108 protein-coding genes and 4 pseudogenes (1 of these 112 running past the window's edge) are annotated in these 115343 nt (G+C 37.8%); 48 read left to right on the top strand and 64 right to left on the bottom strand.

Annotated elements, in window-relative coordinates:
- Positions 1 to 161, bottom strand: the 5' portion of a protein-coding gene (locus C7H19_RS13435; protein WP_106457391.1) for a hypothetical protein. It extends 91 nt beyond the left edge of the window; only the first 161 of its 252 coding nucleotides appear in the window; it begins with the start codon at positions 159 to 161; its stop codon lies off the left edge, out of view.
- Between the two features lie 136 nt (positions 162 to 297).
- Between C7H19_RS13435 and C7H19_RS13430 the strand changes: the two genes are divergently transcribed.
- The 6 genes from C7H19_RS13430 (at position 298) to C7H19_RS13405 (ending at position 7243) form a co-directional block, all read left to right on the top strand.
- Entirely contained in the window at positions 298 to 984 is a 687-nt protein-coding gene (locus C7H19_RS13430; RefSeq protein ID WP_106457390.1) for a TIGR04283 family arsenosugar biosynthesis glycosyltransferase, read from the top strand.
- A gap of 175 nt (positions 985 to 1159) precedes the next feature.
- On the top strand, positions 1160 to 3517 hold the full coding sequence (locus C7H19_RS13425; protein WP_106457389.1) for a DUF3769 domain-containing protein: 2358 nt from the start codon (positions 1160 to 1162) through the stop codon (positions 3515 to 3517).
- Positions 3518 to 3858: 341 nt separating this feature from the next.
- A complete protein-coding gene (locus tag C7H19_RS13420; RefSeq protein WP_106457388.1) occupies positions 3859 to 4410 on the top strand; it encodes a response regulator in 552 nt (183 codons plus the stop codon).
- A 365-nt stretch (positions 4411 to 4775) separates the two neighbouring features.
- The gene (locus tag C7H19_RS13415; protein WP_245927503.1) at positions 4776 to 4955 is read left to right on the top strand and encodes a hypothetical protein; all 180 of its coding nucleotides are present in this window, start codon (positions 4776 to 4778) and stop codon (positions 4953 to 4955) included.
- A 20-nt stretch (positions 4956 to 4975) separates the two neighbouring features.
- Entirely contained in the window at positions 4976 to 6034 is a 1059-nt protein-coding gene (locus tag C7H19_RS13410; RefSeq protein ID WP_106457386.1) for an AI-2E family transporter, read from the top strand.
- A gap of 3 nt (positions 6035 to 6037) precedes the next feature.
- Positions 6038 to 7243, top strand: a complete 1206-nt coding sequence (locus C7H19_RS13405) for a homocysteine biosynthesis protein (RefSeq protein WP_106457385.1) — start codon at positions 6038 to 6040, stop codon at positions 7241 to 7243.
- 4 nt (positions 7244 to 7247) lie between these two features.
- On the opposite strand, the gene C7H19_RS13400 is transcribed toward C7H19_RS13405, so the two are convergent.
- Both C7H19_RS13400 and C7H19_RS13395 read right to left on the bottom strand, forming a co-directional pair.
- On the bottom strand, positions 7248 to 7577 hold the full coding sequence (locus tag C7H19_RS13400; protein WP_245927501.1) for a type II toxin-antitoxin system PemK/MazF family toxin: 330 nt from the start codon (positions 7575 to 7577) through the stop codon (positions 7248 to 7250).
- Complete coding sequence (locus tag C7H19_RS13395) at positions 7558 to 7749, bottom strand: hypothetical protein (RefSeq protein ID WP_106457384.1); 192 nt, start codon at positions 7747 to 7749, stop codon at positions 7558 to 7560. The genes C7H19_RS13400 and C7H19_RS13395 overlap by 20 nt, the downstream gene beginning before the upstream one ends.
- A gap of 146 nt (positions 7750 to 7895) precedes the next feature.
- On the opposite strand from C7H19_RS13395, the pseudogene C7H19_RS13390 reads away from it, so the two are divergent.
- Positions 7896 to 8540 (top strand): annotated as a pseudogene (locus C7H19_RS13390) (IS607 family transposase).
- 5 nt (positions 8541 to 8545) lie between these two features.
- Positions 8546 to 9625: an RNA-guided endonuclease InsQ/TnpB family protein gene (locus C7H19_RS13385; protein ID WP_106457383.1), complete on the top strand. Its 1080-nt coding sequence runs from the start codon at positions 8546 to 8548 to the stop codon at positions 9623 to 9625.
- Positions 9626 to 9785: 160 nt separating this feature from the next.
- Here C7H19_RS13385 and C7H19_RS13380 read toward each other — a convergent pair whose 3' ends face one another.
- Complete coding sequence (locus C7H19_RS13380; protein ID WP_106457382.1) at positions 9786 to 10439, bottom strand: hypothetical protein; 654 nt, start codon at positions 10437 to 10439, stop codon at positions 9786 to 9788.
- Between the two features lie 501 nt (positions 10440 to 10940).
- Between C7H19_RS13380 and C7H19_RS13375 the strand changes: the two genes are divergently transcribed.
- On the top strand, positions 10941 to 12911 hold the full coding sequence (locus C7H19_RS13375; RefSeq protein ID WP_106457381.1) for an ABC1 kinase family protein: 1971 nt from the start codon (positions 10941 to 10943) through the stop codon (positions 12909 to 12911).
- 52 nt (positions 12912 to 12963) lie between these two features.
- Here C7H19_RS13375 and hflX read toward each other — a convergent pair whose 3' ends face one another.
- Entirely contained in the window at positions 12964 to 14646 is a 1683-nt protein-coding gene (hflX, locus tag C7H19_RS13370) for a GTPase HflX (protein WP_106457380.1), read from the bottom strand.
- A gap of 340 nt (positions 14647 to 14986) precedes the next feature.
- Between hflX and C7H19_RS13365 the strand changes: the two genes are divergently transcribed.
- Positions 14987 to 17107, top strand: coding sequence for a calcium-binding protein (locus C7H19_RS13365; RefSeq protein WP_106457379.1), 2121 nt, complete (start codon positions 14987 to 14989; stop codon positions 17105 to 17107).
- Positions 17108 to 17234: 127 nt separating this feature from the next.
- Here C7H19_RS13365 and C7H19_RS13360 read toward each other — a convergent pair whose 3' ends face one another.
- The 3 genes from C7H19_RS13360 to C7H19_RS13350 all read right to left on the bottom strand — a co-directional run bounded on the left by C7H19_RS13360 (position 17235) and on the right by C7H19_RS13350 (position 18784).
- Positions 17235 to 17588, bottom strand: coding sequence for a DUF5615 family PIN-like protein (locus C7H19_RS13360; RefSeq protein ID WP_106457378.1), 354 nt, complete (start codon positions 17586 to 17588; stop codon positions 17235 to 17237).
- A complete protein-coding gene (locus C7H19_RS13355; protein ID WP_106457377.1) occupies positions 17585 to 17836 on the bottom strand; it encodes a DUF433 domain-containing protein in 252 nt (83 codons plus the stop codon). Before C7H19_RS13355 ends, C7H19_RS13360 begins: the two co-directional genes overlap by 4 nt.
- Before the next feature lie 84 nt (positions 17837 to 17920).
- Complete coding sequence (locus C7H19_RS13350) at positions 17921 to 18784, bottom strand: branched-chain amino acid ABC transporter permease (protein WP_106457376.1); 864 nt, start codon at positions 18782 to 18784, stop codon at positions 17921 to 17923.
- Positions 18785 to 18897: 113 nt separating this feature from the next.
- Here C7H19_RS13350 and C7H19_RS13345 point away from each other — a divergent pair, with 113 nt between their 5' ends.
- The 6 genes from C7H19_RS13345 to C7H19_RS13320 all read left to right on the top strand — a co-directional run bounded on the left by C7H19_RS13345 (position 18898) and on the right by C7H19_RS13320 (position 26133).
- Complete coding sequence (locus tag C7H19_RS13345; protein ID WP_106457375.1) at positions 18898 to 19404, top strand: pentapeptide repeat-containing protein; 507 nt, start codon at positions 18898 to 18900, stop codon at positions 19402 to 19404.
- A 2-nt stretch (positions 19405 to 19406) separates the two neighbouring features.
- Positions 19407 to 20537, top strand: coding sequence for a 5-(carboxyamino)imidazole ribonucleotide synthase (locus tag C7H19_RS13340; protein WP_106457374.1), 1131 nt, complete (start codon positions 19407 to 19409; stop codon positions 20535 to 20537).
- A 190-nt stretch (positions 20538 to 20727) separates the two neighbouring features.
- On the top strand, positions 20728 to 22182 hold the full coding sequence (locus C7H19_RS13335) for an arylsulfatase B (protein ID WP_106457373.1): 1455 nt from the start codon (positions 20728 to 20730) through the stop codon (positions 22180 to 22182).
- A gap of 382 nt (positions 22183 to 22564) precedes the next feature.
- Positions 22565 to 25099, top strand: a complete 2535-nt coding sequence (locus C7H19_RS13330) for a glycogen/starch/alpha-glucan phosphorylase (protein WP_106457372.1) — start codon at positions 22565 to 22567, stop codon at positions 25097 to 25099.
- Between the two features lie 379 nt (positions 25100 to 25478).
- Positions 25479 to 25958, top strand: coding sequence for a PIN domain-containing protein (locus C7H19_RS13325; RefSeq protein ID WP_342752294.1), 480 nt, complete (start codon positions 25479 to 25481; stop codon positions 25956 to 25958).
- On the top strand, positions 25939 to 26133 hold the full coding sequence (locus C7H19_RS13320) for a hypothetical protein (RefSeq protein ID WP_106457370.1): 195 nt from the start codon (positions 25939 to 25941) through the stop codon (positions 26131 to 26133). The genes C7H19_RS13325 and C7H19_RS13320 overlap by 20 nt, the downstream gene beginning before the upstream one ends.
- Positions 26134 to 26253: 120 nt before the next feature.
- Here C7H19_RS13320 and C7H19_RS13315 read toward each other — a convergent pair whose 3' ends face one another.
- Positions 26254 to 26745, bottom strand: coding sequence for an ureidoglycolate lyase (locus C7H19_RS13315; protein ID WP_106457369.1), 492 nt, complete (start codon positions 26743 to 26745; stop codon positions 26254 to 26256).
- Positions 26746 to 26818: 73 nt separating this feature from the next.
- On the opposite strand from C7H19_RS13315, the gene C7H19_RS13310 reads away from it, so the two are divergent.
- Positions 26819 to 30004 (top strand): DUF4347 domain-containing protein, encoded by a 3186-nt coding sequence (locus C7H19_RS13310; protein ID WP_106457368.1) that lies wholly within the window; start codon positions 26819 to 26821, stop codon positions 30002 to 30004.
- A 5-nt stretch (positions 30005 to 30009) separates the two neighbouring features.
- On the opposite strand, the gene C7H19_RS13305 is transcribed toward C7H19_RS13310, so the two are convergent.
- From C7H19_RS13305 to dapF, 3 genes are all read right to left on the bottom strand, one after another.
- Positions 30010 to 30480 (bottom strand): DUF29 domain-containing protein, encoded by a 471-nt coding sequence (locus tag C7H19_RS13305; RefSeq protein ID WP_106457367.1) that lies wholly within the window; start codon positions 30478 to 30480, stop codon positions 30010 to 30012.
- A gap of 75 nt (positions 30481 to 30555) precedes the next feature.
- Positions 30556 to 32097, bottom strand: coding sequence for a ferredoxin--nitrite reductase (locus C7H19_RS13300; RefSeq protein WP_106457366.1), 1542 nt, complete (start codon positions 32095 to 32097; stop codon positions 30556 to 30558).
- A 318-nt stretch (positions 32098 to 32415) separates the two neighbouring features.
- Complete coding sequence (gene dapF, locus C7H19_RS13295; RefSeq protein ID WP_106457401.1) at positions 32416 to 33258, bottom strand: diaminopimelate epimerase; 843 nt, start codon at positions 33256 to 33258, stop codon at positions 32416 to 32418.
- A gap of 101 nt (positions 33259 to 33359) precedes the next feature.
- Here dapF and C7H19_RS13290 point away from each other — a divergent pair, with 101 nt between their 5' ends.
- The 5 genes from C7H19_RS13290 to C7H19_RS13270 all read left to right on the top strand — a co-directional run bounded on the left by C7H19_RS13290 (position 33360) and on the right by C7H19_RS13270 (position 36536).
- On the top strand, positions 33360 to 33572 hold the full coding sequence (locus tag C7H19_RS13290; RefSeq protein ID WP_106457400.1) for an Hfq-related RNA-binding protein: 213 nt from the start codon (positions 33360 to 33362) through the stop codon (positions 33570 to 33572).
- Positions 33573 to 33662: 90 nt separating this feature from the next.
- Positions 33663 to 34193, top strand: coding sequence for a late competence development ComFB family protein (locus C7H19_RS13285; protein ID WP_106457365.1), 531 nt, complete (start codon positions 33663 to 33665; stop codon positions 34191 to 34193).
- Between the two features lie 102 nt (positions 34194 to 34295).
- The gene (locus C7H19_RS13280; RefSeq protein ID WP_106457364.1) at positions 34296 to 34955 is read left to right on the top strand and encodes a sigma-70 family RNA polymerase sigma factor; all 660 of its coding nucleotides are present in this window, start codon (positions 34296 to 34298) and stop codon (positions 34953 to 34955) included.
- A 411-nt stretch (positions 34956 to 35366) separates the two neighbouring features.
- Positions 35367 to 35915: an anti-sigma factor family protein gene (locus C7H19_RS13275; RefSeq protein WP_106457363.1), complete on the top strand. Its 549-nt coding sequence runs from the start codon at positions 35367 to 35369 to the stop codon at positions 35913 to 35915.
- A gap of 33 nt (positions 35916 to 35948) precedes the next feature.
- Positions 35949 to 36536: an Npun_F5749 family FMN-dependent PPOX-type flavoprotein gene (locus tag C7H19_RS13270; RefSeq protein WP_106457362.1), complete on the top strand. Its 588-nt coding sequence runs from the start codon at positions 35949 to 35951 to the stop codon at positions 36534 to 36536.
- On the opposite strand, the gene cysE is transcribed toward C7H19_RS13270, so the two are convergent.
- The gene (gene cysE, locus C7H19_RS13265) at positions 36533 to 37285 is read right to left on the bottom strand and encodes a serine O-acetyltransferase (RefSeq protein WP_181280605.1); all 753 of its coding nucleotides are present in this window, start codon (positions 37283 to 37285) and stop codon (positions 36533 to 36535) included. The two genes, C7H19_RS13270 and cysE, sit on opposite strands and share 4 nt — an antisense overlap.
- Positions 37286 to 37514: 229 nt before the next feature.
- Between cysE and C7H19_RS13260 the strand changes: the two genes are divergently transcribed.
- Positions 37515 to 37814: a hypothetical protein gene (locus tag C7H19_RS13260; RefSeq protein ID WP_106457360.1), complete on the top strand. Its 300-nt coding sequence runs from the start codon at positions 37515 to 37517 to the stop codon at positions 37812 to 37814.
- Between the two features lie 458 nt (positions 37815 to 38272).
- Here the strand turns inward: C7H19_RS13260 and C7H19_RS13255 are convergent, their stop codons facing one another.
- The 7 genes from C7H19_RS13255 to C7H19_RS13225 form a co-directional block, all read right to left on the bottom strand.
- Positions 38273 to 40093: a calcium-binding protein gene (locus C7H19_RS13255; protein WP_106457359.1), complete on the bottom strand. Its 1821-nt coding sequence runs from the start codon at positions 40091 to 40093 to the stop codon at positions 38273 to 38275.
- Positions 40094 to 40882: 789 nt separating this feature from the next.
- Positions 40883 to 42148: a calcium-binding protein gene (locus tag C7H19_RS13250; protein ID WP_106457358.1), complete on the bottom strand. Its 1266-nt coding sequence runs from the start codon at positions 42146 to 42148 to the stop codon at positions 40883 to 40885.
- A 659-nt stretch (positions 42149 to 42807) separates the two neighbouring features.
- Positions 42808 to 43779, bottom strand: a complete 972-nt coding sequence (locus C7H19_RS13245; RefSeq protein WP_219907650.1) for a calcium-binding protein — start codon at positions 43777 to 43779, stop codon at positions 42808 to 42810.
- Between the two features lie 488 nt (positions 43780 to 44267).
- Positions 44268 to 47084: a preprotein translocase subunit SecA gene (gene secA / locus C7H19_RS13240; RefSeq protein ID WP_106457356.1), complete on the bottom strand. Its 2817-nt coding sequence runs from the start codon at positions 47082 to 47084 to the stop codon at positions 44268 to 44270.
- Between the two features lie 133 nt (positions 47085 to 47217).
- Positions 47218 to 48603, bottom strand: coding sequence for a sulfatase family protein (locus tag C7H19_RS13235; protein ID WP_106457355.1), 1386 nt, complete (start codon positions 48601 to 48603; stop codon positions 47218 to 47220).
- Between the two features lie 18 nt (positions 48604 to 48621).
- The gene (locus tag C7H19_RS13230) at positions 48622 to 49944 is read right to left on the bottom strand and encodes a 2-succinylbenzoate--CoA ligase (RefSeq protein ID WP_106457354.1); all 1323 of its coding nucleotides are present in this window, start codon (positions 49942 to 49944) and stop codon (positions 48622 to 48624) included.
- Between the two features lie 107 nt (positions 49945 to 50051).
- A complete protein-coding gene (locus C7H19_RS13225) occupies positions 50052 to 51641 on the bottom strand; it encodes a DUF2079 domain-containing protein (protein ID WP_106457353.1) in 1590 nt (529 codons plus the stop codon).
- Between the two features lie 187 nt (positions 51642 to 51828).
- Between C7H19_RS13225 and C7H19_RS13220 the strand changes: the two genes are divergently transcribed.
- Together C7H19_RS13220 and C7H19_RS13215 are read left to right on the top strand one after the other, a co-directional pair.
- Positions 51829 to 52602 carry an ABC transporter permease gene (locus C7H19_RS13220; RefSeq protein ID WP_106457352.1) on the top strand — a complete coding sequence of 258 codons (774 nt, stop codon included), beginning with the start codon at positions 51829 to 51831 and terminating at the stop codon, positions 52600 to 52602.
- Positions 52603 to 52776: 174 nt separating this feature from the next.
- Positions 52777 to 54555 carry a sensor histidine kinase gene (locus C7H19_RS13215; RefSeq protein ID WP_245927499.1) on the top strand — a complete coding sequence of 593 codons (1779 nt, stop codon included), beginning with the start codon at positions 52777 to 52779 and terminating at the stop codon, positions 54553 to 54555.
- Here C7H19_RS13215 and C7H19_RS13210 read toward each other — a convergent pair.
- The 11 genes from C7H19_RS13210 to C7H19_RS13165 form a co-directional block, all read right to left on the bottom strand.
- A complete protein-coding gene (locus tag C7H19_RS13210) occupies positions 54552 to 55724 on the bottom strand; it encodes a class I SAM-dependent methyltransferase (protein ID WP_106457351.1) in 1173 nt (390 codons plus the stop codon). The two genes, C7H19_RS13215 and C7H19_RS13210, sit on opposite strands and share 4 nt — an antisense overlap.
- A gap of 23 nt (positions 55725 to 55747) precedes the next feature.
- Positions 55748 to 55954: a DUF2283 domain-containing protein gene (locus C7H19_RS13205; RefSeq protein ID WP_106457350.1), complete on the bottom strand. Its 207-nt coding sequence runs from the start codon at positions 55952 to 55954 to the stop codon at positions 55748 to 55750.
- A gap of 51 nt (positions 55955 to 56005) precedes the next feature.
- On the bottom strand, positions 56006 to 56200 hold the full coding sequence (locus tag C7H19_RS13200) for a hypothetical protein (RefSeq protein WP_106457398.1): 195 nt from the start codon (positions 56198 to 56200) through the stop codon (positions 56006 to 56008).
- Between the two features lie 165 nt (positions 56201 to 56365).
- Entirely contained in the window at positions 56366 to 57892 is a 1527-nt protein-coding gene (bchB, locus tag C7H19_RS13195) for a ferredoxin:protochlorophyllide reductase (ATP-dependent) subunit B (protein WP_106457349.1), read from the bottom strand.
- Between the two features lie 520 nt (positions 57893 to 58412).
- Entirely contained in the window at positions 58413 to 58556 is a 144-nt protein-coding gene (locus tag C7H19_RS25700) for a hypothetical protein (RefSeq protein ID WP_181280603.1), read from the bottom strand.
- A 27-nt stretch (positions 58557 to 58583) separates the two neighbouring features.
- Complete coding sequence (locus C7H19_RS13190; RefSeq protein ID WP_106457348.1) at positions 58584 to 60257, bottom strand: ABC1 kinase family protein; 1674 nt, start codon at positions 60255 to 60257, stop codon at positions 58584 to 58586.
- Positions 60257 to 61621, bottom strand: coding sequence for a sensor histidine kinase (locus C7H19_RS13185; RefSeq protein ID WP_106457347.1), 1365 nt, complete (start codon positions 61619 to 61621; stop codon positions 60257 to 60259). The genes C7H19_RS13190 and C7H19_RS13185 overlap by 1 nt, the downstream gene beginning before the upstream one ends.
- 136 nt (positions 61622 to 61757) lie before the next feature.
- Positions 61758 to 63254, bottom strand: a complete 1497-nt coding sequence (gene crtH, locus C7H19_RS13180; RefSeq protein WP_106457346.1) for a carotenoid isomerase — start codon at positions 63252 to 63254, stop codon at positions 61758 to 61760.
- Between the two features lie 198 nt (positions 63255 to 63452).
- A complete protein-coding gene (locus tag C7H19_RS13175; RefSeq protein ID WP_106457345.1) occupies positions 63453 to 63908 on the bottom strand; it encodes an ATP-dependent zinc protease family protein in 456 nt (151 codons plus the stop codon).
- Positions 63905 to 64507, bottom strand: a complete 603-nt coding sequence (tsaB, locus tag C7H19_RS13170; protein WP_106457344.1) for a tRNA (adenosine(37)-N6)-threonylcarbamoyltransferase complex dimerization subunit type 1 TsaB — start codon at positions 64505 to 64507, stop codon at positions 63905 to 63907. Before tsaB ends, C7H19_RS13175 begins: the two co-directional genes overlap by 4 nt.
- A 59-nt stretch (positions 64508 to 64566) precedes the next feature.
- Positions 64567 to 66120, bottom strand: coding sequence for a hydantoinase B/oxoprolinase family protein (locus tag C7H19_RS13165; protein ID WP_106457343.1), 1554 nt, complete (start codon positions 66118 to 66120; stop codon positions 64567 to 64569).
- 25 nt (positions 66121 to 66145) lie between these two features.
- On the opposite strand from C7H19_RS13165, the gene C7H19_RS13160 reads away from it, so the two are divergent.
- The 4 genes from C7H19_RS13160 to C7H19_RS13145 all read left to right on the top strand — a co-directional run bounded on the left by C7H19_RS13160 (position 66146) and on the right by C7H19_RS13145 (position 67494).
- Positions 66146 to 66346, top strand: coding sequence for a hypothetical protein (locus tag C7H19_RS13160; RefSeq protein WP_106457342.1), 201 nt, complete (start codon positions 66146 to 66148; stop codon positions 66344 to 66346).
- The gene (locus C7H19_RS13155) at positions 66330 to 66659 is read left to right on the top strand and encodes a type II toxin-antitoxin system PemK/MazF family toxin (protein ID WP_106457341.1); all 330 of its coding nucleotides are present in this window, start codon (positions 66330 to 66332) and stop codon (positions 66657 to 66659) included. The genes C7H19_RS13160 and C7H19_RS13155 overlap by 17 nt, the downstream gene beginning before the upstream one ends.
- Before the next feature lie 230 nt (positions 66660 to 66889).
- On the top strand, positions 66890 to 67087 hold the full coding sequence (locus tag C7H19_RS13150) for a hypothetical protein (protein ID WP_106457340.1): 198 nt from the start codon (positions 66890 to 66892) through the stop codon (positions 67085 to 67087).
- On the top strand, positions 67084 to 67494 hold the full coding sequence (locus tag C7H19_RS13145; protein ID WP_106457339.1) for a type II toxin-antitoxin system VapC family toxin: 411 nt from the start codon (positions 67084 to 67086) through the stop codon (positions 67492 to 67494). Before C7H19_RS13150 ends, C7H19_RS13145 begins: the two co-directional genes overlap by 4 nt.
- A 5-nt stretch (positions 67495 to 67499) precedes the next feature.
- On the opposite strand, the gene C7H19_RS13140 is transcribed toward C7H19_RS13145, so the two are convergent.
- The 6 genes and pseudogenes from C7H19_RS13140 to C7H19_RS25695 form a co-directional block, all read right to left on the bottom strand.
- Positions 67500 to 69581: a hydantoinase/oxoprolinase family protein gene (locus C7H19_RS13140; RefSeq protein WP_106457338.1), complete on the bottom strand. Its 2082-nt coding sequence runs from the start codon at positions 69579 to 69581 to the stop codon at positions 67500 to 67502.
- A gap of 194 nt (positions 69582 to 69775) precedes the next feature.
- Positions 69776 to 70507 (bottom strand): RadC family protein, encoded by a 732-nt coding sequence (gene radC / locus C7H19_RS13135; RefSeq protein WP_106457337.1) that lies wholly within the window; start codon positions 70505 to 70507, stop codon positions 69776 to 69778.
- A 194-nt stretch (positions 70508 to 70701) separates the two neighbouring features.
- Entirely contained in the window at positions 70702 to 71130 is a 429-nt protein-coding gene (gene gloA / locus C7H19_RS13130) for a lactoylglutathione lyase (protein ID WP_106457336.1), read from the bottom strand.
- A gap of 42 nt (positions 71131 to 71172) precedes the next feature.
- Positions 71173 to 71916 (bottom strand): annotated as a pseudogene (locus C7H19_RS13125) (class I SAM-dependent methyltransferase); the annotation flags it as partial.
- A gap of 89 nt (positions 71917 to 72005) precedes the next feature.
- A complete protein-coding gene (locus C7H19_RS13120) occupies positions 72006 to 72461 on the bottom strand; it encodes a GNAT family N-acetyltransferase (protein ID WP_106457334.1) in 456 nt (151 codons plus the stop codon).
- A gap of 1 nt (position 72462) precedes the next feature.
- Positions 72463 to 72621, bottom strand: coding sequence for a hypothetical protein (locus tag C7H19_RS25695; RefSeq protein ID WP_181280602.1), 159 nt, complete (start codon positions 72619 to 72621; stop codon positions 72463 to 72465).
- Between the two features lie 175 nt (positions 72622 to 72796).
- On the opposite strand from C7H19_RS25695, the gene C7H19_RS13115 reads away from it, so the two are divergent.
- Complete coding sequence (locus C7H19_RS13115; protein ID WP_106457333.1) at positions 72797 to 73615, top strand: carbon-nitrogen hydrolase family protein; 819 nt, start codon at positions 72797 to 72799, stop codon at positions 73613 to 73615.
- Between the two features lie 56 nt (positions 73616 to 73671).
- Here C7H19_RS13115 and C7H19_RS13110 read toward each other — a convergent pair whose 3' ends face one another.
- Positions 73672 to 74010 carry a DUF4870 domain-containing protein gene (locus C7H19_RS13110; RefSeq protein ID WP_106457332.1) on the bottom strand — a complete coding sequence of 113 codons (339 nt, stop codon included), beginning with the start codon at positions 74008 to 74010 and terminating at the stop codon, positions 73672 to 73674.
- Positions 74011 to 74034: 24 nt separating this feature from the next.
- Positions 74035 to 75039, bottom strand: coding sequence for a phenylalanine--tRNA ligase subunit alpha (gene pheS, locus C7H19_RS13105; RefSeq protein WP_106457331.1), 1005 nt, complete (start codon positions 75037 to 75039; stop codon positions 74035 to 74037).
- A gap of 76 nt (positions 75040 to 75115) precedes the next feature.
- Between pheS and cofG the strand changes: the two genes are divergently transcribed.
- Both cofG and C7H19_RS13095 read left to right on the top strand, forming a co-directional pair.
- Positions 75116 to 76054 (top strand): 7,8-didemethyl-8-hydroxy-5-deazariboflavin synthase subunit CofG, encoded by a 939-nt coding sequence (cofG, locus tag C7H19_RS13100; RefSeq protein ID WP_106457330.1) that lies wholly within the window; start codon positions 75116 to 75118, stop codon positions 76052 to 76054.
- A gap of 38 nt (positions 76055 to 76092) precedes the next feature.
- Positions 76093 to 76500 (top strand): DUF4332 domain-containing protein, encoded by a 408-nt coding sequence (locus tag C7H19_RS13095; protein ID WP_106457329.1) that lies wholly within the window; start codon positions 76093 to 76095, stop codon positions 76498 to 76500.
- Between the two features lie 46 nt (positions 76501 to 76546).
- On the opposite strand, the gene C7H19_RS13090 is transcribed toward C7H19_RS13095, so the two are convergent.
- Positions 76547 to 77368 (bottom strand): acyl-CoA desaturase, encoded by an 822-nt coding sequence (locus C7H19_RS13090; RefSeq protein WP_106457328.1) that lies wholly within the window; start codon positions 77366 to 77368, stop codon positions 76547 to 76549.
- 231 nt (positions 77369 to 77599) lie between these two features.
- Between C7H19_RS13090 and C7H19_RS13085 the strand changes: the two genes are divergently transcribed.
- A complete protein-coding gene (locus tag C7H19_RS13085) occupies positions 77600 to 78829 on the top strand; it encodes a methionine gamma-lyase family protein (protein WP_106457327.1) in 1230 nt (409 codons plus the stop codon).
- 14 nt (positions 78830 to 78843) lie between these two features.
- Here C7H19_RS13085 and C7H19_RS13080 read toward each other — a convergent pair whose 3' ends face one another.
- From C7H19_RS13080 to C7H19_RS13070, 3 genes are all read right to left on the bottom strand, one after another.
- Complete coding sequence (locus C7H19_RS13080) at positions 78844 to 79299, bottom strand: divergent PAP2 family protein (protein WP_106457326.1); 456 nt, start codon at positions 79297 to 79299, stop codon at positions 78844 to 78846.
- Positions 79300 to 79317: 18 nt separating this feature from the next.
- Positions 79318 to 80238, bottom strand: coding sequence for a geranylgeranyl diphosphate synthase CrtE (crtE, locus tag C7H19_RS13075; RefSeq protein WP_106457325.1), 921 nt, complete (start codon positions 80236 to 80238; stop codon positions 79318 to 79320).
- 287 nt (positions 80239 to 80525) lie between these two features.
- A complete protein-coding gene (locus C7H19_RS13070) occupies positions 80526 to 81659 on the bottom strand; it encodes a peptidylprolyl isomerase (RefSeq protein ID WP_106457324.1) in 1134 nt (377 codons plus the stop codon).
- Between the two features lie 169 nt (positions 81660 to 81828).
- Here C7H19_RS13070 and efp point away from each other — a divergent pair, with 169 nt between their 5' ends.
- The 4 genes from efp (at position 81829) to C7H19_RS13050 (ending at position 84690) form a co-directional block, all read left to right on the top strand.
- Complete coding sequence (gene efp / locus C7H19_RS13065; RefSeq protein WP_106457323.1) at positions 81829 to 82386, top strand: elongation factor P; 558 nt, start codon at positions 81829 to 81831, stop codon at positions 82384 to 82386.
- A gap of 87 nt (positions 82387 to 82473) precedes the next feature.
- The gene (gene accB / locus C7H19_RS13060; protein ID WP_106457322.1) at positions 82474 to 82959 is read left to right on the top strand and encodes an acetyl-CoA carboxylase biotin carboxyl carrier protein; all 486 of its coding nucleotides are present in this window, start codon (positions 82474 to 82476) and stop codon (positions 82957 to 82959) included.
- A 15-nt stretch (positions 82960 to 82974) separates the two neighbouring features.
- Positions 82975 to 84456 carry a cysteine--tRNA ligase gene (gene cysS / locus C7H19_RS13055; RefSeq protein WP_106457321.1) on the top strand — a complete coding sequence of 494 codons (1482 nt, stop codon included), beginning with the start codon at positions 82975 to 82977 and terminating at the stop codon, positions 84454 to 84456.
- A gap of 42 nt (positions 84457 to 84498) precedes the next feature.
- Entirely contained in the window at positions 84499 to 84690 is a 192-nt protein-coding gene (locus C7H19_RS13050) for a hypothetical protein (RefSeq protein WP_106457320.1), read from the top strand.
- A gap of 11 nt (positions 84691 to 84701) precedes the next feature.
- Here C7H19_RS13050 and C7H19_RS13045 read toward each other — a convergent pair whose 3' ends face one another.
- From C7H19_RS13045 to panD, 5 genes are all read right to left on the bottom strand, one after another.
- Positions 84702 to 85262 carry a DUF1361 domain-containing protein gene (locus C7H19_RS13045; RefSeq protein ID WP_245927497.1) on the bottom strand — a complete coding sequence of 187 codons (561 nt, stop codon included), beginning with the start codon at positions 85260 to 85262 and terminating at the stop codon, positions 84702 to 84704.
- A 210-nt stretch (positions 85263 to 85472) separates the two neighbouring features.
- A complete protein-coding gene (locus tag C7H19_RS13040; protein WP_106457318.1) occupies positions 85473 to 86177 on the bottom strand; it encodes an HAD family hydrolase in 705 nt (234 codons plus the stop codon).
- Between the two features lie 141 nt (positions 86178 to 86318).
- On the bottom strand, positions 86319 to 89207 hold the full coding sequence (locus C7H19_RS13035) for a CRTAC homolog protein (RefSeq protein ID WP_106457317.1): 2889 nt from the start codon (positions 89205 to 89207) through the stop codon (positions 86319 to 86321).
- Between the two features lie 246 nt (positions 89208 to 89453).
- On the bottom strand, positions 89454 to 92384 hold the full coding sequence (locus C7H19_RS13030; protein ID WP_106457316.1) for a CRTAC homolog protein: 2931 nt from the start codon (positions 92382 to 92384) through the stop codon (positions 89454 to 89456).
- 283 nt (positions 92385 to 92667) lie between these two features.
- Positions 92668 to 93147, bottom strand: a complete 480-nt coding sequence (gene panD / locus C7H19_RS13025) for an aspartate 1-decarboxylase (RefSeq protein ID WP_106457315.1) — start codon at positions 93145 to 93147, stop codon at positions 92668 to 92670.
- A 37-nt stretch (positions 93148 to 93184) separates the two neighbouring features.
- On the opposite strand from panD, the gene C7H19_RS13020 reads away from it, so the two are divergent.
- Positions 93185 to 94009 (top strand): DUF3598 family protein, encoded by an 825-nt coding sequence (locus C7H19_RS13020; RefSeq protein ID WP_106457314.1) that lies wholly within the window; start codon positions 93185 to 93187, stop codon positions 94007 to 94009.
- Between the two features lies 1 nt (position 94010).
- Here C7H19_RS13020 and biuH read toward each other — a convergent pair whose 3' ends face one another.
- From biuH to C7H19_RS13000, 4 genes are all read right to left on the bottom strand, one after another.
- A complete protein-coding gene (gene biuH, locus C7H19_RS13015) occupies positions 94011 to 94691 on the bottom strand; it encodes a biuret amidohydrolase (RefSeq protein ID WP_106457313.1) in 681 nt (226 codons plus the stop codon).
- A 2-nt stretch (positions 94692 to 94693) separates the two neighbouring features.
- Entirely contained in the window at positions 94694 to 95083 is a 390-nt protein-coding gene (locus tag C7H19_RS13010; RefSeq protein ID WP_106457312.1) for an allophanate hydrolase-related protein, read from the bottom strand.
- A 114-nt stretch (positions 95084 to 95197) separates the two neighbouring features.
- Positions 95198 to 95650, bottom strand: coding sequence for a nitrate reductase associated protein (locus C7H19_RS13005; RefSeq protein ID WP_106457311.1), 453 nt, complete (start codon positions 95648 to 95650; stop codon positions 95198 to 95200).
- Between the two features lie 13 nt (positions 95651 to 95663).
- Positions 95664 to 97946, bottom strand: a complete 2283-nt coding sequence (locus C7H19_RS13000; RefSeq protein WP_106457310.1) for a molybdopterin oxidoreductase family protein — start codon at positions 97944 to 97946, stop codon at positions 95664 to 95666.
- 442 nt (positions 97947 to 98388) lie between these two features.
- Between C7H19_RS13000 and C7H19_RS12995 the strand changes: the two genes are divergently transcribed.
- Positions 98389 to 100161 (top strand): S8 family peptidase, encoded by a 1773-nt coding sequence (locus tag C7H19_RS12995; RefSeq protein ID WP_106457309.1) that lies wholly within the window; start codon positions 98389 to 98391, stop codon positions 100159 to 100161.
- Complete coding sequence (locus tag C7H19_RS12990; protein WP_106457308.1) at positions 100158 to 100376, top strand: hypothetical protein; 219 nt, start codon at positions 100158 to 100160, stop codon at positions 100374 to 100376. The genes C7H19_RS12995 and C7H19_RS12990 overlap by 4 nt, the downstream gene beginning before the upstream one ends.
- A 33-nt stretch (positions 100377 to 100409) precedes the next feature.
- Here the strand turns inward: C7H19_RS12990 and C7H19_RS27205 are convergent.
- From C7H19_RS27205 to crcB, 3 genes and pseudogenes are all read right to left on the bottom strand, one after another.
- Positions 100410 to 100673, bottom strand: a pseudogene (locus C7H19_RS27205) (transposase); the annotation flags it as partial.
- 297 nt (positions 100674 to 100970) lie between these two features.
- Positions 100971 to 101441 carry a helix-turn-helix domain-containing protein gene (locus C7H19_RS12975; protein ID WP_106457305.1) on the bottom strand — a complete coding sequence of 157 codons (471 nt, stop codon included), beginning with the start codon at positions 101439 to 101441 and terminating at the stop codon, positions 100971 to 100973.
- 106 nt (positions 101442 to 101547) lie between these two features.
- Positions 101548 to 101916 carry a fluoride efflux transporter CrcB gene (gene crcB, locus C7H19_RS12970; protein ID WP_106457397.1) on the bottom strand — a complete coding sequence of 123 codons (369 nt, stop codon included), beginning with the start codon at positions 101914 to 101916 and terminating at the stop codon, positions 101548 to 101550.
- Positions 101917 to 101996: 80 nt separating this feature from the next.
- On the opposite strand from crcB, the gene C7H19_RS12965 reads away from it, so the two are divergent.
- Positions 101997 to 102458 carry a hypothetical protein gene (locus C7H19_RS12965; RefSeq protein ID WP_106457304.1) on the top strand — a complete coding sequence of 154 codons (462 nt, stop codon included), beginning with the start codon at positions 101997 to 101999 and terminating at the stop codon, positions 102456 to 102458.
- A 34-nt stretch (positions 102459 to 102492) separates the two neighbouring features.
- Entirely contained in the window at positions 102493 to 102984 is a 492-nt protein-coding gene (locus tag C7H19_RS12960; protein ID WP_106457303.1) for a hypothetical protein, read from the top strand.
- A 34-nt stretch (positions 102985 to 103018) separates the two neighbouring features.
- Here the strand turns inward: C7H19_RS12960 and C7H19_RS12955 are convergent, their stop codons facing one another.
- The 3 genes from C7H19_RS12955 to C7H19_RS12945 all read right to left on the bottom strand — a co-directional run bounded on the left by C7H19_RS12955 (position 103019) and on the right by C7H19_RS12945 (position 105622).
- Complete coding sequence (locus tag C7H19_RS12955) at positions 103019 to 103555, bottom strand: phycobiliprotein lyase (protein ID WP_106457302.1); 537 nt, start codon at positions 103553 to 103555, stop codon at positions 103019 to 103021.
- A gap of 294 nt (positions 103556 to 103849) precedes the next feature.
- A complete protein-coding gene (locus C7H19_RS12950) occupies positions 103850 to 104740 on the bottom strand; it encodes an AEC family transporter (RefSeq protein WP_106457301.1) in 891 nt (296 codons plus the stop codon).
- A 6-nt stretch (positions 104741 to 104746) separates the two neighbouring features.
- The gene (locus tag C7H19_RS12945; protein WP_106457300.1) at positions 104747 to 105622 is read right to left on the bottom strand and encodes a formylglycine-generating enzyme family protein; all 876 of its coding nucleotides are present in this window, start codon (positions 105620 to 105622) and stop codon (positions 104747 to 104749) included.
- 203 nt (positions 105623 to 105825) lie between these two features.
- Here C7H19_RS12945 and crtR point away from each other — a divergent pair, with 203 nt between their 5' ends.
- A complete protein-coding gene (gene crtR, locus C7H19_RS12940) occupies positions 105826 to 106713 on the top strand; it encodes a beta-carotene hydroxylase (RefSeq protein ID WP_106457299.1) in 888 nt (295 codons plus the stop codon).
- A gap of 7 nt (positions 106714 to 106720) precedes the next feature.
- Here crtR and C7H19_RS12935 read toward each other — a convergent pair whose 3' ends face one another.
- Positions 106721 to 108007, bottom strand: coding sequence for a GAF domain-containing sensor histidine kinase (locus C7H19_RS12935; RefSeq protein ID WP_106457298.1), 1287 nt, complete (start codon positions 108005 to 108007; stop codon positions 106721 to 106723).
- 254 nt (positions 108008 to 108261) lie between these two features.
- Between C7H19_RS12935 and C7H19_RS12930 the strand changes: the two genes are divergently transcribed.
- Positions 108262 to 108585: a DUF3155 domain-containing protein gene (locus tag C7H19_RS12930; protein ID WP_106457297.1), complete on the top strand. Its 324-nt coding sequence runs from the start codon at positions 108262 to 108264 to the stop codon at positions 108583 to 108585.
- Between the two features lie 86 nt (positions 108586 to 108671).
- Here C7H19_RS12930 and C7H19_RS12925 read toward each other — a convergent pair whose 3' ends face one another.
- The 3 genes from C7H19_RS12925 to C7H19_RS12915 form a co-directional block, all read right to left on the bottom strand.
- Positions 108672 to 109739, bottom strand: a complete 1068-nt coding sequence (locus C7H19_RS12925) for a glucokinase (protein ID WP_106457296.1) — start codon at positions 109737 to 109739, stop codon at positions 108672 to 108674.
- Between the two features lie 97 nt (positions 109740 to 109836).
- Positions 109837 to 110271, bottom strand: coding sequence for a VOC family protein (locus C7H19_RS12920; protein ID WP_106457295.1), 435 nt, complete (start codon positions 110269 to 110271; stop codon positions 109837 to 109839).
- Positions 110272 to 110483: 212 nt separating this feature from the next.
- The gene (locus C7H19_RS12915) at positions 110484 to 110690 is read right to left on the bottom strand and encodes a ssl0294 family protein (RefSeq protein ID WP_106457294.1); all 207 of its coding nucleotides are present in this window, start codon (positions 110688 to 110690) and stop codon (positions 110484 to 110486) included.
- A 191-nt stretch (positions 110691 to 110881) separates the two neighbouring features.
- On the opposite strand from C7H19_RS12915, the gene C7H19_RS12910 reads away from it, so the two are divergent.
- Both C7H19_RS12910 and menD read left to right on the top strand, forming a co-directional pair.
- Positions 110882 to 112168 carry an ABC transporter substrate-binding protein gene (locus C7H19_RS12910; RefSeq protein WP_106457293.1) on the top strand — a complete coding sequence of 429 codons (1287 nt, stop codon included), beginning with the start codon at positions 110882 to 110884 and terminating at the stop codon, positions 112166 to 112168.
- A gap of 36 nt (positions 112169 to 112204) precedes the next feature.
- Positions 112205 to 113953: a 2-succinyl-5-enolpyruvyl-6-hydroxy-3-cyclohexene-1-carboxylic-acid synthase gene (gene menD / locus C7H19_RS12905; RefSeq protein WP_106457292.1), complete on the top strand. Its 1749-nt coding sequence runs from the start codon at positions 112205 to 112207 to the stop codon at positions 113951 to 113953.
- Here menD and C7H19_RS25690 read toward each other — a convergent pair whose 3' ends face one another.
- Complete coding sequence (locus C7H19_RS25690) at positions 113954 to 114127, bottom strand: hypothetical protein (protein WP_181280601.1); 174 nt, start codon at positions 114125 to 114127, stop codon at positions 113954 to 113956.
- Here C7H19_RS25690 and C7H19_RS12900 point away from each other — a divergent pair.
- Positions 114126 to 114422: a hypothetical protein gene (locus tag C7H19_RS12900; protein ID WP_106457291.1), complete on the top strand. Its 297-nt coding sequence runs from the start codon at positions 114126 to 114128 to the stop codon at positions 114420 to 114422. The two genes, C7H19_RS25690 and C7H19_RS12900, sit on opposite strands and share 2 nt — an antisense overlap.
- On the opposite strand, the gene C7H19_RS12895 is transcribed toward C7H19_RS12900, so the two are convergent.
- Positions 114423 to 115055 carry a DNA-3-methyladenine glycosylase family protein gene (locus C7H19_RS12895; RefSeq protein ID WP_106457290.1) on the bottom strand — a complete coding sequence of 211 codons (633 nt, stop codon included), beginning with the start codon at positions 115053 to 115055 and terminating at the stop codon, positions 114423 to 114425.
- Between the two features lie 30 nt (positions 115056 to 115085).
- Here C7H19_RS12895 and C7H19_RS12890 point away from each other — a divergent pair.
- Positions 115086 to 115268: pseudogene (locus C7H19_RS12890) on the top strand (YnfA family protein); the annotation flags it as partial.
- Positions 115269 to 115343: the final 75 nt, after the last annotated feature.

The following is a 115343-nucleotide window of genomic DNA, read 5'->3' as shown; positions in this document are numbered from 1 at the left end:
GGGCGATCATCGCAGGCACTGTCTTTGCAGGGCAGTGTACCGATGACTTCTTGTTCTTCTTGCCAGCGTTTAAACCCAGAACTAGCGGCGATCGCTTGTTTTAAATTTTCCCAAAGATTTTGCTCATGTTCAAGAGCAGAAGATCGAGTTACATTAGTCATGGTTATTACCAAATCGTTGACCCTAATACTAAGATAACGCAGTCTCTTATTAAAATTCTGATACACATTACACCATAAGAGTAAAAAATCAGAAACTTTCACGAAAAATCCATAATATCAATCTTTAGTCATATTGATGAATTCCCTTAGTATTATTATTCCCGTTTTAAACGAAGCCGATCAAATCGAAACAACTCTATCTCCTCTCATCGGGAATAAAGATATTGAAATCATTGTCGTCGATGGAGGTAGCCAAGATAAAACCGTTGAAATCGTCCAAAAACTTGGTATTCAGGTCATTTTATGCCCCCAAAAAGCAAAAGGTCGCGCCTTACAAATGAATCTAGGTGCATCCGTTGCGACAGGCGAGATCTTGTTATTTCTCCATGCTGATACTCGTTTACCCGAAAAATATCCAGAAGCAATCACTCAAACATTCTGTGATCCTAACGTAATTGCTGGTGCTTTTGAATTAGCCATTGATGGGGAGGAAAAATCATTACGATGGATTGAAACAATGGTAAAAATGCGATCGCGTTTTCTCTCTCTTCCCTATGGAGATCAAGGAATTTTCCTAAAATCGTCGGTTTTTAGAGAAATGGGAGGATTTGCACCAATGCCTATTATGGAAGATTTTGAGTTGATAGGACGCTTAAAAAAAAGAGGTAAAATTTTCATCGTTTCTCAGTCTGTTGTCACATCTGGACGACGCTGGCAAAAATTAGGAGTTTGGCGAACCACGATAATCAATCAAATGATAATTATAGGTTATTATCTGGGCATTTCTCCCACTCAATTAGCCCATTGGTATCGGCGAAAATGAGTAAAGAGATCTTTGAAAATAAACAACAGGAGTGATACAGTTGATCAGGCAACGCGAAAAAGGAACAAATACTCAAAGTTTTTTCGTCTAGATAGATTGTTTCTCTTGTGTCTGACTTTGGTTTGCTCAAAGATAAGCGATCGCATATCCTGCTCTAAAACCGACGTTTGAAAAGATGACTTTATTTTGGTTGCCGCTTATCCCCGTTACTATTCCTCAACCTGTTACGGTTAATGCCCCTCAACATTATCTCATTGCTCAAGCTGTTCCCAATGACAAGAGCCAAAATCCATCATTACTTGATGTTAATCCAGCTTCAGGAGTAGTCGAATTTTATTACGATTTACCTCAAGCCATTCCTAACTTACCCAATAGTGTACCGCCACTTTCAAATGAAGGAGACGCATCACTTCTAAAACCAGACCAAAATTCTAGAGTAACTCCGCCAAATACTGTATCAAATGAAGAAAAAGCCGTTATTTTTGGCTTAAATCAGGCGACAACAGTCCAAAATAACAAAATTGCTAAGATTATTGTAACTGCCAAACAAACGGGAGAAACAAAAGAATGGGAAGTCCCCTTAGTAACTCAATCATCAAGTACAATCCGAAAAACCCTACAAAATGATCCCACAACTGATGAAGTCACCGAGATTGAATTAATTTCAGATTATCAAGAATTTGATGAACAACAGAAAGTGATCACAGCGCGGGGTAATGTGACGATGCGCTTTACGAATGGAGTTATCACCGCAGATCGTTTACAAGTTAATCTAACCGAAAAATTAGCCGTTGCTGATGGAAATGTTATTCTAACGAGGGGACAACAAGTTTTACGTGGCGATCGCTTCGAGTATTATTTAGTACAAGATAGCGGTGTGGTATTTAATGCAAATGGAGAGGTTTACCAACCATCAGCGCAAGAAGATTTTGCTACTACTTTACCTGGTGATGCGAGTGCGGGTGCTGCTTCTTTTCAGGTTTTAGGCGATCGTTTGACGGCAAATCAACCTTTACAACGTATTACCACCAATGAAGGTTATCAGTTTGTTTATGGTAGTCGTCCCAATATTATCGGTCAAAAACCTTTAAGATCTATCTCAGGGGGATCGGTTAACCGACTCCGCTATCAAGCTGATCGTTTAGAGTTTGAGGGTGGGGTGTGGAATGCAACGGATATGAGAATTACTAATGATCCGTTTTCGCCGCCAGAATTGGAAATACGCGCAAAAACAGCCAGCTTTCGCAATATTGAACCTTTAGTCGATGAATTGACCTTAAGTGATTCGCGGGTGGTTTTCGATGATAGATTTTCCGTTCCAACTTTTCAAAATCGTCAGTTGTTTGATCGTCGCAATCGTCGCCCCAATGCTTATACAATTGGTTATGATGGACGCGATCGCGGTGGTTTATTTATTCAGCGTAATTTTTCGCTTATTGATACGCCTAGAGTTAGTTTTCAGCTTAATCCTCAATATCTCATTCAAAGGGTGATATCTCCTGATTCTTTTCCTGAGTCTAATCCTAATAATGAAGATACGGGAATTTTTGCCCCGTCGTCTTTTGGTTTATTGGCAGATTTAGATATTGCGATCGCTCGTCGGACTGATTTTCAGGGTATAGCTTCTTTTTCGAGTTTAAATTTAGATAATATTGCGGATAATGTGCGCTCTAAACTGCGATTTCGTCAAAGAATTGGAGATATCAATAATCCTTATTTACTTAATGTGGAATATAACTATCGTGAAAGATTATTTAATGGTTCATTAGGATTTCAAACCGTTGAACAAAGTTACGGGGCTATTATTATTTCACCGACGTACTTTTTAGGAAATACAGGAATTACCCTGAGTTATCAAGGGTCTTTACAGAATATTAATGCAGATACCGATCGTCTGGATTTATTACCCACTAATTATACGGATCTAACGATTAATTTAACTCGTTTTCAAAGTGCTGTAACTGTGGGAAAAGGGTTTCTTCTTTGGGCGGGTTTACCCTTAGAACCGACACCGCAAGCGGGTTTAAGATTTACTTCAACGCCAGTGGTTCCTTATATACAATTGATTACAGGAGTAACCGGAGTTGCTGGATTTTATAGTAATGGTGATAGTCAATTGACATTAACGACGAGTGTGGGTTTAATTGGTCAATTTGGTCATTTTTCGCGGACCTACTTCGACTATACGGGTTTTAATATTATTTATAGTAAAGGTTTTTATAACGAGTTATCGCCTTTTTTGTTTGATCGCTTTGTTGATGATAGTGTGTTAACTTTAGGGATTACACAACAAATCGTCGGACCTTTGCGAATTGGTTTTCAAACTTCTTATAACTTAGATACAGGACAAGAAATCACAACCGATTACTTTATTGAGTGGAGTCGTCGCACTTATAGTCTTCTGATTCGTTATAATCCTGTTCTGGAACTAGGCTCGATTAACCTCAGAATTAGTGACTTTAACTGGGTGGGTAATCCTGGCTATTTTGAAGATTCGGGCATCCGTCCCGTGATTGATGGAGTGAGGAGATAAGCTTGGCTTATTGTATCAATAAATTATTTTCTGTCAAGAGCTATTTACAATCCGTAATATTTTTGTTACATTATTTATAGATAACAAAAACAACAACACAGCAGAATTTAAGCTTACAAGATTTGTTTCGGTATCTCTCCCATTGACATTGAGTTCTCCTACAACAGCACTAACCTCGAAATTGATCGGGGTTTTTTTGTATGTTACTTTTGTGTTGATAAAGGGAAAAATAAAGACAAAGACAGCCTGTATTGCTTTTTACCTCTTAGATGAGTCAATTTCCCTGCTATCTAGCGGTTAGCGATAATCCTTGTTAATTGTCTCTTAGAGCGGAGTTAATTGTGTCAACCCATAAAATTCTAGTTATTGATGATAGTAAAGTCATCAGAATGCACGTCAAAGATATGTTACCCGTTGGTAACTTCGATGTTCTTGAGGCTAAAGATGGCTTGGAAGGATATAATCTAATTCGATCAGAACAGCCTAACTTAATTATGTTAGATTTCCTCTTACCGAAAATGAGTGGATGGGAAGTATATCAAGAAATTCAAAAAGAATATCACTTTAAGTCTATTCCTCTGGTAATGATGTCTGGGCGAAAAGAAGAAGTTATCGAAAAAATTCCCGAACCGTTCGAGTATTTTGCTTTTATTGAAAAGCCCTTTGATCAAAAACAGCTTGTGGAAGCTATCAAAGAAGCGATGTCGAAAGCGAAAAAACACGCGAAATCTGAAGAAAGGGCAGCTTATAGTACACAGGGTTCTAATAATGACGACTCAAGAGAAGAAATCCAAGTTTTAAGAGCAAAAGTCGCTCAATTAGAATTAGAAATGTCTCAGATGAAGAAACAAATGTCTCAATTAGTCGCCTTCATCAAAAAGAAATTAATGTAAGCTCAATTAATAAATCTTTTTATAATGATGCGTAGGGGGTTTGGTTTCTCAAGCCTCTTTTTTACGATCCTTAAAAAGAGCAAATTCACTATAAATCATTTTTGTATAGGGTATTTATAGCCGATTTAGCATAACCCCAAATCCGATTATTAAGCGTAGGGGTTTGGTAACCAAATCCTCTTTTTTACAAGCCTTCAAGAGAGCAAATCCTCTACATCATTTTATTAAAATTATCTCTAGATTTTGATGAGTAAATCCTTATTTATACTGAGTTTGGAGACCAAACCCTTACAGACCAAACCCCTACAGACCAAACCCTTACGCTTCATTTATCATTGTGTACTATTATAAAGTAAACTAGAATAATGAATGATCGACTCAGTTTTGTCTTGAAAATCTTGATTGCATCGGCTATCCTTTCCTATTTAGTCAAGTATGGTGGTCGTTTGTTGCCACTTGAACCTAATTTAATAAATGCTTTGCTTGGAATTAGCGTTCCTCCGACTATGATGGGATTAGCTCTATGGTGGCGTGAAAAAAGCTAATTTTTTTTGATTTAAGATTTATGACAGTTCCCTCAAATGACTCTAAATCGAGTTTTGGTAGATGGATTGGATTTGCCATTATTGTAATTAGTCTGTATGTTACATGGCAAATTCGACAAATTTTACTTATTTTGTTTATGGCGATTGTTTTGGCGAATGCTCTTGATATTTTAGTCGAAACAATACGACGAAGAGGGATTAAAAGAGGAATCGCAATTTTAATCACAATTGTTGTCCTACTATTGAGTTTAGTCGGACTTTTTGGAATAATTATTCCTTCTTTTTTGGGGCAATTTCAACAATTAGTTAATTTAGTTCCTCGCGGCATTAATCAACTAACAACGAATATAAATCAATTAATTACTCGTCTTGATCCTGATTTAGTTGCAGTTTTACCCACAGTAGATCAAGTTATTGCTCAGTTACAACCGATTTTACAACAGATCGCAAGTCGTGGATTAAATATCTTTTATAGTTCTTTGGGGACTCTCCTTAGTTCTATACTATTAATTGCTCTAACGCTAATGCTATTAGCTAACCCAGTACCCTATCGCAATTGTTTGATCCGTCTTTTTCCAGCTTTTTATCGTCAAAGAGTTGATGAAATTTTAAAAATGTGTAATCAAGCTTTACGAGGATGGCTTAAAGAAATTACCTTTGATATGAGTTTAATGACCCTTTTTAGTTTAATTGGTTTATCAATTTTTGGTATTCCTTTAGCATTAACTCAGGCAATCTTAACAGGTATTTTAACTTTTATTCCTAATATCGGGATCGGATTAAGTGTGATTCCGCCACTTGCGATCGCACTTCTCGAAGAACCTTGGAAACCACCAGCAGTAATCCTTTTATATTTTTATTGTTATTTAGCTATTCAAAAATTAGATAATAATCCGAGATTTGCTAAACTTAGCACCTATCCCGCCGTACTTTTACCAGGTTTTATTTTATTAGGTCAACTTTTCTTCGGGACAATTTTTGGAATTTTAGGTTTATTTTTAGCAGTTCCTTTATTAATTGTGAGTCAAATCTGGTTAAAAGAAGTTTTAATTAAAGATGTTTTAAATAAATGGGAATAATGAATGAGAACCATTGCTGAAATTAATGAAAAAATCCTGCAAAAAAAAGCCGTTGTTTGGACAGCAGATGAACTAAAAAGCAAAGTACAAGAAATTAGTGTAACCCAAGCAGCTAAACAAGTTGATGTCATCTGTACTGGAACTTTTGAACCGATGGAATCTTCAGGGGCGTTAATCAATTTAGGGCATACCGATCCCCCGATAAAAATACGTCAATGTTGGTTAGATGGAATCCCTGCTTATGCGGGTTTTGGTGCAGTTGATATTTATTTAGGAGCGAGTGCAATGGGAGATTATAATAGTCTTCCAGAGACAACAATAGAATCAGAAAACCGTCAACTCGAACGAGGTGGGGGACATATAATCCAAGATCTAATCGCCGGAAAAACGATACAATTAAGAGCGATCGGACAAATGACGGATTGTTATCCAAGAGCTTCTTTTGAAACAATCATTACCAAAGATTCGATCAATCAATTTTATCTGTTTAATCCGCGAAATCTCTATCAAAATTTTATAGTAGGAGTCAATGGAGGCGAAAAACCTCTTTATACTTATCTTGGTCTTCTTTATCCTAGATTACTCAATGCTGTTTATTCTAATCCTGGTGCAATTTCTCCATTATTTAATGATCCAGATTTACAAATTATTGGGATTGGTACGAGAATCTTTTTAGGAGGAGGTATTGGTTATATTGCTTGGGAAGGTACACAACATTTTCCCCTACAAAAACGCTTACCTAATCGTACACCGATCGGTCCTGCTGCTACACTGGCTTTAATTGGTGATGCAAAACAAATGAATGCAACATGGGTAAGAGGCTGTTATTTCAAAAACTATGGTGCATCATTGATGTTAGGGGTGGGTGTGCCAATTCCCGTTTTAAATGAAGAAGTGATTCGTCATTGCAGTGTACAGGATGAGGAAATTGTTGCCCCAGTGGTCGATTTTTCGATTCCTAGGCGTGTTCGTCCGACCTTTGGACTGGTGACTTATGCCCAACTCAAAAGCGGTAAAATCACTATAGAAGGCAAAAGCGTTAGAACTGCACCACTCGCTAGTATTTCTTTTTCTCGACAAGTTGCAGTAGAGTTAAAACAGTGGATCGAAGCAGGGGAATTTACTTTAACTGAAGCGGTTGCATCGGTTCCGATGGAGCGAACATTTGTACCGCAAGATCGTTGGGGATCTCCTTTGATGATGGAGTAATTTTTTACAAAGAAAGCCAAAGACGTACCGAAGATTCTACCTGAAAGAGTTGTTCAGCAGAAAGAATTCCTAACTTTCTGACTAACTTGACATAAGGTATGGTGACTAGATTTTGAGCATCGAATACACCGGCTCGTAAAAAATTAGTTTTGATTGCCACCTCAAAACGTGATCCTCTGGGACTTGTGGTGTGAGCGACTAGAGTAACTAAAGCGCGATCGATGTCTAATACAGATACACTTATCACAAGACAAGGTCTAACCTTAGCCACATACCCCAGATCAACAAGCCATACCTCACCCCGTTTTACATCACTAATTATTTTCAGATTCACTTTGCTCTAGGCTCAAAAATAGTTCTTCTGCATTAAGAACCAATTCTTCATCCGTTAAGATAGGTAAATCTTTGTTAAGAGTACGTCGTAAAATTTCAACAACGACTTCTTGCTGTTCGAGTTCTGGTAATTGCTCAAAAAATTTGAGTAGTTCTTGAGTGGTACTGGTCACAGTTTTATGATCAAAATGGTCTTATTATTTAAGATACTTGATCAAGGTGGCTAATTCCAAGTTTTTTAAAGTAAAAAAGAGGTGAAGCTTGAACACAAATAGATAGACAAAGGTAGACAATGGTGGTGAAGACTATCATAATCACCATGTACAAACCTAAGCAATTTGCAGAGAAAATAGGCGTAACCGTCAAGACACTTCAAAGATGGGATAACGCAGGAAGATTAAAGGCAAAACGGACATTAACGAACCAAAGATACTACACAAAGTCCGACTTGTCGATAGCTTTAGGACTGAAGCCTAAAGATGAGGAACGGCAAATATTTATTTATTGTCGTGTCAGTGGGCATGGACAAAAACCTGAACTGGCTAATTAAGTAGAAGCAATGGAAAGTTTTTGTTTAGCCAGAGGTCTAAAAATTACCGAGACAATACGCGAGATAGGCGGTGGTCTTAATTTCAAAAGAAAGAAGTTTCTCAAGCTCATGAAGATGGTACTTATGGGTAAAGTGGAATTAATCGTAATTGCACATAAAGACCGCCTATGTCGCTTTGCTTTTGAGTTTATAGAGTTTCTAGCTAAGGAAAATGGTTGTGAAATTTTAGTTGCTAACCAAGCCTCACTTAGCCCACATCAAGAATTAGTAGAAGACCTTTTAGCTATCGTTCATTGCTTCAGTTGCCGTCTTTACGGTTCTCGCTCCTATACTCAAAATGTACAAAATCAACTGAAACAAATAGTGGACAATCCTGTACAAAACTTATTAAAATCAAAGAACATTGATTGTTAAAGAAAATGCTGTTATCTATTAAGACAAAGCTCAAATTGAATAAAAGGCAAAAAGTCTTAATGGCGAAACACGCGGGACTAGCTAGATATACCTTTAATTGGGGATTGGCAGCATGGGATGATTTGTATAAAGCAGGACTTAAACCTAATAAATATCTGCTCAAAAAGTTCTTTAACAATCATGTCAAACCTGAGTGTGTATGGATTAAAGAAAAAGGAGTTTGCCAGAAAGTAACTCAATATGCTTTTGACAATTTAGGCCATGCTTTTGACAGATATTTTCAAAAATTAGGCGAATACCCTAAGTTTAAAAAGAAATTCAAAGACGACTCGTTTACGATTGATGCTGGTGGTAAACCCCTTGCGGTGGGAGGCACATCAGTTAAGTTGCCTACAATTGGTTGGGTAAAAACTTATGAAGGATTACCGCACGTAACAACCTCTAAGTTGACGATTTCCCGCACTGCCGATGATTGGTTTATTGCTTTTGCCTCCTTACAAGAACATATCCCAGAACCTAAAAAGTATGAGGTTGTGGGCTGCGATGTCGGTGTTAAAACCTTGCTTACTTTAAGTACGGGCGTTACGATTCCTAATCCCAAACACTACCGCAAGGAATTAGCTAAACTCAAGCTTTTGTCTAAACAATTAGCGAGGAAGAAAAAAGGTAGCAAGAATCGATTTAAAGCTCGGATGAAGTTGGCTAAACATCATGCTAGAATAGCTAACTTACGAAAAGATACACTTCACAAAGTCACTAATTACTTATGCAAAAACCACGCGATGATAGTAATAGAAGACTTGAACGTAAAGGGCATGATGGCTAATCACAAGTTAGCTAGTGCTATAGCAGATTGTGGATTCCATGAATTTAAACGCCAGCTAACGTATAAATCTGAGAAATTTGGTAATCAGCTAATCAGATCAGATAGATGGTTTGCCTCAAGTAAAACCTGCTCAAATTGCGGATGTAAAAAAGAAAAGCTGACTTTATCAGACAGAATATTTGAATGTTTTGATTGCAACTTTTCCTTAGACCGTGACCTAAATGCCGCAATAAACCTATCGCGTTTGGCTAAAGCGTGAATGCCTACTGACGGATAACCGCTCCCATGCTCCGGTTGAAGTAGGAAATAAAGTAAGACTAGCTTTGTCTAGCTTTTATATAGCAGCTTAAAAATATAAACCTCTAGCTGGGTAGCTAAAGGTATTTATCAGGTATGACAAGAAAACTAATTAAATTTACTTAATAGCGAGAGCCGACTACATTGTTAGCTGTGACGACTGTGCGAGGGCGGCGAGTACCAGCAGATGCGCCAATCAAGGAAGCAACTAATCCTAGAAGTGAACCAAGAGCGAAATACCAACCGACTCTAGCTGCATTACTAGCAATATCTCTGGCTTGTTGCGCGGATACATCAGGAGCATTAATCTGATTCGGTGTAACGCCACTTTGCTGTGCTTGGTTAATAATTTCGCCTGCGTTAGAGACAGCAACCCCAAAAGCCCCAGAAACACCGCTAGAAACGAGCCATGCACTAATTGCGAGAGTAGTAGCCCAAAGGATTGCAGCGTTGAGTAATGCTGTACTTTTATTTAGAGTTCCACAGGCGCGTGCTGTAATCCAACCGCCAATAAAGAGGGAAATAAATAAACTAATAATCGCCCAAATTCCAACAGCAGAACCAACACCACCCGCATCCGAACGAGGTGCGCCAGAGTTAGCAATGCTGCTTAATCCAATTGCGGCTCCCAAACTACTTAAAATGAGTTGAGAACTTAATGCAATCACTAAACCTGCAATAATCGGGCCCCAACGTACACGATCGTGATAGTCCATTCCTTGAGGTGCAACAGGATAATCTACAACCCGTCCTTCAGGATCATTAGCGTAAACCATAATATGTTTCTCCTATACAATTTGGTTTTTGAAACCTAATATTTATTTAGCAACAGCTTTTTATTATTCACCTGCTGAATTGATAATAGTAGTAGGATTATAATTTTTACATCTATCTTTAGAAACAAGTCTTTAGAGCTAGAAATAACGACATTTTTCTTAATGTTTAAATATTGTACAAAGTTCATGGATAGCTATCACAATGCTCCGTTTTTGAAAGAGCGCTCGTCTTTCTTTTTGCCTATTCCTTTTAGTAGATAAGTGAATAATTTTCCTGAAAAACGGGTTTGATGTGGATCACCCTACTAAATCAACCGTTATCAATTGGGGAATTACGGCTCGTCGTCGATGTTCCAAGTCGATTATGCTTGAAAAAGTCATCGGTACACTGCCGTGAGACGACAGTGTCTGCGATGACCGCCTTCCGCGGTAAAAAAATAAAGGTTTTGAGCAGATCTGTTACAATAGTTTACAATAGCTTGTCTTCTGACCTAAACGATTATGTCCCAAACTCCCTTACTTCCTCCTGCTGAGACTTTTGACGATATTACAGTGGATGTGCGACCTGTTCCTGTTCTTCCTAGACATGATATAGAAGAATTAGGGCCAATGAGCCAAGTATCACCCGAAAACTGGCAATATGATCCAGAATTAATTAAATCCTACTATCGTCAACGACCTTTACAGGTTTTGGGACGTTTATTAAATCTGATTATTCCAATCAGCTTTTTTGCATTGGGGGTTTGGTGGGACAAATTTACAGGAAAAATCGACAAAAATCAGAAAAAGCGAGCTATTCAGTTTAGAGAAATGCTCACCCAGTTAGGGCCAACTTATATTAAAATTGGTCAGGCTCTTTCGACACGTCCTGATCTGGTTCCGCCGATTTATTTAGAAGAATTAACTACTTTACAAGATCAATTACCTTCATTTCCAAATGAAATTGCTTATCAATTTATTCAAGAAGAATTAGGGTTATCTCCTCAAGATATTTACGCTGAAATATCCTCAAACCCAATTGCAGCAGCATCATTAGGACAAGTTTATAAAGGTCGTTTAAAAACAGGTGAAAAAGTAGCGATTAAAGTACAGCGTCCTGATTTAGTCAAACGGATATCTTTAGATGTCTATTTAATGCGAGGTTTAGCAAGTTGGGCGCAAAATAATATTAAACGAATTCGCTCAAATTTAGTTGCAATTACCGATGAGTTAGCAAGTCGTATTTTTGAGGAAATGAACTATATTCAAGAGGGACGTAATGCCGAACGTTTTGCCGAACTCTATGGACATTTACCCGAAATTTATGTACCTAAAATCTATTGGGATTACACAGGTAGACGTGTTTTAACAATGGAGTGGATTGACGGTATTAAGTTAACTAATGTTCAAGCGATCCAAGCAAAAGGAATTGATGCAACTCATTTAGTTGAAGTTGGCGTGAATTGTTCTCTTAGACAACTTTTAGAACATGGTTTCTTTCATGCTGATCCCCATCCTGGAAATCTTTTAGCGATGGAAGATGGACGTTTAGCTTATCTCGATTTTGGCATGATGAGTCATATTCAACCATATCAAAGATATGGCTTAATTCAAGCGGTTGTACACTTAGTAAACCGCGATTTTGAAGGATTAGCTAATGACTATGTAAATTTAGAATTTTTAACTCCTGAAACAGATTTAAAACCAATTGTACCTGCATTAAGTCAGGTTTTTGGTAATGCTTTAGGAGCGAGTGTTGCTGAATTAAACTTTAAAAGCATCACTGATCAAATGTCGCAAATGATGTATGATTTTCCCTTTAGAGTACCTGCTTATTACGCCCTAATTATTCGCTCAATGGTTACTCTTGAAGGAATTGCGATCGGCATTGATCCAAACTTTAAAGTTTTAAGTAAAGCTTATCCGTATATTGCTAAACGTCTACTCACTGATCCTTCAGTTGAATTAAGAACATCATTAAAAGATCTACTATTCAAAGATGGTAGTTTCCGTTGGAATCGTTTAGAAAACCTCCTCCGAAATGCGAAAAATTCTCCAGACTATAACTTTGATAATGTACTAAATCAAGCTGTAGATTATCTGTTTTCTGAACGAGGAGAATTTATCCGAGAACGTTTAGTTACAGAAATTACAAATGCTCTTGATATTTTTGGTAGAAGAACGTTTTTTAATTTTTCTAGTACCATCAGAGAACAAGTGGGGTTAGCAGTTCAAGAAACACCACCAGAATTAAGAGATAGTTCTAAAACCTTTGATCATCTTAAGAATATTGTCGGAATTCTTCAGGAAACAAAAGGCTTTGATCCGATGCGTTTAGTTCCAATTTTAGCTAAACTTATTGTTAAACCAGAAACTCAACAAATGGGACAAAAAATAGCTGAAGGATTAATTCAAAAAACTTTAGTTAGAGTGATTCGGAGTTTAGTTTTAGAAGTCGAAACAGATAAAGCTTTACCCGCAGCAACAAAATAAACCAGTAGGGGTTTGGTCTCCAAACCCACGCTAATCAAGCATTAATTAAAGTTCATTCATGGACTAGATTAATCAACTTTTGTTTAAGATTTTCGATTCCTAACTGACGAGTTGCCGAAATAAAAACCGCATCAGGAAACTTGTCTTTAGCTTCTTCTAGGGTTTCACTTCCGACTTGATCGATTTTATTAAAAGCCATTAAAGTAGGGCCAGTTGCGATCGGCATATCTGATAAAATTTTCTGTACGGATTCAATTTGACTTAACCACGCGGGATGAGAAAGATCGACAACATGGAGTAAAGCGTCTGCTTCTGTTACTTCTTCTAAAGTTGCTCGAAACGCATCGACTAGAGACGGTGGTAATTCATGAATAAAACCCACTGTATCTGTAATTAAAATATTATGGGTTTTACCCGTCGGATGATCATTAATTGCTAAACGGCGTGTTGTAGGATCTAAAGTAGCAAAAAGTTGATCGGCGGTATAAACTTCTGCATTGGTTAACGCATTAATTAAAGTTGATTTTCCTGCATTCGTATAACCCACCAGAGACACCGAGGGTATATCTTGTTTTTGCCGTTGTTTGCGGAGTCTGGAACGATGCGCTTGTAGTTGATCGACTTCTTGCTGTAAGCGGGATAAACGACGTTGAATGACTCGTCTTTCGGTTTCTAGCTTAGTTTCACCAGGGCCTCTTGTTCCTATACCACCACCCAAACGCGACATCGCTTGACCCCGACCGCTTAGACGTGGCAACATATATTCTAATTGGGCGAGTTCTACTTGTAGTTTACCTGCTTGAGATTGGGCGCGTTGTGCAAAAATATCTAAAATGACTTCGGTTCGATCGACAACTCTAACCCCTATTTGAGATTCTAAATTTCTGATCTGTGCAGGAGAAAGATCGCGGTTAAATACGACTAAATTCGCGCCAAGTGTCTGAACGAGTAGGGCTATTTCTTCGACTTTTCCAACACCGACAACGGTCTGCGGATGCGGGTGAGGTCGTTTTTGTTGAGCAATTTCGAGAACGTCTCCCCCTGCTGTATCGACAAGACGGGCTAATTCTGCGAGATTATCTTCAAATTCTACTTCTGACATTTCATTGGTCATTAAACCAACAATTAACACGCGATCGTGATCTGCATCAACCTGTCGGGCGATAAATTCCCGTCGAAACTCTGCTTCTAAACCTTCTACTAAATCTAAAAAATCTTGTTGACTGAGAACGTCTAAACTTTGGGGGGGTGAAACGAACCAATAAGGGCTATCAATTTCGGTTTGGGGCAATAAATGGGCTAAATAGCTATCTGCAACATATCCCGTTGCACCGCCTCCCCGTCTTACCATTCCTTCACCTGTAAGGGTTATAATGACGAGTGCGTCTAGTCGTTGTAAAACCATCGCCGTTAGACTGGACTCACTGGGGGGATCTTGTTTTAGATTAGTGGCAATACAACGTATCCCGCAAAGTCTTTCTGCACCATAACGAGGCAATTCTAAGGGGGGAATTTGAGTCTGACGAGGCGTTCCCACCCCAACACGAATTACTTGCCCTCTGCGGTTAATATAAGCGCAAACGGGTTGATTAATTTCGGTGCTGATGGCTGCTAACCGTTGGGCAAACTCAGCAGTCGTCAAGCGATCGCCTGGTAGACGCTGATGATACAGTCGTTGTAGCTGCTTGATTTCGCTAGTTTTTAAGCCTTGTTGGTTGCCGTAGATGGTATCGATAGCAGTATCCTATATTATCGTTTATCTACTATTGTAGCGGGCAATTTTCTTAACTTTCTGAAAATGTTACCGAAGTTAGAGAAAGCACCGATTCACCATTGTTTTTAGGTATTTTAGCTATGATGAAATAGAAAGAATTTACTTTGGCATTTTGTAAATTTTTTTGAAAATGCTTAGGATTTTATTAAGAAAATGAATTATGATACGATTAAGAATAAATAAGATTTGACAAATTTTATTTGTTCTTATTGTTGATTGTTTCCCTAACCAGAATGTTAAGTGCAGGATTTTAGCTCCGTTCACACTGAAATATATTGTTCAAAAAAAATTAAGGTGTAAAATGAGAAGAATTGGAACAATTGGCCCAGATAATTTACTAGGGACATCAGAAGATGATATTTTAAAAGGTTTAAAAGGAAATGATGTTCTAAGAGGTTTAAAAGGAGATGACTTACTCTTTGGTGGTGATGGGAATGACACAATTTATGCAGGTGGAGGGAATGATAAGGTAATTGGTGGTGAAGGGAATGATTTTCTCTATAAGATATTGAGTGGTAAAACTACGGCTGTTAACTTTAGCTATACTAACCCTGAAGTTGGCAAGATTCAAGGAATTGAGTCAGTTTATTTATCGACTGGTTTAGGTAACGATACCATCATATCAACAGCAGCAGCCAACACTATTTACAGTAATGATGGGAATGACTGGATAATGACTGGTGCAGGAAGGGATTCTATAAATTCTGGTGCAGGTGATGATTATATCTCTTCAGGTGCAGGTGATGATCAGATTGATGCAGGTAAGGGAAATGATACAGTAATTGGAGGTGCCGGTAATGATAGCCTTTACAAGGACTTTAGTGATCAAACTACGGGGATTAACTTCAGCTATACTAACCCTGAAGTTGGCAATATTCAAGGTATAGAGGCCGTTACATTATCGACGGGTTCGGGAGACGATACCATTGTCTTAACAGCAGCAGAAGGCTATCTTTACCATAAGAACTACATTTACAGCAATGATGGTAATAACTCGATAACCACAGGTGCAGGGAATGAACAGATCATTTCAGGTGCAGGTGATGATTATATCTCTTCAGGTGCAGGTGATGATTATATCTCTTCAGGGACGGGAAATGATACAGTAATTGGAGGTGCAGGTAATGACCACCTTTACAAGGACTTTAGTGATCAAACTACAGGGATTAACTTCAGCTATACTGACCCGAACGTGGGGAATATTCAAGGTATAGAGTCATTGCATTTATCTACTGGTTCGGGAGACGATACCATTGTATCAACAGCAGCAGTAAGCTTATTTTCCGTTTATTCCAATTACATTAGCAGCAATGGGGGGAATGACTCGATAACCACAGGTGCAGGTGATGACATAATTTATGCAGGTACGGGTGATGATACTGTAATTGGGGGTGAGGGGAATGACTATCTCGGCAAGAGCTTTAGTGATCTGACTACGGCGGTAAATTTTAGCTATACTGACCCCAATAGTGGTAAGATTCAAGGCATTGAGCGCCTCTATTTATCTACGGGATCAGGGGATGATACTATTGTTTCAACAGCAGCAGTAGGCTTTTCTGATTATTCTGCCAACGAGATTTACAGCAATGGGGGGAATGACTCGATAACAACCAGTGCAGGAAATGATTATATCAATTCTGGTGCAGGAAATGACGGAATCGATGCAGGTACGGGTGATGATACTGTAATTGGGGGTGAGGGGAATGACTATCTCACAAAGGACTTTAGTAATCTGACTAGGGCGGTAAATTTTAGCTATACTGACCCCAATAGTGGTAAGATTCAAGGCATTGAGCGCCTCTATTTATCTACGGGAGCAGGGGACGATACTATTGTTTCAGCAGCAGTAGGCTTTTCTAATTATTCTGCCAACGAGATTTACAGCAACGAGGGCAATGACTCGATAACAACCAGTGCAGGTGATGATTTTATCTCTTCTGGTGCAGGGAATGACTCGATAACAACCGGTGCAGGTGATGATGATATATATTCTGGTGCAGGTAATGACTTAATAAAAACTGGTGCGGGTAATGACGGAATCATTGCGGGTGAGGGAAATGATACCCTAATTGGGGGTCTGGGAAATGATAAGCTAACTGGTAATAGTGGACAAGATCAATTTGTTTTTAATACACCAACAGAAGGGATCGATCGCATTTATGATTTTAGCTTAATTGATGATAAGATCGCAGTTTCTCGCTCTGGTTTTAGCAATGATTTGATAGCTGGTGCGGCGATTACTGTGGCTCAGTTTACCATCGATTCGGTGGCGACAACAGCAAGTCAACGTTTTATTTATAATTCTGCTTCTGGGGCGTTGTTTTTTGATGCTGATGGTGTTGGAAGTACAGCAGCTATACAGTTTGCTACTCTAGATAGTGGACTTGCTTTGACAAATGCTGATATTTTTGTCACGCCATAATTAATCTGTAGAGACGTGCTTAGGTACGTCTTTACTATCTTTGAAACAGACTCTTTTTTAAGCTTTTTTTATTAAATTTTATTAAAATAAACAAATAGCTGTGAACCGTGAAATAAAAATTTTAATTCTACTGATGTACAATAATCGCCGTTCTACTCATTTCGATATAAGAATGTTGTCTAAATAATTTTACTAAATTTAATAAGTGAAGTGAAAAAATTGATTCAAGTTCTGAGTTTTTAATATTACCTGTTGATACTAGCAAAAGTTTAGAGGGCTGCTTAATTGTTAAAAAAGAGTTAACAAAATCTGAATCTTTAGTAATGACAATTCTCTTTTGTTGACTAGAAATAGTTATAATTTCAGTATCAGTAGTAGCATTACGTTTCGGTAAATCTTTAGTATGAATCGTATCATAGCCAGAAGCTTCAAGAAAACGAGCAAGACGGACTGGAAGTTGAGCATCAACTATAAATTTCATGAAGGAATTTTATGAATACTTTTGACTTGACTGAGACGAGCCGCAAAAAGAAGCGTAGCTAAGATATCTTCTGTTTCAAGATCATCATAATCTTCTAAAATTTCTTCTGTTGTCATTCCAGAACTGAGCAATTCAAGGATCAATTCAACTGGATAACGAAGACCTCTAATACACGGTTGTCCATGACAAATATTTGGATCATAAGTAATTCGTCGTAAAAGGTCGGTATTGTATGTATTTTCTTTCATTAGTTAATTTAAAAGCTATCCTTGCTGATTATACTATTATAAATTAATCTTGAAATTTTTTCACAAAATGATGTTCTATTAAACTCACATCGTACCTTTAAATAATCCTTGGGGACGAACTAATAAAATAAAAATCATTACTAATAAAGCGACACCTAATTTATAGTCGGAACCCAACCAAGGTACACTGATTTCCTGTACAATACCAATAACTAAAGCTCCAGCGATCGCACCATAAGGATTACCAATACCCCCTAAAATAACCGACGCAAATATGGGTAAAATCAAAAACCAGCCCATATTCGGACGCACACCACCTGTAATTAAACCAAACATTGCACCAGCTAAAGCCGCTAAAATACCTGTAATAATCCACGTCCAAAAAACCACCCACTCGACATTAATTCCCGTCACTCTAGCTAAATCAATATTATCGGAAACCGCCCGCATTGCTTTACCGATCTTCGTTTTTTGTAGAAGAAAATGTAACACAACCATCGCAATTACAGCTAAAATCATCACAATAACGCGATCGTAAGCAATTTTCAGCATACCAAATTCAACGGCTGGTAAAATCGGTAAATCGTAGCGTTGATTACTGCCACCCCAAATAAATAAAATACCATTACGAATAAATAAAGCTAAACCAATCGATAAAATAATCAAAGAAGTAGAACTAGCTCGTTTATTTCTCATTGGTTTCCAGAGTAATTCTTCACACAGTAACATTGCTGCGATCGTTCCTGCTGCACCAACGAACATCGATAACCATACATTAACCCCATGTGCATTGGTTAACCAAGTTAAATAAGCGCCCAATGTCATGAAATCACCATGAGCAAAATTTGATAAACGCAGAATGCCGTAAGTTAGCGTTAACCCAATAGCAGCCAAAGCAATAATACAACCGATCGCCAAACCATTAAATACCAGTTGCGGGATATCCATTTTTAGATAAATTGAATTGAGCTAAAGATTAGTATAAATCAGGTCGGTTCCCTGTTCTGTGTCACCGCTTTCTTATACAATCGGAAATGCTGACTATCTAGAGATTGTCTCCAATGAGATTATTATTCAGACTCGCTATTATTTTTGTCATCTTTTTTCTTTCCCTTTCTCCATTATCTGCTTTAGCTGCAAGTTCATCATCTGTTACAGGTGCAATAGGATCTTACGAAAATCAAAACCTAAGTGGCAAAGATTTTTCAACCCAAAACTTGCAAATGGTACAGTTTACCAACGTCGATCTCAGTAATGCTAATTTAAGTAAAGCCGATCTACGAGGTTCTGTATTTAACGGATCATCCCTAATTGGAGTAAACTTACAGGGTGCAGATCTAACCAACGGGTTAGCTTATCTTAGTAGTTTTGAGGATGCTGATCTTAGTGATGCCGTATTTACCGAAGCTATTATGTTACGCACCATATTTAAAAATGCCAAAATTACAGGAGCCGATTTTAGCTATGCTGTATTAGATGGCGAACAAATTAAAAAACTTTGTGAAAATGCGTCGGGTGTGAATTCCAAAACAGGCGTATCGACAAGCGAATCATTAGGATGTAAATAAACATGATACAACGGGTTGGAGTCATTGGCGGAGGTCAACTTGCTTGGATGATGGCGTTTTCAGCAAAACGATTAGGCATTGATCTAATTGTACAAACCCCTCATGCTAATGATCCTGCCGTTTCTGTGGCGACTGAAGTAATTTTAGCTCCTGTAGCCGATGCCCAAGCAACTAGCGCACTTGCTCAAAAATGTGACGTGATTACATTCGAGAATGAGTTTGTAGACCTAGAAGCACTCTTTCACCTCAAAAAACAAGGTGTACGATTTGCCCCGTCTCTAGAGGCTTTAGAACCCCTTTTAGATAAATATCATCAAAGAGAATTTATCGCCTCAATTGGTTTACCTGTTCCCCGTTTTACCGCATTAGTTGAGCCAACGCAACCATTAGATTTTACTTTTCCAGTCGTTCTTAAAGCCCGTCGTCATGGTTATGATGGTCAGGGAACGTTTATTATTAATTCATTGGATGAACTGAGCAACACGTACAATCAACTTAAATCCGTTCCTTTGCTCATTGAAGAATTTATCCCTTATACACAAGAATTAGCGGTTATTGCTGCACGTAGTAATACTGGAGAGGTTGTCGTATATCCCGTCGTCGAAACCCAACAAAAAAATCAAGTTTGTCATCGAGTGATTATCCCTGCACAAGTTTCTTTATTGATACAATCTCAGATAGAAGACTTATCCCGTCATCTGCTCAATGAATTACAAGCAGTGGGTGTGTTTGGTATAGAACTATTTTTAACTTCAGATAACAAAATTTTAGTCAATGAAATTGCGCCACGCACACATAATTCTGGACACTATACCCTTGATGCTTGCAATATCTCACAATTTGAAATGCAGTTGCGCTCAGTAACCGATTTACCATTAGGCACCACTGATTTAAACTGTGATGGTGCGGTGATGGTTAATTTATTGGGTTATGAATATGCAGATCATGATTATGCCCAAAAACGTCATCAATTAGAATCTATCAAGAATGCTCATGTACATTGGTATGGTAAAACAGAATCACGCCCTGGTCGTAAATTAGGTCATGTGACTGTTTTAGCGCATGGAAATCAAGCTAATTATTCAGAATTATTAAAAATAGCCGATACGATCGAGTCTTTGTGGTACTCGTAAAATCAAAACAGAAAAAAGCTTGATTATAAAGATTTAATAAATAAACTAATGCTGCTCAAACTTAAATTTAAATATTTTAGAAAGGGCTTGTTAAATAAGTGTTTTACTTAAAAATTTGAAATTTTTTTTAATTGTTGTTGCTCAACCCGATTATAGTAGGAACATAGATGATATCAAGAACGAATAAGGCATGAAATTTCGCACGAGTTCTGTAGGACTTTTCATTGTTTTCCTTTTGACACTTTTTTTACTTTGTTTTAGATGGTTGCCATTAACTGTAGCTCAACAGCAACCCTCCCGTCCTCATATTTTATACATAATGTCGGACGATCAGGGGTGGAAAGATGTCGGATTTCACGGCTCCGATATCAAAACACCAAATCTTGATCGGCTTGCCCAGAGCGGGGCCCGACTCGAGCAATATTATGCCCATCCTATGTGTACACCATCAAGAGCCGCACTGATGACTGGCAGATATCCTTATCGTTATGGACTACAAACCTTGGTAATTCCCTCGGCAGGTAAGTACGGTCTCGCTACCGATGAGTGGCTGCTGCCTCAAGCCTTGAAAGAAGTAGGCTACAAGACTGCGATCGTCGGTAAGTGGCATCTTGGTCATGCAGATCGTAAATACTGGCCCCGACAACGAGGGTTTGATTACCAATACGGCCCGCTCCTTGGCGAGATTGACTACTTTACTCACATGGCACATGGAAAAATTGATTGGTATCGAAACAACGAGTTAGTCTCAGAAGAAGGATATGTAACCACATTGCTGGGTCAAGAAGCAGTGAAGCTGATTGGAGAGCATGATTCAAAAACCCCACTTTTCCTTTATCTGGCATTTACCGCACCCCATGCACCCTATCAAGTACCGCCAGAGTATCTCGATCAGTACAAAAATATTACCGATCCGAACCGTCGTGCCTACGCTGCTATGATTACAGCAATGGATGATCAGATTGGTCAGGTGTTGGCGGCATTAGATAAGCGTGGGATGCGTAACACCTTCATCTTCTTCCAAAGCGACAATGGTGGGCCTCGCTCTGCCAAAGTGACGGGTGAGAGCGATACTTCTGGAGGCACGATTCCTGCCGACAACGGGCCCTTCCGCGATGGAAAGGCTTCACTATATGAGGGTGGTACTCGAGTCGTTGCTCTTGCTAACTGGCGGGGACACATCCAGCCTGGTTCAGTAATCAACCAGTCGAGCCATATAGTAGATATGTACCCAACCTTAACCAGTCTTGCTGGCGTGTCGTCTGAAAAGAGTAAACCGCTCGACGGATTAAACATCTGGCCAGCCCTTAGCGGAGGAAAGACCTCTAAACGCAATGAAATTGTCTATAATGTCGAGCCTTTTCGCGCTGCTCTCCGTCAAGGTGATTGGAAACTTGTCTGGCAAGTGACACTACCGCCTCGTGTTGAACTTTTTAACTTAGCGCATGATCCTTCGGAGAAGACCAACCTCGCCGACAACAAACCAGATATCGTGTCCAAGATGAAGCAGCACATCGAGGTGCTGTCTCATGATGCCGTCTTCCCACCTCTGTTCTTAAAAGAAGCGATCGGTGCGGTAAAGAGCGGACTTCTTACATCTGTTTCTACGCCCGATGAAGCGGAAGCTATTGAAAATCAGCCATAATCGTTCAAGCTAAAAGATAGATGAAAAGAGGCTTTTAACTATCAATTCATTTATCTTTTACCGCTCACAAATTTTTAAATGTAGCTTTATTTAGTCTTTTATTCTTTTCTGTCGTCTTTCCAAAGCTTTGAGAAGTTTAGTCGGATCATTGTGTAGTTTATTAGTTTAAATTGATGAGAAGAGAGTTTAACAACTCTTAAAAACTCATGGGAATGAGCATTCAACTATTAAGTCAAATTAGATACAGAAAAATTTGTTTAATCAGTTATTAATATTGGGACAACCATTTTTTAACAGAAATGTAATTTTAATCTTTTCTTGATGGTTAAAATAAACTTCTGAGCTTAGACTATTGGCAGAATCTACATTATCTAGAATTGTTATGAATCCACCCATCACAGTACCCCTTGATGAATGTCCTATCATCATAGAAGACGATCGCACAGGGCTAAGTATTGAAACGATTAGACGTGCCTTGTTAGATAATCTGTACTATGTTCAGGGAAAAACACCCCAAACCGCCACCAAGAATGATTTTTATATGGCGTTAGCATATACAGTACGCGATCGTCTTCTCAAACGCTGGTTAAGTACCCAACTCACTTATCGCAAAACCCCCGTAAAAACCGTTAGCTATCTCTCGGCTGAGTTCCTTCTAGGTCCCCATTTAATTAATAATTTAATAAGTTTAAATCTATACGATCCATTTAAAAAAGCGATCGAAGAATCGGGATTAAATTTCCAAGAACTCGTCGATCAAGAAGAAGAACCAGGACTCGGAAACGGCGGTTTAGGGCGTTTAGCAGCGTGTTATATGGATTCTTTAGCGACTCTGGAGATTCCTGCTATTGGTTATGGAATTCGCTACGAGTTCGGGATTTTTGACCAAGAAATCAAAGACGGATGGCAAGTCGAAATTACCGATAAATGGCTACAATACGGCAATCCTTGGGAAATTGCCCGACCAGAATTCGCACAACTCGTTAAATTTGGCGGTTATACTGAATCTTATTACGATCAAGACCATATTTATCGCGTTCGTTGGGTTCCCAGATATACGGTTAATGGTATTCCTTATGACACACCGATTTTAGGATACAGAGTCAATACAGCGAATACTCTCCGGTTATGGAAAGCAGAAGCATCAGAATCTTTTAATTTTGAACGCTTCAACGTTGGTGATTATTATGGCGCAGTTCGAGATAAAGTCGCTTGTGAAACGATTTCTAAAGTTCTTTATCCCAATGACGAACAAATTCAAGGTAAAGAGTTACGTCTAGAACAGCAATTCTTCTTTGTTTCCTGTTCTTTGCAAGACATGATTCGTATTCATCTCAATAAAAATGCGAGTCTAGATAACTTCCACGAAATGTGGTCTATTCAACTTAATGATACTCATCCGGCGATCGGTGTTGCTGAATTAATGCGTCTGTTGCTCGACGAAAATAACTACGATTGGGATACAGCCTGGAATATCACTAAAAATACTTTTGCTTATACAAATCATACTCTATTACCCGAAGCCTTAGAAAAATGGCCATTGAATATCTTTGGTCGTATGTTACCCCGTCACCTCGAAATTATCTACGCTATTAATCACCGTTTTCTCGATGAAGTTCGCATACATTATCCAAATGATGTCAGTAAATTAGCTTGTTTATCAATTATCGATGAAACTGGCGAAAAATATGTCCGAATGGCGCATCTTGCTTGTGTCGGTTCATTTGCCATTAATGGAGTCGCAGCATTACACACAGAATTACTCAAATCAGACGTTTTACGCGATTTTTACGAACTTTATCCCGAAAAATTCAGCAACAAAACCAATGGTGTTACACCCCGTCGCTGGATGGTTTTAAGTAATCCTCGGATGTCTTTCACTATCTGTGAAAAAATTGGTGATAGTTGGATCAAAAATCTTGATGATCTTAGACAATTAGAGGGTTATGCTGAAGATGGCGGTTTCCGCAACTATTGGCAACAAATCAAGAAAGAAGTTAAACAAGATTTAGCCAATTACATTCAGGCAAAACTAGATATTAAAGTTGATCCTCATAGTCTTTTTGATGTTCAAGTCAAGCGCATTCATGAATACAAACGGCAACATTTGAATGTCCTCAACATCGTTACTCTATACAATCGGATCAAAAATAATCCTAATCTAGATGTTACCCCTCGTACTTTTATTTTTGGTGGAAAGGCTGCACCTGGCTACTTTATGGCGAAGTTAATCATTAAATTAATTAACTCCGTTGCTGATGTAGTCAATAATGATCCCGTAATATGCGATCGCATAAAAGTAATTTTCCTTCCAGACTATAATGTAACATTTGGTCAACGGGTCTATCCAGCCGCAGACATCTCCGAACAAATTTCGACTGCTGGTAAAGAAGCATCCGGAACGGGTAATATGAAATTCTCCCTTAATGGTGCATTAACTATTGGTACTCTCGATGGTGCAAACGTCGAAATTAGAGAATCTGTCGGCGCAGAAAATTTCTTTCTGTTTGGCTTGACAACGGAAGAGGTTTATGCTATAAGGGCAAATCGTTATACACCCAGAGATTATTACAATAGTGATGAAGAATTGAAAGCAGTTCTTGATTTAATCAGTACAGGCTTTTTCTCTCATGGTGATCCTAACTTATTCCGTCCCATAGTCGATAATTTGCTGTACAGCGATCCTTATATGTTATTAGCCGACTACCGTTCTTATGTTGATGCTCAAGATGCGGTAGGATGTGCTTATCGTGATCAAGATCATTGGGGACGAATGTCTATTCTCAATGTAGCTCGTATGGGTAAATTTTCTAGCGATCGATCCATCAAGGATTATTGTAACGATATTTGGAAAACGAAACCATTTGCGATCGATGTTCCAGAATATATGCAATCTCAAGCAATGTTGAAAGTTTAATAAATACGTGATTTTAATCGTAGGGGTTTGGTTGCCAAACCCTTCATGAAGCCCAAAATTTTAATCGTAGGGGTAGGGTATCCAAATCCTTAAGAAAAAGTAGCCTGTATAGCCAGTGAATGAATTCACTGTCTTATAGCTAAAGTCCATTAAAATGGACTCTTAAATCAGAAAGAATAGTCGGTTTTAACCGACTTAAACTATAAGACAGGGATTAAAATCCCTGGCGTACTCTAACGCTAAAGTCCATTAAAATAAACTCTTAAATCAGAAAGAATAGGGCTTAAAATCCTTGGCGTACTTGATGATTTTAAACAAAACTCAGGTTAAATACAGATTTTAAAGGAGATATCTATAATGACCGAAAATCATCTAACAGATAATAATTTATCTCGATGTTTGCTGTCTTAATCGCCCATTTGATGATTTAGAACAGGAGCGTATTAAATTAGAGGTAGAAGCAGTTATAATCATTTTAAATCGCTGTAATCTTACTGAATGGGAGTTAATCAGCAGTGACATCATTACCCTGGAAATTAAGCAAACTCCTGATTTAGATAAACAGAAAAGACTTAATCAAATTTTGTCCATAGCAAACTCAAAAATTTCTTTTATTGAAAAAATAGAAAAAAGAGCTAAAGAATTAACTACACTGGGATTTAAAACCTTTGATGCTTTACATATTGCTAGTGCAGAGGAAGGGAATGTTAATATATTATTGACCACTGATGACCGCTTTTTAAGAAAATCAATTACTTATGGTAATCATCTTCAAGTAAAACTTGCTAATCCAGTTCAATGGCTAATCTCTATCATACAAGCAGAAGGAGAAACAGAAAATGAAGCGAACAGAAATTAGAAAAAAAGGATATGATGCTCTCGTCAAAGAATTAGGTATTGTTGGTATGATCCAGTTTATTCAAGAATTTGAAATAGGAAGTGGCGATTATACAAAAGAACGCCATCAATGGTTAGATAAATTAAGTTTTGAGGAAGTGATTGAATTTATTAAAGAGAGACAAAAGGGAGAATAACAGGAGAATTTATAAGGCAAGATAGGGTAGAGATACAAAGAATGTATATTTTTAAAAGACTTGTCTTTTTAGTAAATTGTAGAAATGTAGGGGTTTGGTTGCCAAACCTTTACACAACCCCTAGACAATTTCAAATTCAAGATGCTGACGGGTACGAAAATTATGAGTAAAATGATCAACCACATTAGTATCACTTAACTCTAAATTATAAAAATCAACCACATCGTGATCAAAATAAGGCCCCGCGTGCCATGTTCCCACATCTAACTTAATAAAACAGTTTCCAGGTATCCGAAATGCCATCATTTGCTCTAAATTGGGTTCTGATGATACACTCGGTGGAGCAACCGCCATCAGCCATTCTTTCCCTTCTAAAGATCCCAAACATTGCGTACATTGATTGTGACGTGTAATCGTATGAAATTTTCGCCCTCTTTTCTCTAGACGCATAATATAAAAACGAGGAATACCATTTTGTAGATCTAATTGAGCATCAGTTTGATCATAATTTTTTCCATCAACTGATGCAGTGATTACTTGCCCGTATGGTTGAAAGCTTTCGGGTATAATGATTTGTGCGGGAAGTTGTTTTAAGATAATAGATGGATTCATAGGATATATTATATTTTATAGACCGAGGCGATCGTCTTTTCTTTTTATATATATTGTGACACAGATTGCTTAAATGAATTTCAAAGAAAATAATCAGACAAACGAAGAACCATTTTTAAATAGTCTAGTTTTTATTGATCCTGCCATTACAGATTATTACAGTCTCATCTCGCAAGTTAAAGCATCTGAAGTCATTCTTCTAGACTCGTCTCGTGATGGAATTGAACAAATCACCGAAACATTAGCCAATCGAAATAATATCACAGATATTCATCTAATTTCTCATGGTCAAGTAGGCAATGTGCAACTAGGATCAGCAATACTCAACATCAATACTCTAGCAACTTATACTGATGATTTCCAGAAATGGTCAAAGTCTTTAACTCCCGATGCTGATCTTCTTTTTTATGGATGCAATGTAGCTGCCTCTGAAGAAGGGTTACAATTACTTCAACAGATGAGTCAGTTAATCAATGCTGATTTAGCCGCTTCTCTTGATTTAACCGGAAGTGCTATTCTAGATGGAGACTGGGAATTAGAAGTAACGACAGGTAACATAGAAACATCGATCGCTTTTGAAGCTCAAATCACTTACAATTCTGTCTTAGATTTATCTTTTAATTACAGTAATTTTGCCAGTACAAACGGACTAACTTTGAATGGAAATGCAGCAACAGTAAGAAAGGTTTTACAAATAACACCTGCATCAACTGATCAAGTGGGAAGTGTTTTTTATAATAATGCTTTAACGGTTGATGGTGATACATCTTTTCAAACTCATTTTCAATTTTCACTTAAAAGAGGACAAAAGACGAAGGGTGCACATGGTTTTGTTTTCATGTTACAGAATAGCCAGAGTAATGTAAACGCATTGGGCAAATACGGCAGTTATCTTGGTTATGGCAGTTATTCTACGACTAAACCTGTTATTTCTAAAAGTCTAGCTGTCGAATTTGATACCTATAAAAATTTGTGGGATAATAACGGAAATCATGTGGCTATCTTACGAGACGGAAATGTTAAAACAGCTTTAGCTCAAGGTAATCCATCTTTCGATCTTAATAGTGGTAATCCGATTAATGCTTGGATCGATTATGATGCAATAACGGATCAACTCAGAGTCTTTTTGTCAGAAACCACCATTAAGCCAATCATACCTTTAATCTCTTATACAACCGATCTAAGTTCAATAGTAGGATCTAAAGCTTATGTGGGTTTTAGTGCAGGAACGAGAAAACGCTTTAATGCTCAAAATATCGAAAACTGGGAATTTAATCAAACTCAATCTACCAATGCAGGTACGATCGCTTTAGCAGAAAATCCCATCTTATTAAGCGAAGGTAATCAAACGGCGACTGTTACCTTTATTCGCACGGGTGGGAGTTCAGGACAAGCATCAGTTAATTATACTACCGTCGATCAAAAAGCGAAAGCAGGAGAAGACTATATCGCTAATAATGGTGTGATCACTTTTGCTAATGGTGAAACCAGTAAAACACTTGAAATTTCTCTTATCGATGATACGATATCTGAAGGCGTAGAATCATTTAATCTAGCGATCGATAATTCTGTTGGTGCGACATTAGGTACAAAACGAACAACTTTGATTAAATTAGTTGATAACGATCGTACTTCTCGTCAACTCTTGTTTGAACTACCCACCTTCACAGTTGAGGAAAATTCAGGACAAGCTACAGTTAATGTTATTCTCAATGGAAAACCGAGTACAACTCCTGTCACCGTCAACTATACCACCACTGATGACACTGCGATCGGCGGAATCGATTATACGACTACTAATGGTACACTCACCTTTGCATCTGGGGAAATTGTTAAAACGATTACTGTACCAATCATCGACAATCTCACCAGTACATTAGACCTCAATAAAACCTTTAAAGTTTCTTTAAATACTCCCAATGGGGCTATCTTAGGAACATTCAATAATACTATCAAAATTAATATTGCTGATGATGATAATGCTTTTAGTCGAGAAGCCATAGTATCTGGTTTGATCGATCCGACTGCTTTTGCTTGGACACCCGATAACAATCGTTTGTATATTGCCCAGAAAAACGGAATTGTCAGATTATACCATAATGGGTCATTATTAGCAACACCTTTTATTGATATTTCAGCGCAAGTTAATAATATTAGAGATCGAGGATTACTTAGTATAGCTGTCCATCCTGAGTTTGATTCGGGTAAACCCTATGTTTATCTGCTTTTTACCTATGATCCACCAGAAGTTTATGATCCAAACAATGTCAATAATCCAAATACCTTAGCGGGTCCCGATGAAATGGGAAATCGTCCCTCTCGTCTGATTCGCGTGACGGCTGACCCTAGTACAAATTATACAACCGCCTTGGCTAATAGTGAAGTTGTTATCTTAGGAAAAAATAGCACTTGGGCTAATATTAGCCGACCCGATTTAGATAGTACAAATGATATTACGATTCCGCCTTCCGGGATTACGAGTACAGGTGTGAATATTCCCGATTATCTCACCACAGATAGCCAAAGTCACTCAGTAGGTATGGTTCGGTTTGCCCCCGATGGCTCATTATACGTTAGTAATGCTGACGGTGCATCCTATGGTAGAGTTGATCCGCGAGGCGTTCGAGTTCAAGATATAGATAATCTATCTGGTAAGATTATACGGATCGATCCGCTTACGGGTGAAGGTTTGCCAGATAATCCCTTTGAGGATGGCGATCGCAATAGTAATCGCTCAAAAGTATATGACTATGGACTTCGTAACCCGTTCCGTTTTACATTCCATCCGACGACCCATGACATCTATATTGGTGATCTAGGTTGGACGACTTGGGAAGAAATTAACCGAGGACGAGGGGCGAATTTTGGTTGGCCATATTACGAGGGTGGTAACGGCACCAATATTCAGCAAAATGGTTATTCTACCCTACCACAAGCACAAGACTTTTATAATAGTGGACAGTCGGTAACAGCGCCCATTTATGGTATTGAGCATTTACCTGATGTAAGTGGGCTAATCATGGGGGATTTTTATCAGGGTACGACTTTCCCATCAATCTATCAAGGGGCTTTATTTTTTACAGATATTAATTACGGTACGGTTAATGCTGCGATCGTTGATGATTTGGGAATTCAATCTATCCAACAATTTGCGACTGGGTTGCCCGGTATCGTTCAACTTTCTTATGGCCCAGATAATAGTCTATACTATGCCGATATTATTCAAGGAAAAATCTATAAATGGAGTTATAACGGTTAGTCATATTAATCAGGTAAATAATTAGAATTCAAAGTTTCTTCTACTAAAAAAGGTGATTTGGATGGAAATTGCTCAATCGGTAAACCAGTTTCATAAGCTGCATCATTTCTAGCGACTTGATAACATTCATCAAAAACATCAGTTAACCATTGATTTAAACTTGGACTATCTTGTAAGAGTTTATGAATTCGCTTGCGATGTTCTCTAATACTATTTTGCCAACTTCTAGAACGATATTCTGGTTCATATTTCCATTTAAGTAAATGCAGTAAAACAACTTCTAAGTTGCTTTTTACGGCTCGTTTTTCACTCCTACCCATGCTTTCTAATTCTTCAATTAAATTATCATAGTCTAGCTGATTGAGTTTTCTTTCTCGAAGTAGATTGACCGTTGTTTCTATCCATTGATAAAAATCTTGTTCATAAAGATTGGGATTTTGGATAGAATCGGCTGATGTTGATTGAGTAACAGTCATCGACGACCTCCGAAGCGAAAATAATAGGGATGAACGAAAATCCACCCCCACTGACTTAATATTTTAGTTGAATATTTAAGATTTGGGTTTTGCGCCAAACTGTTCAATTAAAATTTGTGTCAAAACTGGAACCAAATCATCACAGGCGATCCCTTTTTGAACGCAAGTTCCTAAATGAGCATCTTTACCTACTTTACCGCCCATATAAAGATCAACGCCTTCAACGGTTTTACCATCTTTGCGAACTTTTGTACCCATTAAACCAATATCGGCGACTTGGGGCTGTCCACAAGAATTCGGGCAACCCGTCCAATGAATGCGGACATATTGAGTCATTTCTAATTGTTGATCTAATTCATGAATTAGGTTTAAGGCTCGATTTTTGGTTTCAATGAGAGCAAAGTTACAAAATTGCGCCCCAGTACAAGAGATTAACGCCCGTTCTAAAGGTTGAGGACTAATGCTAAATTTCTCTAGGATAGGTTCGCTCAAGAATGCCTCTAAATTCTCGTCTGGAATATTGGGAATAATAATATTTTGCTCAACAGTAAGACGAATTTCGCTACTTCCGTAAACTTCGGCAATTCGAGCAATATCAAACATATCTTGAGCATACAACCGACCGATCGGAACATGAAGCCCCACAAAATTTAAACCAGGTTGTTTTTGTTTAAACACGCCAATATGATCGCGTTTTTCCCAGTCAATTTCGTCTTTAAGGGCGGCTGTAGCTAAAGGACGACCAAACTGTCTTTCAACGGCAGCGCGGAACTTTTCAACGCCCCATTCATCAATTAGCCACATCAGACGAGATTTTTGACGATTTGCTCGTAAACCATGATCTCGATAGACTTCTAGAATAGCCCGACTCATCTCAACTACGTCATCATTGGCACTCACCCAAACATTAAGGGGAATTGCCGCCTCACATCGTTTAGCTGAGAAAAAGCCACCAACTAAGACATTAAAGCCGAGTTCACCGTCTTTATAGGCAGGAACATAGGCAATATCGTTAATTTCGGCATGAACCGAGTTATCGCGCCCACCTTCAATAGCGATGTTAAATTTACGAGGTAAGTTAGTAAATTCAAGATTTCCCTCGCCAGAATTGGTAATCATATCTTGGGTTTTTTGCACTAACTCGCGGGTATCTATTAATTCATCCCCATCAAGTCCCGCGACTGGAGAACCTGTAATATTGCGGACGTTATCCATTCCAGATTGTACAGATGTTAGCCCAACTGCTTTGAGACGACGGAAGATATCGGGAACATCTTCGATGCGAACGCCTCGTAATTGTAGGTTTTGTCGGGTGGTAATATCACCGTTGCCGTCTTCCCCGTAACGCTGTACGACTTCGCCCAGTGTTTGCATTTGTTCACTGGTTAAGATGCCATTGGGAAGGCGCATCCGCATCATAAATTTACCAGGTGTGACGGGACGATAGAAGATACCAACCCACTTTAACCGATGTTCTAGGTCGGTTTTATCCATCGCTTCCCAACCGATGTTAGCAAAGTATTCTAATTCTTCTCTAACCGCAAGCCCGTCTTTTTCCGATTTGAATTTTTCAAACTTATTTTGAGTTGCTTCTTCTTTTTGGGGTGCTTGTACCACTTTTTCGTGTCCTCCATTAATCCTGGTGTAATCTTGAGTGAGCCAACTAAATGACAGTTTCTATAAGAAATTCGTCGTTACAACAAACTTTATTCAGTTACATAATTCGATACATATGCTTAATATAAATATTTAATTTGTTTTATAACGTGACATTTTGTATGTTTTGTAACTAAAATGCTCCTATAATCGATTAATAGAATAGGTGATTTGCAGTTTACGCATAATTAAGGATGCTTAACGGAGAATGAATCATTGGTCATAAATGGCTAGACCAATGACGCAAAAGCCTTTAACGAGAAAGCTTTAAACGCTTGGTTACAGATAGCAACCTGTAAAAACTTTTTTCGCAGGTCCAGTCATATAGACTCGCTGATCTGTATCAGACCAATGGATATTTAGACATCCTCCTGGCAATTCTACTGTACACTTACGATCGATTTTGTTCGTTATTACACCAGCGACAACAGAAGCACAAGCACCAGTACCACAAGCTAAGGTTGCTCCTGCTCCTCTTTCCCAGACTAGCATCTTTATATAGTCGGGGCGGATGACTTGAATAAATTCTGTATTTGTTCTCGATGGAAAAACGGTATGATGTTCAAATTTGGGGCCAAGTGTTGCTAAGGGAATAGCTGCGACATCTTCAACAAAGGTAATACAGTGGGGATTTCCCATACTAACGCAGGTCACTAACCAAGTGGTTTGAGCGATTTCTAGAGGTTCGTTGATCACTTGGTTGTCTGCACTAACTAACGTTGTTGGGATTTCTTGGGCTTTGAGTTGAGGATATCCCATATCGACGGTGACTTGTTCATCAGCTTCTAAACGTGGACAAATAACCCCCGCTAATGTTTGAATTTGATATGTCTTACCGATGGGTGCATCTCCTTCTATTTCGGCGATAAACTGAGCGAGACAGCGAATACCATTACCACACATTTCGGGTTCTGAACCATCAGAGTTATAGATTCTCATGGTATAATCGCTTCCGTTTTCCCCTGGAAGGGCAAAAATGACCCCATCTGCGCCAATGCCGAAGTTACGATCGCACATTAGCACGGCGAGTTCAGGAGTGATTATCGGAGTAATTTGATGACGATTATCAATCAAAATAAAATCGTTGCCGAGTCCTTGATATTTAGTAAAATAAATTGACATTGCTGCTATTGCTGTATGAAGTGAATAATTATCAATCAGTGATGACCAATTGAGTAAAGTCATTGATAATTGATAATGAAAACCTAACTTTAAATTTTACTATGTTTGAATTTGACACAGGACTATCGAGTATTCGCCGATTACAAGAATATGTCAAAGATAAGAAAGAAGTCGAGATCAAATTAAGTACAGATGATCTACTTGTAGGGCGTTTGATTTGGCAAGATCAAAATTGTCTGTGTTTAGTGGATCAATATGAAAACACAACATTAATTTGGCAACAAGCTATTGTATATCTCAAGCCAAAAGCATAAGAGGAAATTCAAAGAAAATGTTATAAAATTTCAAAAAACTCTTAACGAAAGAGAAGATAGCTTAAAAAAACTTAAAATCAAATTTATGCTATGAGTATACAAAACATCGTTGAGCAAGCTTTAAAAGAAGGCTATCTCACCCCCATCATGGAAACGGAAATCGGACGCATTTGCGATAGTGTCGCCGAATTATCTTTAGAGGAGTATATGGCGTTAGATCGTTTGATGGGAGCATTACTAGCGGGAGAGGTTGTAGCGATGCCTCGCAAACAATTTATTAATGTTATGGAAGAATTAGTAATTAGTGAAGCAACTGTACGGGTTGGGGAACTCGAAAGCGTAAATAATATTGTTCTTGATGTTGGTGATATTGCCGCTTATGCACTAAATCGATTACCCCCACTTTATGCGACAACCGAAGAAGGGGCAAGCTATCAACGACAACGGGCGCAAGAAGAATTACAAGATTTAATTGCTCAACAGGTAGAAGAGGCGATCGCTTCTTTTTCCACTCGTCCATTGATTAATCCTGAACGGAGTCCGATTCAAAAATCCAAAGAAGATATTTTTCATCAAATGAATAATCTCCTCAAAAGCTACGCGCCTCACTATGAGCAGTAACATCGCCAACTCCTCAAATTTTTTTTTAATTTTGGGAACACTCTTTAAACCAATTACGTCCACGTCTGTCGTGAGGAGTAAATACTATTCTTGGATAAGCTCATGAGTCAATATATTTCCCCATCTTGGTCAACTATTGAAATTTCTAAATCTCAATTGTCTTTGTCTCCAGACAAACTTTCAAACTATGATTTAATTTTACGTTGTCAAGATGGCTTAGTTCCCAATCGTTCGGCGTTTGCTGAACTGTTACGGCGTTATCAATCTCATGTAGATAAACTTTTGTATCATTTAGCTCCCGATTGGCAAGATCGAGCCGATTTAGCCCAAGAAGTCTGGATTAGAGTCTATCGAAATATTAAGCGTCTCAATGAACCTCTAAAATTCCGGGGCTGGTTAAGTCGGATTGCTACTAATTTATTTTATGACGAACTCAGAAAACGGAAACGGGTTAATCATCCAGTATCTTTGGATGCCCCTCGTCGGGTAGAAGATGGAGAAATTGACTGGGACATCGTTTCAGAATATCCTAACCCAGATGAACATCTGACAACTCGTGAGTTTTATGAGCAACTCCAAATAGCGATCGCCGAACTGCCCGAAGCTTTTCGTACAACCATCGTTTTACGCGAAATTGATGGGATGGCTTATGAAGAAATTGCAGAAATTACCGGCGTTTCGTTAGGAACTGTTAAGTCTCGGATCGCTAGAGCAAGAGCTAAGTTACAATCTGTATTACAGATGTATCTAGAAGAAGCCTAAAACTGTTGTTCTAAAAGTTTGATTAAATCAAAAAAATATTAATTAAACTTCATTAAATGTAACTAGCCTAAATAACTTCAATCAGTTATAATTAGGTAAGTTGCCGAAAACCAAGGCTTAATAATTTTCGGTTTGTAAACCGCAGTCGAGTTAAAACTAACCAGCCTGAAGAAAAGGTCAAACGGAAGCCCACGTTTTGTTAAATAGGTTGAAAATAATGGATAACCAAAGACTAAAAGATTCAAACAAAATTTTAATTTATACATAGGGAGGGCTACTCCCAAATTAACGCTTGTGGACAAGAAGAGGCCGACCTCCTTGGTTGAAGCAAGAAGCAGACTCTTTAGAAGTAATTCTGATTAAATGGGAAGACTTAAATAAGTTTGACCAAGTTTTGTATAGCAGGTCATCATGAAAGATTTTGAATCGCTTAATGATTTGTTGTTTTCTAACTTAGCTGACAGCCATTCAATTCGCAAAACTTTAAAAGATATTTCTCATAAAGCTCTTTTTGATACAGCATCTATGGATCGTTTTGAATTATTAAGTGCTTATTTGGATGGAGAAGTCACAGCCGATGAACGCCGACAGGTTCAGCAGTGGCTAGATACAGATCCGCAAGTGCAACAATGGTATCGTCAACTTACTCAATTGCAACATTCGGCTAAATATTGTCCGACACCAACCCATTCACAACCCGTTGAACATTTATCGGAGCAAGTTTTTCAAAAGTTAGAACGGCGTAGAAATAAACGTTTATTTTTAATTGGTGGTGCATTAGTTACAGCGATCGCAGTCGGGTTCGGGATTCATTTTTCATTCGGCAAATATTCACTGAGGCATCAAATGGCGAATACTTTGCCATCAATGAGCGAAACGGAGGAACCTTTAATGATTGCTCTCAATCACCCTCTGTATGATTTGTCTGTTACTAATGAAAAACAAAGACATCATAAATAAGATTTTTTGCTTCTTTGGATGCAGAATTAATTTATGGAAGCAGAAAATTTAGCCCTGTGGCGATCGTCTATTGCCCGCGCTCTACATCGTAATCGTAGTTTACCGCAATCTAGATATTTTCAGTTAGCCACCGTTAATAAAAATGGTCATCCGGCTAATAGAACAGTTGTTTATCGCGGTTTTCGGGACAAAACTAATCAAATACAAATCATTAGCGATCTTCGCAGCGATAAGATAGAACAGATTAATTATTCGCCTTGGGCTGAGATTTGTTGGTATTTTAGTCAAACGAGAGAACAATTTCGCCTGACTGGAACAATTCAAATAATTTCTGCTAGTGATGAGAGTTTACAACCTGTACGTTTAAATGTCTGGCAACAATTATCCGATGCAGCGCGGTTACAGTTTGCTTGGCCAAATCCTAAGAGTCCTAGAATAGCAGAAAAGGAGGCTTTTTTTCCTCCTTCTCCTTCAATTGATGAACCGTTACCTAATTTTTGTCTGTTGCTTTTTAATCCAATCATGGTGGATCATTTAGAATTACGAGGAGAACCCCAAAATCGATGGATTTATCAACTCAATGAGCTAAACGACTGGATTATTGAGTCAGTCAATCCCTAGAATGAGCCATCGAGAAATTCTCGAATATCTCTTTCAGAAAGAGAACAACAACTAGCGGTAGCTAATTCTTTTTTGGGTGGAGTTTGAACGGATTTTTCTTGATTTTGTTTGAGTTCTTCGAGTTCTTTTTCTAAAGCTTCGATGCGATCGACTAAAGAGCGAATGGCTGCTGCTTCAGAGTCAGGTAGATTAGCGTGTTCTAGAGGATTAATCCGTACACCAGAACGATAGACTAGACGCCCTGGAACGCCTACAACGGTACAGTCTGAGGGGACATCTTTTAAGACGACAGAACCCGCCCCAATGCGAACATTATTGCCGAGTAGAATATTTCCTAAAACTTTTGCACCGGCACCGACAACGACATTTTCCCCTAGTGTGGGATGACGTTTACCGCTTTCTTTTCCGGTTCCACCTAGAGTAACGCCTTGATAAATGAGGGCATAATCTCCAACGATCGCAGTTTCTCCAATTACTACACCCATACCATGATCGATAAAAACACCCTGACCTATTTTTGCTCCGGGGTGAATTTCAATTCCAGTCAGAAAACGAGCGAGGTGAGAAATAAGACGAGGAATAAAAGGAAGACCCAAGGTATATAGCCAATGTGCGATCCGATGTAGCCACAAAGCGTGTAACCCCGGATAGCAGAATAGAACTTCTAGTCCATTGCGTGCGGCAGGATCTCGCTCAAAGACAATGCGAAAATCAGCAATGATGGATGATAGCACGAGTCGTTTCCCTATTAGCTTAGACCACACTGACTATCTTATCCTTTTCTGGGACTCTCGTAACCCCCATATGATAGAGGGAAAATCCGAACCTTTGAAAGAAGCGCATGAGCTTTGTTTGCTCTATTTGGCACTTAGGGGAGAAATCATCAATTTTACCGTTCCCGAATCTTCAAATAATCGTTAAAACTAAATATAGGTTACAAAACTTCAACTTCTCTCTTAAGCAGGAACACAATCAATCATGGCCGCAGACGATCGCAAAAAAAAGATCTTGGATCATCTTAATCAAAGTTCTGGGGGGATTAAATATACTTCCTCAACCGCTAAACAAAATTCTGGAAATTCTGGGATCACTCCTTCATTACCTGAACCCGAAAAAACGTTTGTTGCACCACCTCCACCACCGAAAGTGGAAAATCGCAAAAGACGCATTATGGATCATCTTAATCTCAGTAGTAATGACTTTAAGAGTGTTACCAGTGAGCCTGAGAAAAAACAAAAACAACAGATCCAAGATCATCTTAAAAAAAGTCTAGGATAATTTGTTGGGTGGGTCAAAATACCCAATAAAAAATGTTCTGTAGGGATTTGGTTTCCATGTAAGAGCTTGGTTGCCAAGCCTAGTCAATAAGAGGGTTTGGTGACCAAACACCCCTACTCTTGAGATCAAGGGTACAATTAAATAACCTGAGTTTTGAATAAGATTAGCCTGCATAGCCAGTGAATGAATTCACTGTCTCATAGCTAAAGTCCATTAAAATGGACTTGAATGTGTTCAAAGTTAGTAGGTTTTAACCTACTTAAACTATAAGACAGGGATTAAAATCCCTTGCGGACTCATAACTCGCTATCGAATTCATTCCTTGATTATTTTAAACAAAATTCAGGTTAAATAGGATTTGGTGTGAGGTGTAATTACTGAAAAATAAGATAAGGGTTTGGTTTCCCTCCCCCTTACAGATCAGATAATATTTAACAATCTTGGAATTATGCTAGTTTTTAACCGCCGTTATTATAGACGTAACTAAAAGTACTTGAGGTTAGGTCAATTCCAGATGTAATATCTTGGAATACGGCAATCAATTCGTTGGGTTCGCCTCCTGGTTTATTGAAGTAAAGATTAGTATTATTACCAGAGATGCCGAGGCTATATAAGGAGTTGCCGCTATAGAGTTGGATAATGTCTTCGTTCGGATCGAATCCAATAATAGTAGCATAGTCGTTGCTGCCATCGGTGGTGATATCATCGTCATCGTAGTAAGGAGTGTCTTCGTTACCAAGCCAGATTGTATCGTTTCCTGCACTTGGAGTGATAACATCTAGTTCTCCTTGCCCACTGTTATCAACATATGGGTAACAGCCAATTAAAGTGTCGTTACCATCACCGCCAATTAAAGTGTCGTTACCAGCAGCGCTAATTAAAGAGTCGTTACCATCACCGCCAATTAAAGTGTCGTTATCATCATAGCAAACTAGATAGTCGTCACCAGCACCGCCTTCTATATAGTTGTCACCATCATCGCCGTAAATAATGTCATTGCCATCTTCACCGTAATATGATTCGTCGCCATCATCTCCGAAAATGGAATCGTCGCCTGCACCACCATAAACGGTATCATTACTTAATGAATAATATATTAAAATATAGTCGTTACCGTCACCAAGATAAATGAGGTCGTCACCATTACCACCATCAACGGTATCGTCACCTTCATTGCCAAATATAGTGTCCTTACCATTTCCACCATATAATTTATCGTTACCAAGTCCGCCATCAATGGTGTCTTTCCCAAAACCACCAAGAATGATGTCGTTACCATTTTCTCCTATAATGGAATCGTCACCATTTCCACCATCAATGGTGTCTTTATTATTACCGCCATCTATAGTGTCGTCACCAGCACCGCCATCTATAGTGTCGTCACCAGCACCGCCATCTATAGTGTCGTAGATAGCACCACCATCTATAGTATCGTCACCAGCACCGCCAAGTAAAATGTTGCTCTCATCACCACCATATATAAGGTCGTTACCAGCATGGCCAATTAAAAAGTTGACACCAGCACCGCCATAGATAGTGTCGTCACCAGCACCGCCAGCTATAGAGTCGTTACCATCACCGCCATATAAAATGTCGTCACCAGCACCGTCATCTATATAGTCGTCACCATCACCGCCAGCTATAGAATCGTCACCAGCACCGCCAGCTATAGAGTCGTTACCATCACCGCCATCTATAGTGTCGTTACCATCATCGCCAATTAAAAAGTTGACACCAGCACCGCCATATATAAGGTCGTCACCATCACCGCCAAATAAAGTGTCGTCACCAGCACCGCCATATATAAGGTCGTTACCAGCACCGCCAAATAAAGTGTCGTCACCATCACCGCCATATATAAGGTCGTTACCATCACCGCCAAATATAAGGTCGTTACCATCACCACCATATATAAGGTCGTTACCAGCATGGCCAAGTAAAATGTTGACACCAGCACCTCCATAGATAGTGTCGTCACCAGCATGGCTATATAAAATGTCGTCACCAGCACCGCCATATATAAGGTCGTTACCAATACGTCCAGCTATGGAGTCGTCGCCAGAACCACCATAAAGAAGGTCATCTCCAGGATCGCCAAGTAAAATGTCGTTACCATCTTCTCCAAATATGGTGTCATTACCCTGGAATCCTCTAATTGTATCATCGCCATCTGTTCCATTAATTAAATCATCGCCACTTGTTCCATTGGGCGGAATACTAAAAATAGTTAATGAATTTAATAATGTGTTATCAATGATGTTTTGAATTGTTTTACTCATGATGATTTATTTTCCTCAATTTAGTGAATTTACTCAGACAAATAATCTGGCTCCAGACAAAATCTGTATAATGCCCAAACACAATATATATTTTTTGCAAATATATATAAATTCAAGCATTTTATTAATTTCGTTGAAATTTGTTTATTATTTATTGTCAAAAATTTACTTATTTCATCCCAAATTCATCATGAATGTATCCACAAAAATTATGTAGAGTAGCATTTTCAAACTCTTTATCTAATAAAGTTTTGCCACTTATGCTTCTACAATCGATGAGTAGAATACTATTCAATCGAATTTCGTTTAATTTCAGCTATTGCTAATCTATCAAAAAATAAATTAATTGTGAATTTTTTAACAAATATTTTAGATTTGTCTTGTCTCGAAATAAAAAAAAGGAGTATAAAAGATATTTGTATTTTTGTCAGTGATCTGGATCACAGGTGATAAATTTATTTATTGGGGGCTATCTTTGACCCCCAATAACATAATCTCTAAACGGTTTGGGGTTGTCCTTGGGGTTGCATTTGAAGACGAACTTAAGCAATTTGTAATTTTATTATGATTAAATTTATATCATTTTTCAATCATTCATGCAAGAGATAAAAAGGTAGAGACGCGATATATCGCGTCTTTACACCAGATGATGTCCACTACAATTTTTGAAAAATAGTATTATTATGATTAAATTTGGCTTGGGTTTTGAATCAAAATAAGATAAGGGTTTGGTTTCCCTCGCCCTTACAGATCAGATAATATTTAACAATCGTGGAATTATGCTAGTTTTCAACCGCCGTTATTATAGACGTAACTAAAAGTACTTGAGGTTAGGTCAATTCCAGATGTAATATCTTGGAATACGCCGATCAATTCGTTTGGTTCGCCATCAGGTTTAACGAGGTAAAGATTAGTATTATTACCAGAGATGCCCAGGCTATATAAGGAGTTGTCGCCATAGAGTTGAACGAGATCTTCGAGTGGGTCGAATCCAACAATAGTAGCATAGTCGTTGCTGCCATCGGTGGTGATATCACCGTCGTCGTAGTAAGGAGAGAATTCGTCACCAAGCACGATTAGATCGTTGCCCGCACCTGGAGTAATGACATCCAGTTCTCCAATGCCTTCATCAGACACAGGCTCTAATAGATCGTCACCATCACCACCAACTAAAGAATCGTTACCATAATAGCCTTTAAGGGTGTCATTGCCATCTTCACCGTAATATAATTCGTCGTCATCATATCCGTAAATGTAATCGTCGCCTCCTCCACCATAAAAGGTATCATTACCATATGAAGTTATGTCAAGAGAGTCGTTACCTTCGCCAAGATAAATGACATCGTCACCATTTCCACCATTAACGGTATCGTCACCATCATTGCCATATATAGTGTCGTTGCCATTTCCACCATATAATTTATCGTTACCAAGTCCGCCATCAATGGTGTCTTGTCCAAAACCACCATATATGATGTCGTTACCATTTTCACCAAGAATGCTATCGTTACCATTTCCACCATCAATGGTGTCTTTATTATTACCGCCAGATATAGAGTCGTCACCATCACCGCCTTCTATAGAGTCGTTACCAGCAGAGCCATAGATAATGTCGGATATAGCACCACCATATATAGTATCGTCACCAACACCGCCAACTCCAAAGTTGCCCTCATCACCACCATTTATAATGTCGTTACCAGCACTGCCAATTAAAAAGTTGCCCCCAGCACCGCCAAATAAAATGTCGTCACCATCACCGCCATATATAAAGTCGTTACCATCACCGCCATCTATATAGTCGTTACCAATACGTCCAGCTATGGAGTCGTCGCCAGAACCACCATAAAGAAGGTCATCTCCAGGATCGCCAAATATAGAGTCGTTACCATCTTCTCCAAAAATGGTGTCATTACCTTGGAATCCATTAATTGTATCATCGCCATCTGTTCCATTAATTAAATCATCGCCACTTGTTCCATTGGGCGGCATACTAAAAATAGTTAATGAATTTAATAATGTGTTATCAATGATGTTTTGAATTGTTTTACTCATGATGATTTATTTTCCTCAATTTATTGAATTTACTCACACAAATAATATGGCTCCAGACAAAATCTGTATAATGCCCAAGCACAATATATATATTTTTTTCAAATATATATATATAACTTCAACCATTTTCTTAATTTCGTTGAAATTTGTCTATTATTGTCAGTCAAAAATTTACTTATTTTATACCAAATTCATCATGAATGTTTCCACAAAATCTATGTAGAGTAGCATTTTCAAACTCTTTATATAATAAAGTTTTGCCACTTATGCTTCTACAATCGATGATTAGAATACTATTCAATCGAATTTCGTTTAATTTCAGCTATTGCTAATCTATCAAAAGATCAATTAATTGTCAATTTTTTTACAAATATTTTAGATTTGTCTTGTATCGAAATAAAAAAAAGGAATATAAAAGATATTTGTATTTTTGTCAGTGATCTGGCTCACACGTAATAAATTTATTTATTGGGGGCTATCTTTGACCCCCAACAATAATATTTAAACCGTTTGGGGTTATTCTGGGCGAACTTGAGCAATTTATAATTTTATTATGATTAAATTTAGCTTGGGTTTTGAATCAAAATAATATAAGGGTTTGGTTTCCCTCACCCCTACAGATCAGATAGTATTTAACAATCGTGGAATTATGCTAGTTTTCAAGCAGGGAAATAGACGTAACTAAAAGTACTTGAGGTTAGGTCAATTCCAGATGTGATATTAGAGAATACGGCGATCAATTCGTTGGGTTCGCCATCGGGTTTATTGAGGTAAAGGTTAGTATTATTACCAGAGGAGCCGAGGCTATAGAAGGAGTTTTCTCCGTAGAGTTGGACTGTGTCTTCTAGTGGGTCGAATCCAATAATAGTAGCATAGTCGTTGCTGCCATCGGTGGTGATATCATCGTCGTCGTAGTAAGGCTCGTAACCGTCACCAAGCAAGATTTTATCGTTGTCTGCACCAGGAGCAATAAAATCTATTTGTCCTTGGCCACTGACAGAATAAGATGTGCTAGTTCCAACTAAAGTGTCGTTACCATCACCGCCATATAGAGAGTCGTCACCAGCGCCGCCATATAATTTGTCATTACCATCACTGCCATATAATTTGTCATTACCATCACTGCCATATAGATAGTCATTATTTTTACCGCCATTTAATATGTCGTTAGCATTACCGCCATATAGATAGTCATTATTTTTACCGCCATATAATTTGTCATTACCATTACCGCCATATAGAGAGTCGTCACCATCATCGCCATTTAATATGTCGTTAGCATTACCGCCATTTAATATGTCGTCATCATCACCACCATTTAATATGTCGTTATCATTACCGCCATATAAAGAGTCCTCATCATCACCGCCATTTAATATGTCGTTACCATCATCGCCATATAAAGAGTCCTCATCATCACCGCCATTTAATATGTCGTTACCATCATCGCCATAAAGTCTATCTCTTCCAGAACCCCCATAAAGAGCATCGTTTCCCAGATCTCCGATTAAAAGGTCATTACCTCCGTATCCATAAAGAGTATCATCGCCACTTGTACCAACTATGGTTTCATCTCCACTAGCGGGAGCGATTTGAATGATAGCCAAGGGGTCGAATAAGTAATTAGTCATGAGGATATAATCTCCTAAATTTTTAACAATGAATTTTTGGTTTTTATTCCCAGTAGGAAATAATACGATCGGCATAGTTTTTAATGCCCAAGCACAAGATACTCTTACCTACAAAAATGTTTGTCGGTCATTAGAGTTGTTTTTTAGAATTCAAAAATATTTTGTTGTTCCAACAAAATCAATACTTAGAACAGTATTAAGAATATTTTTGACTTAGTATTTTTTAAATCAGTCATAATAGCATTTTGTCTAAGAAATCTCTATTTAAAAAGCTATTTTTCATCAAAAATATCCTTAGTTAATTGGGACTATTGTCAATTTAACAAAGAAAAAAATAGAATTGTCAAATTTATTACAAAAATTTAAAATTTTGTATGGTATAGAAATAATCAAAGAAAATTAAAGAATAATGTCGTTTTTGTTAGTAAACCGAAGCACACCTAATTAATTTAGTTATTGGGGGCAAAGATTACCCCCAACAATAATATTTAAACCGTTTGGGGTTGTCCTTGGGGTTGCATTTGGAACAGTGAATAAACGACATTGCGACGAATATCAATCATCATTTCCAAGAACATCTCATAACCTTCTTGTTTGTACTCAATGAGTGGGTCTTTTTGTCCGTAACTCCGCAAACCCACCGACTCCCGTAAGGCTTCCATCGCTTGTAGATGTTCGCGCCACAGTGCATCTATTTGTTGCAAGATGAAGTATCTTTCGGCATCGCGCATTAAACCTGGACGTACTTGATCGACTTGTTGTTCTTTGATCTCATAGGCTTTTCTGACTTCTTCATGAAGATAGTTTTTCATCTCTGTTACCGTCATTTCTTCGAGTTCTTTCGGGTCAAGATCGGGTAAAAGATAAACAAATTCTTTAGATTTTGCGATCAGTTTATCGAGATCCCATTCTTCCGATGGTAATTCGGGATCGACGTAATAATCAACAATTTCATCCATCGTTTTTTCGGCATATTGTAGAACTTGTTCTCTGAGATCGAGTCCTTCTAATACTCGCCGACGTTCTGCATATATAGCGCGACGTTGGTTATTCATCACCTCATCGTATTCAAAGACTTGTTTTCTTGCATCATAATAAAAAGTTTCGACTTTCTTTTGTGCGCCTTCCAATGAACGAGTTAACATTCCCGACTCGATCGGCATATCATCTTCAACATGAAAAGCATTCATCAAACCAGCAACACGATCGCCACCAAAGATCCGTAATAAGTTATCATCGAGGCTAAGGAAAAAGCGGGTTGATCCAGGGTCGCCTTGTCGTCCGGCGCGTCCTCTTAACTGGTTATCGATGCGACGTGACTCATGGCGTTCTGTCCCGATGACGTGGAGTCCACCGCGTTCGACGACTTCATCGTGTTCTGTGGTGGTGTATTTTTCGTATTCAGACCGAATAAGTTTATAGATTTCCCGTATTTCTCTGATGACTGGATCGTCTGTTGGGGCTTTTTCGCAAGCGATCGCTATTTTTTCTTCGACATCGAGTTCGGGTAAACTTTGTTCACCATATTGCTCGATCGCAAATTGTACCGCACCTTTAAGAGCTTTTTCGATCTCTTTGGATAGTTTAGTCGGGAAAATTTCGGGTGAAGCTTTCCAGGTTTTCTTTTTCTTTTTACCGTTACTATTGCCAAAACCTTCGGGGCGGTTGCGTCCACCATTAACCGCAGCAACGTTATACATTAGTTCGTCTTCATCGGGTCTAACGAGTCGAGGCATTAAGTATTCCCGAACTTTCAGACGCGCCATATAGTCAGCGTTTCCACCGAGGATGATATCTGTTCCACGACCTGCCATATTTGTAGCAATTGTTACAGCACCTTTTCTCCCAGCTTGTGCGACAATTTCTGACTCTCGTTCTACGTTTTCAGGACGGGCATTAAGGAGGTTATGGGGGATCTTGCGTTCGGCTAATAATGAGGATAACAGTTCTGATTTTTCGACGCTAGTAGTTCCCACAAGGATCGGACGACCGATGTTATGGAGTTCTTCGCATTCACCGGCGATCGCTTGCCATTTCGCCATCTCGTTTTTGTAGACGACATCAGGGAGATCATCGCGTCGAGAAATGCGGTTAGTCGGAGTAATAGTTACTTGCAAGTTATAAACTTTCTCTAGTTCCGTTTCTTCTGTTTTCGCCGTTCCGGTCATGCCGCCGACTTTGGGATATAGTAAAAAGAAGTTTTGATAAGTAATGGTTGCTAGAGTTTGGGTTTCTTGTTGAATTTCTACACCTTCTTTTGCTTCAATAGCTTGATGAAGACCATCACTCCAACGTCTGCCGATCATCACCCGTCCGGTAAACTCATCTACAATAACGACTTCTCCATTACGAACGATGTAGTTAACGTCTTTTAAGAATAATTCTTTGGCTTTAACGGCATTTAAAATATAGTGCGCCCAAGGGTTCTCTTGATCATACAAGTCAGTCACACCAAGAAGTTGTTCTGCTTTTTTGTATCCTTCATCCGTCATCAAGATATTTCTCGCTTTCTCATCAACTTCGTAGTCACCAGGCCCATCTTCTTCGAGTTGTTTTACTAATTCTCGCGCTATTTGTGCTGCTTCGTAATATTTTTCGATGGGACGGTTTACCGCACCAGATATAATGAGAGGGGTTCTCGCTTCATCAATTAGAATAGAGTCTACTTCGTCAATTACGCAATAATTAAAAGGACGTTGTACGACTTCACCCATTGTCGTCGCCATATTATCCCGTAGATAATCAAATCCTAACTCACTGTTGGTGGTATAAGTAATATCACAGCCATAGTTTTTTTTCCGTTCTTCGGGGGACATTCCCTGCTGAATAAGACCAACACTCAAACCCAAGAACCGGTGTACTTGTCCCATCCATTCCGCGTCTCTACGGGCTAAATAGTCGTTAACGGTGACAACATGAACGCCTCTTCCTGTGAGTCCATTAAGATAAGATGGGAGAGTCGCAACAAGGGTTTTACCTTCCCCTGTTTTCATCTCTGCAATTTGTCCTTTGTGAAGAACAATACCACCTAAAAGCTGTACATCAAAGTGTCGCATTCCTAAAACTCGTATTCCTGCTTCTCTGACGACGGCAAAGGCTTCGGGTAATATATCATTTAATATATCTTCGCGTTCCGAGTCACTACGGGCTTTTTCGAGAATTTGTCTAAATTCTGCTGTTTTTCCTTTGAGATCATCGTCAGACAGCTTTTTAATATCTTCTTCAAGGAGATTAATATCTGTGACAAGGGGCTGAAATTTTTTAATTTTGCGGGCGTTGGGATCTCCCAGTAAGGCTTTTAACATAGTAATTTTTTATCTTTATATTACGGGTAACTGACCAGATCGGGTGTGCATGATGTGTTATTGTTAACAATTCTATCATTTATGGGTAAAGGATTGTGGGGGCTTGGTTTTCACGTATGAAAGAAGAATTGATTTAAACTAGAGTTTTCTGAAATTGAGCAACGGCTTGTCTAAACTCTTTTAGTTTAGCTTGATATTGAGGAAGATTCGCTAAATTGTTTTCTTCTAGTGGATCGTGTTTTAAATCAAACAACATTTCATTATTTTGATTAGGAATGAGATATCTTAAATATTTATAGTCTACGGTGCGAATGCCTTCACTCTGCGGTATTTTGGGGAGATTCAGCAAATGTTCATAGAACCAAATATCTCTAAGTGTTTCGGTTTTTTCTTGAATCAGTGGTAATAAACTTTTGCCTTGCATAGATGGAGGAATATTAATACCTGCTAAGTCAAGAATGGTTGGGGCAATATCGATATTTAAAGTCATTGCTGGAATTAATTGTTTATAGGGATTTTTTGGAGAACGTATAATTAAAGGTGTGCGTATTGATTCTTCGTAGCCAAACCATTTATCAGATAATCCTCGATCGCCTAAAAAAAAGCCATTATCTGAGGTAAAAATAATATATGTATTCTCGTATAAATTCAGTTGTTTTAATTTTTCGACAATTTGTCTCACCGAATTATCTATACCTGTAATCAGTCTATAATATTGTTTAATAGAGTGTTCAAAATCCGTTTCATCGAATCTACCTTGCCAACGTATTCTCCCTTCAGAAGTTTGGAGAAATAAAGGAAGATTTTTAAAATGGGCTGCTGTATTAGTGGAAATATCAGCGATCGTCACATCTTTGTAAAGATTAGCAAATTGTGGCTCACTTTGGAAGGGTTCAGGACTATTATCTTGAGCATGAGGAGCTTTGTAACTAAGAGATAAACAAAAAGGTTTTTGACTTTTATATTGATTGAGATATTCTAAGGTTTGATTGGTCAAATATTGCGTTAAATGTTCTTTTCTTCCAGATTCAAAATAGTAACCTTGTCCTGCAAAACCTTGCCAGTAGTCGAATTCCGTTTCGGGTAAGTTTCCCCCTAGTCCCCATTTTCCAATAAATGCTATTTCATATCCCGAAGAACGTAATAAATTAGGATAAGATAAACGCAATTGTTCAGAAGACAAAGCAGAATTAAAATCCCATATTTTATGTCGTCTGCTATATTCTCCAGTGAAAATACTAGCGCGACTACTTGAACAAATAGAAGTTGTTACGAAATTATTTAAAAATAAACTTCCGTCATAAGCTAATTGATCAATATGAGGTGTTTGTATAATTCGATTTCCCGCAATTCCTAAACAGTCCCAACGTAAATCATCTGTTACTAAAATAACAAAATTAGGACGTTTTATTTTAGGGTCTGATGAGGCACTAAAATACTTATTTGTCAAGCTTCCTGCTATGCCTAATGTTGTCCCGAAAACGGTTCCTTGTATAAACTTTCTTCGAGCGATTTTCATAGTTTGACCCTGATTTATTTAACCTTTTTCTGCTAAAAAATGAGTGACGATCGCTTTAAGCTGTTCTTGATTTATTTTACCTTGTATGTTGCGTGGAATCTCATCAACTTTAATCCAATGTTTAGGATGTTTATATTTACTAAGTAAATGAGTCAGTTCTTGTTTGATTAGATCTTCAGTAAGATCTTCTATAGTAGGAACATATAAAGCAATAATAATTTGTCCCCATTTTAAATCAGAAATCCCAATTACAATAACATCTTTGACTAATTGTGTAAATAAAATCGCGTTTTCTATTTCTTTTGGGAAAACGTTTTCACCCCCAGTAATAATCTTTTGACTATTTCGCCCTAAAATAAATAAATTATTTTGCTCATCAAAATATCCTAGATCATCAGTAACTAATTCTTGAGGATAATCCAGATTTGGATAATAGCCTAAATATAAAGATCGCGCTTCAATAATAATAATTCCTTCATCATTAAATTTAAGATTAGCATGAGGTAAAACTTGACCATTACTAATATTGCCTTTTAAGAATTCTTGTGGTTTTAAAGTAACAACTTGTGATGCTGTTTCTGTCATTCCATAAGTTAAAGCCAAATTAATTTGTTCTTGTTTTGCTTGTTCTAAAAGTGATGTCCAGGCGGGCGCACCACCGAGTAAAACAGTACGAAATTTTCTCAGCCATTCTGGATACTGATTTAATAAAAATTGTAATTGTGTAGGGACTAATGAGATAAAATATTCTTCCGGATTAATCTCAGGTAATATCCCTCCTTTTAGCTGATTATAAGAACCTAAGAAAAAATTTCCGTTAGTGTGCCAAGAACGTAAAAACTGCATTAAACCACTAACATGATAAAGGGGTAAAATACAATAAGAATTAATTTTTTCAACATCAAAATATTCCTGAAATCCTCTCACCGAAGCTTCCAAGGTTTCCCATGTGTGAATCGCCAATTTAATTTGTCCCGATGTGCCACCAGTAGGAATCATAATCTTATTCAATAAATTAGATTTAGCGGCAATATTTTTAGGAAGACTTGACGGACATAAACCAACAACAATATCTGGCGAAACTAATTGATATACTTGTTTCCATTCTTGTTCCTTCCAGTCAGGATTACCTAAAAAAATAGAACTTTCTGAAGCAATAGCCGCGACAAAAGCTGTTAAAAAAAGATAATCATTTGATTCTGCTATAAAAATAGTAGGTTGCTCATCTAATTTGAATTGATGACAAAATCTTAGTGTATCTCGATAAAAATCTAAGCTATTACATTTAACTAACCAATTAGTATCACTTCGTTGTTTTAGCGTTTCTAAAATATCTTTCATAATTTGATATTGGGTTTAATAATAAATTAGTATAAATCGGAATTTTTTTAAGAAAGCGTAGGGGTTTGGTTTCCAAACCCTATCCATACATTATTTTTGCCTAGGTATTATAGATCTTGACGATAGACATTCCAAGCAGACAAAAGAGTAGGATCAGAAGGTGTACCGCGTTTAAGCAAAAGAATACCGTCTTGATACCCAATTAAACCATACTCATTTTTTTCGATAAAGGCTTCAACAATGGGAACATCTTTTTTAAGAATTCGACGATCGCCTGAAGAAATAACCTGAAACTGTTGATTTTTCTTAAAATCAATTATCATGTAATCTAGCCAAATTTTCTGCCCCGCATCATTAATTAATTCCACATTAGGCGCTCGTAGAATTTCCCGACGACTCGAAAGATGAGGTACAATATCGGGAGAAGCCGACACACTTGCATCAGGCGGAATTTGTGCTAAAAGTGTTTCGATTTTTCTGGAATGATTCCATTGTTGCAGAGGGGAAAAATAGAGCCAAGGTTGAAACGAGTTGGGAATAATAAACGCTAAAGCATCATTAGGACTAGAGGTGATGGTTAAAATAAGCGATAAACTCAGACAAACTGCCCAAAACCGTTTAAAAAATCGATTTTTCTGCGCCCCAGGATGATAAAACCACCACAAAATCCCTCCATAAAATATACCTGGAACCAGTGTTAAAGAATAGCGCAAATCTAAAGCTAACGCCCATTTACTTTCTCTTAATAAAAGAGTCAACAAAGGAAAAGCAATTAACATCCATGTTGCCCCAGAAATTAACGAAATAAACCCTAAAGGAAGAAATTGACCTAAAATGTAGACTAGAGTTGGCGAAAATGGTGTCAATAACTCGATTAATAACCGCCAAGGATTCCTTAAAATTCCCCAAAGTACTTGTAAACTAGAAGTCTGTTCACCATCAACATATTGACCAAATTCTTCAATTAAAAAGCGAGTTGAAACATCTTGAGAAAATAAGGGCATAATTAAGGTTGTGACGACTACAGCATAAACAAGACCGGCGAGACAAACCCCCAAACCTAACCAAGGATAGCGTTTACTTAAAATTAAATAGAAACCAATACTAAATAAAACGACACCTGCTTCTTCCCGTATCGCCAAAATTAGGACAGCACATATCCCAAACCACCACCAATGACGTTTTTCTAGGGCGAGAAATAGTCCAAAAGTAAATAAGGGAAATTGGCAAAAATCTTGAAAATGCCCCAAAGTTGGCCCAATTACTGCATTAGCACAATAATAACTTGCAGTAATCCATGTGGCTAGATTTGACTCAAGACGTTGACACGCTAGGATATATAAAACAATTCCTCCGACTGTGATCAGGGTAACGTTTAAAAACAGTAGGGTAGGTGCATAGGGAAAAAGCGCGTAAATGGGAAGCCACAACAGCAAAGCCGGAGTAAAATGCTGTCCTAGACGATGATAGGAAACGAAAGGGGTTTCGACTGATATGGAAAGGGAAGAAGAAAGGGAACTTTGAAAAAAACGACCCTGATGTCCATTCCAAAAAACCTGATTAAAAATACCTAGATCAAAAGATGTATCAGTATGATAGTAAGCATGATACCGAAAGAGAACAATAGCTAATTCAATCATAAAGAAGGTAATCACTGCTGTAATTACTCCTCGATGATTTTTGAATTTTTCTTGCATGGGTTAATTGCGTTTGATGTCTACCTATTTTAGCTTTGACTGTCTAATCAATAAAAAATTTCCCGCTTTGCATCAAGTACCGAAAGCCTACATACAAGACGAGTTTGAGCGAGGTGATAATTTTGACCTGGCTAGATGGGTATATTAAAGCTAAAAGCATCCATTATGATTATTTGTCAATCCATCAATGAGTATTTATAGAATTTGGTCAATCGCAGCTAATGGATTTCGGGAAGTCATCCGCGATCGCATCCTCTATTTTATTGGCTTTTTTACTTTATTAATGGTCATTGCTGTACGACTATTGCCTGAAATTTCCATTGGAACTCATAATAAAATCTTATTGGATCTAGGTTTAGGCGCAATCAGTCTATTAGGGGCAATTGTGGCTATTTTTGTCGGAACAGGACTTATTAACAAAGAAATCGAGAAACGAACCGTTTTGATTTTAATTCCTAAACCCCTGAGTCGCGCTGAATTTATTATTGGTAAGCATTTGGGGTTATCTGCTGTGTTGAGTGTCATGTTGACGATCATGACGATTGTCTATATATTATTGCTCACTTGGACTAAAGTTGATTATCAAGCTTTTCCGATTATTATTTCGGTTGTATTTCTTTTTCTGGAATTAGCCTTATTAATTGCGATCGCCATTGCTTTCGGAGTGTTTACCAGTTCTATACTGGCAACGCTTTTAAGCTTTGGGCTATATTTGATGGGTCATATTAGCAAGGATTTGTTAAAACTTGGTGTCATTAGCAAAAATGAAAGTATTGCAGCGATTACCAAAACTCTTTATCTGATTTTACCCGATCTCGAACGCTTAAACTTGAAAAATGATGCTGTATACGGCTTATTACCGAGTGTTGAGACCTTAATAAGTAATGCTACTTATGGGATTCTCTATACGTGTTTACTGCTGGGTATTGCTATTTTAGTGTTTTCACGACGACAATTTTAATGTTTTATAAAGAAAAATAAAGAAAAGTAGATAATTATTGTAAAAACTTTAATAAAGTTTTAAGAAACTGTACAGAAAATCTCTTTTCATAAAGGGTAAGAGTAGATAGGATAAAGGATAAAGATATGACATCGTTTTTTTTTATTGTTACAGTCATTTTATTTATTTATCCCAATGAATCAAACTCAACAGTCATTACTATCAGTAACCTCTCCTGTATCGTTGAGACAGTTCACGGGACAAATTCAGGAGAGTGATCAAGTTTTCCAAAATATAGTAACGATTTTTCAAGCAACTTATCAAGAAAGCGACTGCTTGCTTTTTTTCTTAGAAAAAGAAAAAATTAAAAAAGTTTACTCAACAATCAAATCTAATTTAGCACAGCAAACTTTAATTGATTTTAGTCGATATATTTATCACAAAAATCAAGGTAATCTTAAAGAAAATAACATTTATTCCCTCCTCATTCAAGATAGATTAATTCCTTTAAAGCTAAAAAAAAGAGTGCAACAATTAGAGATTAAATCCCTTTGTTTGATTCCTCTTCAATATCAGCAGTTTCAAGTCGGTGTGATCTGCATTTATTCGCGTCAAAACCACCTAAAATGGGCGCAGAAAAACTCAGAACTTGTTCGTCATTTAATGAGTCAAAGTTCATGGTTAATCAAGCAACAACAAAAATTACTTAAGTATCAAAATTATCAAGAACTTATTCAATTAATTAATCAGCAAATAAATAATTATTATTTAACTCAGAACAAATTAGAAGAAATTCTTCAAAAAATCGCCAAAATATTTGAATTTGAGAAAGTATTAATTATTAAAATTCCAAATCTAGAGAAAAACAGTCGATTTCAGAAAAAAAACGTTAATGATAGTCAATCTAATTATTCATTCTCAAAAATTACTAATCAATGGCAAATTGAGCATCTATTCTCTAATTTTTCCACTCCAGAAAATGGAATATTAAATTTAGAAGAAATCTGTTTACAAAATTTGTGTGAAACTCAACAAACTAAAGCGTATTCTAATCAAACAAACATTATTTATAATCAACATCTGTGCTGTGAATATTCTATTTTAAGTTTGCCGATTTCAATTAAAGGTGAGTTGTGGGGAATCTTAGTTTTAGAAACCAAACAGCAAAATCGGTATTTTACTGAAGAAGAAATTCAATTTTTAGAACAAATTAGTCAACAAATTGGCATTGCTATCTATCAAATTTCGATTCAAGAACAGTTAGCAAAAAAACAAGAATCTTATCAACATACTAGCGAATATTTTTCTAATATGACTCATGAATTACGCGCACCTTTAGCAGGAATTTTAGGATTTGCACGAATGTTACAAGAACAAATTTACGGTTCACTAAATCCAAAACAAAGTCAATATGTTAATGCGGTGGTGTCTTCTGGTGAACATTTAATGGCTATTGTTAATGATTTGTTGGATCTTTCTAAAATCGAAGCAAACCGAGAAGAACTATTATTAGAAAAATTAGCAGTAGAAGATCTTTGTTTAGCCGCACTCTCAATCGTACAAGGAAAAGCAGAACAGCAAGGATTAGTAATTGATTTAAAAATAGCGAAAAATGTCGATTTTTGTTATGCTGATCAACAACGTTTAAAGCAAATATTAATTAATCTTCTTTCTAATGCTATCAAGTTTACTGAAAAAGGTAGCGTTACTCTTGAAGTAGCACGACCTAAAAATAGTATTACTTTCTCTATTATTGATACAGGAATTGGTATTACTAAAGTAGATCAAGAAAAACTTTTTCAACCCTTCCAACAGATTAAAAGTTCTTTGAGTCGCAAGCATAAAGGCACTGGTTTAGGTTTAGCCCTGTCTCAAAAATTAGCCCAACTTCACGGAGGAAAAATAACACTCGTTTCGGAAGTTGGACAAGGAAGTTGTTTTACAGTAGAAATTCCCCATCCTGAAGAACTTTAAGGCTTAAATTGGAATAATGATCTTAGCGAGCGCTCTTTCTGTTTTTCAGTCAATCCTTTACTCTGTACCAGTACACCAAACCCACCTAAACCCGTTGGATCAAGCAGTTGATGTAAGGCATCTCGACGCGATAAGATCGTCTGTAAATCATACTCACCGCTAGAGAGAGAAGATAAGCGATCGCCTAATCCTAACGCCATCAAAAAGAGTCCTTGTTGAGTAAATCCTAATTTTTCGAGTCCGCACAATTTACCGTATTTTTCTAATGCTGTAAAATCAACATGAGCCGTAATATCTTGTTGTCCAATATTAATATAAGGATTATCATGATGACGATGTTGATAGTAACATTTTAGAGTCCCTTGATAGCGTTGCGGATTATAATATTTTTGGGCTGTATAACCGTAATCAATCGTTAATAAATAACCTTGTTTGAGCTTGTTGCTAATTGTTTCTAACCATGACAAAGCTTTTAGATTAACTTCTGTACGATAACCATCAGGGTAGTCTTTACTTAAAAGATCAATATCAATAAGTTGAAAATATTTTTCTAATTCAGAAGTTGATAAATTATCTATTTTTTCTGCTAGAATATCTTGATTTTTATCCGAAAATGTGATATAAATTTCTTTGATTTTTCCAGATTTTACAATCACTTGATGGACTGGAAAAGCATCTACTAATTCATTACTAAAAAAACAGCCAATAATCGAATTATTTTCAATTTCTTCCCAGGTTTTCCAAGAAATTTTAAAATCATGTTCGGCTAATTTTTCTTTTTGTTGTTCAATTAATCCAAAACTTGTTTCAATAATAATATAATTTAATGCTTCGTAAAAATCAGAATAATTAGTTTTAATAATATTCAGAATATCATCTGCTAAAACGCCTGTCCCTGCGCCCATTTCAACAAGAGTAAATTGAGTAGGATAATCTAATTTTTCCCACATTTCTAAAAACTGGTTAGCTAATAATTCGCCAAAATCAGCACATAAAGAAGAAGATGTAAAAAAATCGCCTTGATTGCCAATTTTGTTAGATTTAGAAGAATAATAGCCATATTCGGGGTGATAGAGAACCGTATTCATGTAATCAGCAAAAGTAATCTGCTGATTTGGTGAGGAAGTTATTTGATTTTTTAGGATTAAAATTAGAGAATAATTAGACATGAGTTTACATATATTCAATTTGTTTATACACTGATAAACTCAATTGTAGATTTATCCGTTTTTTCTAAACTATAATTTAATCTTTCTACTCCTATAATATGACCTTCTTTATCTTTAATTAAAGCAACTTCTTCAGAAATTTCTTCTGTTAAAAACTCTTTTTGAGGATTATCAAACCAAACTGTTAAAGTTTTACCTTGTTCATCGTAATAAATTTTTATAGCTTCCATGCTAATACTCCACAGTAACAAAATTAGAGTAAACATATGAAGAATCAGACATTAAGATTGATGCTTCATTTGCTTAAGATAATTCTGTACGCGATTTAATCGCTGATTTCTGAGTTGTTCTGCTAGAAGTGCATTAATTTCAGCTAATTCTAAATTAAATTCTTCTATTTCTAGACGAGTCTGACGAAGATTAGTTAATAAACGTTGATAAGTTTCGGGGTCAGGAATTTTTGGATATGTACTCATAAAAGATTCCATTCTTGTTTTACCGTAGGGGTTTGGTCTTTCTACCCAATTTTTGTAAGGATTTGGTTTCCAAATCCCTACATTATTTGTCGATATGCTGCGGATTTGATATTAAATCCCTTTTTTATGATTAAATTAAAGGTGGGAATTAACCCACCCCTAAAATTATGCTCCGACTGCTTCTTTAGCAGCGTACATCACTTCTAAAGTAATCTCATTCATACCTCTTTCACGAGCAAATTTTTCAGTATTTCGCTTAACTTTGCCTCGAACAAAACCAGGAATTTTATTCAATTCTCCTTGTGCTTCTTTGTTCCAATTTAGGTCAGAATTAGCGGAAACGGATTTAGTAATCACTTCTTTGGTATCATGTCCCCCAAAGATTTCTAATAAGTGATCTTCCATGCCTAATGTAAAAGAATTGTAGACTAAATCGGCAATCTGATTCGTTCCCTCATAACCACAGAAAGGTTTATAACCGATGGGGAAGTTTTGGATGTGGATAGGTGCAGCAATAACGCCACAGGGAATATCTAAGCGTTTACCGACGTGACGTTCCATCTGGGTACCGAAAATAGCAGAAGGTTCAAGACGTGCGATCGCGTTTCCGATTTCTGCGTTATCATCACTAATTAAGACTTCATCACAATACTCGCTCACCTGTTCTTTGAACCAATCTGCATCATATTTACAGTAAGTTCCTGCTAAAACAACATGAATCCCCATTTCTCGCGCTAAAACTTTAGTTAGTGCGGCTGCATGAGTATTATCGCCAAAAACCACCGCTTTTTTACCCGTTAGGTTCTGACAGTCAATGGAACGAGAAAACCAAGCAGCTTGGGAAACATACAGAGTTTGTTCATTGATAAAATCTTCGTAGTCTACATCAGCACCTTGAGCATTAATAATTTGTTGAATTTTGCGGATACAACGAGCCGTTTCAACCACGCCCATCGGTGTAATATCAACATAGGCCATTCCGAATTCTTGTTCAAGATAACGTGCTGCTGTTAACCCAATTTCTCGATAAGGAATTAGATTAAACCAAGCGCGGGGTAAGTTTTTCAGGTTATTAACTGATGCACCGTCGGGGATGACTTCGTTAACTTCTATCCCTAAATCTTTCATGAGACGCTTTAACTCGGTGCAGTCGTGTTGGTTATGGAAACCTAAAGTACTAATCCCAATAATGTTAACTGAGGGTTTTTCGGTTTTGCCGTCAGAAATTTCGCCTTTTTTACGTGCTTTTTCGATGTAATACTGAACAATTTGTCCCAAGGTTCTGTCTGCTGCTTGGAGTTCATTAAACCGATAGTGGTTAACATCCGCAAGCATGACATCACCTTTTGCATCCATTTGGGCGCGTTCTACAAAGTTTTGTAAATCTTCTTGTAGAATACTAGAGGTACAAGTGGGAGTCAGAACGATTAAATCTGGGGTTTCTTCAGTGTCTTTGCGGACAATGTTTTCAACTACTTTTTCTTGGGAACCCCGCGCTAAAACATTGCGATCAACTACACTAGCAGTTACTGGGGTAAAGTTTCTTTCTCTTTCTAACATGGAGCGCATGACGTTAAAGTAGTCATCTCCTAATGGTGCGTGCATGATGGCATGAACGTTTTTAAAAGAACTCGCAATGCGAAGCGTGCCAATGTGAGCAGGGCCAGCATACATCCAGTAGGCTAATTTCATAAGTTCTCCGATAAGCCCGATTGAGTAAAAAATAATAACGTGACTTGTGACTGTATCTGATTGTCTCAGGCTTACGTGATTTTTGGAGTAGTCACTTTACAATGTGATAAGAAGAGTTATTTTTTAGGTGTTTGAAAGATACAGATCTTAATAAACGGAAGTCAGATTACAATAGAACCATCAAGAACAGTTTAGGTAATTATGAAAACTCGAAAATTAGTATTAGAGATTTCTGACGCTTTATTTGCCCAATTACAGCAATTATCGACCTTAAAAGAGGAATCTATAGAGTCTGTTGCAACTCGGATGATAGCAAGTCAAGTACATGATATAACAACATAAACTAAAGATTTTAATGAACTTTTAGAAAAAATAACCCCTGAAATGTTACATGGTGAAATTAATTCTGGAGAATCAGTAGGTCGTGAAGTCTTCTGGTCAGTCTGATTATATTCCTGCAAAAGGCGAGATCATTTGGATTAATTTTAACCCGCAGTCTGGACGTGAACAATCAGGAAGTTTACGATTTTAACTTAGCTTTGAAATGCAATTTTTCTATTAAAGTGCCTAAATTTTCACTACTATCTTTCATATTTTGTTCAGCTTTTTTAGCAAGTTCCAAAATTTCTAATAGCTTCTGTTGATCTAGTTGTTGCTTTGTCATTGCATATCCTCCAAACGTTTGACTATTTTATATATTTCTATCCATACGATCGCGTATCATTAAAGTAATCAAACACCGCAAGACAAATAAGCTAAAAAGTCCCGCTAAACCGAAAGAGATCACAGCAAATTTACTATAGGCTGTGGTTAATAAGGCAAAGGATGTAAAAATACTAAATCCTGTTAAACAAGTATAAATTAATCCTTTGATTGCAATATAAATTTTTTTCAAGGTTCTTTCACTTTCTAAAGAACGAACTCTAAATTCTAATTCTCCTTGTTCGATTCTATCTTGTAGTTGCCGCATCATTTTATTGTTACTATTAAAGTTCATCAAGGTTTGTCTAATAAAACTAAGTGTTTGTGTGGATAAAGTTAATATTAAATTACCTTTGCCATCGGACATTGTAATGCTCATGACAAAAGGTTGACTCGCTGCTAATAAATTATATTTTGGATCTAAAGAACGCGCAATCCCATCTAATGTGGTTATCGCTTTAATAATAAATGTCATTTGAGATGGTAAACGGAATGGTTGTTGTTGGAACATCATATATACTTCTTCGCTGATGCGTTCAAAAGCTTTGATATCCACTGGTTTATCTCGAAATTCATCTAATAAAAATTGAATAATTCTTCTGATGGCTCGCATATCAGAAATTGGCTCGATTAATCCCATATAAATCAGTGTTTCTAAAACTTCATCGGTGTCTTTTTTTAAAACAGCCATAAAGGTTTTTATCATCTGATCTTTAGCCATTGATTTTACTTCGGCCATTGTGCCAAAATCATAAAATATTAATTCCCCTTGTGGATTAACTGCCATGTTACCTGGATGGGGATCGGATTGAAAAAAACCATCAATTAATAATTGTTTTAAATAAGAACATATCCCCGTTTGAATGACTTGATCAAGATTAATTCCTTTTTCGATTAAAGATTGTCGAGCATCTACTTTTACACCTGGCATATATTCTAAAGTTAATACTTTTCGAGTGGTATAATCCCAATACACTAAAGGTACTTTTACATTAGGAAAATCTTTAAAGTTTTCTCGAAAACGAGTCGCGTTCTTGCCTTCATTGATATAATCTATTTCCGATAAGAGAAGTTCAAAAAATTGTAGATAAACTTCTTCTAATTTATATTTACGAATCGAAGGAAGAATATTACCAACTTGTATGAGTTGAGCGACAACAGCAAAATCTAAATTGAATAATTGTTCTAAACCTGTTCGTTGTACTTTAATAACAACTTCTTCACCTGAAAATAATTTTGCTCGATGAACTTGTCCTAAACTTGCTGATGCTAAAGGAATCGAATCAAAGGTTAGAAATAATTCGGTAATGGGTTTTCCTAATTCAGTTTCAATAATAGCGATCGCTTCAATACTACTAAACTCTGGAACTCGATCTTGTAATTGACTAAATTCCTGAATATATTCTAGTGGAATTAGATCAGCACGAGTTGATAAAGACTGTGCTATCTTAATAAAAGTTGGCCCTAAATTAAGAATTTGTTTAAGTAACCATTTAGCCCGTTTTTGTCTATTTTTTGCTGAATTTACCCTAAAAACTTGATCCCACCACAAAAATAAGATAAATTGTGCTGCGATGAGAAAAATTTCGATTTGACGTAGCAAAGAATTAGATCTAGAACGTTGCCAACGTAAGGGTTGAGAGGAGACACTTTGAGTTAGCATTATGATGCAGAAATATTATGATCAGGCTTTAAAGGTAGAATTAATGTAAAAGAAGTAATATAATTTTCTGTATTTTCCATAGGTTCGCACTGCATTTCTATCGTACCGCCTAAGAGTTCCACTAATCCTTTAACAACTGCTAAACCAACCCCAGTACCTGAAATTCCTTTTTCTATAACACCTTTACCTCGATAAAAGGGTTCATAAATAGACTCTTTTTCGGTGTCTGGAATACCAATTCCAATATTAGTTATAGTAATGCACATTGCGTCTTTTTTGTCAAGATAATGTTTGGCAAATTTAAGATAAATTGTTTGTTCACCTTCCGAAAAATGAACCGCATTCGTTAATAATTCTTGTAAAATACTTTCTAAATGTTGTAAATCAGTCTGGATTTGTTTAGGAGAATCTGAATATTCAATTTTTAACTTTAATGGTTTATGTTGCTCTTGAAGCCACTGTTGATTAAATGTTTCTTCTAGATTTTGAATAAGAGTAGCGATTTTAATCAGTTGGGGTTGAAAGACAATTTCTTTAGATTCTAATTGATCTAAAGTGACAATACTATTAATTAATTCATTGATGTTATTCCATTCGTGTCTTAGTATATTCCAATATTTTTCTTGTTTTTCTAAAGGAATATTATTTTTAGTATTACTCAATAAGTCGATCGCCATTTTCATGGTTGCTAATGGATTTCTCGCTTTATCGCTAATTGCCGTAATAATCTCATTTTTCTTGTCGTTTAGCTGTCGTTGTTGTTCAAGTAAATATCGTTGTTGTTTTAGTTGTTGACGAGTTAAGTCATAAAACCGTTTAATCATCGGAATTTCTGCTATCGATGTTCCTCGATTAAAATTGGCTAAGTGAAATGCTGGATTATTTTCTTTCTGTGATTGAGTATTCATCGCCGAGCCAATTGATACATATTTACTAGCTTGAATCAATTGATTGTGTTCCTCAGATTTCCAAACTTGAGGTTTTGTTTTGCCAATGATGATTAAACCGTTGACTTTATCTTGAAATTCCGTTCTAATACCTAATAAGGTTTTAACTGATAGAGTTTGTGCGAGATCATTTGATAAAGTACAAGGCTGTTTTCTGGCTAAAATTGTGCTAATTTCAGGATGACACAAAAAGGATTCGCTCAAACTGAATTCAATGTTATTTTTATGCCAAAATCCTACTTGTATAGTTTCTGAGACACTAACACCTGAAATAATGAGACAGGTATCTACTTTCAAAGTCTTACTACATTTTTGGGCAATTTCCCTCAGTATTGTTTGAAAGTTAGGGCTACTATAACTATAAAGCAAGTCAATTAATTGTTTCTCTAAGTCTTCAGACTCTTTAGGAATCTCCATTGTAGGATGAGCAGGGAACTAGCTTTTCAATCTATATGCTTAATTGATTAAATTCTATTTACACTAACATCTTAATTTAGGTAAATTTATCCACCACAATATAGATTTAAAGGTTTACGATCTTATTCTTCCCAGTTTATCGCCCTAAATCAACGGCTATGCGATGACCACATGCAAAACCCGAAAAAGCTACCGCATTTAACCCTTGACCTGGAAAGGTACTATCTCCTACACAGTATAGTCCAGAAATCGCAGTTTGGTTAAATGGCATGGTCAATAACCCAGGAAGCTTATAACGCGGAATTGGGCCATAAGTACCGTCTGAGCGTCCTAAAAAGCGTCGATGTGTTCGAGGTGTTCCAACTTCTTGATAGTCTAACCCATTGATTAGACCAGGGAAAATCTTTTCTAAACGGTTAATCAAACGGTTAGCGGCCATTTCTTTTTTTTCTTCGTATTCTTTGGGTGAAAGTTCTTTCCAATAATCGATCCAACTGGGAGTAAAAGTATGAATGATATGATGTCCTTCGGGAGCTAAACTAGGATCGAGCAGGGTGGGAATTGAAACAAAAATCGTTCCTTGTTCAGATTCCATGTTATCCCAGTCTTCTAAAAGAATATGATGACATTCTGTAGTTGGGGGTAAAACTTCCGCTTTCACACCTAAATGCAAACTCAAGAAACTAGGTGATTTTTGATAGCGTTTTTGCCAACGTTTTTCTTTTGGTGGCATTTTTTCAGGTGATAGCAGTTTTTCAAAGGTATCCCAACGAGTCGAATTAGAAACAATGCGTTTAGCATAATATTGTTTTCCGTTGGCTAATTCAACCCCAATAGCTTTACCGTTTTCTATGATAATTTGGGTAACTCTGGCTTTATATTGAATTTCTCCGCGATTTTTAAGAAGTCCTTCGACGAGTTTTTGGGCAATTTGTCCCACTCCTCCTTTAGGATAGTTGATTCCACCATAATGACGATCGCTAAAAACCATTCCCGCATTAATCATCGGTGTTTCATCAGCTTTGACTACTGACCAACAATAACACTCCATATCAATTAATTTTAGTAATTGCGGATCTTTTATGTAGCGACGGGCAACATCTCCGGCATTTTGGGGTAAATATTTGACTAACCCTAAACATTTCATAGGATGCTGAAAAAACACCCGCATTAGATAACGAGGTTCTTCTAATGAAAGCAGTTCCATCGCATTAAGACAGTTAAACACCTTCCAACACTCGTCATAAAATTTTCTAATTCCTTGTGCTTCGTGAGGAAAATAGGCAATGAGTTCATCTAAAAATTTTTCGTAGTCTCGATGAACTTTTAAATCTAAGCCATCTGGTAAATGATAATGTATTTGTACTGGATCGGCGATCGTTTCTAGATTAACATCCACTGCATCCAAAGCGCGAGTCAATAGATTAGTTGTTCCTTTTTTCCCAAAACCAAAAATCATCGACGCACCGACATCAAAGCGATAACCTTCTCGTTCAAAATATCCAGCACTACCACCGGGGATTAAATACCGTTCTAAAACTAGCACTTTTACCCCTTTTGCAGCGAGTTGGGTAGCTGTAACTAAACCACCAATTCCAGAACCAATCACAATTACATCGTAGTCGTTTGTCATATTGCCAGGATCGCTAAATTCTTTAAAATTTAATTTGTCTAATTTCTTAGTTTATCGCTTTTTATTCAAGCCTTTCTAGCTAAAAAAACAGGGGAGTAGCCTAGAGACTTCACTCCCACCTGCCGATCCTTGAGAGGAGAACACTTCATCTAATATACTTTTATTAGAAATTTTTGTCAACATTATTGAGAAATAATATCAATAATTTTTAGAGAAGTCGAAATGACCCAATAAAAACGATCGGCTTGGATTAACTAAAAATCGCTCTCTAAGAGCTTCTCGACCTAAAAGCATCCGAAAACCCATCATATCTCGATTAGTCAAGGTTAATTCGATTGGCCATGTATATTTACCTAATGTAATCGAAGTTTGAATAACGGGGCGAAGTTGCGTTTGTCCGCCAGAATTGGTTATTTTTCGCCATTCGAGCAATAAAGCTGAGACAAAAACAGTCTGTTGACTATCTCGTTGATGGGGATGAACTTGAAAGCTAACAAATTGTTGATTGTTTTGCTCAAAGGTTTTGAGATGGATAGCGTGTAATGCTGAGGATCTTGCACCGGTATCAATTTTGGCTTTAATATTAGTAATGCCTAATTCTGGCAAATCAAGCCATTCTCGCCATCCAATAATAGGTAAGCGTGATTTTTTCATCTTTCATAGAATGGAAAAACAGTCGGCCATTGCGATCGTTTTCCGACGTTCCATTCTTGATAAGCTAATTCTAATAAACTCGATGTCGTGTTTCCGAGATGAGTGGGTAACTCGACTAATTGATAAGGAGTAGCAACAGAGGTAAGAAATTCTTGCCAAGTTTCTTGGTTCATCAGGGTATCGGGTGAATCTGAATAAATATTATCTTCAATCACTCGATAAATAGCCGTATACCATTGCCCTTTTGTTGCCGGCATTTGTAAAGCGAGTGGCATTCCTACAGGATAACGCGATCGAATTGACCATGCAAAAGCCGCTAAGGATGAAATCCCAAATAAAGGACAATTGAGTTGTTGGGCTAAAGTTCGCGCTGTTACTACACCAATGCGGGTACTGGTAAAGCTACCGGGTCCCTTGGCAATAGCGATAAAATTAAGCTGATGCCAGGTTTGCGGGGCTAAAAATTCAGCTAAATATTGATGTAAATAATTAGATAAATTACGGTCTAAATTCCATACTTGGCAACGACTATCACCGCTAAAATTATTGATAGCTAATCCCAGATCAGGACTGCTAGTATGAAGGGCTAAGGCATACATTATTCAAAATCCGTCATTCATAATTATACTTACACAAGGATTTTAGTGTAAAAGCAGTATTAAATAGTCATTTTTCCATAGCCACCACCGCCAGGGGTTTCTATGATAAAAATATCGCCTGATTTCATTTCAACAGTAGCTGTACTGCGTAACTCTTCTACTGTTCCATCTTCGCGCTGAACTGTATTTTTACCTACTTTTCCAGCTTCACCACCCACTAAACCAAAGGTTGGAATAACCCGATGTTCTGAAAGAATATTAGCAGTCATCGGTTCTAAAAAACGAATCTTCCGTATAATGCCATTTCCTCCTTTATATCGTCCTTTTCCGCCACTATTAGGACGAATACTAAAGCTTTCTAAGAGAACAGGATAACGATACTCTAAGACTTCAGGATCAGTTAAGCGCGAATTAGTCATATGAGTGTGTACTGCATCGGTTCCATCAAAGCTAGAACCTGCACCCGAACCGCCGCAAATCGTTTCATAATATTGATATCTTTCGTTGCCAAAGGTAAAATTATTCATCGTTCCTTGAGATGCCGCTAAAACCCCCAATGCGCCGTATAAAGCATCGACAACCGCTTGAGAGGTTTCGACATTTCCTGCGACAACGGCTGCTGGATAGGTAGGATTTAACATACCGCCAGAAGGAATAATAAGATTAAGTGGGTTAAGACATCCCGCATTTAGGGGAATATTATCATCGACTAGCGTCCGAAACACATACAATACGGCTGCTTGGGTGACGGCTTTCGGTGCATTAAAATTACTTAAAAGCTGTTGAGACGTTCCTGTAAAATCAATCGTAGCACTCCGTTTTTCTCGGTCTATGGTGACTTTAATTTTGATTTGTGCGCCATTATCCATCGGATAGCTAAACTCGCCATCTTTTAACACATCAATAGCTTTTCTGACGGATTCTTCGGCATTATCTTGGACAAATTTCATATAAGCTTGCACTGTAGAAAGTTCATATTGAGTGACCATTTTCCGAAGTTCTTGCGCTCCTTTTTCATTGGCAGCAATTTGGGCTTGAAAATCAGCGATATTTTGCTCAATATTACGAGCAGGATAGAGGTTATTTGTCAAGTGTTCTTTTAATTCTTTTTCTCGAAAATAACCTGTTTCAACCAATAAGAAATTATCAAATAAAATACCTTCTTCATCTACAGTTTTACTATGAGGTGGCATGGAACCTGGGGTAATTCCGCCAATATCAGCTTGATGACCTCTGGAGGCAACATAAAATAAAATCTGTTGTTCTGCTTCATCAAAAACAGGAGTAATCGCCGTTACATCGGGTAAATGAGTTCCACCATTATAGGGATTATTCGATAAATAAACATTACCTGGTTTAAAAGTATTTTCTCGGTCTTGGATCAGACTGCGAACACTTTCACTCATCGACCCCAAATGTACTGGAATATGAGGAGCATTAGCCACTAATAAACCTTCGTGATCAAAAATAGCACAAGAAAAGTCTAAGCGTTCTTTGATATTCACCGAAGACGCTGTATTTTGTAGAGTAATTCCCATTTGTTCAGCAATGAACTGATAGAGATTTTTAAATATTTCTAGATAGACAGGATCACTTTGAGATAAAATAGACATAATTCATTCCTATAAGATAGTAAAAATGTTAAACACGGTTTTGGCAATTGTAAAAGATGGTAAAATAGAACTTCCTGAATCGGTTTTACTTCCTGATGGAACAAAAGTTTTAATTACTCTTTTACAATCCGATCAAGAATCTACTTTTTGGCAATCAGTTAGCGAATCATCATTAAAGGAAATCTGGGATAACTCAGAAGATGATATTTATGAGCAGTTACTCTAAACATAATATTATTTTAGTCCGTTATCCTTTTTCTGACTTATCTAATGTTAAAGTTAGACCTACTATTATTGTCAGTTCTCCTCATCAATCAAAAGATATTTTTCTCGTTCCTTTAACGAGTCGATTAGACAAACTATTACAGGGTGAATTTGTACTTAATGACTGGCAAAGTGAAGGTTTAAACGTTTCTACTGCGGTAAAACGGGGAATTTATACTATTCAAGAAAATCTAATTATCAAAACAATTGGTAATTTATCATTACTAGACGCTCAACAGTTGGATAATTCTCTACGAAATTGGCTAGAAATTTAGGGTTAAATATAGACATTAGAAACACGCTTTATTTCGATGTTCCATTCACTGAGTACCAATACCTTATTTATCTGGCACAAAAATACGATCGCTATGAATCAAGTATAATCGTTACATATTTCGACTGAGTGTAACTGAAACTGATTTGAGTATTAAAGCTTTTTGGAAAAGAGAGATTATTTAACGCCTAAGTTTAGCTAAAATAGAAAATAACTTTATAAGTCTTAAAAATGGTCAACCCGCAAACACCTCAAGATTTATCAGATATTTTCCCAGACATCACCTATGATGCTACAGCACGACCAATCTGGGAAATGGTGGTTGAAATTGGCGCACAAATTCCCCTAGAAGAATGGGAAAAAGTACCTACTGATTTATCAAAGAATTTTGACCAATACCAGAACGCTTTAACTGAGACAGAAGAGTGAGAACTATCTTTGCTGATACGGGATATTGGATTGCTTTACTCAATCCTCGTGATGAACTACATGAAACAGCTAAAAAACTATCTGTGTCTCTGAGTTCTGCTTATCTTATCACTAGCGAGATGGTCTTAACTGAAGTACTGAATGATTTTTCTAAACGAGGAAATTATTTCCGTAAAGCTGGTGTAAGACTGGTTGAAGGACTCGAATTACACCCAAATATAACTATTATTTCTCAAGATCGCCAAAGGTTCAAGGAAGGGCTAGAACTTTATAAAAATCGCTCTGATAAAAGCTGGAGTTTAACAGACTGTGTATCATTCAATATTATGAAGCAATTTGGAATTACTGAAGCATTAGCTCATGATAAACACTTTGAACAAGCAGGTTTTCTAGCCTTACTGAGATAAATTAATCATGAATATTGTTGTAAAATAAGATGATTCTTTTCCGTTAATCTTGCCTTCCAATTCGGCTCAACAACAATTGTACTAATTTTCTCAACAATAATCGCCGGGCCAGCAATACAATCATCAGGTTCTAAATGTTCTCTTCGATAAATGGGTGTTTTCTGCCAAGTATGATTAGTATAGATTTGAACCATTTCTACTGGTGTCGGTAATACTTCTAGAGGGCGAGTTCGAGTGATTAAAGCTTCTTGGGGGGTATCCATCAATTGAATAACTTCGACTGATATTGATTCGACTATTAAAGATTTTTGTGATTGAATAAAACCATAACGAGATTTATGTTCAGTTTCAAAGTGCGATCGCATTATTGCCACATCTTCCACAAAATCAACTGTTAAAGTAAAATCAGTCCCCTGATATTTTAAATTCACTTTTTGCGTCACTTTTTCACCGATACTCGCTTCTTGGGGGTTTAATTCGTTTCTCGCTTGGATTTCTAGAGTTTCCCTTAACTGCTGTAACAGTGGGATTAAATCTTGGGTTAAAGTTTGTTCGAGGGCACTTTCTTTAATAACTCGAATATCTGCTAAACCCATACCATAGGCACTTAAAACCCCCGCATAGGGATGTAGGAATATTGTTTTAATTCCCAACGTATCGGCAATTAAACAAGCAACTTGACCCCCTGCACCCCCAAAACAACACATTGCATAGCGAGACACATCATAGCCCCGTTGTAGGCTAATTTTCTTAATCGCATTCGCCATATTATCGACGGCTATAGCCAGAAAACCCGTTGCTATTGCTTCTGGCGTTTTTTGAATTTCTTGAGCTAATTCAGTAAATTTGTACTGAACAATCTCTGCATCTAGGGGTAAATTGCCCTTTTGCCCGAAAATGTGAGGAAAATAATTAGGCCGAATCTTGCCTAACATGACATTAGCATCCGTCACCGTTAGGGGGCCACCTTTACGATAGCAAGCAGGTCCAGGGTTTGCCCCGGCTGACTCTGGACCAACCCGAAAGCGTGAACCATCATAGAACAGAATAGAACCGCCCCCAGCAGCTACAGTATGAATACTCAGAACAGGAACCCGCATTCTAGCCCCAGCAATTTCATTATCGATTTGTCGTTCGTATTCCCCGTTAAAATGGGCTACATCGGTTGATGTTCCACCCATATCAAAGGTGACAATTTTAGGAAAACCCGCTCTAAGACTGGTTTGCACTGCCCCGACAATACCCCCAGCAGGCCCCGATAAAATGCTATCTTTACCTTGGAAAAGATGAGCATCCACTAAACCGCCATCGGATTTCATAAACATCAATCTAACATTTGGTAACTGACTGGCTACTTGGTCTACATAACGCCGTAGCATGGGAGATAAATAAGCATCAACAACGGTTGTATCACCACGAGAAACCAGTTTCATTAATGGACTGACTTTATGGGATACGGAAACTTGAGTAAAACCAATGTCAAGAGCAATTTGGGCGACTTGTTTTTCGTGTTGGGGATAGCGGAAACTGTGCATAAAGACGATCGCACAACTTCTAACCCCTGTATCATAGATATTCTGTAAGTCTTGTCTAATTTGGGCGAAATTAACGGGTATTAATTCATTACCGTTTGTATCATATCTTTCCTCCACTTCAAGAACGCTTTCATACAACATCGAGGGTAAGATAATCTGACGCGCAAAAATATTAGGACGGTTTTGATAGCCTATTCTGAGGGCATCTTTAAAACCTTTGGTGATGATGAGAACTACTCTATCGCCTTTTCGTTCTAGTAGGGCGTTGGTTGCGACAGTTGTTCCCATCTTTACAACTTCGATTTGTTCAGTTGGGATAGGATCATTTACACTGAGTCCTAAGATATCTCGTATTCCCTGTATCACTGCATCTTGATAGCGTTCGGGATTTTCTGAGAGTAGTTTATAAAGAATAATCCATTGTTGGTTAGGCAGAGGCACAATGAGAAATTGTTTGGCATCTTGCGATAATCTGTCTACAATGGCTGGGTTATTGGATACAGCTACCATATCGGTAAAGGTACCCCCTCTGTCTACAAAGATTTTTAGCATTTTGTTTGGAACCTAGTCGTAAAATCAAATAATTCTATTTAAATCCCTTGTTTTAGTTAGCTTCAACTCAAAATTTTCTAACACTCTTGTGTAAGTGATGCTCTACAGGGTTGTTTTATGATTGCACAAGCGGGTTGATATACTGACACCAATACATCGATAATTAGACAGGAATGCGGATATCGTAGCAATTCCTATTCTTTTTGAGGGTATTGTGTCCATAAAGGCGTAATTTGACGCAAGCTTTGATGATTGCCATTACCTAGGATAAGATGATCGAGTAGCGGAATATCTAAATATTGCGCCCCTTGTAGTAATTGTTCGGTTAAATAAATATCATCCTGACTTGGTTCTAGATTACCTGATGGGTGGTTGTGTCCGATAATTAATTTTGTTGCACCTTGTTTAATCACTTCTCGAAAAATTTCTCTAGGATGCACTAAGGTTTCGGTTGCTGTCCCTACAGTAATTACTTTTGTTCCAATTAGCTGATTTTTGACATCCAGTAAAACGACAGCGAATCTTTCTTGATTTTGCCACATTAAATCATGACCGAGCGCCGATGCTGCCGCGTCTGGACTATCTATCAGCATTCGTTCACTAGGACGCAGTAAAAAAGCCCTTTTACCTAATTCTACAGCCGCTAGAATAGTGGTGGCTTTTGCGGGGCCTATTCCTGGAATTTCCATCAGTTCTTGTGGACTAATTTCCCTTAAAACGTCGAGGGGTTCTCGCTTGTATTTGCTGAGTTCCTGTAAAATATATTGCCCTAAACCAACGGCCGATAGTTTTCCTTTTCCTTGTCCGGTAGCGAGTAAAATGGCTATTAATTCTGCCGTTGCAAGATTTTTCGCACCAAATGAGAATAATCGTTCGCGGGGACGTTCACTGAGGGGAATATCGGCAATTCTAAGGCTATAGGTCATGGATACGCTCAAAAATGGCTTTAGAATTAGTTATAGCCTAAGACACAAAAGCCGCAACCCTAATGTTAATAAATGTAAAGTTAATTTATCGAAAAAACCCTTTTATGTATACCGTAGGGGTTTGGTCTCTAAACCCTATTTAAGACTAGATCAAAGAAACCAAATCCTTATTTAATGATGAATAATCTAATAATCTAATGACTAGCTGCGGCTGAAACCTGTTTTTGTTCCGAACCTTGTGTACCAAGTTGAATTAACTCAATTTTATAACCGTTAGGATCTTCGACAAATGCGATGACAGTAGTACCATGTTTCATCGGACCGGGTTCTCTAGTTACTTTACCGCCTAAACCTTTAATTTTTTCGCAAGTTTCATAAATATTATCAACACCTAGGGCAATATGACCATAAGCGGTTCCTAACTCATATTCATTGACACCCCAGTTATAAGTTAATTCAATTACGGCTGTATCTGCTTCGTCTCCATATCCAACGAAAGCAAGAGTAAACTTTCCACTCTCGTAGTCTTTCTGACGCAAAAGTTTCATCCCTAAAATATCACAGTAAAATTTCAGGGACTCTTCTAGGTTGTTCACTCGTAACATGGTGTGTAAAAGACGCATAAGTTTTTTGTGTTCTCTTTGATTACTATTTCTATTTTGACACTATATTTTTACCGCTTCCACTTCCAAGCGAACCATACCAACATGAGTTTTACCCTGTTCATCGATCGGAACTTTTTGCGTATAATTATTAACCACCGCATCTAAAAAGGGTTCTCGTAATTCTTCTCTTAGTTGATGGGTATAAGTAAACCAAGTCGTTCTTAACCAACCCTTTAAACCTTCTTTCCCTTGATGCTGCATATCTTTCTTGATAAGATCGACTCTAAGGGGTGTAAAACCAGTTTCAGGAAGCCATTTTAGATAATCTTCTGGATCATAAAAATATTTAGAATCAGAAAAATCTTTAAAATAAGTTTGCCATTCTGTTTCTTGGGTTGTTTGTTCAATAACTGTACGCAACTCGCCGACATTGCCTTTACCGCCCATTTGAAATAAAATTTTTCCTTGAGGTTTAAGATGGGCGTGAACTCCTTTTAAAACGGCAACATGATCATCAACCCAATGTAAAACAGCGTTAGAAAATGCTACATCAAAGGTTTGATCTAATTTAATTTCCCTAGCATTCATTTGCTCAAATGTCAAGTTTTTAGATTCATGATTAATATAGTTTTTTTTAGCAAAATTAATCATCTCCAAATTAGCGTCAATTCCATACACAAAGCCATATTTCAGGATTTTAGCTAAGGCGGCCGTAATTTTTCCATCGCCACAACCAATATCTAAAAGAGATTCATTTCCTTGTAGATTCAGCTTACTAATTATTTCTTTTGCCCATTCTAATTGTGCTTGGGAATTCTTCGCATAATCTTCAGCATTCTAGGTTTGTTGGGTCATTTTCTTGCTAGATAAAATCTTAACTATTCTGTCTGACACTAATTAAACGGTTTAATCATTAACAAAGATTGAGTTTTAAAACCTATTTTTTCATAAAAATTAACAGCAGGTTGATTTTCATTAAAAACCTGTAGCCCTAACTGAAAATTACCTTGAGATTTTGCCCAAATTTCGGCTTGATTCATCAAAAAGCTTCCAATACCTTTACGGCGATGTTCCAAACTAACGTAAACTATAAAAATATGACTATATCGCTGTCCTGTTATTTGATCCACACCGCTACCCATCCAGAGACAACCTACAGGCTTTTTTTGAAATTCAATCCACCATAAAGGAGTTGTTTGAGAAAAATATTGAGCAACCGTATCAGCTAGATGAGAAAACTTTTTTTGTTCAAGAAAAAATTCTTGATAGGTTTTATACATAAAATCTAGCAACAATGTGCGATCGCTCTTAGTTCCGACACGTAGCTGATAGCCATCAGGAAGTCCCATTTTAGCCTTTTGTGTTAACGATACTCGGTTGATTTTCTGTAATGGGTGCAGGTGCAGATAAATCAGACGGTAAAAAACTACGAGCGCTAACGGCTACCAAAGCGATTAAGAAAATCAGTACAGTAAGTAAAGGAGCGATATATTGACGGAAAAAAGACATATCAAAATTGAGCAATAGTAACGAATCTTTTCTTAAGCTATCATATTTGGTTGATTTTATGCTTTCGTTCGTGGCGTGAAATAAGTTACACAAAGAAAAGAAATGCCGTTCCTGAAGAGCGATACAATAAAATTCAGTGGCTAATTATATATCGTTACTTTTTATTGTTGTACGCATGAAATCTTATCTTGCTGCTGCCATTCAAATGTCCAGCAAGCCCGACTTAGAAAACAATCTAGTTGAGGCTGAAGAATTAATCGAACTCGCTGTGCGTCGCGGGGCTGAATTAATAGGTTTGCCCGAAAATTTCGCATTTATGGGGAAAGAAGCCGATAAAGCGAATCAAGCGAGTGAAATCGCCCTCAAAGCTGAAAAATTCCTCAAAAGGATGGCACAACGTTTTCAGGTGACATTACTAGGCGGTGGTTTTCCCGTTCCTGTAAACGACGAACCCCAAAAAGCTTATAATACAGCTTTATTAGTTGCACCCAGTGGTCAAGAACTCGCCCGCTATCGGAAAGTGCATTTATTTGATGTTAATGTACCCGACGGAAATACCTATCAAGAGTCGAGTACCGTCATGGCTGGCACAGAATTACCGCCTTTGTATGTGTCGGATATTTATGGCAAGATTGGTTTATCGATCTGTTATGATGTGCGTTTTCCAGAATTGTATCGCCATCTTTCCGATAAAGGGGCTGATGTTTTGTTTGTACCTGCCGCTTTTACTGCTTATACAGGAAAAGATCACTGGAAAGTTTTGTTACAAGCTAGAGCGATCGAAAATACTTGTTATATCATTGCGCCCGCCCAAACGGGTAATAACTACGAAAGACGCTATACTCATGGTCACGCCATGATTATTGACCCTTGGGGTGTTATTTTAGCGGATGCAGGCGAACAAACTGGCATTGCGATCGCAGAAATTAACGCCTCTCGTTTAGAACAAGTCCGCCGACAAATGCCATCCTTACAACATCGTGTTTTTGGTTAAAAAGTGTTTTTGGTTAAAAACCTGTAGAGACGCGATATGACACGTCTCTATTTTTTCTACAATAACCGATAAATCAAAGGATAACGATAAACTTTATCGGGGTCATTGAACACCGACAACAGGGCAATAATCGGAAAAATAATCGTAATCAGTCCTAAAGCCGCCAAAAACGCCCAACCGATCAAAACACCGGTCAAAATACCGAAAATAAAGCCCCAAAAGGCAATATTAATATGAAAATTCAGGGCTTCTTTAGCATGATCTTTAGCGATCGCATCTTCACTAATTAAATAAACCACAAGAGGAATAGCCCAAGAAACTAACGTCGCAGTCAGCAAAACTGAACCATGACTAATTGCTGCTAAAAGTTTACGTCTAGTTAAAGTATCTTCCATAATCATCAAGCCTTAAATCTTTACTTAAAATTGTCGCAAAAATCTCAAATCACTGTTGTAACAACGGCGAATATCATCAATTTGATGGAGTACCATCGCAAACCGTTCTACTCCAAAACCAGCCGCAAACCCAGTATACACCTCCGGATCGTAGCCAACTGCTTTCATGACGTTTGGATCGACCATCCCGCAACCCATCACCTCTAACCATTTTCCCTGCCAAAGTACATCGACTTCGGCTGACGGTTCAGTAAAAGGAAAATAACTAGCCCGAAATTTAACCGGTAATTCCGCGCCGAACATTTGACGCAAAAACTCTTTAAGTGTGCCTTTAAGGTCAGTAAACGTCAAGTTTTTATCTATTGCGAGTAATTCCACTTGATGAAACACCGCCGAATGTGTTGCATCTACTGTATCACGACGATAAACTCGACCCGGTGCTACAATCCGTATGGGTGGGGTGTGGGTTTCCATATAACGAATTTGCACTGGTGAAGTGTGGGTTCTTAAAAGTCGCCCATCACTAAAAAAGAAGGTATCCTGCATATCTCTAGCAGGATGATCAGCCGGAATATTTAATGCTTCAAAGTTATAATAATCTGTCTCGACTTGTGGCCCGGTTGCTACTGTATAGCCTAAACCTACGAAAATGTCAAGCATTTTATCGACTGTACTATTAAGTGGATGCAAACGACCTAGAGGACGACTGACACCGGGTAATGTAACATCAAGGGTTTGAGAGGCTAATTTGGCTTGAATTTGGGCGTTTTGAAGAATTTGATTTTGTTGGTCTAATTGAGACTGTAACTCTTCTTTGACCTCATTTGCTAAGGAACCGATGCGCGGTCGATCTTCTGCACTTAACTGACCCATTCCTCGTAAGATAAGAGAAAGTTTGCCTTTTTTTCCCAGATAATTCACCCGTAGCTGTTCTAAGTTGTCTAAAGAGTCAGTTTGTGCGATCGCACTTTTCGCCTCTTGTTGTAAGGTTTGCAGTTCCGTTTCAATTTGGTTCAAAGAAATGGTCATGAAATAAGAGTTACGATAAATCAGATAATTACTACTCTTAGTTTACAAAAAACTGGAAGCTAACTTAAACCAAAAAATGCTTAAGACCATTACATACAGTCCGTCTTATACTCTAGTTCCGACTTATGAATGTTTTAATCGTTGCACTTACTGTAACTTTCGCGTCGCTCCAAGTCAAGATGATTGGTTATCTTTATCACAAGCCCAAAAAATCCTACATTCTCTCCAACCTCAAAGCGTCTCAGAAATTCTTATTTTAAGCGGTGAAGTTCATCCCCAGTCACCTCGTAGAAAAGCTTGGTTTCAAAGAATTTATGATTTATGTCAACTCTCTTTAGACATGGGATTTTTTCCACATACCAATGCAGGGCCACTAAGTTATAACGAAATGGCACAATTAAAACAAGTCAATGTGTCGATGGGATTGATGTTAGAACAAATCACACCCAAATTATTAAAAACCGTTCATCATCACGCACCCTCTAAAATTCCCGAAGTCCGACTACAACAGTTAGAATGGGCAGGTGAGTTAAAAATTCCTTTTACCACAGGATTACTTTTAGGAATAGGCGAAACTGAAACCGATCGATGGGATACTCTAGAAGTAATTACCGCGATTCAATCCCGTTGGGGACATATACAAGAAGTCATTCTACAACCTCATTGCGTCGGTAGTCATCAAAGTCTGACGGAATCCCAATTTACTTTAGATCAATTTCCTGACATTGTAAAAAAAGCGAGAGAAATATTACCCGAAAGTATTGCTATTCAGATTCCACCTAACTTAATTTCTTCTCCAAATATTTTACTCTTATGTCTAGAAGCAGGAGCGACCGACTTAGGAGGTATTAGTCCTAAAGATGAAGTCAACCCCGACTATCCTCATTTATTGCATCAAACCCTTGTTAATCTTTTAGAGTCCGCAGGATGGAAATTAATTCCCCGTCTACCCGTCTATCCTCACTATTATGATTGGTTATCTCCGTCACTGCGAAAAAATATGTCAATCCGCTAGAGTTAAAAATAGACCCATATACGATCGATTTTACTGTCATGGTACAATCTAATTATTGGAACATTGAACAACTCCCAGGATTGAGTCAACAACAACAAGACAACCTCAAATCTTGTGGAGTGACGACAACACAACAGTTATTAGCAAAAACCAAAAACCCCGACTTAAAACAATCTTTAGCCAGTCAACTGCAATTACATACACAGTATATAAATAAATGGGCAGCCTTAGCCGATTTAGCGAGAATTCCCAGTGTCGGGTGTCAATATTGTGGTTTATTGTTACATTCAGGAATTGCATCAGTCATTCAACTTGGACAAACTCCCGTCTATCGAATTCATCGTCAGATTTTGCGCTTACAAGTCGCTAATTTGCAACGACAAGATTTATGTCCATCCGTTGATTTAGTACAAAAATGGGTACAAGAAGCCAAAACATTGACATAAAAAAAGACGCGATATTGCGTCTAAAAAAACCAAACTAAGGTAAGCTTTATTGTTTAGCAGAAGGGGCTAACTTAACATCAGTTACTAAACCGATAATTTGCAAGAAACGGATAATCATCCAAGTCAGATCAATTTCCCACCACTGTAAACCGTGACGAGCAGAATATTGATAAGCATGATGATTATTGTGCCAGCCTTCACCAAAAGAAAGTAGTGCCACCCACCAACAATTCTTAGAATTATCGTCTGATTGATGACTAACATAACCGAATTTGTGAGTCGCGCTGTTGACTAACCAAGTAACATGGAAGACAACGACTAAGCGAACAAAAATACCCCAAATAACAAAAGGCCAACCACCGATAGCAAAAAGCAAAAGTCCTAAAGCGACTTGAATTAAAACAAAATATTTTTGACAGAATAAATAAAAGGGATCGTTGGAGATATCCTGGGTGTAGCGAGGAATATCATCATTAGCGGGAAGGTGATACATCATCCAACCGAAATGACTCCACCAAAAACCTTCATTAGAATCATGAGGATCGTTTTTAGTATCTGAATGTTTATGATGAATACGATGTAAACCAATCCAGTCTAGTGGTCCACCTTGACAAGCCAGACTTCCACAAAGTATAAAGAAGTATTCTAACCACTTTGGTGCTTGGAAACTCCGGTGAGCCCCCATACGATGAAATCCAATCGTGATTCCAAGACACGCAGTAACCCAATAAAGAAAGAACATTACTCCAACAGCTTTCCAGCTAAAAAAAGCAGGCAGAAAAGCCAGTAAGGCCACTGAGTGGACAAACGCCATGTATGAAATAATGTTCCAGTCTAAAGGGTAATTTTTTGATTGAGCAACAGTCATGTAGCAACCTGAATGGTAATTAAGTTTAATAAGGTTGTGTAAGAAACACAACACAATTTACAATTTTTAGATAAAGTGGATAATTCCTCATTAAACAGTAACATCATTTAGTCAACAATGATGTCATTCTAATGGGGCATTTACCCTACCTTGAAAATAACGCCGCAACCAGGGACATTCTAAACATATAAAGAGATAGATTGAATAAAAAAAGTTAATCTCAATTGCAAAATGATCAGTTCAAAACTACTAGAAGCAGCCGAAACAGTACTATTGCCTATTTTTTCCGAAATAGACACCAAGGTCAAGCAAAATCTCAAAAAAGTTCTCAAAGCCTATCAAAATCATCGTGTTGGTGTACATCATTTTTCGAGTGTTAGTGGTTATGGTCATGATGATCTAGGACGCGAAACTTTAGATCACGTATTCGCCGAAATAATGGGAGCCGAATCAGCAGCAGTTAGGGTACAATTCGTATCTGGAACTCATGCGATCGCCTGTGCTTTATACGGTGTTTTGCGACCTGGTGATGAGATGCTCGCCGTAGCAGGTTCGCCCTATGATACCCTCGAAGAAGTCATCGGCATTAGAGGAACAGGACAAGGATCACTGGCTGATTTTGGGATTAGTTACCGTCAACTCGAACTAACTCCAGATGGAACGATTGACTGGACTGCCTTAGATACGGGAATCCGTACCAATACCCGTTTAGCGTTAATTCAGCGTTCCTGCGGTTATTCTTGGCGACAAAGTTTATCTATTGACGAAATCGAAAAAATAGTCTATATCATCAAACAGCAAAACCCGAATACCGTCTGTTTTGTCGATAATTGTTATGGGGAATTCATCGAAACAAGAGAACCCACCGCCGTTGGAGTCGATTTAATGGCAGGATCTTTAATCAAAAATCCAGGGGGAACTATTGTTACAGCAGGGGGTTATCTTGCGGGAAAAGCGGAACTCGTCGAAGCGGCGGCCTGTCGGTTAACTTCTCCTGGTATCGGTCGAGAAGGTGGGGCAACCTTTGACCAAAATCGTCTCCTCTTCCAAGGGTTATTTCTCGCCCCGCAAATGGTCGGAGAAGCGGTTAAAGGCAGTCATTTAATCGCCTACGTGTTCGAGCAACTTGGCTACCCCGTCAACCCGCCTCCGTTGGTTCCGCGACGCGATGTTATTCAAGCGATCCAACTCGGTTCACCCGATAAGCTGATTGCCTTCTGTAAGACGATCCAACGCCATTCACCCATAGGGTCTTATCTAGACCCCGTACCTGCCCCCATGCCAGGCTATGAGAGCGAATTAGTTATGGCTGGTGGGACATTTATCGATGGCAGTACCTCCGAATTCTCCGCCGATGGGCCACTCAGAGAACCCTATACTGTGTTTTGCCAAGGGGGGACTCATTGGACACATATAGCGATCGCACTTGAAGCCGCAATTGAGGCATTAGGCGAATCATAACTAAAATAATTAATTTAAAGTGTTGGTGCTGCCATCAAAGAGATCCCGACACCTAATGCTAAACCGACTAATACCTGAAAAGGCGTATGACCCAATAATTCTTTTAAACGTTCTTCGTTGACTTCTTTGCCATCTTGAAAGAAACCATCTAAAATCTGATTGAGAATGCGAGCTTGTTTTCCGGCGGCTTGACGTACTCCGGCTGCATCATACATAACAATTACAGCAAACAGACAAGCGATCGCAAATCCTGCGCTATCCCAACCCTCTTTTAAACCGACACCCGTCGCTAAAGAACTGACTAAAGCCGAGTGTGCGCTAGGCATACCACCCGTAGTTACTAAAAACTTTAAATTCACTTTACCATGACGGATCAGTTCAATAATCAGCTTTAGCAATTGGGCAATCAAACAAGCTGCGATCGAGATAATTAAAATATGATTATTAAAGATTTGATTAAACTCCTGCATAAATAGTTTCTGGCGGTCTTAATGCTTACGAGTAACGATATAATTAGCTATTGCTCGTAGTGGTTCAGCCTTTTCCTCATAAACCGCTAATTGGGCGATCGCCTCATCTACTAATGCTTGAGCTTGTTCTCGTGATGCTTCAATACCCCAAATACTCGGATAAGTTACTTTTTGAGCTTGTAGATCCTTTCTGGGCGTTTTGCCTAATTCTTCCTGAGTTGCCGTAATATCTAGAATATCATCGACAATTTGAAACGCTAGACCAATATTTTGAGCATAGCGAGACAAACGCTGAACATCCTCATCGGATGCACCTGCTAAAATTGCACCCGAAACCACCGAAGTTTCTAACAAAGCTCCCGTTTTATGGGTATGGATAAACGTCAGAGTATCGGTTGTAATATCTTGTCTTCCTTCTGATTCTAAATCCAATACCTGACCACCAACTAAACCTGCTGCCCCCACTGTACGGCCTAAACGGGCAATCACTTCAATAATTTTTTGAGGTGCCACATTACGAGTTTGAGTCGCCACATATTCAAACGCATAGGCTAATAAACCATCACCCGCCAAAATAGCGATATCTTCGCCATAAACCTTGTGGTTAGTTAATTTTCCTCGACGATAATCATCATTATCCATCGCGGGTAAATCATCATGAATCAATGACATTGTATGAATCATTTCTAAAGCGCAAGCAGTAGGCATCGCCATTTCGATCGTGCCGCCCATCAGTTCGCAGGTTGTCAAACATAAAATCGGTCGAAGTCGCTTTCCTCCTGCTAACAGAGAATAGCGCATTGATTCATAAATTTTTTCTGGTCTAATAATAGGAAGAGACTGATCTAACGCCTCTTCTACGAGCTTCTGACGTTCTTTGAGATAAGAAGTCAGATCAAAAAACTGAGAAACAACTGCTTGAGAGCCTAATGTAACCATGTCTAATTGTGTTCAACCAACCGACTGCTCTCTTAATTTTACTGTCTAAGGGTAAAAGAAGTTAAACCGAAGTTTTTTTGATTGCGCCAATGGAAGATGAAGATTTAATAGGGGTAATTAGTCCGCCAAGGATTAAAATCCCTGTCTTACAGCTAAAGTCGGCGGGGCTTACAAGCTGGTCGCCCAGACAGCCCCTTGTTCAAACCGACTCCTTTTCAATGTTCTTAGTCCATTTTAATGGACTTTAGCTTAAGATGCGTGAATTCTATTCACTGGCGGTATTAATGCTAGGGCTGATTTAAATTCTGACTTCCATCAACCACCGCCGCCGAGATAATTTTATCTTTGTCTGTGATTTCCTCAAGAACTTCTTTTCCTTTGACGAGATAGCCAAAGATCGAATATTGTCCATCCATTAGATTAAATCCAGGTGGAGTTAATTCATTATCAAATTTAAAGAAGAAAAATTGAGACGATCCCCCATTCGGATCGGTAGAGGGACGAGCTAAAGCAACTGCACCAAAGGAATTAAAAGGGAGAACGAGTTCAGGTAAATAAATTCCCGAATCTTCTAAAGTTGCACCATAAAAAGGCTTTTCTTCCCCTCTAACCATTACTTCTAAGGGAATAGAACGATATTTTTTGGTTTTAGGATCAATAAACCCATCTTCTGCACCTAGTGGATCACCCGTTTGTACGACAAAGTTATCTTCAGAGCGAATAAACGGTAAATTATTGTAAAAACCTCTTTGTACTAAATCAACAAAATTGCCACCATTAATCGGGGCGCTATATCCATCGACTACAATAGTCATATCACCTTTAGTGGTTTTGACTTCAACTGTTGCCCGTCCTTTGAGTTGGGGTAAATTAGCGTATTGGGAGGGGATCTCATAAGGAAATCCTTGAACCATCAATTCTTCTAGATTCGTAATCTGCGCTAAAATGGCTTTAGAAAAGCTCATAACCGCTTCTCGATCTTGAACGGTCACCGAGTCATCGAGTTGAATTAACTCACCTTTAATTCGCTCTAGTACGTCTTGGGCAAGAGATTGACGAGACTCTGAAACACTGGCTAAAATTGCATCAGTTTTGGTCTTGACAACAAAAGAAGCATCCTTAACATCTTTTTTAATCGGTCCCCAACGTTTCGCTTTAAGATTTTTGGCAATATCTTCGATCGCACCCTGCAACTGGCGCACGGGTTTATTATCAATCGGTAGAGCATTGCGTAAAATAGCATCAGGATCAGTCACCGCATCCCCTTGGGCTAAAAAACTAATCAAAATGGGTTTTTGTTCATTGAGTGTCCATGCCGCTTCACTAAAACTAAAACAGAAGGATAAAACAAGAACCACCACTAGACAAACTTTGCTAAATACAGAAAAGCGATCGCCTTTCAGAACATTTATGGGTTTCATCAATTTCTCTTGGATTAAAAATAACCGCGCCACACACAAAATACTTGTATGTTTTTAGTTCTACCCTTGTCAAGAGGCACAAGAGAGATATACAGACAAGAAATCACTAATGAATACTCCAAATTCTAGTAAAATAATCTATTGACCTTATAAGCTGAAAAAGCATTTCATGATTTCGAGCAACGATTTTCGGAGCGGTGTCACCATAGAATTAGATGGTTCGGTCTGGCGGGTTGTGGAATTTCTCCATGTTAAACCAGGTAAAGGATCTGCCTTTGTTCGGACAAAACTAAAAAATGTCCAGTCGGGTAACGTAGTAGAACGGACATTCCGCGCTGGCGAAACCGTCCCACAAGCGTCTATAGAAAAGCGAACCATGCAACACACCTACAAAGAAGGTGATCAATATGTCTTCATGGATATGGAGACTTTTGAAGAAGCAACTTTAGCCCCCAATAAAATAGGCGATCGCGTTAAGTTTATTAAAGAAGGCATGGAAGTTAATATTGTCTTTTGGAATGAACAGGTGTTAGAAGTTGAACTGCCGACATCCGTTATCCTAGAAGTCACTGAGACTGATCCAGGTGTCAAAGGCGATACCGCGACAGGAGGCTCAAAACCAGCCATTGTCGAAACAGGAGCGCAAATTATGGTACCTTTGTTTATCTCAATTGGAGAACGTATTAAAGTAGATACCCGCGATGGCTCATATTTGGGACGGGAATAAAATAAAAAATTACCAAGTTAGTTGTCTAAAATTTTCTTCTTTTCAGGCAACTAACGCTAATTACCGCAAAGTAGTGGGGATGAATTAGTGTCAATTAACTATAATGAACTCCGAGAACTGTTAACGGCAATAGCGAGAACAGATATTACGGAACTGATCCTAAAAAGTGATGATTTTGAACTGACGGTACGCAAGGGTACAACAGTATTAAGTCCCTCTGTCGATCTTCCAATACCCGTTGTTCCTATACAAACAACGCCAGTCGCGCCCCCACCTCCGCCAAAAATTGAACCAACTCCCACCGAACCGACAGCATCCCAAGTTGATAAAAAATGGGTCGCTATTACCTCACCGATGGTAGGCACTTTCTATCGTGCATCAGCCCCCGATGAAGCTCCCTTTGTTGATACAAGCGATCGGATTCGCAATGGTCAAACAGTATGTATCATTGAAGCAATGAAGCTAATGAACGAAATAGAAGCAGAAGTCGCAGGACAAATTATGGAAATTGTTGTCGATAATGGCGAACCTGTAGAATACGGACAGACCTTAATGTGGGTCAACCCAGAATAATTTTAATAATGCGTCATGACTATATGTCTCTATAACACTCTCACTCGTCAAAAAGAATCTTTTACATCACTCAAACCCCATCAGGTTCAGATGTATTGCTGTGGCATCACGGTTTATGACTATTGCCATTTGGGTCATGCGCGAACTTGTGTAATTTGGGATTTAGTACGAAGGTACTTAGAATGGCGTGGCTATCAGGTTAAATATGTGCAGAATTTTACCGATATTGATGATAAAATTCTCAACCGCGCAAACAAAGAAAATTCATCAATGGAAGATGTCTCAGAACGCTTCATCGCTGCTTATTTTGAAGATATGGAAAGACTCGGTGTTAGACAAGCCGATGTCTATCCCCGTGCTACACATACCCTAAATGGCATTAAATGTCTCGTCTGTGAATTAGAAGAAAAAGGCTTTGCTTACGAGTCCCAAGGTGACGTTTATTATTCTGTGCGTAAATTTACTGAATATGGCAAGCTTTCAGGACGTAAACTAGAAGATCTCATCGTTGGCGCAAGTGGCCGAGTTGACGCAGAAGATCCCGAAGCCCAAAAGAAAAAAGACATGAATGATTTTGCCCTCTGGAAAGCCGCTAAACCTAATGAACCGTTTTGGGAGTCAAAATGGGGTAACGGTCGTCCGGGGTGGCATATAGAGTGTTCTGCAATGGTTAGAGAACATCTAGGAGAGACAATAGATATTCATGTGGGGGGTAGTGATCTTGTTTTTCCCCATCACGAAAATGAAATCGCTCAATCTGAAGCGGCTACAGAAAAGCCTTTAGCCCGCTATTGGATGCACAATGGAATGGTGAAAGTCGGCGGCGAGAAAATGTCGAAGTCTTTGGGTAATTTTATTACGATTCGGGAATTACTGGATAAATATGACAGAAATGCGGTTCGTTTATTTATTCTCCAAGCACAATATCGTAAACCTCTAGATTTTACCGATGAAGCATTACAAGCATCGACTAACGGATGGACTACCCTAAAAGAAGGGTTACTTTTTGGTGAACAATTCGGACAACAATTAGGTTGGACAGGTGATAATAAACTTATTGATTCCTATGTCGATCGTTTTAATGAAGCCGTTGATGATGATTTTAATTTTGCTGGTGGTTTAGCCATTTTATTTGAATTGGCTAAAGAAATTCGTAAAGAAAGGAATTTATTTGTTCATCAAGGAAATATAGAAATATCTTCAGAAAGCCTAAAAGAAAAATGGCATACTTTAGTTAAATTATCGGAAGTTTTAGGACTAGAAGTGCTAAAACAGCCATTATCAGCTACTTTTTCTATGGAAGAAGAAGCTTTCAGAATTGAGCAACATTCTTTGATATTAAGTGATGAACGAATAGAATCTTTGATCCAACAACGCGCCGAAGCCAGAAAAAATAAGAACTTTGCTGAGGGCGATCGTATTCGAGATGAGTTAAAATCACAAGGTATTATTCTAATCGATCAACCCGGTGGTGGCACTAAATGGCATCGAGAATAAAGATTAATTATGGCTAAATTGTAAAAGAATTTGAAATATACCATGACTCAACAAAGAACAGTTCCTAATGAAGAAGCTAGAAAACAAAGTTTAAAAGGATTGAGAGAATCTAATCATCAATTAGATTTACTTAATTTACAACTTGATGAATTCATTGCCATGATAGAAGCAGAACTACGGAAACAAAAAAGAGAACGTCTGCTTAATAGACAAAAAGTCGAAAAAACTATTTAAACTAGCATTATTTAACGATTTTCTTTAAATCTTAGTTCAAGCCCTAAAATAACTTGTTTGAGTAACCAATAGAGAAAAGTAATGACAAATGTTGTAATAATAATGACAAGAATCGGCTCTTTATCGGTTAACTGTTCGATACTAATTTTTAATAAATAAATCGGTCGAGTGACAAAATCCCAACTATTAAAGCGTTGAAAACGACCTAGATAAATACCAATTCCAGATAGAAGATGTATGATTAATTCGGAAGATAAAACATATTTTCTATATCCTTGGTTTTCTAAATAAAATCCCAAATTAATCACCGATAAAACATAAGCAATAAAGCCAGCCAAAATAAAGAAAGTATATTGAGGAATTAGAACTAAAGTAATAATCCAGACAGAAAACCCAAAACGAATTAAGTCAATTAAATGAATTACATCAGTGAGAACATAAGGCGCATTCGGTAAAAATGCCAAAAAAGTTAGGAAAATAAACCACCAAAATAAAGAGCGTTTTTGTGAAAATCGAAAGAGAAAAATACTTAAAACTAAGGGAATAAAAGCCAAAAATAAATTCCAAGCCATAAAAGAATGACTGTAATCCAACGCCTTCCAAATGTACCTTATGATTTGCATAAAGATTATACTGTAACGCAACATATGGCAGTAGAGACGAAATATAATTGCATCTCTATCTTTGATCATTATACTGTCACACCAAATTCTTATACAAAATGGGTTTGGTTTCCAAACCCCTACATCGGTTTGGGGAGAATTTGTCCAAATTTGAGATAATTATGCACTCATTCGATTAAATACTGTTTCTATGCGCTCTAAATCTAAATCTTTGAGATAATCGATCGCCCAATTTGATAAGCGTTGCATAAAATGAAAAGGATAAGTATTAGCAATCCCTACAACCTGCATACCTGCTCGTTTTGCCGCTTCAATTCCAGCCGGACTATCTTCAATCACTAAACATTCAGATGGTTGTAATCTGAGGTTAAAATCTAAACGGTTGAAACGCTCTACGGCTAGTAAATAACCTTCGGGATTCGGTTTACTATTAATAATTTCATCACCTGATACAATAATATCAAAATATCGTGAAAGCACAGCGCGTTGTAAGATTAATTCAACTTCCGAACGTAAAGCACCAGTCACTAAACCAAGTTTTAAACCTTTATTGATAATTTTTTCTAAACAAGTTTCTAAACCTGAATATAGGGGCAATTTTTCGAGCTTTTCAATTTTATTTTGATAAGATAATGCTTTTGAATTAATCAATTTTGTGAGATAATCTTCAGAAACGATGCGACCTCTACGAGCTAAAATATCTCTTAAACAACTGCGATCGCTTCTTCCTAAACAGAGTTCTTGAAACTCAGAAGCTTTGGGTGTTAAGTTTTCACCGAGTAAAATATCTTCGATTAATTCTTGGTGAATCAGTTCATCATTAATAATCACTCCATTAAAATCAAATAAAACGACCTTTAACATATTTAATTTGCTTGTGTCCTATTAATGACTCGATTTAATAACTAAATCCTATAAAAAATGTGTATAGACGCGCTTTGGTTTCGTCTGTACTTGACGCTTGACTTACTACAATAACATATTAAATTAATATTTATCAAGAAATTAGAAGATAACAATATCAGTATGAGTCAAAGAAGGAGTGCCACTCAGAGTGGCTATTTGAATAGGCAATGAAGTAATTTCACTCCCATCAGCATCAAAAAATAAAGCGCCATTCGTTGTATTATAGATAAAGCGTTGATTGATATTAGCGGCTTCTGTAATGCCTGCACCTGAGAGAAAGCGGCCCGAAGAAAGTCGCCCTGGAACAAGATCCAGAGCAAAACCTGCGGCCGAAATAGCTATTTTATCTCCTTGCTCTTTCGCAAAATCAGTAATTGTATCAATCTGATTCCTGAGAATATTAAAAGTAAATCTATCGGCACCTATCCCACCAATTAGAATATCATTTCCATTACCACCAATGAGGGTATCATTACCATTATTCCCCTCTAAAATATTGGGGTTTTGATTACCAGTAAGAATGTTATTAAGATTATTTCCAGTTCCATAAATGAAAAAATTTCTCGTCAACTTAGCAAAAGAAGAACTACTCCTAAAAGTCAAGTTTTCTACATTAGCGCCCAACGTCCAAGAAGAAAGGGTCGTCTCAACAGTATCTCTTCCTTCATTGACATTTTCAATAATGACATCGTTGGGATCATCCACTACATAAGTATCATTTCCTTTTAATCCGATGAGGGTATCTATACCAAACCCACCAATAAGAGTATCATTACCCCCTTCACCATTCAGTTGATCATTGCCACTACCGCCCAAAAGACGATCGGAATCAAGAGAGCCAAATAGAGTATCATCACCAGCGCCACCATCTAAGGTGTCATTACCAAGATGACCCCGCAATAAATCGTTACCTGCACCGCCATTAAGATAATCATTTCCTTCATAACCAAATATTGTATTATCTGTTATTCCGCCAAAGAGACTGTCATTATTAAATGTGCCGTTAATCGTTTGTGGGGTTAAACTAGCAGTGGATTCAACAATATTTATGATTTGATTGGCGGATACATTGTTGATCTCTTGAATAATTCCCGAAGGCCATTGAATCGCAATTTTCTCAACTATAGTATTACTACCTAAGCCAAAGTGCAGTCGCTGAAAGTTTTGTCCATATTGATGTCGCCCGCCGTTTTGTTCGCGTAGTTGGGTCACGCCTCCCGCCGTCACAAAAACTTTAGCACCAATGCCATCACGGTTGGAGACGACCCCTTCTAAGTCAATTTCGAGCCATGAATTGTCATTGCCCTGATTTTGATAAAGTTGAGGAGGGAGTGCGAGATAGTTTTTTTCAGTGTTTCTGAGAGCCGAATGAGGCACAAAGATGTCGAGAGTGCCATTTTGATCATAATCAGCAGTAATAGCACTTAAATTAGCATTAAACCCTTGGTCATGAAGCCCAATTGCGCTGGTTGTCGCGCTTCCGGCTTGGGGAACCTCAACAAAAGTCCCATCTCCTTGATTTTCATAAAGAATATTGCCAACACTGACCATACCAGCACGAGTCCCAAAAAGATCGATATCTCCATCGTTATCAAAGTCGCCAGATGTCATCGCTCTACTCACCATCGGCAGACTTAATCCGGCTTCTACGGTACGATCGACATATTGCCCTGTTTGGGGATCATACATGAGGAGAACGGGTTGTAATGCACCAAGGGTTGATAAATCTGGATTTGTAAAGCCGATTGGCGTTAAGTTAGATATAGGGTCAGTGCTGGCGATCGTTAATTGAAGTTTTTTCGTGAAAAATCTGGTATGGTTAACCGCCTGCCAAGTTTGCGTCGCTGGATCGTAACCAATATATAATCCTGGTGCAGAATTAGAAGTTATAGTTTTAATGCCGATGACATTAGGATCATTGGGCGATAAAGACAAAGCTTGAGATAGAGTCAATGCACTAGCTCGACAAGTAGCGCACCCACAACTATTAGATGGATTTGAAGTGATCAAAGCTTGGCTTGATGGACTAATTCCATTCGCACCCAAATAAATTCTCGAAGAGTCAATTGCTACGCCCTCAATACGGCTTGAAAAATCAAAGGTCACATCTCCTGAAGTAGTAAAGCTGACTCCGGCTTGTCCTGCATCAGCAATTAGTATCGCAAAAGCGACATTAGACTGTCCTTGAAATAGCTGAGAGATTTCATTAGTTGGTAGGCCGCGAACAGCGAAAATATCGTTTATTAAATCGCCATTAAAGTCAGCGATCGCCACATCATGAATATTGTTAATAACGGGAAACTGATCACTAATATCCTGAAAAACTTCATTTTCTTGAGTAAAAACCTTTAAAGGGTCACTTCCAAAAATCAGATCGGGCTTTCCATCACCAAATAGATCCGCTATCTGAGCCCATTCAGCAGCAATCGGAGGCAGTCCTACTAATTCATTAATCTCAATAAAACCATTGCTGGTCTGCTTAAATAAAGTGGTCGGTGCTAGACCATCAGGACGCGCTATGTTGACCTCTAATAAATCTAAATTACCATCGTTATTCCAATCAAATAATAAAGGTGAGCGGCCTCGCCCTTCGGGTAAATCTACGCCTAATTGTGCGGCATTTTCTTTGAGTGTTCCATTCTCATTAATAAAAAGAAGGCTTGGATCTGCACCCGTACCAACACCGCCGCCCACCAGTTGAAAAGCATCTGGATCACCATCATTATCGAAATCCGCCCAAGCCGAGCCATGTGTATCGGAGTTAAATTGAAATCCGCCAAAAAGCTGATCGCTTACTTCTGTAAATGTTCCATTTCCATTATTAATATAAAGTTTCGGAGCGATATTCGGTAAAGAGAAGCCATGAGGGGTAACCCATAAGTCGGGTAGTCCATCACTATTAAAGTCTATCCATGCTGTCGAAAAACCGCTATTTTCCCCACTCCAAGCAATTCCAGAACTATTCGTGACATCAATAAATTGAATCATAGTTTAATTTTATTTGTTTTTTTGTCAGTATTTTCACACAAATTTAGTCATTAAACAAAGTAATCTGTCTAACTATATACATGATTAAGTTATTTATCTAAATGCCATGATTACACATCATTACTTAATCGTCATCTATTTGAATAATATTATTTATTAAAGTGAGGCGTAAGTTATAATATCGTTAGGATATCACAATAGTACAAAAAAACTTATTTTTTGGTGGGAACAATCGAACTTTAGAGATTAGATGACTAAAATATCGGTATTAACTAAAGAAGGCGCACCACTTAGAGTTGCTATTTTAATAGGAATTGAAGTACTATCACTCCCATCGGCATCAAAGAACAACGTACCTTTGGTCGTATTATAAATAATGCGTTGCGTGGTAGTAGCAGCTTCTTTAATTCCTTTACCTGAAAGAAATTGGTTTTTATTTAGAACACCAAGAACAAGTCCCCCAGCAAAACCAGCAGCAGAGACAACAATTTTATCGCCTTGATATTTCTTAAAATCAGTAATCGTGTCATCCTGTTCGTTGGCGTTATTAAAAGTAAATTGGTCTGCGTTTCGACCGCCCGTGAGAGTATCATTGCCATGACCGCCCGTGAGAGTATCATTGCCATGACCGCCCATGAGAGTATCATGGCCATTCTTACCCGCTAAAAGATTTGGATTCTGATTACCAATAATCTTATTATTGAGATTATTTCCTGTCCCATTGACCACAAAATTGATGGTTAGCTTCTCAAAAGAAGAGCTACTGCTTAAGGTAAGATTTTCTAGATTATCGCCCAACGTCCAAGAAGAAAGGGTCGTCTCGACGGTATCTCTCCCTTGATTACTATTTTCAATAATGACATCATCAGGATCGTCCACGACATAAATATCATTTCCTTTGCCGCCAATGAGGGTATCTTTACCAAACCCACCATTAAGAGTATCGTTTCCATTACCACCCTCAAGTTGATCTTTGCCACTACCGCCCATGAGAGAATCGTTTTCATTACCACCAATTAAGGTATCATTCCCCGCACTCCCATCTAAGGTGTCATTACCGATGTTACCCTCCAATAGATCGTTACCTGCATTACCGATCAGTAAATCATTTCCCTGATAACCTATTATTGTATCTTTCGTTATTCCACCAACGAGACTGTCATTATTAAGTGTGCCGTTAATCGTTTGTGGGGTCAGACTAGAGGTTGATTCAACAATGTCTAAAATTTGATTGGCGGATACATTTCTCATCTCCTGAATAATTCCTGAAGGCCATTGAATCTCAATTTTGTCAACTACAGTATTACTACCTAAGCCAAAGTGCAGACGCTGAAAGTTTTGTCCATATTGATGTCGCCCGCCATTCTGTTCGCGTAGTTGGGTTTTGCCTCCCGCAGTCACAAAAACTTTAGCACCAATGCCATCGCGGTTAGAGACGACCCCTTCTAAGTCAATTTCGAGCCATGAATTGCTATTACCCTGATTTTTATAAAGTTGGGGCGGCAGTCCAAGATAATTTTTTTGGGTAGCTTCTCGGCTAGAATGAGAAACGTAAATATCAAGAAATCCATCTTGATCGTAATCAGCAGTAACGGCATTCAAAAGGACATTAAATTGACCATAATGAGCCCCTAATGGAGCGATCGTCGCACCTGCCGCTTGGGGAACCTCAATAAAAGTTCCATTCCCTTGGTTTTCGTAAAGAAGATTACCTACACCAACAAGACTAGCACGAACCACGAAAATATCAATATCTCCATCGTTATCAAAGTCGCCACTTGTCACAGATTTACCCGCAATGGACATATTTAGTCCTGCGGCTAAGGCGCGGTTTACATATTTTCCCGTTTGAGGATCATAAGTGACAAAAACGGGTTGTAATGCCCCAACGGTTGATAAATCGGGATTCGTAAAGCCTATTGAAGTTAAGTTAGATAGAGGGTTAGCGGTCTCAATCATTAATTGAATTTGCTTAGTGCCACTGCTGTTTAAGTTAACCGCTTGCCAGGTTTGCGTCGCAGGATCGTAACCAATATATAGTCCTGCTGGAGAACTAGAGGTTATGTTTTTAATTCCGATGACATTAGGATCATTGGGCGATAAAGTCAAAGCTTGAGATAAAGTCAAGGCACTAGCTTGACAAGTAGCACACCCACAGCTATTAGAGGAATTTGACGAGATCAAGGCTTGGCTTGATGGATTAATTCCATTCGCACCAAGATAAATATTGGCGGTTTCAATTTTTAATTCATCTTTACGACGCGAAAAATCAAAGGTCACATTTCCTGATGTAATAAAGCTGACTCCCGCTTGTCCTGCATTGGCTTTTAGTTGAGCAAAAGCCACATTAGGCTCTCCCTGGAATACCTGAGACTCAGTAGTTTCTATTAGCACCGAGGAGCGAACAGCGAAAATATCGTTCACTAAATCGCCGTTAAAGTCAGCAATGGCAAAATCTCTAATTTCTCTAAAAATAGGAAACTGAGAGCTAATATTTTGAAAAACTTCATTATTTCTGGTATAGATCTGCCAAGGTATATCTCCCTGATGGCTAAATATAAGATCTAGTTTTCCATCATTAAATAAGTCCGTCATTTGAGCATAATCAGCACTGATCGCAGGGAGTTCAGTCGAATTATTAATATCAATAAAACCATTGCTAGTCTGCTCAAATAAAGTAGTCGGTGCTTGTCCATCAGAACGTGTTTCATTAAGCTGCAATAAATCTAATTTTCCATCGTTATTCCAATCCAACCATAATGGCGATCGACCCCGTCCATCGGGAAAATCTACTCCCAATTGTGCGGCATTTTCTTTAAGTGTTCCATCCTGATTAATAAAAAAAAGACTAGGATCTGCGCCCGTACCTCGATCGCCTCCTACAATATTAAATACATCTTGATCCCCATCATTATCGAAATCTGCCCAAGCCGAGCCATGTGCATCAGAATAAAATTTAAATCCTCCAAAAAGCTCAGAGCCTATTTCTGTAAATGTTCCATTTCCATTATTGATAAAAAGTTTGGGTCTTGAGTTTGGAAAACTGACACTATGAAAGGTAAGCCATAAGTCAGGTAGTCCATCCCCATTGAAGTCTGTCCAAGCTGAAGATAAACCTCCTCTTTCTCCAGTCCAAGTAATACCAGCACTGTTCGTGACATTAGTAAAATTAATCATTGTTTAATGTGTCCTGAGCCTAAAATTTTGTCCGCTATAATAACACAGCTATAAAAAAACAATGTCATTTATTTAAGTGCAGAAATCACAACTTAGTTAATCAGTGAATTCACGCATCTTAACCATGAATATATAAAAATAAAGTAAAAATTTTGATAAGGCTCGATTCAAATTGACTTATTATAGAAAATGCGGAATTGAATCCTAATGCGGACTGGTGTAAAGCTTTAATAACCAATTTAAAAAACTTAATTATTTTTATTAATAAAATTGTTGATATTTATTAAATAAAATAAGAATAAAAATGCTCAAATTTATTATGTCCAGAAATCCTTGTAATCGTTTCTACAGAATGGAATTCTACCTCTTGATGCTCAGAATTAGGGATTAAAGATTGCTCGAAAAACTGCTGACAATTATTGTTTTCATCGGCGACTAAAACTTTGGCTTGATGCCCATTTTTTAAAACTTCGGCGCGTTCTCGCATTTCATACGCATAAATAATTAAAATATCTCCTCTAGAGCAGAGTAAAGCAGCACCTCCATTGGGGCAAACTTCACCGCTTCCTCGTTTCCCTGGAAAAACATAGGTAGAAAAGCGTTTCCCATTGCTTAAATTAACAATCTCCACTTCTTCGAGGGGAAGAATGCCAACTTGTTCAATTAAATTTTGATCAATGGTAATACTCCCGATATAATTAACATTGGCTTCTGTCACCCGAACTTGATGGAGTTTGGCGTGCATTAATTTAATGGTTCCCATATTCTTCTTTTTATAATCCATTAATAATCTTAAAGTTATGCTTACTCAATGGGAATGTCTACTTAAAAATCTTGGTGAATGGCAGGGATCATTTACTCGCTTATCTCTAACTGGGGAAATAATAGAAGATACAGCGACGATGGTTTCTTTAGAAGGGTTGGAAAACAACACACTTATTCATCAAGTTGTACGTCGTTTTTATCCAGATAAACCGCCACAAGATTTAGTATTAGATTATCGTTCTTTAAATCGTAGCATTTTATTTTTTGAAAATGGGGCTTTTTCTCAAGGTTCCATGCAATGGGGGCCATTTTCCGAGTTTGGTGCAGAATTTGGATTAATCGAACAACAAAGACGCTTAAGAATAGTCATTTTATTCAATAACGATAGTCAACTTAATAAAATTACCCTGATTCGGGAAAAATTAGCCAATACAAGCGAGCCAGAACGACCTTTACTTACAGTAGATCAATTGTTAGGAACTTGGCAAGGAGAAGCCACGACAATTTATCCTGATTTACGATCGCCAGAAAAATATCAGACTCATCTTAGTATAGAACGTCAAGGAAGCGAGGGTCTTACTCAACAATTAACCTATGGGGAAGGAATGACGATTCGTTCTAGTGCTAGAATCGATGGATCGCGGTTACTCTTTGAAGAAAGCGAGTTGCAAATACAGATTTTATTATTACCCGATGGTGCATCAATTAACGCCCCATTAACGGTTAAACCGCGTCATCGTTTTGTTTTAGAAATGGGTTGGTTACTTTCTCCCACACGACGACAGCGCATTATTAGAAGTTATAGCGAGAAAGGAGAATGGCTCGGAGCGACGTTAGTAACAGAAGAAAAGGTGAGATAATCTAAGAAATTGCTTTAATTACTGCTTCTGAGTCAGCCACCGCACCAAAAACCCCTCCTTGCATTGTAACCATCTTAAGAGCAGCTAAATGATTTCCTTCGTCTGTTGCTCCTGTACAATCAGAAAGTAACAAACATTCGTACCCTCGATCATTTGCATCTCTCATTGTCGTATGAACGCAAACATCGGTAGTAATTCCTGCTAGTAAAATATTTTGAATTCCTTTTCCTTTGAGAATGAGATCTAAATCAGTGGCATAAAATGAGCCTTTACCCGGTTTATCTATAATCGTTTCTCCATGTATTGGGGCTAATTCTGGGATAATTTCCCATCCATGCTCACCTCGTACTAAAATCTTACCACAGGGACCAACATCGCCGATTCCTGCACCTATTTGACGACTACGCCAGCGTTTATTGTCGGGTAAGTCGGCTAAATCACTACGATGTCCTTCGCGGGTATGTATGATATGAAAGCCTTTTTCGCGCAAGATCGCAAGTAATTTTCGTATTGGTTCGATCGGCGCACGAGTCAAAGATAAATCATAACCCATCTGATCGACATATCCGCCAATTCCACAGAAATCCGTCTGCATATCAATAATGATCAAAACCGTGTTTTCTGGGCGTAAATCACCATTATAGGGATAGGAATAAGGATTTGCTTCAATATAACAGCCCATGATTAAACTCCTACGTGTGCTAAGTATTTTCTCCAACCGCCATATTGTGTAATTTCTCGTTCTTGAGTACACATGATCGCTTCGCCCAGGACTCCTAAAACTTCTTTACCGTCTGCTAAACGAACTTTTCCAATAGATAATCCTGGGGGTTCTCCGATTAAAACTTCAGCTAAACCCTCTTGAGGAATAGCCCAAATTTCAACAGCGATCGCATTTCCACCCTCTGATACTCTCAGCATAGCGGGATAGCGATCATCAATCGTAAACAGACGGTATATGGGATCGGTTGTCGCTTCTTGAACAAAAGTTGCATTAACCGCGATTAATCTTTCGTTAGCATCCATTCCCCGCATTAATCCGCCATTTACAGCAAGATAGACCGTTTCAGTCATGATTTACCCAAATAACAGGTTGATGAAAGTAGAGTGACAAAATTGTTGACAGCGTTAGGTATCACAAACTACTTTTCTCGTTAATTTTTGTTTCTTCAAAAACGTAAAAACAGCTTAAATTAACTTAAATTCCTTTAATGCGGGGTAAAAATTCTGGTTTTCATGACTCTTGCGACTTAATTTAATTAAAGCAAAACGTTCTAGAGGGGTTAAGTTTTCCCATTGTTGCGGCGTAATTGTTACATTAACTTCTGTTGCTTTTTCTAAAACCATTTCGGGAATGACTTTATGATTTAGCCAAGGTGGATGTTCTTCAGTGGGTAATTCTCCGGCGGGTTGACCGATTTTTGATGTAACTAATTGTTGTACAAAAGTGCGATAAGCTTGTATTTCTTCTGGAGTCAGACAAGCCATTGTCACTAATGTTTGTCGTTCTTCTGGGGTAAACTGATTCCAATGAGTTAGTTTTAACTTCACACCGCAAGTATCAAGTTTCATCCTAACCAGCATCGGAATACACCGCAGTGATTCCGCGAAATCTGCTTCAAATTGGAAAAAATGAGCCATAATTAGACATTCTTTAATGAGACATAGAAGCAAGTTGGGCTGTTAGAGTAGATTGGGTAGGTTGACTGTTTTCGGTTTTCGGTAAAGCTGTAACCGCTACAAGTTGAACCGCACAAGCTTTTAACTCAGGTTCTAGGGAAATTGGACAAGATTCTGGATGAGTTAGGCTATTAGCTTCAGCATCATCCGCCCAAAGTGCGCCCCAGTGCATGGGAACAAAAACACAGCCAGGAGTAATTGCTTTAGTAATCATAGCGGGAAACTGTGCCTTTCCTCGACGCGATCGCACTTCTATTAATTGTCCTTCTTTAAAGCCCAATCTTTCTGCATCTTTGGGATGAATTTCAATAAATGGTAAGGGGTGCATTTTATTGATTTTCTCAATCCGTCCCGTGCGAGTCATAGTGTGCCAATGTCCATAAAGTCTACCCACTGTTAAAACAAATGGATATTGTGCATCGGGAATTTCTGCTAAACCTTTGGCATGGAAAGCGACAAATTTAGCACGTCCATCGGGTGTGTTAAACTTCCAATTAGTATAAAGGCGTTTTGCTTTGGTTTTTTCGTCTTTTCCTTTAAATAATCCAGAAAATAATCCTGGCGTAGTATTATTTAAAGAATTGTTGGTCTGTTTTAATTCTTCTATTGAACATGGCCATTGAATAGGTCCTTCTTGCTGCAAACGTTCATAACTTAAACCCGTCATATCACAAGGACGACGATGAGTAAGTTGTACAAATTCTCGATGTACCTCAGCCGATGTTTTAAAGTTAAACTGTTCGGTAAAACCTAAACGACGACCTACTTCTGCAAAAATCTCCCAATCTGGTTTTGCTTCTCCTAGGGGTTCACGAAATTTAGGACAGAGGGTGACTACTCGTTCTGAGTTGGTCATTGTACCGGTTTTTTCTCCCCATTGTGCAGCCGGAAGTAAAACATGAGCATAGGCGGCGGTTTCAGTGGGATCATAAGCATCCTGATACACGGTAAAAGGAGACTTGAGTAAAGCCGCTTTTGTTCGTTCTAGATCAGGCATACTAACGGCGGGATTGGTTGCCGCAATCCATAAGAAACCGACATCCCCAGTTTCTAAACCGGTAATCATACGCCAAACATCTCGCCCCGGAAATGATGAAATCCTATTTTCTGGCAGATTCCAGAGTTTTTCGATTTCGGTTCGATGTTGAGCATTTTTGATAGAACGATATCCAGGTAACAGGTGGCTGAGTCCTCCCGCTTCTCGTCCTCCCATTGCATTCGGTTGTCCTGTCAGAGAAAAAGGGCCAGCCCCTGGTTTACCGATATTTCCCGTCATCAGGTGTAGATTAATAATTGAGCAAACTTTGGCGGTTCCTTCCGAGGACTGATTGACACCCATTGACCAAAGTGATAGGACATTTTCTGATTCTGCCCAGTATTTGGCGGCTTCTTCTAAATGATCGATGCGAATTCCGCATTTACGGGCGACCACTTCGGGGGTATAGTAGCGGATGACTTCTGCGTATTGAGTAAAACCAGTTGTACATTCATCGATGAAAAAGGTATCAAATTTACCCCAACGCATTAAAAGATGTGCGATTCCGTTCAGTAAATCTATATCGGTCCCTGGTTTGATGGCAAGATGAAGGGTTGCTGCTTCGGCTGTTTTGGTGGTTCGCGGATCAACAACGATTAGTTTTGCCCGTGTGTTCTTTTTGAGATATTTGTGAAGACGGTTAAAAACAATGGGATGACATTCGGCGGTATTAGTGCCAATTAGGAAAGCACAATCGGTTAATTCTAGGTCATCATAACAACAGGGCGGCCCGTCTGATCCCAAGCTTTGGATATAACCAGCGACGGCGGATGACATACACAGACGAGAGTTAGCATCAAAATTATTGGTTCCTAAACAGCCTTTAATGAGCTTCTGAGCGACATAGTAATCTTCAGTCTGAAATTGACCTGAACCATACATACAAACTGCGTCAGCCCCTTGTGTGGCTAAGACCGATTGAATTTGTTGGGTGATCTGGTCCAAAGCTTGATCCCAACTGACGCGACGAAAAGGCTCTGTGAGTGAGTCCCGCATCATGGGATATTTTAAACGGTCTTTGTCGAGCGATTCCGCAATTGTTGCACCTTTTACACAGACCATTCCCTGACTCGACGGATGAGAGCGATCGCCTACTACTTTCCAGATCGGGTTTCCTTGACTATCTCGATTGGTGGCTCTACCTGAGCCTGCTGGGGGGGTGACTTCTAGTCCACATCCCACACCACAATAAGGACATAAGGTTTTTACTGAGTCAGTCATAGAATTTTGCTTTTCGTTCCGTTGGTTAATGGTTACGATTTTTTATAGTCTGTCTATTTTGATCGTCTTTAGATTTCTCTCGGCAAGATGTAGTTTATAATACACTTTGTTCTGATTATTCCCACTTTGGGATATTAATCATGCAAATTGTGCATTTTTAGTGAGAAATCAATCTGATTACTCCACTAATTAAACATAACTGTTATTAGACTTCTTGATTGTATAAATTGATATAATCGAACTCATTAAAAATCTGGATAAATTGTAGAGACAAGTGAGTTAAAAATAATAATCGATTAAGAAACTAAAAAAATTAGCTAGGAATTGCCAGAAATCTTCCTAAAACAAAAAATATTTTCTTCAATAAAATTTTATAGTCAAATTTTGGCTCAATAAGTTATGCTGGTTTGGATACAAGTCTCAAAGGTAGTGGGCAGATGCGATGAAGAAACTATTACTTTTATGCCTATTTATCGTCGGGTTAGGAGTAGCTCTAGTCAATTTTAAAGGATTGGCAGCAAAAGGAGACTATAACTCGATTATTGTTAATTTTAGAGAAGATATCCCCTCAACTGTTCTGAGTCAGCAACTCGAAACGATCGCACAACAATATAATCAAACCCCTAATCTAAACAGTATATTTTCGATCAATGAACACATCTACACACTAAACGGCGATCAGAAACTATTAAAAGAATTACGACGCTCACCCATTAAACAGTATGTAGAATCGATCGAGCCAAATTATATCTATCAAGCTTTTGAAGTCCCCAACGATCCAGACTATAGCAAACAATGGAACTTTCGCAGTATTAATATAGAACGCGCTTGGGAAGAAACCCAAGGAGACGGAATCACCGTAGCCGTAATTGATACAGGTGTATCGAAAGTTCCCGACTTAGAAGAAACTGCATTTGTCGAGGGCTACGATTTTGTAAACGATCGCATCGACGCAGCCGATGATAATGGACATGGTACACACGTAGCAGGTACGATCGCACAATCGACTAATAATAACTATGGTGTCGCAGGGATCGCCTACAAAGCCAAAATTATGCCCCTGAAAGTGCTTACGGGTGGGGGTGGAGGTACCATTACTGATATTGCCGAAGCGATCCGATTTGCGGCGGATCACGGTGCTAATGTAATTAATATGAGTCTCGGTGGTGGGGGCGATACTCAGGTTTTAAAAGAGGCGATCGATTATGCTTACAGTAAAGGTGTAGTCATCGTTGCTGCTGCTGGAAACTCGAACCAAAATGCTGCCGCTTATCCCGCACGTTATCCCCATGTAATTAGTGTTTCTGCACTCGATCCCACTGGCAAAAAAGCCCCCTATTCTAATTATGGTGCAGGTGTTGATATTTCGGCTCCTGGTGGTTCTCCTGAAGGCAAAATCTTACAAGAAACCATTGATCCCGATACAAATAAACCCGTTTTTGCTGAGTTTCAAGGTACGAGTATGGCTGCACCTCACGTCGCAGGTGTCGCAGCATTAATTAAAGCATCTAATGAAAAACTCGAACCCGAAGAAGTCCTAAAAGTCTTAAAACAGTCTTCCCGTCAAGTAAAAGAAGATCCCTTTAATCATTATGGCGCGGGACAACTCGACGCAGCAACCGCCGTCCAACTAGCTATTAAAGGACAAATTACCTTTAAAGATTTCTTTCGTTGGTTAAGAGATAGTGGTTATCTTAATCCTCGTTTTTGGATTGATGGCGGAGCAGCCGCACTATTACCTAAAATAGCAATGGTATTAGGTTCCTATTTATTTGCTTGGTTTTTGCGGAACTATTTTCCCTTTAACTGGACATGGCCACTCAGTACCGGTTTAATTTTTGGAAGTTCTGGACTATTTTTCCTCAGAGGATTTTATATCTTTGACTTGCCACAATGGCCATTCCGTGTTATGGGAAGTTCTTTACCAGAGTTAGGCAATATTATTCAAGGAAACCCTTGGTTTAACCCATTTTTTGCCAGTGTAATTATTCCATTTTGTCTGATTGCTCTACTTTTAGGTCATCCTCAATGGAAATGGTTTGCTATTGGTACAACCGTCGGTGTTGCCGTTTGTTTAGGCGCTAGTGCGGTATTTGCCCCAGGTGTAATATGGTTAGGACAAGATACCCTAGCGAGATGTTTTTTAGGCGTGAATGCTTTACTCTGTCTAGGATTAGCCTGTTTAGCCATGAAAGGGGAAGAAAGAACCGCATGAGTATTACAGTCACCGGAAAAGTCGAGAAATCTGGTTTTGGTGTAGGAGTTTGGGCGTTAATTACTGATATGGGGACAACCTACGAGTTGTATAATCCTCCAGCACAATTAAAAAAAACCCAATCTAAAGTAACCGTTACGGGTAATATACGCGAAGATATCATGACTATAGCAATGATTGGCCCCGTCTTAGAAGTAACGGATTTTCAAACCTAATGATTTTTGTAGGGGTTTGGTCTCCAAACCCTATTATAGTGAATCGTTAAGTAAAATACAAAATCTTTCTCGCCAGTTCTTTGTATAACTGTCTCGACGTAAGTTAAGAAATTCTTGTGTTATCTCTTGTCCTTTACTTTCTAGCTCTTCACCTATCATTTTATAAAACTGGCTTAACTTTTTCTTGACATCTTTCCAACAATACTCTATAGGGTTAAGGTTCGCTGAATAAGGCGGTAAGTACACTAGGATAATTTTGTTATTAGCACAATACTCTTTAACAACTTTGGCTTTATGCGTAGAAGCATTACCCTTGAACTATTATTAAGGTTTTTTGAGCATTAATGAGACGGAGCTGTTGTAAAAATTCTAAAAAATCCTCTTTTTTACAGCTAAGAGTGGACTTACATAGACTTTCTCCATTTAAACTTAGAAAACCAAATAAACTATATAAACGCTTTGATTTATAGTTAATAGGTGTAGTTACTTTTTCAGTATTTAATACTCGACTTTTTCCCGAACAATCCGAAACACTACTCTCGTCCAATAATCCGATGACAAAATCTAAGGAGTCAATTTTTTCAAAAACATCTTCTAGTTTTTTTTTAATTCTTTTTCTGCTGTTTCCGATTGCTTTGAGTTAATTATATAAGGCTTACCGTAAGGGACTTTTAGTTTTCGCCTTACCATAGTCCAAATCCCTTTATAAGTATAATTTACTCCTCTAGTTTCTAAGACATACTCTTGTAATTTTTGTAAATTATAGCCTTTATCTTTAATCTCTTCGATAATTTTTGTCCATTCTTCTTCTGTTAAGTAAGGTTTTCTTGGTTTTCCTCTTTGTTGAGGTTTTAATCCTTCTACTCCCAACTCATTCCATGAGTCTACCCACTTATATACTGTTTTGTGGCTATAACTTAAATGTTCTGCTACATCAGTTATTTTTTCCCCACTATAAATCATTTTAATCGCTAATAATCTTTCTTTAATTTTTGGGTCTTTACACTCTTTATATATTTTTTCTATACCTGATACTTTGTAATCACCCCGCAACGGTTTACTCATTTCTTAAGCTACCTTTTTTCTCTTCAGTTTTTTTATTATAGTATATATTTTACTTTGCTTAACGATTAACTATAATGTGGAAATTAGAGAACAAATTCCTACATAATTATTTTCTCACCAACCAAAATCCGAAAAAAGTCGCCCAAAAGCCCCCAACCAAACTAGCAAAAACATAAGAAAATAGAGCCTTATATTGTAAATTTCTCATAAATATCCAATTCTCATAAGAAAAAGTCGAAAAAGTCGTAAAACCGCCACAAAAACCCGTCACGAAAAGAAAACGCCAATTTTGATGAATACTATATTTTTCGATTACTCCAATCAATACACCGATTAAAAAACAGCCAATAAGATTAACCGTTAATGTGCCAAAAGGATAATAACCTTCAAAAGACTGACTAACAAACTTACTTACCAAATGACGGCAAATACTCCCCAAACCACCGCCCACAAAAATAAGTAGAAATTGCTCCATTAATTTTAAAACCGAAATATTAACGTTAGAATTAAGAAAAATTGTTTTGATTTTACGCTTATTTTTTAACTTAATCAATGATGAAATTAAAAAAACAACTCAAAATTTTAGCGGATGAAGCCCCTCAATATGGAATTCCGTTTAAAGTGATGGAAAAAGCCGTTATACCTGTTTTAGTTGCCTTCGCTCAACAGCTACGACACGAAGAATATTACATTTTACAAAATAAAGCAGGAGACTGGATAATTAATACCTTGAGTCATCGCCATCAACCAAAAATAGAGAAAAAAGTCATTTATGCTTTTAGTACCTCGCAAGATGCCGCACAATATCAAAATACTGCGAATTCTGTGGCTATTCCTGTCACACACTTACTATTCCAACTGTTCGCACTCGGACAAATTGATAGTATCGTCTTTCTAGAAAAGTCAGGAAATCTTAATGATGGCGTTGAAATCTCTCGCACAGAAATACAGACTAGCTTACAGCATCAACTCAAACAACTAAAAGACTCTTTTTCTACACCGTCTAACTTAGCTTAAGATAAGCTAAAAGAAACAGCAGAACATGAGTGTAATGTTGGAATCGACCAAGTCAGAAAATATCTTAAACTATTATGGGGCGTATCCCTGTCCTGTGTGTCGTCATGGGGAAATCACACCCTTACCCTTAATGGAAGCTATGGGGTGTAATTTTTGTCGCCACATCTTTACTGCAAATGAAGAACAACAAACCCTAAGTATGGCAGATAGTCAGCTATCTCTAACTTGGTATTGGACGGGGCAAAGTTGGAAAGGTGTACCTAGAGAAGGCACAGAAGGAAAATTAGTTTACGGTATAGCAGCAACGATATTTGTTTTTTTACCGACTTTAATCGTTAGTTTAGCCGCTTATTTCTTTCCACCGATACCCAATAGTCCTCTATCATGGCTACCTATGGTGTGGAGTATCGTCACGTTTTTCGCCCATTTATCCTGTATTATTTGGCTCGTCATCGAATACTATCAATTTCCAGTAGTTATGTATTTTCGGGCGATTTTCCGACGATTTTCCATGATTTGGCGTTAATGATTTGTAGGTGGGAATAGTCCCACCATCACCATTAAATCCGATTTTCTAAATACTGAGTAACCATAATCTCTTCACCAGCACGGGAAATAATCGTCTGACGAGTGCGATACTGTTGATTAATCATTTTGATTTCTTCTTCAAAAACAGAACCACCATACTCAGTTCTTAAACAAAGAGTGTTTGGGTTCGTCATAGAATAAATAGCTGTGACAGGTTTATCCGTCGCAAAACCTTTATCTCGATACAAAATATCGCCAAGAATACCAAATATGGTTGATCCTTTTAAGGGTTGACGGCTAGGTTTGATATAGTTGCTTTCCCAAGTGACAATACTACCGCCTAAGATAGCATTTTCGTCTTCTAAGTCATGTAAATTAGCAAGTTTGATTAATTCTGGACAGCCTTGCACTAAGTTACGAATGGTAATATAACTGACGACTTCTTGGGGTTCTGTTTCTTGTTTAAGAGTGTAGTAACGACGTTGTGACTTCCAGTTCCCTTCAGAAGAATGAAGAAAGTCTAGTGCTAAAGCTTCGGTGGATAGTTGAGCAATTGAAATAGAGGTCATAGGGTTTATGTTTTAATTACAGATTAAAGGGACTATGTCAAGCTAATGTAACTAATTTTTACATATAATAACCTATCTTACTGAAAATGTTAAAGATCTGGCAACGTCCTATAGGAGTAAACATCGGCATTCAAAGTTCAACCTTAAGGTATTGATCTTGAAGAGGGTTAATTTGTAAAGACGCGATATGGGATAACATCGGAAAAATTCGATAAAATTGTGGTTTTTATGGGTTTTTAGGTTTATTCATTCTGGCCCGATCGCCTCAGAAATTCGGTAAGTATTGATACTGATTCAGCGAGTCACCAGCCATAAAATGAAGGGAACTGTCAAAAAGCTGCCGAGAGTCGTCACAACAATAGTACGAGCAACTCTGGGCGCATCACCGCCAAATTCTGTAACTAAAACTACGGTATTAACGGCGGTTGGCATCGCACTTTGGATAATAAATATTTGTGCATCAAGTCCTTTTAATCCTAAAGCCATTCCTAAAACCCAAGCAACAAAAGGGGCTAAAATTAAACGCAACGATGCGGCAAACAGTTCATATTTACCAATGGCTAAACGAGTACTCGCTAACTGAATACCTAAAATAATTAAAGCGACTGGAATAGCAGCCCGTCCTAATTCTGCGATCGCTTTATCTATCTCAAAAGGAAGTTGAACCGCAAAAACCCGTAAACTAATTCCCCATAACATCGCCCAAATAAGCGGTAACTTTAAAACAACCCGTATACCATCTAAAAAGCCTTTGCCTTTGAGTAATGCAGGAGCGACACCAAATAATAAAATACTAGAACCAATCATATAAATAATTGCTCGTTCTAATCCTGCTGCACCCAAAGCAAAACTCGTAATAGAAAGCCCCATATTGCCATTATTTGGTAAAATCGTGGTTGCCATGAGACTTTTTTGCACTAAGGGTGAAAGATGAAAAAGTTTAGCAATGAGCCAAACTAAACCATACAGTAAAACCGAAAGTATCCCAAAACCTAATAACAAAATAATGACATTTTGTCCCGATAGCGTCGTCTGATATAAACCGTCGGCGACTAATGCCGGAGCTAGAATATAAACAGAGATTTGAGAAAGACTCTGTACATCTGGGCGTAAAGTTCGACCTACAACATAACCAAGAAAAATAATAAGGCCAACCGGAATAATCGCCGAAAGAATAACATTCATTCAATTTTAGCTACAGACGACACGGAAACCAACATCATATAAAGAAGCCTCAGCCGAATATTTTACCCGATAGGACGATCGACATTTAATCGGGCCAACATTCCAAGACCCACCTCTTAGTACACGCTTACTGCTATCACCACCATCGAGCCAAGCTGTGCCATCGGGGGGCGCATTCTCATAATTATTATGCCAATGATCAGCACACCATTCTCTAACATTACCGTGTAGGTCGGATAGTCCAAAAGCATTAGCAACACCAAAATAGCCTACAGGGGTTGTTTCCCGTCGATCTTCTCCTTGTGGCCCTTGTCCATATGCACCATGATTACACACTTTCCCTTGATATTCCCAGTTTACGCCAGAATAATTCGCTAAATCGGTTGTAATTGTTGCGCCAAAATGAAACGGTGTAATAGTAGTGGCACGACACGCATACTCCCATTCTGCTTCTGTAGGTAGTCGGTAAATACGATCGCACTTTTGCGATAATCTAGCACAAAATTCTACCGCCTCATACCAGTTAATTTGTTCGACTGGTCGATCATTGTCCTCAAAATTTGCTGGATAAGGATTAAGATCTATGTTAACTTGAGGACACTTAGCAATTGCCTGCCATTGTGCCTGAGTAATTGGATATCGACTCATAAAAAAAGGTTGTATTGTCACAAGATGTTGAGGACTTTGTGAGAAATGCCATCCTATTTCTGTTTCGGGTGTACCCATCAAGAACATTCCATATGGAATAGATACCATTTCTAAAAGAATGTTTTTGCCTAGGTCTTCTGTCCAAAAATGCTTAGAAGAGCGATCGCTTTTTATCCTCTCTCCTGTTTCATTCACCGTAACGACATCAAACTCAAAAACAGACAAATCACTCATAGAACCCCGTGTCAACAATCTTTTTTCAAGATCATACGGTATCTGAGTCGTCATTTTTGTCAGATTTGGTAATTATGATTTGCTTATTGTCTACTCATTTACATATTAATTAAAATAATGTTACAAAAGTTTATTAAAATGGCGTTGTATTATAATTTACGCGGGTAAACAAGCAATTTGTAATGTAAGGAGCAAAAACAGCAATGCAGTCGGCCGAAACGCTGCTAACCGTTCCCAAGGAATTTTTAAAAGCACCTGGTGGATTTAATCCGACCGTTCTAATGTTTATTACAGCACTAATGCTGATTATATGTTCTACTTGTGGCTATTGGTTGTGGAGTTGGCCAGATTGGCTTTGTTTTTGCTCAAACGTCCTAGCTTTACATTTGTCTGGAACCATTATTCACGACGCTTCACATAACTCAGCCCATAGCGATCGCATTCTTAACGCGATTCTTGGTCATGGTAGCGCATTAATGTTAGGCTTTGCTTTTCCTGTATTTACTAGGGTACACTTACAACATCATGGTAACGTTAATGATCCCGAAAACGATCCCGATCATTTTGTTTCCACTGGTGGCCCTTTATGGATGATTGCGGCACGCTTTTTTTATCATGAAATTTTCTTTTTCAAACGTCGTTTGTGGCGAAAATATGAACTTTTAGAGTGGTTTTTAAGCCGTTTGTTTCTTTTTACGATCGTATTTCTGGGGATTCATTACGGATTTATTGGCTATATCATGAATTTCTGGTTTGTGCCAGCTTTAGTCGTCGGTATTGCTTTAGGTTTATTTTTCGATTATTTGCCCCATCGTCCTTTTAAAGAAACTAATCGTTGGAAAAATGCGCGAGTTTATCCGAGTCAGATTTTAAATGTTTTAATTCTTGGGCAAAATTATCATTTAATTCATCATTTATGGCCTTCGATACCTTGGTATCAATATCAACCCGCTTACTATGCTACCAAATCACTTTTAGATGCAAAAGGTTGTGATCAATGTCTGGGTTTATGGCAAAGAAAAAACTTTTGGAGTTTTCTTTATGACGTTTTCTTAGGAATTCGTTTTCATGGTCATAAAAAATCGGATTAAATTTAGGTTATAAAGGATATATATACCGTTTTAAACAGACTGTGAAGGTTGTTCCTGGAAGATTAGGATTATTAGATATCGGACTCATTACCTCAATTTCTCCCCCCATTTGTTCGATTAATTCATGAGCAATGGCTAATCCTAAACCCGTTCCAGGAATTGTTCCTTGTGCTTGAATACCGCGATAATGTCGTTCAAAAAGATGATCTAAATCTTCTTTTGGAATTCCATAACCCGTATCACTAATTAAAATCTTTAAAGTTGTTGGAAAAAGTTCTACAGTAATGGTAACTTTTCCCTCTTCTGGTGTGTATTTTAAAGCATTATCGATTAAATTACTCAAAACCTCTCGTAAAGCTTTAGAATTGGCTTGAACAAGCGGTAAATTAGTGGGGATATCCGAGATAAACGTAATTTTTTTCTCTTGTGCGATCGCTTTTGCTGAACTAATGAGAGGATCAATAAGATCAATTACTGAAATAGATTCTAGAGTAACTGAAGAACTCGGTAAAAGAAATCGTACTGATGACGCTTTTTTATCTTCGGGTAATAATTCAATCGTTGGTGTATCTTGGGTTTTTTGTGCGATTTCTGCTTCAAATTCTTCTAGGAGTTCTTGTAGGCGATCGCTTTCTCTTAAAATTCCTTTAATAATCGGTTGATTGCTCTCATCTTGTAAAAAACGTTTTAATAAAAGCTTGCCAAAAGTTCTTAAAGCTGTTAACGGATTTCTTAATTGATGAAGTAAATTATCTAGGCGATCGCGTTCTAATTCTTTTTGCTCATTTTGTTCTTGTAATTGTTTTTCATACCATTTTTGTCGTTGATCCAAAAAACACGCAAGGGCTAATGTTTGGGCAATTTTAGCAATCTGTTCTATTTCTTGCTCATTCCACTCTCGTTCATTGCGTCGAGTGACTAACAATCCCATTATTTTTTGTTCATAAACCAAAGGTAATATAACTTGTCTTTCTTTAGTATGATCTTCGTACGAACTTGTAAATTTATCCTCAATTTCTGTTAAATTATTCCCCAGTAGAGCTAAAGGTGAAGAATTTTTTATTTCAATTTTAGGTAACTCTTGATTCGATTCCTTGCCATACCCAACCGATTCTTTAGACGGATAAACCACCACTGGGATTAACTGAGTTTCCCGACTGTTAACCCATCCCTTTGTTAAATAGACAATCCCCCAAGCTGCTTGTAACTCTTGTGTGAGTAAAGCGATTTGCGTTTCACACAAAGCTATAAATTCTGGACTTGGGCTCATCGACACAGGAGGGGAATGAGACATAAAGCTGTTACTGAGCGTTTGTACTAATAGTTTATTAAGAAAAAATTAAGGATTAATAAGTTTTGTATCAATTTTACGGAATACCAAGGAAATAAATGGCGTTTTCAGTCTAGACTCAGTAAACATTCTAGCCAACTTTTGCAATTCAGTTTATGCTTAGAGAAATGGTTGATTTTCTAAGATAGAACGGATATAATTGCAACGGCTTTTGTAACTATGATTACAGCGATTAGCCGAAATAGGAGGTAATAGGGTTGGCAAGAAAACGGAAACGCAAGAGTCGCCGTCGTCAAGAAGGACGCAAGATTCTGGAGCTAGTACCCCAGTATAGTATTGAAAGCGGCGAAGATAAACCAGTAACAGCCGCAAGAAAATATATACAATCTGTTGGTATAAGTCCACCAGCATTATTAGTAGTTAAGCGGAACGAACATACAACCGATCGCTATTTCTGGGCGGAGAAAGGTTTGTTTGGAGCGCAGTATGTCGAGGAAAACCACTTCCTCTTCCCCAGTCTGCGTGATCTCCAACCTCAACCTCCATCTAAAACAGCCGTCGCAACTGTCGTCGCCCGCTAGGGAAAATCATTATATCATAAATAGGGGGCTTACGTGATGATCTAGTAATGCTAGAACAGATATCGTAAGTCCTTATCATTTGGTGTCTAATCGATTAATGCAGCATATAAACTAGCACCGATTAAACCAACTTTAGGATTGAGAACGACATACACTGGCATTTGTTCCATTAAAGGACGCATACGACCTTTACTATGAAACGTTTTGATAAAATGTCCTTCTTTCAAAAGAGGTAAAATCTTAGGTGCAATTCCGCCCGCCACATAAACCCCACCATAAGGCAGTATTTTTAAGGCTAAATTTCCCGCTTCTGCGCCATAAGCTTCGATAAACAGGCGCATTGTTTGTTCGCAAAGTTCATCATTTTGGGATAATGCAGCTTTCGACACCTCAGCCGCTAAATCTATAGTAGCTTCAATATCCGGCTTACTGAGTTCTCGTTCCCATGTCTCATAGTGTTTTCTCATGGCTGGCGTTTCCGACATACCATCCTGACTTCTTAAAAATTGATAAATTGCTGTAATACCTAGTCCAGAGACAACCCGTTCGACCGAAACACGTTCAATATTATACAGCGATCGAATATAAGTCAAAAGGCGAAATTCTAAGGCTGAACGCGGCGGAAAATCAGCATGAGAACCCTCACTACTATAAACTTGATAGCGACCATTGGATAAAGGAATTAAAAAACACTCCCCTAAACCCGTTCCTGCGCCAAGAACCGCAATGGGAGCCTTTTTATTGCGTTTTCCCTCTTGTAAGGTATAAATATCCTCATCGCTCAAACCTAGAATACCATAGCCAATTGCTGCAAAGTCATTAATTAGATGAATAGTAGGAATATTTAAAGTGTGTTGTAAGCGTGTTGCACTCAATGACCAACTCAAGTTAGTTAGTTCAGATGTATTATTAATAACAGGGCCAGCAATGCCAAAACAAGCTTTTTCTACTACGGGTAATGAACCCATTTGAGCTTTAGCTTGTGCGAAAAATTCCTTTACCATCGGTGCTAAATCGGGATAATCTTGACTGGTGTATCGAGCTTCCGCTAAAGTAATTTGAGCCGGTAATCCAGGTTCTATAATTGTTTCCGAATCAACCAGACGTAAAATCGTTTTAGTACCACCAATATCACCTGCTAAAAGAATTGTCATAACTGAATTATCCTAATTTCTATATCCTAACTGATTAATTTATATTGTCGGATATGGGCTGAATTGACCTCTTTTTATCCTAATAATCTTAAGATTTTTACACGCGATCGCCAATTGCCGTTAACTCGCGTCCGCCAAAAATAGCCTCTGAATGACGATAAAATTTGAATTCTAGGAGATTGTAGAAAGGATCTTCAATAAAAAAGCTGCGATGCTCCGTTAATTGACCCGAAAAGCGCAATTTAGGTTCAATATAAAAAGATATTGCTTGTTCTTTAATTCGATTTACTAAAGCTTCCCAGTCGCTTTCATCCGTAAAAATTAAGCCAAAATGACGAGGATAAATTCCTTTTTGTGGGGTGAGAGATTCATGGGTAACATGGGCTACAACTTGATGTCCATAAAAATCAAGAATGAGTGCTTGAGTGTTTTCGCGCCCAACTTTGCATCCTAATCCATCACAATAAAAAGCTTTTGCGATTTGAATATCAGAAATCGGAATGGCAAGATGAAAAATCACTGAATGTTTCATTTTCGGCTTAAGATGACAGATTTCTTTTTTCAAAAGATAACAAATTTTTCAAGAAATAGAGCCATCGAAAGATTAAAAAAATCTAAACTAAAACCTCAGTAGGGTTAAAGCAGTTCTCAAACTAATAAAATACAGATTATATATAATAAAAGTGTAGGGGTTTGGAAACCAAACCCTGTATAAACAATGGTTTCCAAACCCAAAAAGCTGAATTAGTCAATGTTAATCGATTGAGGACTGTTCCCATTATTAGAATTATTGTTATCTGAATAATTGGTCATTCCCTGTTGTTCTAACCAATTTTTTAAAGGTTCGTCAGTCACTTTCAACCGAAGTAAACCAGAGAAAAAGCCTCCAGCAAAAGCAATTGGCTGTTGCAATAGTTCTTTCATAATCGGTTGCAATTCATCAAAAAACATGAAAACTACTCCTGAAGCTTAATCTTTTTCATTTTAACAATTTATCTTTCTTCTTGCCACAACGAGAAGACGGAAACACTGATAATAATAACTGACAACATTAATTTTAACTTTATCTAACGGTACTTTTAGACGTAAAATTAGACAAGAACAGAAATCAGTCATAATTATCTAAAAATCTCATAAAAAATATGAAAATTTTCTTAAAACCTTTATTAATAATTATTGTAATATTTTTTAATATTTTTATATTACAAAGTTGTGATGTTCCCCAGAAAGAGCAACAAAATATAACTAAATTAACTTTTTGGCATGGAATAAATCCACCGCCAAATCGAGAGGTATTTTCCAAACTATTAAATAAATTTAACCAAAGTCACCCTGATATCAAAGTTGAGGATTTTTACATTGGACAACCCGATCAACAACTTCCTAAAATATTAACGGCTATTGTCGGAAAACAGCCCCCCGATATGCTTTGGTACACTCCACAATTAACCAGTCAATTAGTTGAACTAGATGCCATCATACCCCTTGAAAAATGGTTGAATAATTCTCCTAGAAAAACAGAAATTATTCCTAGCTTGTTTGAAACAATGGAACTGAATCGCCAGATTTATTCGATTCCATTCGCTACTAATAATACTGCCATATTCTATCGACCCAGTTTATTTAAAGAAGCAGGAATTCAAACCATACCTCAAACTTGGGAAGAATTACAAAAAGCAGCAGAAAAATTAACAAAAGATCTTGATGGTGATGGCAAAATAGATCAGCATGGAATGTTATTATCTTTAGGAAAAGAAGAATGGGTTGTTTTTGTCTGGTTGCCGTTGATGTATAGTGCTGGTGCAGAATTCGGACAAAATAATCAATTTAATTTAGTTCAAGATGGAACAATTAAAGCGTTAGAATTTGGTTCAAATTTAGTGAAAAATAACTTAGCTATTTTATCACCACCAGAAAGAGGTTATGAATTAGATAATTTTATTAATGGTAAAGTAGCGATGCAGATTACAGGACCTTGGACATTAGGTCAACTGAACCAAACAAAAATTGATTATGATGCTTTTCCGATACCTAAACTTGAAAAATCTGCTACTGTGTTAGGAGGAGAGAACTTATTTGTCTTTAAAACAACTCCCCTGAGAGAAAAAGCGTGTTTAGAATTTTTAGAATATATATTAAGCGAAGAATTTCAAACCCCTTGGGCAATTAAAACAGGATATTTACCCATTAATTTAAAATCTGAGCAGAGTGAAGAATATCAAGCTTTTGTTAAAGAAAATCCAGTTTTAAATATTTTTTTACAACAAATGAAATGGGTTCGCTCACGTCCAATTATGCTAGGCTACAATCACTTATCAGAAAATTTAGGGAGAGCGATCGAATCATCTCTTTTAGGTGAAAAAAGTCCAGAAGAAGCCCTAGACACTGCCCAAAAACGACTAGAATTAATTTTACAAGACTTACCCTAAAAAAACTATTCCTCAAAAATAATTTCTCACGATTGAATGACTATAGATTTTCGCAACATTAATACCCTTTGGGGATCAGTTTTAGTAGAAACCTTGCATCGTCTGGGACTAAAAACCGCCGTCATTTGTCCTGGATCTCGTTCTACACCAATAGCGATCGCATTCGCACAACATCCCAACATTGATGCTATACCCATTTTAGACGAACGATCAGCCTCTTTTTTCGCCCTTGGACTCGCCAAACAACAGGGAATACCCGTAGCTTTGGTTTGCACTTCAGGTACAGCAGGGGCTAACTTTTATCCCGCAGTTATCGAAGCGAAAGAAAGTCGAGTTTCATTACTGGTATTGACAGCCGATCGCCCCCCAGAGTTGCGTCACTGTCACGCAGGACAAACCATCGATCAGCTTCGACTTTATGGTCATTATCCCACATGGCAAGCCGAATTAGCCACCCCAGAAGCGAATTTAGAAAGACTCTCCTATCTTCGTCAAACCATCATACACGCATGGAGGCGATCGCTTGATCCCATCCCTGGTATCGTTCATCTAAACATACCCTTGCGTGATCCATTACCCCCTATTCCGCAACCTGAAACAATTCCAATTCAATTACAATGGAATCAAGAAACATTTTTCTCGCATATTCCCCCTCAACAAGTTACTTTTCCTCAAATATTTTCTTTAATTCCTTATGAGCAATGGCAATCATTAGAAAAAGGAATTATTATTGCAGGTGTCGATCAGTCTTATTTTCCACAAGAATATTGTCAGGCGATCGCAACTTTAGCCCAACATTTACAATATCCTGTTTTAGCCGAAGCTTTATCACCTATACGAAATTACGCTGATCTTAATCCTTATTTAATTTCTACCTATGATATCATCTTACGAAATTCAGAAATTGCTCAAAAACTAACCCCAGATATAGTTATTCAAATTGGCGAACTTCCCACCAGTAAAGAGTTAAGAACTTGGTTAGAAAAAATTAACCCAACTCGTTGGATCATTACTACTTCTGCGGATAATTTAGATGCTTTACACGGCAAAACTATTCATCTACGCACTACCCTTGAACAATTAACCGAAACACTCCCCAAAACTCAAAATTTAACCCTATCTATTTATGCTAAACAATGGCATGAATTAGAGCGAAAAATTCAACAAAAAATGAATAAAATGATGATTGAGGAAAATCAGTTAGTAGAAGGAAAAGTTGCATGGTTGCTTCCTCAAATATTACCCGCCCAAACACCTATCATTATCGCTAATAGTATGCCCGTCAGAGACGTTGAATTTTTTTGGATGCCTAATTCTCAAAGATTTTATCCTTATTTTAGTCGAGGAGCTAATGGTATTGATGGAACATTATCAACCGCTCTGGGTATCAGTTATAAAAATAACAAGAGTGTTTTATTAACGGGAGATCTCGCCTTATTACATGATACTAATGGATTTTTAATTAAACAAAAATTTATTGGATCTTTAACGATTATTGTCATTAATAATAATGGTGGTGGAATTTTTGAAATGTTATCTATTTCTCAATTTGAGCCACCTTTTGAAGATTTTTTCGCAACGCCACAAAATATAGACTTTAAAAAACTCTGTCATACTTATGGAGTCGATTATTATTTAATTCATCAATGGTCAGAATTAATAGATTTACTCAATCCACTTCCTGAAAACGGAATCAGACTTATAGAAGTTCCAATCCATCGAAAAAATAACGCTCAATGGCTTAATAAAACTTTGAATACTCTTGCAGAAAATATAGATTTTTAATTAGAATCGTCTTGTCTTTTCAACCCCATAAAGAATTCCAAATAAAATCGATAAAGCAATTAGAATTAAAATGACTCCTCCTGGAATAAAAGTTAATAACCCTAAACCTCTCAATAAATAAGTAATTAGCGTAAGACCAATCAAACTAATTAATACACGAGCTAGTATAGACATGAAACTAATTAAAGGAATTATTTTAGGAATACTAATTATATTAACCTTTTTCACATCTTCTGCATACGCCTCTTTTTGTCGAAATTATCATGAACAGTTAGTTTGTATTCTTTCAATTAAACGAAGTGCAAAAAATTACTGGGAATATCGAGCATCAATTAGTGTTAATAATATTGTTCGACCTATAGAAATATATGATTGTCGGCAAAAAATTAGGATTCAGCAAAAGGGTGTAAGTATTCCTTTTAAAATCAATGATCCTGGTGAATTAATTTGTAGTTTTTTCAAAAAATAACTAAAGATTAATCCCTAATATACTATCCGATAAACTGCGCCATAAATACCAAGAAGCTATTGTTCTATAAGGTTTCCATTTTTCGCCAATTTTAGTTACTGCTTCAGGTGAGGGAATCTTTTCTAATTCATAAAGATGTTGAATAGCGCGTCGTATTCCTAAATCTCCAGACGGTAAAACATCTAAACGTTGTAGCCAAAAAATTAAAATCATTTGTGCTGTCCATTGTCCAATTCCTTTAATTTCGCTAAGTGATTGAATGACAGTTTGATCATCTAAATTTTCTAAATTATCGAAAATTGAGCCATTGCTTGAAATAAATTGTGCTAAATTTCTTAAATAACGAATTTTAAAACGAGAAATCCCAATACTTCGTAAGTCTTCATCTGTCGCTTGTAATAAAGTCGTGACTTGAAGCGGTTCTTCTTGGGTATAATGAATGAGAAATCTTTGATAAATTTTATTAGCTGCAACGGTTGAAATTTGCTGCGCGATAATTGCCCAAACTAAAGCAGAAAGCAAATTAGTTTGAGGAGTAGCACTTGCAAAATGACATTCCCCAACTTTATTAATTAATTGGCTTAATTTTGGGTCAGTTTCTTGTAAATAGAGAATTGCTTCTTTATACTGCATATCTAGACCAAAAATGATTAGTTTAATAAAATGGCTCTCATTAAATCTTTACTTTATTTCCTACTCGCTGGTTTTTGTGAAATTGGTGGCGGTTATTTAGTTTGGTTATGGTTACGAGAAGGAAAAGGAATATTTGTTGCTTTGATTGGTTGGTTTCTTTTAATCCTATACGGTATTATTCCTACTTTGCAACCTGCTAACTTTGGTCGTGTAAGTAACAATGCATAATTAATTGTATATTTGTGGTAAGCTTTTAGTGGCTCTAGTTGTTGCTAGTAGGTAAAAATT

Source organism: Aphanothece hegewaldii CCALA 016, from assembly GCF_003007785.1.
GTDB lineage: Bacteria > Cyanobacteriota > Cyanobacteriia > Cyanobacteriales > Microcystaceae > Chroococcus > Chroococcus hegewaldii.
The sequence above is the reverse complement of the archived record's forward strand: the minus strand, read 5'-3'. Positions and strand labels throughout refer to the sequence as shown.

Bases quoted from the DNA above. Each gene is read 5' to 3' on its own strand.
- C7H19_RS13430 (WP_106457390.1), top strand. From the start codon at position 298: ATGAATTCCCTTAGTATTATTATTCCCGTTTTAAACGAAGCCGATCAA.
- C7H19_RS13425 (WP_106457389.1), top strand. From the start codon at position 1,160: ATGACTTTATTTTGGTTGCCGCTTATCCCCGTTACTATTCCTCAACCT.
- C7H19_RS13415 (WP_245927503.1), top strand. From the start codon at position 4,776: ATGAATGATCGACTCAGTTTTGTCTTGAAAATCTTGATTGCATCGGCT.
- C7H19_RS13410 (WP_106457386.1), top strand. From the start codon at position 4,976: ATGACAGTTCCCTCAAATGACTCTAAATCGAGTTTTGGTAGATGGATT.
- C7H19_RS13405 (WP_106457385.1), top strand. From the start codon at position 6,038: ATGAGAACCATTGCTGAAATTAATGAAAAAATCCTGCAAAAAAAAGCC.
- C7H19_RS13385 (WP_106457383.1), top strand. From the start codon at position 8,546: ATGCTGTTATCTATTAAGACAAAGCTCAAATTGAATAAAAGGCAAAAA.
- C7H19_RS13380 (WP_106457382.1), bottom strand. From the start codon at position 10,439: ATGGTTTACGCTAATGATCCTGAAGGACGGGTTGTAGATTATCCTGTT.
- C7H19_RS13375 (WP_106457381.1), top strand. From the start codon at position 10,941: ATGTCCCAAACTCCCTTACTTCCTCCTGCTGAGACTTTTGACGATATT.
- C7H19_RS13365 (WP_106457379.1), top strand. From the start codon at position 14,987: ATGAGAAGAATTGGAACAATTGGCCCAGATAATTTACTAGGGACATCA.
- C7H19_RS13360 (WP_106457378.1), bottom strand. From the start codon at position 17,588: ATGAAATTTATAGTTGATGCTCAACTTCCAGTCCGTCTTGCTCGTTTT.
- C7H19_RS13355 (WP_106457377.1), bottom strand. From the start codon at position 17,836: ATGAAAGAAAATACATACAATACCGACCTTTTACGACGAATTACTTAT.
- C7H19_RS13350 (WP_106457376.1), bottom strand. From the start codon at position 18,784: ATGGATATCCCGCAACTGGTATTTAATGGTTTGGCGATCGGTTGTATT.
- C7H19_RS13345 (WP_106457375.1), top strand. From the start codon at position 18,898: ATGAGATTATTATTCAGACTCGCTATTATTTTTGTCATCTTTTTTCTT.
- C7H19_RS13340 (WP_106457374.1), top strand. From the start codon at position 19,407: ATGATACAACGGGTTGGAGTCATTGGCGGAGGTCAACTTGCTTGGATG.
- C7H19_RS13335 (WP_106457373.1), top strand. From the start codon at position 20,728: ATGAAATTTCGCACGAGTTCTGTAGGACTTTTCATTGTTTTCCTTTTG.
- C7H19_RS13330 (WP_106457372.1), top strand. From the start codon at position 22,565: ATGAATCCACCCATCACAGTACCCCTTGATGAATGTCCTATCATCATA.
- C7H19_RS13320 (WP_106457370.1), top strand. From the start codon at position 25,939: ATGAAGCGAACAGAAATTAGAAAAAAAGGATATGATGCTCTCGTCAAA.
- C7H19_RS13315 (WP_106457369.1), bottom strand. From the start codon at position 26,745: ATGAATCCATCTATTATCTTAAAACAACTTCCCGCACAAATCATTATA.
- C7H19_RS13310 (WP_106457368.1), top strand. From the start codon at position 26,819: ATGAATTTCAAAGAAAATAATCAGACAAACGAAGAACCATTTTTAAAT.
- C7H19_RS13305 (WP_106457367.1), bottom strand. From the start codon at position 30,480: ATGACTGTTACTCAATCAACATCAGCCGATTCTATCCAAAATCCCAAT.
- dapF (WP_106457401.1), bottom strand. From the start codon at position 33,258: ATGTCAATTTATTTTACTAAATATCAAGGACTCGGCAACGATTTTATT.
- C7H19_RS13290 (WP_106457400.1), top strand. From the start codon at position 33,360: ATGTTTGAATTTGACACAGGACTATCGAGTATTCGCCGATTACAAGAA.
- C7H19_RS13285 (WP_106457365.1), top strand. From the start codon at position 33,663: ATGAGTATACAAAACATCGTTGAGCAAGCTTTAAAAGAAGGCTATCTC.
- C7H19_RS13280 (WP_106457364.1), top strand. From the start codon at position 34,296: ATGAGTCAATATATTTCCCCATCTTGGTCAACTATTGAAATTTCTAAA.
- C7H19_RS13275 (WP_106457363.1), top strand. From the start codon at position 35,367: ATGAAAGATTTTGAATCGCTTAATGATTTGTTGTTTTCTAACTTAGCT.
- C7H19_RS13270 (WP_106457362.1), top strand. From the start codon at position 35,949: ATGGAAGCAGAAAATTTAGCCCTGTGGCGATCGTCTATTGCCCGCGCT.
- C7H19_RS13260 (WP_106457360.1), top strand. From the start codon at position 37,515: ATGGCCGCAGACGATCGCAAAAAAAAGATCTTGGATCATCTTAATCAA.
- C7H19_RS13255 (WP_106457359.1), bottom strand. From the start codon at position 40,093: ATGAGTAAAACAATTCAAAACATCATTGATAACACATTATTAAATTCA.
- C7H19_RS13250 (WP_106457358.1), bottom strand. From the start codon at position 42,148: ATGAGTAAAACAATTCAAAACATCATTGATAACACATTATTAAATTCA.
- C7H19_RS13245 (WP_219907650.1), bottom strand. From the start codon at position 43,779: ATGACTAATTACTTATTCGACCCCTTGGCTATCATTCAAATCGCTCCC.
- secA (WP_106457356.1), bottom strand. From the start codon at position 47,084: ATGTTAAAAGCCTTACTGGGAGATCCCAACGCCCGCAAAATTAAAAAA.
- C7H19_RS13235 (WP_106457355.1), bottom strand. From the start codon at position 48,603: ATGAAAATCGCTCGAAGAAAGTTTATACAAGGAACCGTTTTCGGGACA.
- C7H19_RS13230 (WP_106457354.1), bottom strand. From the start codon at position 49,944: ATGAAAGATATTTTAGAAACGCTAAAACAACGAAGTGATACTAATTGG.
- C7H19_RS13225 (WP_106457353.1), bottom strand. From the start codon at position 51,641: ATGCAAGAAAAATTCAAAAATCATCGAGGAGTAATTACAGCAGTGATT.
- C7H19_RS13220 (WP_106457352.1), top strand. From the start codon at position 51,829: ATGAGTATTTATAGAATTTGGTCAATCGCAGCTAATGGATTTCGGGAA.
- C7H19_RS13215 (WP_245927499.1), top strand. From the start codon at position 52,777: ATGAATCAAACTCAACAGTCATTACTATCAGTAACCTCTCCTGTATCG.
- C7H19_RS13210 (WP_106457351.1), bottom strand. From the start codon at position 55,724: ATGTCTAATTATTCTCTAATTTTAATCCTAAAAAATCAAATAACTTCC.
- C7H19_RS13205 (WP_106457350.1), bottom strand. From the start codon at position 55,954: ATGGAAGCTATAAAAATTTATTACGATGAACAAGGTAAAACTTTAACA.
- C7H19_RS13200 (WP_106457398.1), bottom strand. From the start codon at position 56,200: ATGAGTACATATCCAAAAATTCCTGACCCCGAAACTTATCAACGTTTA.
- bchB (WP_106457349.1), bottom strand. From the start codon at position 57,892: ATGAAATTAGCCTACTGGATGTATGCTGGCCCTGCTCACATTGGCACG.
- C7H19_RS25700 (WP_181280603.1), bottom strand. From the start codon at position 58,556: ATGACAAAGCAACAACTAGATCAACAGAAGCTATTAGAAATTTTGGAA.
- C7H19_RS13190 (WP_106457348.1), bottom strand. From the start codon at position 60,257: ATGCTAACTCAAAGTGTCTCCTCTCAACCCTTACGTTGGCAACGTTCT.
- C7H19_RS13185 (WP_106457347.1), bottom strand. From the start codon at position 61,621: ATGGAGATTCCTAAAGAGTCTGAAGACTTAGAGAAACAATTAATTGAC.
- crtH (WP_106457346.1), bottom strand. From the start codon at position 63,254: ATGACAAACGACTACGATGTAATTGTGATTGGTTCTGGAATTGGTGGT.
- C7H19_RS13175 (WP_106457345.1), bottom strand. From the start codon at position 63,908: ATGAAAAAATCACGCTTACCTATTATTGGATGGCGAGAATGGCTTGAT.
- tsaB (WP_106457344.1), bottom strand. From the start codon at position 64,507: ATGTATGCCTTAGCCCTTCATACTAGCAGTCCTGATCTGGGATTAGCT.
- C7H19_RS13165 (WP_106457343.1), bottom strand. From the start codon at position 66,120: ATGTCTATTTTATCTCAAAGTGATCCTGTCTATCTAGAAATATTTAAA.
- C7H19_RS13160 (WP_106457342.1), top strand. From the start codon at position 66,146: ATGTTAAACACGGTTTTGGCAATTGTAAAAGATGGTAAAATAGAACTT.
- C7H19_RS13155 (WP_106457341.1), top strand. From the start codon at position 66,330: ATGAGCAGTTACTCTAAACATAATATTATTTTAGTCCGTTATCCTTTT.
- C7H19_RS13150 (WP_106457340.1), top strand. From the start codon at position 66,890: ATGGTCAACCCGCAAACACCTCAAGATTTATCAGATATTTTCCCAGAC.
- C7H19_RS13140 (WP_106457338.1), bottom strand. From the start codon at position 69,581: ATGCTAAAAATCTTTGTAGACAGAGGGGGTACCTTTACCGATATGGTA.
- radC (WP_106457337.1), bottom strand. From the start codon at position 70,507: ATGACCTATAGCCTTAGAATTGCCGATATTCCCCTCAGTGAACGTCCC.
- gloA (WP_106457336.1), bottom strand. From the start codon at position 71,130: ATGCGTCTTTTACACACCATGTTACGAGTGAACAACCTAGAAGAGTCC.
- C7H19_RS13120 (WP_106457334.1), bottom strand. From the start codon at position 72,461: ATGGGACTTCCTGATGGCTATCAGCTACGTGTCGGAACTAAGAGCGAT.
- C7H19_RS25695 (WP_181280602.1), bottom strand. From the start codon at position 72,621: ATGTCTTTTTTCCGTCAATATATCGCTCCTTTACTTACTGTACTGATT.
- C7H19_RS13115 (WP_106457333.1), top strand. From the start codon at position 72,797: ATGAAATCTTATCTTGCTGCTGCCATTCAAATGTCCAGCAAGCCCGAC.
- C7H19_RS13110 (WP_106457332.1), bottom strand. From the start codon at position 74,010: ATGGAAGATACTTTAACTAGACGTAAACTTTTAGCAGCAATTAGTCAT.
- pheS (WP_106457331.1), bottom strand. From the start codon at position 75,039: ATGACCATTTCTTTGAACCAAATTGAAACGGAACTGCAAACCTTACAA.
- cofG (WP_106457330.1), top strand. From the start codon at position 75,116: ATGCTTAAGACCATTACATACAGTCCGTCTTATACTCTAGTTCCGACT.
- C7H19_RS13095 (WP_106457329.1), top strand. From the start codon at position 76,093: ATGGTACAATCTAATTATTGGAACATTGAACAACTCCCAGGATTGAGT.
- C7H19_RS13090 (WP_106457328.1), bottom strand. From the start codon at position 77,368: ATGACTGTTGCTCAATCAAAAAATTACCCTTTAGACTGGAACATTATT.
- C7H19_RS13085 (WP_106457327.1), top strand. From the start codon at position 77,600: ATGATCAGTTCAAAACTACTAGAAGCAGCCGAAACAGTACTATTGCCT.
- C7H19_RS13080 (WP_106457326.1), bottom strand. From the start codon at position 79,299: ATGCAGGAGTTTAATCAAATCTTTAATAATCATATTTTAATTATCTCG.
- crtE (WP_106457325.1), bottom strand. From the start codon at position 80,238: ATGGTTACATTAGGCTCTCAAGCAGTTGTTTCTCAGTTTTTTGATCTG.
- C7H19_RS13070 (WP_106457324.1), bottom strand. From the start codon at position 81,659: ATGAAACCCATAAATGTTCTGAAAGGCGATCGCTTTTCTGTATTTAGC.
- efp (WP_106457323.1), top strand. From the start codon at position 81,829: ATGATTTCGAGCAACGATTTTCGGAGCGGTGTCACCATAGAATTAGAT.
- cysS (WP_106457321.1), top strand. From the start codon at position 82,975: ATGACTATATGTCTCTATAACACTCTCACTCGTCAAAAAGAATCTTTT.
- C7H19_RS13050 (WP_106457320.1), top strand. From the start codon at position 84,499: ATGACTCAACAAAGAACAGTTCCTAATGAAGAAGCTAGAAAACAAAGT.
- C7H19_RS13045 (WP_245927497.1), bottom strand. From the start codon at position 85,262: ATGGCTTGGAATTTATTTTTGGCTTTTATTCCCTTAGTTTTAAGTATT.
- C7H19_RS13040 (WP_106457318.1), bottom strand. From the start codon at position 86,177: ATGTTAAAGGTCGTTTTATTTGATTTTAATGGAGTGATTATTAATGAT.
- C7H19_RS13035 (WP_106457317.1), bottom strand. From the start codon at position 89,207: ATGATTCAATTTATTGATGTCACGAATAGTTCTGGAATTGCTTGGAGT.
- C7H19_RS13030 (WP_106457316.1), bottom strand. From the start codon at position 92,384: ATGATTAATTTTACTAATGTCACGAACAGTGCTGGTATTACTTGGACT.
- panD (WP_106457315.1), bottom strand. From the start codon at position 93,147: ATGGGAACCATTAAATTAATGCACGCCAAACTCCATCAAGTTCGGGTG.
- C7H19_RS13020 (WP_106457314.1), top strand. From the start codon at position 93,185: ATGCTTACTCAATGGGAATGTCTACTTAAAAATCTTGGTGAATGGCAG.
- biuH (WP_106457313.1), bottom strand. From the start codon at position 94,691: ATGGGCTGTTATATTGAAGCAAATCCTTATTCCTATCCCTATAATGGT.
- C7H19_RS13010 (WP_106457312.1), bottom strand. From the start codon at position 95,083: ATGACTGAAACGGTCTATCTTGCTGTAAATGGCGGATTAATGCGGGGA.
- C7H19_RS13005 (WP_106457311.1), bottom strand. From the start codon at position 95,650: ATGGCTCATTTTTTCCAATTTGAAGCAGATTTCGCGGAATCACTGCGG.
- C7H19_RS13000 (WP_106457310.1), bottom strand. From the start codon at position 97,946: ATGACTGACTCAGTAAAAACCTTATGTCCTTATTGTGGTGTGGGATGT.
- C7H19_RS12995 (WP_106457309.1), top strand. From the start codon at position 98,389: ATGAAGAAACTATTACTTTTATGCCTATTTATCGTCGGGTTAGGAGTA.
- C7H19_RS12990 (WP_106457308.1), top strand. From the start codon at position 100,158: ATGAGTATTACAGTCACCGGAAAAGTCGAGAAATCTGGTTTTGGTGTA.
- C7H19_RS12975 (WP_106457305.1), bottom strand. From the start codon at position 101,441: ATGAGTAAACCGTTGCGGGGTGATTACAAAGTATCAGGTATAGAAAAA.
- crcB (WP_106457397.1), bottom strand. From the start codon at position 101,916: ATGGAGCAATTTCTACTTATTTTTGTGGGCGGTGGTTTGGGGAGTATT.
- C7H19_RS12965 (WP_106457304.1), top strand. From the start codon at position 101,997: ATGAAATTAAAAAAACAACTCAAAATTTTAGCGGATGAAGCCCCTCAA.
- C7H19_RS12960 (WP_106457303.1), top strand. From the start codon at position 102,493: ATGTTGGAATCGACCAAGTCAGAAAATATCTTAAACTATTATGGGGCG.
- C7H19_RS12955 (WP_106457302.1), bottom strand. From the start codon at position 103,555: ATGACCTCTATTTCAATTGCTCAACTATCCACCGAAGCTTTAGCACTA.
- C7H19_RS12950 (WP_106457301.1), bottom strand. From the start codon at position 104,740: ATGAATGTTATTCTTTCGGCGATTATTCCGGTTGGCCTTATTATTTTT.
- C7H19_RS12945 (WP_106457300.1), bottom strand. From the start codon at position 105,622: ATGAGTGATTTGTCTGTTTTTGAGTTTGATGTCGTTACGGTGAATGAA.
- crtR (WP_106457299.1), top strand. From the start codon at position 105,826: ATGCAGTCGGCCGAAACGCTGCTAACCGTTCCCAAGGAATTTTTAAAA.
- C7H19_RS12935 (WP_106457298.1), bottom strand. From the start codon at position 108,007: ATGTCTCATTCCCCTCCTGTGTCGATGAGCCCAAGTCCAGAATTTATA.
- C7H19_RS12925 (WP_106457296.1), bottom strand. From the start codon at position 109,739: ATGACAATTCTTTTAGCAGGTGATATTGGTGGTACTAAAACGATTTTA.
- C7H19_RS12920 (WP_106457295.1), bottom strand. From the start codon at position 110,271: ATGAAACATTCAGTGATTTTTCATCTTGCCATTCCGATTTCTGATATT.
- C7H19_RS12915 (WP_106457294.1), bottom strand. From the start codon at position 110,690: ATGTTTTTTGATGAATTGCAACCGATTATGAAAGAACTATTGCAACAG.
- C7H19_RS12910 (WP_106457293.1), top strand. From the start codon at position 110,882: ATGAAAATTTTCTTAAAACCTTTATTAATAATTATTGTAATATTTTTT.
- menD (WP_106457292.1), top strand. From the start codon at position 112,205: ATGACTATAGATTTTCGCAACATTAATACCCTTTGGGGATCAGTTTTA.
- C7H19_RS12900 (WP_106457291.1), top strand. From the start codon at position 114,126: ATGAAACTAATTAAAGGAATTATTTTAGGAATACTAATTATATTAACC.
- C7H19_RS25690 (WP_181280601.1), bottom strand. From the start codon at position 114,127: ATGTCTATACTAGCTCGTGTATTAATTAGTTTGATTGGTCTTACGCTA.
- C7H19_RS12895 (WP_106457290.1), bottom strand. From the start codon at position 115,055: ATGCAGTATAAAGAAGCAATTCTCTATTTACAAGAAACTGACCCAAAA.